Origin of the sequence: Streptomyces sp. NPDC056527 (assembly GCF_042794475.1) — a bacterium.
In the GTDB taxonomy this organism is placed as follows: Bacteria; Actinomycetota; Actinomycetes; order Streptomycetales; family Streptomycetaceae; genus Streptomyces.
Map to the genome: position 1 here is coordinate 1 of NZ_JBHTTQ010000019.1, position 89,593 is coordinate 89,593.

Consider the following 89,593-nt stretch of genomic DNA (forward strand, 5'->3'; position numbering starts at 1 on the left):
GTAACTTTGTTTCACGGGTGACAGGGGCCCGTCAAGCGGCGGTCTTAACCGTCGGCAAAACCCCGGGGGGGTAGCTAACCGCCCCCCACACCCGCCGCGGGGGGGCGGGGTCCCCCGGCCCCCGCGTCGTGAGGGGCAGTGCTGGAAGGTTCCGGTCAGAAGCCGTAACCCATGCGCCGGGACAGCTCGTCGGCCGCGACGACGGTCCGTGCGGCGAGCTCGGCGAGGCGCTCGCGCTCCAGCCGGTAGGCCGGACCGGAGACGCTGATCGCGCCGATGACCCGGCCGTCGTGCGCCCGCACCGGTGCGGCGACCGCGTGGAGCCCCAGCTCCAACTCCTCGGCCGCGATGGCGAATCCCTGCGCGTACGCCGAGTCCAGTTCGGCGCGCAGCATCCCCGCGCTGGTCACCGTGTGCTCCGTGAACCGCGGCAGCGCCCGGGCGAGGAGGCCCTCGCGCAAGGTCACGGGCAGATGGGCCAGGAGCACCTTGCCGCTGGAGGTGGCGTGCAGGGGGGTGCGCCGGCCCAGCCAGTTCTGCGCGGTGACGGAGGCGGGTCCGCGGGCCTGCATGATGTTGACGGCCGCGTCGTCGTCGAGGACGGCGATGTTGACCGTCTCGCCCAGTTCGTCGGCGAGTTCACGGCAGACGGGCGCCGCCTCCTGCGAGATGTCCAGCCGTACGGCCGCGGCCCCCGCCAGGCGCAGGATGCCGGCGCCGAGGAAGTACTTGCCCCGGTCCTGCGCCTGGGAGACCAGGCCCCGGTTCTCCAGCACCCCGAGCAGCCGGAACGCGGTGGACTTGTGCACGTCCAGCTCGTCGGCGATCTCGGTGACCCCGACCTCGCCGTGCCGGGCCAGGATCTCGAGGACGCTGACGGCGCGGTCCACCGACTGGATCGCCCCCGCCCCTCCTCTGGGTGTGCGTTCCGGGGTCTCCTCGGTCGTCGCCGGCTCCTCGGGCGGTCGGGCTGCTGCGCGGTCGCGGGTCATAGCTCAACTCTCGCCATCTTGCGGCCCCTTGGGCACGCATCTTCGGGAAGCCCTTGACGCGGCGGGCACCCCGACCGGATTCTGTTGCGCATAGCGCTCCCTCATGCGCCATACGCAACCTGATGTTACCGAAGCGTCCTGCAGATCACTCCTGGACCGAGGGGGGCCCGTGATTCCCGTCTGCCGCCTTGAAGACCTCCCCGTGGGCGAATCCGTCCGAATCGACACCACTCCGCCGATCGCGGTGTTCAACGCCGACGGCGCGTTCTACGCCATCGACGACACGTGCAGCCATCAGGACGCCTCTCTCTCCGAGGGGTGGCTCGAAGGCTGTCTGGTCGAATGCCCGCTCCACGCCGCCTCATTCGACCTTCGTACCGGGCAGCCGACCTGCCTGCCCGCGCGGCGCCCCGTCCGCACCCACGAGGTCGTCGTCGAGGGCGGCGTCATCCATGTCCGGCCCGCCGTACAGGAAGGCACCGCGGCATGAGGACCGTCACGGTCGTCGGCGCCTCGCTCGCCGGCCTCTACGCCGCCCGCGAGTTGCGGAGCCAGGGTTTCGACGGGCGGCTCGTGATCGTGGGGGAGGAGCCCCACCGGCCCTACGACCGACCGCCACTGTCCAAGGACTTCCTCTCAGGGCGGGCCGGCGAGGAGCAACTGGCCCTCACCGACCCCGAGGAGGAGGCCGGACTCGACGCCGAGTGGCTCCTCGGCACCCGCGCCCGGAGCCTCGACACACACGGCAGCGCGATCCTCCTGGAGAACGGCCGCACCCTCGTCACCGACGGACTCGTGATCGCCACCGGCGCCTCCGCGCGCAGGCTGCCGGGGACCGGCGGACTCCCCGGCGTCCACTCCCTGCGCACGCTCGACGACGCCCGCGCCCTGCGGGCCGCCCTTGTCGGCGGCGGTCTGCGGGTCGTCGTCATCGGCGGCGGGTTCATCGGCGCCGAGACCGCGTCCTCCTGCGCCGCACTCGGCCACGACGTCGCCGTGGTGGAGGCCGCGCCGCTCCCGCTGCTGCCGCAACTCGGCCCCGAGATGGCCGCCGTGTGCGCCGACCTCCATCGGCGCGGCGGCACCGAACTGATCACCGGGACGGGCGTGGCCCGGCTGCACGGCCGGAGCTCCGTCACCGCCGTGGAGCTCGCCGACGGACGTACGCTCCCCGCCGACCTGGTCGTCGTCGGGATCGGAGCCGTCCCCAACACCGGGTGGCTCGCCGGCTCGCCCCTTCCGCTGAGCGACGGCGTCCTCTGCGACGACGGCTGCGTCACCGCCCTCCCGCAGGTCGTGGCCGTGGGTGACGTCGCCCGCGTCGGCGGGGTGCGCGCCGAGCACTGGACCAGCGCGACCGAGCAACCCGCCGTCGCCGTACGCAATCTGCTGGCCGGCCGGACCGTGGAAGACGTCCGCCCGCTGCCGTACTTCTGGTCGGACCAGTACGGCGCGCGCATCCAGTTCGCGGGGCGACACCGCGAAGGCGACGTCGTGCGGGTCGTCGAAGGGTCCACGGCCGAGGGCGGCTTCCTCTGCCGCTACGAGCGCGAGGGCCGCACGACAGCCGTCCTGGCCGTCGACCGCCCCCGCCCCTTCATGCGCGCCCGCCGGGAGCTGAGCGCCGCTCAGCGGGCCGTGCGGCCCCTGCCCTTCCGCCCCGTGCGGGCGGAGTTCTCGGCCCCGGTCCCCGAGCCGGGGTAGAGGTGATCGACCTCGGGCCGGAGGTCCAGTATGTCGAGGAACTCCGCGAGCTCGGCCCCGTCCGTGGTCCGGCTCGCGACGACCCGACGGGCGGCACGGCGGCGCTCTCCGGGATCCTGCCCCGGCGAACCGTCGTTCTCCTCTGTGAGGTCCATGACGCCGATCCGACCACACCACGGCCCGCCCCGCATCACCCGCCTCCTGTCGGCCGCCCCGTTCAGTGGATGCCCAGGAACGTGCCGCCCGGCGTGTTCAGGTCGTCGTTGTTGAGGTGGAACGCACGCAGCGACCGGGCGATCTCCCGCTGGGAGACGTACGCGTCGCGGTCCAGGTCGAGCCGCTCGAAGACCGCCGGGCCCTCGTCGCTCGACACCCCCCAGACGGCGAGGTAGGCGGTGAACTCCTCCTTGCTGACCCGCTTGTCGCCCGTCGTGTCCATGATCCGGAAGATCGCCTGCGCCAGGTTCTCGAGCAGCTCGGGGCGGTCCGCGTCGTAGCCCACCGCGCGGTGCGCGGCCACGAACTCCTCCTGGTCCAGCCGGTCCTGCCCGGGCACCGCCTGGGCGAGCAGACCGAGCCACTGCGCCCAGTACGCCCGCGCCAGGGCCTGGATCTTGGGATCGTCCTGCGCCAGCCCGTACGCATCGGCGTACGCCTCCACGATCCGCCGGTGGTCGGACCAGGTGACGAACCCGTTCCCGTCGGTGTCCAGGACCGCGAAGAGTCGCAGAAGCCTACGGGTGATCGGATCGAACGTCGCCATTCTTCCGCTTCCTTCCGGTAGTGACGTGGGTTTCGCCGTCCCAGTGTCGTCGCCCGCACGCACCGGGGCATGGTGCAACACCCGTCCGCAGGGCGCGCGAGGCCGTGGCGTGCGTCACCATCGGGTCATGGAACCCGGCCACGAGGTGCGCGGCGCCGTGCTCCCAGACGTCCCGGCGCTCGTCGGGCGACTCACCCGGCGGGCCGATCCGGGACGCCTGCGGCGCGACGTGGAGTTCCTCGCCGATCGCCCGCGCGGCCGGATCCACGCGCCCGAGGCGATGCTCCGGGCCGAGACCCATGTGGCGCAGGAGCTCGTCGCGGCCGGCTGGCGGACCGAACGGCAGCCCTTCGACGTGCGGTGGCGTCCCGGCTGCACCGACCGTCCCGGCGGGCCGACGGCAGCCCTGCGGTTCCGTCTGCACCGACGGCTCAGCGGCGCGAACCTGCTGGCCACACTGCCGGGGTCGACGGCCGGGGGAGGCCGTTCCACCGTCCTCGTCGGAGCGCACCTCGACACCGTGGCGGGGAGCCCCGGCGCCGACGACAACGCCTCCGGGGTCGCCGCGCTCCTCGAGATCGCCCGGCTGCTCGGCGGGCTTCCGCGCCCGCCGGCGGTCACCCTCGCCTGCTTCGACATGGAGGAGCTGGGATTCATCGGCTCCCGGGTCACGGCCCGGGCGCTGCGCCGAGGCCGCAGCGTCGGAGGCATGATCTGCCTGGAGTCGGTCGGCTGCTTCGCGACGGGCACGGGGACGCAGACGCTGCCGCCGGGATTCGGTACGGTCTTCCCCCGCGTGACCGCCTCCGTGCGCGCGAACGGCCTGCGGGGCGACTTCACCCTCGTGGTCCATCGCCGGTCGTCGGACGGCGCCGCCGACCTCTGGCGCCGGGCGGCCGGGGCCGCCCGGCCCCCACTGCCCGTCGTCACCCTGCGCGACCCGCGTCCGGACGGCCCACTGGGGCTCCTCGCGGGCCTCGTGCTGCCCCCGGTGAACCATCTCGGCCGCAGCGACCACGCCGCGTTCTGGAACGCGCGGATTCCGGCCGTCATGATCACCGGCACGGCGAACTTCCGGAACCCCCGCTACCACCGTCCGACGGACACCCCCGACACCCTCGACTACGACCGGCTGACTGCGGTCGCCGTCGCCACCGCCGTCACCGCCGGGTGCTGGCGGCCCTAGCGGCCCGGGCCGCCGGATCCCTCTCGGAGGCGGAAACGGCATCGCCGACCTACCGTGGTGAGGAGCGCGATCAAGCCGATCCCCGTTTCCGAGGAGGCTGCGATGGAGCGGCACTTTGTCTGGGTGACCACGCGCCGCATCAAGCCGGGCACCCTGGAGGAGTTCGAGCGGGCCTGGCGCCCCGGCTTCTCCCCCGACGGACTGCGCCGAGCACTGGCCTACTGGTCCGAGGACGGGCAGGAGATCACCGGAGTCTCCTTCTGGGACTCGCAGGAGGCCTGTGACGCCTGGCGGTCCTCCGACGCCGAACGGGAACGGCGCGAGGTCATGGCGCCGTACGTCGTCGAGGAGACCGAAGGCTTCTACCGGGGCGGCGAACTCACCCTGCCCGCACGGTGACGATCCACGGGTCCGTACGGCGTGACTACGGATAGGTCCGTACGTCGTCGTTGTACTCCCGTGCCCGTTCCCGTACGAGCGCGGGCAGCGTTCCCGACGCCAGGTCCGCCAGGGTCGTGCCCTCCAGGACCTGGCGCAGACTCGTGCGTACGGCCCGCCACACGTCCGGCATGGGCGCGGCGGCGCCCTGGTACTCCAGACCGGTCAGCTTCAGGTCGCGCACGCTCACGAGGGGCCCGTCCATCGCACGGACGACGTCGGCGAGGGTGATCTCCGCGGGGGGTCTGGCGAGTGAGTACCCACCGTCCGGGCCGCGCACGCTCCGCACCAGCCTCGCCTGACGCAACTCGCTGAGGACGACGAAGAGGAAGCGGACGGGGATGTCCTGACGGCCCGCGATGTCCTCCGCCTTCAGGGGCCGGTCGGGGGAGCAGGCCAGCTCCGCCATGGCCCGGACCGCGTAGTCCGTTCTTGCTGAGATCCTCACCGCCTCAATGTCTCACGCTTGGCGCGAAAGCGATCCGGCGCGGCCCGGGGGGACGTGGCGGCCTTGTCAGTGCACATTGTTCATCGACATAGTGCACTTAACTGTGCCCACCCGCCTGGCCCGGAGGTTCCGTCGTGTCCGTGGTGTCCCTGAGGTCCGCCCGTCCGCGCTCCACCGTGGCCGTCGTCGGCGCGGGCGCGGCCGGGGCGCTCGTCGCCGTCCAGCTGTGTGAGGCGGCGGCCCGCCGACGCACGCCCCTCGACCTGGTCCTGATCGATCCGGCGGCGGAGGCTGGACGCGGAACGGCGTACGCCACCGAGGTCGCCGAACACCGGCTCAACGTCCCGGTCGGCGGGATGAGCTGTTACCCGGACGACCCCGGTCACTTCCTGCGCTGGCTCTGCCGCCACGGCGAATCCGCCGTCGCCGCCACCGACTTCGCGTCCCGCTACCGCTTCGGCTCCTACCTCGCCGACACCCTCGGCCGTGCCATCATCACCGCCCATGGCACGGTCTCCGTACGCCGTCTGCGCGCGAGGGCGACGGGCTGCGCCGACACCGCCGACGGGCGTCTGGAGCTCCGCCTCGCCGACGGCGGGACGGTGACCGCCGACACCGTCGTCCTGGCCACCGGACCCGCCGCCGGCACCTCCGGCTGGGCCACGGACGAACTGCGCGGCTCCGACCGGTTCATCGCCCGCCCCTGGGCACCCGGCGCCCTCGACACGGTCGCCGCCGACGACGACGTGCTGCTCGTCGGCACCGGGCTGACCGCCGTCGACCTCGCGCTCGTGCTCGACCGGCCCGGCCGCACGGTCCACGCCCTGTCCCGCAGCGGGCTGTTGCCCCAGCCCCACGCCGTCGCCCCGCTGCCGCCCGTACCGCCGCCGACGGGACTCGCGGCCCTGCCGCTGCACCGCCTCCGCATCGAACTGCGCCGCCATCTGGCCGCCTCGATGCGCGACCACGGCGACTGGCGGCCCGCACTCGACGGGCTGCGCCCCGGCATCGTGGCGCTCTGGAAGGGCCTCACCGACGAGGAGCGGGCCGAGTTCCTCGACCGCGACGCCACCCGGTGGAACGTCCACCGGCACCGGATGGCCCCGACCACCGCCGAGACCATCGCCCGCGCCCGCGCCGCACGCCGCCTGCGGATCCACGCCGGCCGGATCGCCTCGGCCACGCCCCGGGAGGACGGCCGGCTCTCGGTCGCGCTCGCCGACGGACGGGAGCTGACGGTGGCCTGGGTGGTCGACTGCACCGGACCGGGGCTCCGGATGGACGCCTCGGGCGACCCGCTGTGGGGCGGGCTGCTCGCCGACGGCCTCGCGGCGCCCGGACCGCTCGGCATCGGCGTCGCCACCGAGGCCGGCCGCCTGCGCGACACCGACGGACGCACGGAGCGTTCCCTGTTCACCCTCGGCAGCCCCCGACGGGGTGAGCTGTGGGAGACCACCGCGATTCCCGAGATCAGGGCCCAGGCCAGGGACATCGCCGAGGCCGTGCTCGCTCCGCTCACCCGTACCCCGCAGGCCACCCGGCGCCGGCCCACCGACCAGTTCGGCCTCCCGCTGTCGACCCATGCCGCCGCCGCGGCCTCCTTCCGCAGCGGGCTCGGCCGGGTCGTGACCGTACGGGCGAAGGCGGCCGAGGCGTTCGCCCGCGCCACCGAACTCGACCCCGGCTTCGCCCTCGGTCACGCCGCGCTCGCCCTGCTCGGCCACGAGTGCGGCGCGGACGTCGACGTGGACCGGGAACTCGCCGACGCCCAGCGCAGCGCGGCCGAACGCGGCGACGAGCGCGAACGCTCCTTCGTCGACGTCGTCACCCGTCGCGTCCGAGCCCATGACGGTGACGGCGGCGCGGACGGTGACCGCGCGCTCGTCGACCACCTCGACCGCTTCCCCGGCGACGCCTTCGCCCTCTCCATCGCCGTCCCCACCATCGCCTTCTCCGGGGTCGGCGACCTCGACGGCACGCTCGCCCAGCGGCTGGTGGAGCGCACGGCGCCCGCCTACGACGGCCACTGGTTCCACACCTCGCTCCTCGCCTTCCTCCGCCAGGAGCAGGGGCGCATCGACGAGGCGGGCGCCCTCGCCCGGGTCGCCCTGGCGGCCGAGCCGGCCTCCGGACACGCCGTACACGCCCTCGCCCACGTGCACTACGAGTCCGGCGAGCACCGGGCGGGCCGCGACTGGCTCGACGGCTGGATCGGCGGCCAGGGCCGGGGCGCGGTGCACCGGGCCCACTTCTCCTGGCACGTGGCGCTGCACGAACTCGCCCTGGACGACGCCGAGGCCGTACGCCGCCGCTGGTTCGCCCAGCTCGCCCCCCGCCAGGTGAACGGCGTACGGGCACTCGTCGACTCCGGCTCGCTGCTGTGGCGGGCCCGGATGTCGCGGAACTGGACGGGCCCCGTCCCGGTCGGCGGGGTGCTCGACGCGGTCGCCCGAGATCTGGTCGAGCGGCCCGCGACCGCCTTCACCGCCCTGCACAGCGCCGTCGCCCTGACCGCCGCGGGCGATCTGCCCGCCCTCCGACGGCTGCGCACCCACGCCACCGGCGCGGACACTGTGCAGCGGGAGGTCATCGCTCCCCTGTGCCGCGCACTCGAGGCGGTCCTGGAGGAGCAGTGGACCACCGCCGTGGAGGGGCTGCGCGACCTGTTGCCCACCCTCCGCCGGGTGGGCGGCAGCGCCGCGCAGCGCGAGGTCGTCGAGGAGACCCTGCTGTACGCGCTGATGGAGGCGGGCCACAGCGACGCGGCCCGCCACCTCCTGGAACAGCGCCTCGACCGCCGCGCCTCCCCGCTCGACCGCCGGCGCCTGGCCGACCTGCCCGGGTGAGGGGCCTCAACCCCCCTGGATCAGACGGTGCAGCAGGTCCGCGGCGGCGCGGCCGAACGACGGGTCGTTGAGGTGCGTGTCGACCTCCACCACGTCGACCGCGCTGCCGCGCAGCCCGTCCCGGACGGCGCAGAACAGCGCCTCGTCCACCGCCGGGTCGTGATACGGCCCGCCGGGCGCCCCGAGGGTGGAGAGCCCGCGCAGCGGCAGGCAGACGGCCGTGGGTCCGGTGGCGGACCGCAGCTTCGCCGCGACGCGCGCCCCCAGCTCCGCGGACTCCTCGGCGGTCGTCCGCACGACCGATATCGAGGGGTTGTGCACCCGCACGTCGCGGTCGAGGACGCGCTCGGGGACCGTGTCGAGGGGGCCGAACTTCACCATGTCCAGGGCTCCGGGGCTCACCACCTGCGGAACCCCCGCGCGTCCGGCGGCGAGCAGCCGGTGGGGCCCCGCCGTCAGGATGCCGCCGAAGAGATCGTCCGCGAGCTCGCAGAGCGTCAGATCCAGGACGCCCGCGAACAGCCGCTGCTCCGCCAGCGATTCGAGCGTCCGGCCGCCGGCCCCGCTGGCATGGAAGACCAGCACCTCGTAGCCCAGCTCGGTCAGCCGCTCGCGCGCCGCGTCGACGCCCGGGGTCGTCACCCCCGCCATGCTCGCCGCGATCAGCGGCCGGCCGTCGTCGACCGCCGGCGGCCGCACGGCCGCGAATCCCCGCGCCATCCCGGCGACGGCCTCGACGGCGTTCGCCAGTATCGGGGCCGACACCCGGTTGACCCCGGCGATGTCGACCACGCTGTACATCATCGTGATGTCCGCCGAGCCGACGTAGGGCGCGACATCGCCCGAGGCCATCGAGGAGACCATCACCTTCGGCACCCCGAGCGGCAGTTCCCGCATCGCCCGTGTCGCGATCGACGTGCCTCCGCTGCCACCCAGGGCGAGGACCGCGTGCAGCCTGCCCCGCGCGTACAGCCCCCGCACGACCTCCGCCGCCCCGCGCGCCATCGCCGTGACGGCCGCGCCTCGGTCCCCCTCGCTCCGTAACCGCTCCAGATCCGTGCCCGCGGCCCGGGCCACCTCGGCGCGCGGGACGTCCGCGGGTATCCGCGCCGCACCGATCACCCCCGTGTCGACCACGATGACCTCGACCCCGCGACTCTGCAGCCGTTCGCGCAGCCATCCGTATTCGAGACCCTTGGTGTCAAGCGTGCCCACCAGTACAACGATCGCCATCCCCGTACTGTCCGGCGAAGTCGACAAGACGACAAGAGTGTGTCCGGCCGACGCCAGACGGCATACTGACCCCCCTTGATCACCACAACGCATCCGGAGGAGCCATGACCGCAAGTTTCAAGACCGTCATCGAGGTGGGCCCGGACCATCTCGACCAGGCCCGGGCCATCGACCGGACCTTCCAGGACGCGATCGCCCCGGCCACCGTCAACTTCGACTTCGACAACATCCGCCAGGCGGCCGACGCCATACCCGACAGCGCCGTCGTCAAGATGGTCCGCGGCTGGGGGCTCCAGGAGCAGGCCCCGGTCATGGTCATGGTGATGTCCCTGAAGGAGGCCGTGCGTCAGGCGCTGCCCGGCGAGTTCGCCGACGCCGCGTTCTGGGACACGGTCGAGAAGGAGCTCGCCGACGCGTTCACCGGCCTCGCCGCGCAGGAGGGCGAGCCGGGACTCTCGTACTACGACGAGGGCCCGGACCGGACCAGTTACTACCGGGACCTGTTCTTCGCCCTCCAGGACGAGGAGACCGGCGACCACATGTACGCGATCGCCTTCTGCATCGACGTGACCGTGGGGCTGGAGAAGGAGAAGGCCGCCGCCCTGGAGATCATGGACATCGCGCCGTACACGATCCGGCTCAACGCGATCGTCCTGCGCCAGGAGCTGCGCCTGGCGGCCTGACGGTCGCCCGAACGGTCAACCGCACCGGCCCGCCGTCCCGGGCCGACCCCGCGGGGAACCTAGACTGCCCCCATGGCGAAGTACTTCGACGTGCACCCCGAGAACCCCCAGCGGCGCACCATCAGCAGTGTGGCGGACAGCATCCGCGCAGGCGCGCTCGTCGCGTACCCGACGGATTCCTGCTACGCGCTGGGATGCCGGATCGGCAGCCGCGACGGCATCGGCCGGATCCGCACGATCCGAGAGCTCGACGACCGCCACCACTTCACGCTGGTGTGCCAGAACTTCGCGCAGCTCGGCCAGTTCGTGCACGTCGACAACGACGTGTTCCGCGCCGTCAAGGCGGCGACGCCCGGCAGTTACACCTTCATCCTGCCGGCGACGAAGGAAGTCCCACGTCAGCTGCTGCACCCCAAGAAGAAGACCGTCGGCGTCCGCATCCCCGACCACGTCGTCACCCAGGCGCTCCTGGAGGAACTCGGCGAACCGCTGCTCTCCAGCACCCTGCTCCTGCCCGGCGAGGACGAACCGATGACCCAGGGCTGGGAGATCAAGGAGCGACTCGACCACGCGGTGGACGCCGTCCTGGACTCCGGCGACTGCGGTACGGAACCGACGACCGTCATCGACTTCTCGAGCGGCGAGCCCGAGATCGTGCGCCGAGGCGCGGGCGACACCACGCGGTTCGAGTAGCCACGCGGCATGTGATGATCGCGGCATGACCGTCATACCTGTCCGGTACGGGCTGATCCTGGCCGCGATGGCCGTCCTGACCACCGGGTGCGGCCTCGCGGCCGAACTCGACCGCGAGGCCGATCCCGCGCGGACCGCGACCCGGGCGGCCCCCGGGCCGGCGGAGCCCGGCGTACCCTTCGCCCCGCCGGCGGAACCGCCCCGTCCCACGTCCACGGAGGGCTGCCCGGCCACCGGCGTCAAGGTGTGGACCGGCATGGTCAACGCCGCCATGGGACTGCGCTCCATGCCGGTGACGCTCACCAACTGCGGAACGAGCGTTCAGCGGTTGAACGGCTATCCGGACGTGCGGGTACGGGACGTGAACCGTGAGCGCATGGACGTGACGGTCCTCAAGGGCTCGGAACCGATCACCACGCTCGAGGACCCGGGCGCGCACCCGGTGACGCTGAAGCCCGGCGAGTCCGCGCACAGCGTCTTCGTGTGGCGCTACTCGACCGTCGACGCGGCGACGCAGCGGGGGAGCGGCGTGTACGTGGAGATCGGACCGGCCCCCGGCACCGCCCGGCAGACGGTGGAGCCGGAAGGCGGTCTGGACATCGGCGAGACGGGCATGCTCGGCACGACGGCGTGGGAGAAGTTCGTGGACTGAGCGGCAAGCGCGCCGTCACCGGACGAGCCGCAGGCGGCCCCCCTTCGCCGCAGCCACCAGCTCGGGCACGGTGCCGAGTTTGACCCGCGGGCGGCCGGCGGCGCGGCCCCGCGCCAGCTCGGCCCGGTCGATGGCGGCGAGCCCCCGGGCGTCGACGAGCCGACCGGCGCGACGGCGCGCGAGGCGGTCGAACGCCCTGTCCGTGCCCGACGGTGCGGGCAGCGCACCCGCGACGGCGTCGGCCAGGAGCGTGCCGATCGTCTCGGCGGCGCAGGTGCGATTGGCCCCGATACCGCCCGAGGGGCCGCGCTTGATCCAGCCGACGACGTACGCGCCGGGCAGCCCGGTCACCCGGCCCCCCTCATGCGGCACGGTGCCGGTCGCCTCGTCGAAGGGCAGGCCCGGCACCGCCACTCCGCGGTAGCCGACCGCCCGCAGCATCAGCCCGGCCGGAATCTCGCGCTGCTCCGTGCCGTCCGTCACCCGGGCGCCCCGCACGGTGTCGTCGCCGAGCACCGCCACCGGCGCGGAGTGGAACCGGAGCACGATGCGTCGCTCGGGCCCCGGCGGACGCGACCAGTCCACGGCCTCCCTGGCCACGCCCCGCAGCAGCGCCGCCTTTCCGCGCGGGCCCGGCTCCGCGCCGTCGATCGCCGCGCCGGTCCGGGGGTCGTGATCGTCGACGACCAGCCGCACACCGGGCAGGTGGGTGAGCGCGAGCAGTTCGGAGGCGGTGTACGCGGCGTCCTCGGGGCCGCGCCGCCCGAGCAGGACCACCTCGCGCACCTTCGAGGCGCGCAGGGCCGCGAGCGCGTGGTCGGCGATGTCGGTGCCGGCCAGCGTCTCCGGATCCATGACGAGGATGCGGGCCACGTCGAGGGCGACGTTTCCGTTGCCGACCACGACGACCCGCTCGGCCGTCAGGTCGATCCCGTCCGGCGCGGCCTCGGGGTGGGCGTTGTACCAGGACACGAAGGCGGTCGCCGAGATGCTGCCCGCCAGGTCCTCGCCGGGGATGCCGAGACGGCGGTCGGTGGAGGCGCCCACGGCGTAGACGACCGCGTCGTGGTGGGCGGCGAGCTCCTCCACGCTGACGTCCTTGCCGATCTCGACACCCAGGCGCACCCGCACCCGGGGGTGGTGGTGGAAGCGGGCGAAGGTCTCGCCCACCTTCTTCGTCGAGGGGTGGTCCGGCGCCACGCCGTACCGGACGAGTCCACCGGCCACCGGCAGGCGGTCGACCAGGGTCACCTCGGCGTTGGTGTGCAGGAGCAGGTCCTCCGCCGCGTACATCCCGGCCGGTCCGGTGCCGACGACGGCGACCCGGATCGGCGCGAGGTCGGACGGCACGTCGCGCTCGAAGGCCGGGGCTCCCCAGGCGTGGAAGTTCGGCCCGGTGGAGGCCGGTTCGGTCTCCCGGTCGGCGAAGTACGCGGCGTTGACGGCCTCGTACGCGCGCTGTGTCGGGGAGAGACTGTCCACGGGGAAGATCGCGTCGACGGGACAGGCGTCGGCGCAGGCGCCGCAGTCGATGCACGCCTTCGGGTCGATGTGGAGCATCTCCGTGCTGCCGAACGCCCGCTCCTCGGGCGTCGGATGGATGCAGTTGACAGGGCAGACGGCGACGCACGTGGCGTCGTTGCAGCACGTCTGGGTGATGGCGTAGGTCATGTCGTCGGCTCAGCTCGGGTCGGCGGGTCGGCGGGTCGGCGGGTCGGCGGGGTCGGCGGGAGGGGCGTCAGATCAGGTGGGCGCGCTTGTAGAAGAAGAGCGCAGGCCGGGTGAGCAGACGTGCCGAGGCCAGGAACTCCATGAGGCCCGAGCAGCTGGACCGCATCAGCGACCTGTGGTGCTCGTTCGTCCGGGCCTCGGTGACGGCTCGCCGGGTGTCCAGGCCGGCGTTCGCGTAGACGCCGCGGTTCACCATGCTGGTGACGATGACGTACGAGGCGATCGCGATCACGAGCGCGTTGAGCTGCCGGCGCAGCGGGCCCGCGTGCCGCAGCCGCTTGCGGGTCTCGTCGCGGGCGAACTTCATGTGCCGCGACTCCTCGACGACATGGATGTTGTTGATGGTCCGGACGAAGGGCACGACCCGCTCGTCCCGCATCCAGTCGCGCTGCATGACGTCGAGGACCTCCTCGGCGACCAGGATCGCCGCGTAGGCCGCCTCGCCGAAGGCGACCGTCTTGAAGACCCGGCCCAGTTCGACCGCGGCCCGGCGCGGGCGGTAGGCGGGCGCGCCCAGCTTCGCGGCGCCGCGGGCGAACATGATCGAGTGCCGGCACTCGTCGGCGATCTCGGTGAGCGCCCACTGGAAGCGCGGGGAGGTCGGGTCCTTGGCGTAGATGTCCCGCAGCACCATCTGCTGGAGGATCATCTCGAACCAGATGCCCGTGCTGGCCACCGAAGCGGCCTCCTGTCGCGTCAGCTCCTTGCGCTGCGCGTCGGTCAGTTCACCCCAGTACGGCGTGCCGTAGAGCGTGCTCCACTCGGGGCTCGCGCCGTGGAAGTCCTTGTCCAGCGGGGTGTCCCAGTCCACCTCGACGAGGGGGTCGTACGACAGCTGCGCGGCCGAGTCGAGCAGCCGCGCGGTGACGTCCTGCTCCGCGCGCCGGTCCCGGCTCTCCGGCCGTACGGTGCTGCTTGCCATGGTGCGGCTCCTTGAATCGAGAGAGTTCGACCCGACGCCGGCCGGCTTCGTCCCTTCCCGTTCCCGTGTGACGAGAGCGAAGGCCACCGAGCGCCACCACGCTTGTTAGACGTGGCGTCTAGCAAGCTGTTAGACGGAACGTATAACAAGAGTCCTGTGCGGGCCTACCCTCGTGCGCCGAATTCCACGGGATCTCTCCATGCGCTCCGCCCCGGGCCGCCCCATGAGGCAACCCATGACGGTGAGTTGCCGTCCCCCGGTGAAGAGAGGGGCGCCCGGGTCTCCCCAGGCGCCCGCTTCGTTGATCATGCTGGTGCCGGAAGCCACAAGCCATCGACGCCGTACAGCGAGGACCGCCCGTGACCGACGCACCGCCTTCGTTCCAGCTCCTGCCCGGAGCGCCGGACTCTCCGGTACTCCTCCATGTGCCGCACTCCTCGCGCGAACTGCCCCCGGACGTGCGCGACGGCATCGTGCTGGACGACGAGGAACTCGCACGCGAGCTGGACCACATCACCGACTCCCACACCGAGCGGATCGCCGACCTGGCCGCCGGAGCCGCCGCCACGACCCCCTGGCGGTTCGTGAACCGGCTCTCGCGGCTGGTCGTCGACCCCGAGCGCTTCCCCGACGAGCGGGAGGAGATGATCGCCGTCGGGATGGGCGCGGTGTACACACGGACCACGCACCGCGCCGTCCTGCGGCCGGCCGACCTCGACGCCCGCCCGCTCCTGGAGCGGTACTTCGAGCCCTACGCCCGGGCCATGACCGCCGCCGTCGCCGATCGGCTGGCGACCGTCGGCCGCGCCGTGATCATCGACGTGCACTCGTACCCGACCGCACCCCTGCCGTACGAACTGCACGGTGCGGGGCCCCGCCCGCCCATCTGCCTCGGTACGGACCGCCACCACACACCGCCCGCGCTCCTCGCGGCGGCGCGGGCGGCGTTCCGGGGCTTCGGCGGGGTCGGGACGGACAGCCCCTTCGCGGGTACCTACGTGCCGCTGGAGCACTACGGCCGGGACACGCGTGTGAGCGCGCTGATGGTAGAGATCCGCCGCGACGTCTACATGAAGGAGCCGGGCGGCCCCGCCGGGCCGGGCCTCGACGCACTGGCCACGGCCCTGGCGGAGCTGGTCGACACGGCGGGGATCCCCGACTGAGACCTCAGCCCGAGGTCTGGACGGCGTTGCGCCACACGGTCAGGTCCAGGGTCATGTACTTGCTGGGGGAGTCCTCGGCCGAGAAGCCCCGGACCGTGACGAGGCCCATGTGGCCCGTACCCGTCGTGACGCAGACCTGACGACCGGGCGACAGCATCGACACGTCGACGTTCTCGGTGAAGCGGGTGTCCGCGCGGCAGGCGGCGAGCGACCCCTCCTGGCCGGCGTCGAGCAGGACGAGGCTTCCGCCCGAGCTCTCGGCGTCCAGGTAGCCCCCGGTGTCGTAGGAGAGTTCGTACCCGCCGTCCTCGCCGTCCTGCGGCCGGACGGTCTCGTCCCCGAGCGTCAGGTGGTACCCGGCGGTGAGGTTGATGCCCTTGAAGTCGGCGGGCTTCGGCTCCGGCCTGGTGCTGGGCCCGGAGCTCGGCTTGGCGCCGGCGTCGGTGGTTGCGCCGCCCTGCCCGCCCTGCGAGGAGCTGCCGCCCTGCGTCGAACCGCTGCTCTTCGACGACTGGTCCTTCTCCTTGAGCAGCATGTACGCCGTGCCGCCCGCGGCGATGCCGAAGACCAGCGCGGCGGCGAGGGCGACGATCGGACCCCGCTTGCGCGAGGCCGCCGGCGGACGCGGCCCGGGCGGCAGGGGCGCGCCGGGGAACGGCGTGGCCTGCGGGCCGGTGTGGGTCGGCGGGTAGGCGTATCCGGGAGCCGGGGTCGGTGCCGGGGTCGGTGCCGGGACCGGCCCGGGGACACCGGGGGCCGGGGTGGCATGCCCTGTCGGGGCGTAGCCCGTGGGCGGCGGGGTGGCATGCGCGGTGGGGGTGTAGCCGGGGGCCGGAGCGGCGTGCGCCGTGGGGGTGTAGCCCGTGGGCGGCGGCGTGGCCGGTGCCGTGGGGGTGTAGCCCGGAGGCGGCGGAGTCCGGTCGGCGGCGGGGGCAGGAGCAGCCGTACGTACGGTGATGTCGGCGGCCACCGTGCTCGGCAGCCAGTCCTCGGGGCGGCGCAGCACCGTCTCGGCGTTCGCGGCCTGGCACAGGCTGATGATCTCGGCGATCGACGGCCTCGCGGCGGGGTCCTTGGCGAGCGAGCGGCCGACCAGCTCCCTCAACCGCTCGGGCACCGCGCTGAGATCGGGCTCCTGGTGGACGATCCGGTACAGGACGCCGTGCGAGGTGCCCTCGCCGAACGCCGGTACCCCCGTCGCCGCGTACGCCGCGACCTGACCGAGCGCGAAGATGTCGGTGGCCGGGGTGATCCGGCCGCCCTCCGCCTGTTCGGGAGCCATGAACGTCGGCGTGCCGATGGTGACGCCGCTGCCGGTGAGCGAGGTCGCGTCGGCGGCGTAGGCGATGCCGAAGTCGATGACGCGGGGGCCGTCGGCGGCGAGCAGGACGTTCGACGGCTTGAGGTCCCGGTGCACGATGCCCGCGCCATGGATGACGTGCAGGGCCTCGGCCATGCCGGCGACGAGCAGCAGGACAGTCTCGACGGGCAGCGCCCCGTGGGCGAGGACGGCGTCGGCGAGCGAGGGCCCGGGCACGTAGGCGGTCGCGAGCCAGGGCCGCCGGCCGTCGGTGTCGGCGTCGATGACGGGCGCGGTGAACAGCCCCTGCACCCGCTGCGCCGACTTCACCTCCTGCGCGAACCGGCGCCGGAACTCGGGATCGTCACCGAACTCCGACCGGATCACCTTGATGGCGACCGCCCGCCCGCCGGGTGTGTACGACAGGTACACCTTGCCCATCCCGCCGGCGCCGAGTCTGGCGGCCAGGCGATAGCCGGCGACGGTGGTCGGGTCGTCCCCGGCCAGCGGCTGGAAAATCCGTGACGCGTCGCCATGGCCGGGCTGCTGACCGCTCATCAACTCATGTCTCCCACACAGAACCCCGTTGTCGTCGGGCACCCTATCCAAACCGGCGCCGTCCATGCCCCCTCCGGAGCGTATGAGGCCGGGGCCCGTGACCCGCCGTCCGGGGGCTCAGTCGCTCTCCGGTTCGTGCGCCTCACGGAGCGCCGTGCGGACCGACCAGATCACCGACACGAGCGGCACGGCCACCACCGCACCCACGATGCCCGCCGCGATCGTCCCCGCGATCACCGAGATCGCGACCACCAGGGGATGCAGCCGCACCGCCCAGCTCATGACGAGCGGGTGCAGCAGATGTCCCTCGATCTGGCCGATGACCACGATCAGTCCGACCACGATCGCCGCCACCACCGGCCCTTGCGAGGCGAGCGCGACGATCGCGGCGACCGCGAGCGCGACCGGCGAGCCGATCAGCGGGATGAAGGCGGCCATGAACTCCAACAGGGCGAGCGGTACCGCCAGAGGGACCCCGAGGAGCCAGAGCGCGAGACCGACGAGGATCGCGTTGACCGCCGCCACCAGCACGATCCCGTGGGTGTAGCCGGTGAAGGTGCGCCAGGCCGCGCTGCCGCCGATCGCGACGCGGCCCCGCACCGACCGCGGCAACTGCTTCTGGAGCCAGGTCCACTGACGGTCCCCCGAGTGGATGAAGAACACCGAGCAGAACAGTGCCAGAGCGAGAGTGGTGAGCACGGCCACCAGATGATGCGCTCCGCTCAGCGCCCTGCTGATCAGAGTCGAACGGTGGCTCGACAGATACTGCTCGATCTTGGTCTGCACGTTCGAGAGGGAATCCGGGTTCAGCCGGAACGGCGGCTGCTCCAGCCAGGACTCGATCCGTTCGACGCCGTCCCGGAACTCGCGCACCAGCGTCGTCCGCTCGCCCTCCACCGCCTCGCCGACCAGCGCGAGCACGCCGAGCACGAGCGCGATGCTGCCGAGGAGGGTCAGGGTGACCGCCAGCGGGCGGGGCAGCCCCCGGGCGACCAGATCGGCGACCGGACGCAGCAGAGCGGTGATCACCAGACCGAGGAACACCGCCACCCCGATCTCGTGGAAGCGTCCGAGCAGCGCGAACAGGCTGTACACCGCGGCTCCGACGACGAGCAGACGCCATGCGTAGGCGGCGGCGGTGCGGAGGAACGGGACCACCGTCGGTGGTGTGCCTTGCTGCATGGCCAACGACGTACCACCGGGAACGCGGCGGACCACGCCCGAGCCCCGACATTCGCCCGAGTTCGGGGCCCGAGGGGGTCCGGACGGGCGAATACCGGCAGAACGCCGGGGTCCGGCCGGTGTCGTCGCGGCGGCCGTCGGCACGTGCCGGTGAGTATCGGGGGATGGGCATCGTCCTGCCGGTCGTGTTCGCGGCGTTCGCCGCGTTCAGCAATGCGCTCGCCACGGTGCTCCAACGCCGTGCCGCGCTCACCGTCCCCCAGTCCGATTCGTTCCGGCCCGGGCTGATCCTCGATCTGCTGCGGCGGCCGATGTGGCTGGCCGGCATCATCGCGGTGATCGCGGCCGGGGTCGGGCAGGCGGCGGCGCTGGCGACCGGCCCGCTGTCGCTCGTCCAGCCGCTGTTCGTGCTCGAACTGCCGCTCGCGCTGCTGATCGCCACGCTGATGACGCGGGAGCGGCTGCCCAAGGCGCTCTGGCCGGCCGTGGCAGGGGTGGTGGTCGGGCTCGGCGTCGCGCTCGTGGCGGCGTCCCCCAGCGGAAACCGTACGCACGTGGAGCTGGAGCGCTGGATTCCGGCGCTCGCGGTGAGCTGCGCCGCGGTCCTGGTGCTCGCGGCGGTCGGCCTGCGCAAGCCCCCCGGCCGCGCCCGCGCCGGATGTCTGGGCGCCGCCACGGCGATCTGTTACGCGCTCACCGCGGCCCTGATGAAGGCGGCCATGCACATCCTCGACGACGGCGGCCTGGGCGCGTTCCTGACGACCTGGCAGACGTACGCCTTCTGCCTGACCGGGATCGCCGCCCTTCTGCTGCTCGAACACGCCATGCAGGGCGGGCCGCTCGTCGCCTCGCAACCGGCGCTGACCCTGGGGGACGCCACGGTGAGTCTCATGCTGGGAGTCCTGCTGTACGAGGAGCACGTGCGGGGCGGGTGGTGGCTCGTGCCGCAGCTTGTCGGAGTCGGCCTGATCGTCTTCGGTGTGTTCGCCCTGGCGCGGGGCGGGGTGAGCACCTCATGACCACGACCATCTCGCGCCGGCGGAGCCGCCCGGGCTACAAGTCGGCGGCGGCGGTCTTCGCCATCGGCATGGCCGGTACGACGCTGCCCACACCGCTGTACGGGCTGTACCGCGAGGAGATCGGCTTCTCCGAGCTGATGGTGACGGTCATCTTCGCCAGTTACGCGGTGGGTGTGATCGCCACCTTGCTGCTGGTCGGCAACTACTCGGACGAGGCGGGGCGCCGCCCCGTCCTGTTCTGCGCGCTGGGCCTGGCGGCGGCGAGCGCGGGGTGCTTCCTCCTGGAGGGCGGTCTGCCGTTCCTCTTCGCCGGCCGGCTGCTGTCGGGCTTCTCCGCGGGGCTGCTGAGCGGGGCGGGCACGGTCACCGTGCTGGAGCTGGCGAGACCGGAGCGGAAGTCACGCGCCGGCTTCGCCGCGACCGCCGCGAACATGGGCGGCCTCGGCTGCGGCCCCCTGCTGTCGGGACTGCTGGCCGAGTACGCGCCGATGCCGCTGACGCTGCCGTTCCTGGTCCACCTCGGGCTGGTCTGCGTGGCCTGCGTCATCGTCCTGCTCCTGCCGGAGACGGTCGCCCACGCCCGTCTGCGGACCCGGCCCCGGCCGCCGGGCCTGTACGTTCCGCCCCAGGTACGCGGCGTCTTCACCCCCTCGGCGCTCGCCGCCTTCGCCGGGTTCGCGCTCCTCGGACTTTTCACCGCCGTGGCGCCGAGCTTCGTCGCCCAGACCCTCGACATCACCAACCTGGCGGTCTCCGGCGTCGTGGTCTTCTCGGTGTTCCTCGCCTCGACGGTGGGTCAGTCGCTGACCGGGAAGCTGCCGGTGAGCGCCGCGCTGCCGCTGGGCTGCCTGGTCCTGGTGCTCGGCCTCCTGCTCGTCGGAGCCTCCCTCCGGGCGGAGGCGCTGCCCCTCCTGGTGGCCGGCGCGGCCTGCGGCGGGCTCGGCCAGGGCCTCTCCTTCCGCGCCGCCCTCACCGCCGTCGGCGACGCGGCCCCGCCCGCGCACCGGGCGGCGACGATCTCCTCGTTCTTCGTCGTCGCCTACACGGGCATCTCCCTGCCGGTGGTGGGCGTGGGGGCGTTGACGATGTGGGTGGGCCTGGACGCCGCCGGGCTGATCTTCACCGCGTGCGTCACGGTGCTCGCCGCGACGACCGGCGTCTACCTCGCGCGGCGGAAGGTGTGAGGTCGCGGTCAGCGCAGGTCGACGTGGACGTTCGTCGACTTCACCCGTGCGGTGACGGTGACCCCGACGTCGAGATCGAGCTCCTCGACGGACTCCCGCGTCACGAGCGACACCAGCCGATGCGGACCGGACTGGACCTCCACGAGCGCGGCCACGTCGTCGACCCGGACCGACGTCACGATCCCCACGAACGAGTTGCGCACGGACGTGGAGACCTCCTCGTCCGCCACCGCGTACACCCCGGAGCCCCGCTCCTTGGCGAAGGCGGCCAGACTCACCCCGTCGATCACCCGGTTGCCCGCACCGTCCCGGTCCACGCGCAGCCGCCCACCGTCGGCCCACCGGCGAACGGTCTCCGAACTGACTCCGAGCAGCTGCGCTGCCTGCCCAATGCTGTACGACGGCACAGGGGAACTCTAGGCCACCGTGCGGCTTCGGGACGGAGCGGGAGCCCGTGAGCCGTCGTCCCTCGATCGCACCAACCGGGCGCCGCCCGGAGTGCTCGGACCACCCCGTTCATGAAGGATGTGGGCAATGACGAACGCGGACACGACCACGGATCCTGCCGCCGACGGATCCCCGCCCGTCGCCAAGCTGACCCTCCTCACGCTGACCGCGATGGTCGTCGGGTCCATGGTCGGTGCCGGGGTGTTCTCGCTGCCGAGTCGGTTCGCGCAGGAGACCGGGGTCGCGGGGGCGCTCATCGCCTGGGCGGTCGCGGGTGTGGGCATGTTGATGCTCGCGTTCGTCTTCCAGACGCTCGCGGTGCGCCGACCGGACCTGGACGCGGGTGTGTACGCGTACGCGAAGGCGGGCTTCGGCGAGTACCTGGGCTTCTTCTCGGCCTTCGGCTACTGGGCGAGCGCGTGCGTCGGGAACGTGACGTACTGGGTGCTCATCATGTCGACGATCGGCGCGATCGCCCCCGCACTGGGCGACGGTGACACCGCCCTCGCGATCATCCTCTCCTCCGTCGGCCTCTGGTCCTTCTTTCTCCTCATCCGGCGAGGAGTGAAGGAGGCGACGGCGATCAACAGGATCGTGACCGTCGCCAAGCTCGTGCCCATCATCGTCTTCATCATCCTGGCGCTCGTCTATCTCGAACCGTCCGTGTTCGCGGACAACTTCGGCGGCGCCGATTACGCCGGCTCCCTGTTCAGCCAGGTCCGCGGGACGATGCTCGCCACCGTCTTCGTCTTCCTCGGGGTGGAGGGCGCCAGCGTCTACTCCCGGCACGCCAAGCGCAGGGAGGATGTCGGGCGGGCCACCGTCCTCGGCTTCCTCAGCGTCTTCGCGATCTTCGCCTCGGTCACCATCGTGTCGTACGGAATCCTTCCGATGAGCGAGATCGCCGAACTGCGCCAGCCCTCGATGGCCGGCGTCCTGGAGGCCGCCGTCGGCACCTGGGGCAAGGTCTTCGTCAGCGTCGGCCTCATCATCTCCGTGCTCGGCGCCTATCTCGCCTGGACCCTGATGGCCGCCGAGGTGCTCTTCGTCGCCGCCAAGGACAAGGACATGCCGCGCTTCCTGGGGCGCTCCATCGGCGACGACGTACCCGCGCCCGCGCTGCTGATGACCACGTCCCTCAGCCAGATCGTGCTTGTCGTCACCGCCTTCTCCGACGACGCCTTCAACTTCGCCCTCGACCTGACCAGCGCGCTCAGCCTCATCCCGTTCCTGCTGGCCGCCGCGTTCGCCGTGAAGATCGCGCTGCTGCCGCAGCGGGAGAAGGTCACGGGGCGGAGCACGCGGTGGGAACTCGTCGTGGCCGTCCTGGCCACGGTCTACACGGCCTTCCTCCTCTTCGCGGCCGGGCTCAAGTTCGTCCTCGTCTCCTTCATCATCTACGCGCCGTCCACCTTCCTGTTCGTCAAGGCCCGGCGCGAACAGAACCGGCGCCTGTTCTCTCCGGCCGAGGCCGTTCTCTGTGCCGTCTCCGTCGTCGGTGCCGGCATCGGCATCGCCGCGCTCGCCGTTGGCTGGATCGAGCTCTGACCGGTCGACCCACCCACGTACCCGCACCCGCAGCTTCCTCCGGAAAGGCGCACGCACCATGACGGGCAACGACACCACCCCCTCCCCGCGCAGCCTCGGAGTCCACTCCGAGGTGGGAAGGCTCCGCAAGGTCCTGGTCTGTTCGCCCGGCCTCGCCCACCGCCGGCTGACTCCGACCAACGCCGACGATCTGCTCTTCGACGACGTGATGTGGGTGGAGAACGCCCAGCGCGACCACGCCGACTTCGTCAACAAGCTGACCCAGCGCGGCGTCGAGGTCGTCGAACTGCACGATCTGCTCACCGAGACCATGGCGATCCCCGAGGCGAAGGCATGGCTGCTCGACCGGAAGATCATCGCGAACGAGGTCGGCCTCGGCCTCCTCGAAGACACCCGCGCCTTCCTCGACTCCGTCGCCCCGCGCCGGCTGGCCGAGTACCTCGTCGGGGGCCTGTCGACCACCGATCTGCCCGACGAGTTCCGGTCCGGGTACGTCGCCCTCGCCCGCGAGGCGACCGGGGTACGCGAGTACCTGATGCCGCCGCTGCCCAACACCCTCTACACCCGCGACACCACCTGCTGGCTGTACGGAGGGGTCACCCTGAACCCGCTGTACTGGCCCGCGCGCCACGGCGAGACCCTTCTGATGAAGGCCGTCTACACCTTCCACCCCGACTTCAAAGACGCCACCGTCTGGTGGGGCGATCCGGAACAGGACTGGGGCCAGGCCACCTTCGAGGGCGGCGACATCATGCCCGTCGGCAACGGCGTCGTCCTCATGGGCATGAGCGAACGCACCTCACGCCAGGCCATCACCCAGGTAGCCGCCTCCCTCTTCGCCAACGGCGCCGCCGCACACGTCGTCGTCGCCGGGATGCCGAAGCTGCGCTCGGCGATGCACCTCGACACCGTCTTCACCTTCGCCGACCGCGACATCGTCACGCTCCACCCGAAGATCATGGACGCGGTCCACACCTTCTCCCTGCGGCCCGGCGACACGGCCCCCGGCGTCGAGGTCACCGACGAGGGCACCACGCCGTTCGTCGAGGTCGTCGCCAAGGCGCTCGGTCTGCCCGGGCTCCGGGTGATCGAGACGGGCGGCGACGTGTACGCCTCCGAGCGTCAGCAGTGGGACAGCGGCAACAACGCCGTCGCCCTCGAACCCGGCGTCGTGTTCACGTACGACCGCAACACCCAGACCAACACGCTGCTGCGCAAGGCGGGCGTCGAGGTCATCACGATCGTCGGCGCGGAACTCGGCCGGGGGAGAGGCGGCGGGCACTGCATGACCTGCCCTCTGATCCGCGACGCCGTCGACTTCTGACACGCCGGGGGCCCGCCTCGATGCCGGGGCGGGCCCGAAGGCGCTCAGTAACGCTGAGCCTTGACCAGCTTCGGGGTCAGCACCGGCTCGGGCGGCTGACGGCTGATCACCAGCGGCTGGACGCGTTGGCCCGGTGCGAGGTCCTCCGCGCCGACGAACTGGGTCTCGACGGTCTTGCCCGAAGCGTCGAGGAAGTCGACCTGCACGGCGTAGGACGCGGTGGCGTCCGTCCTGTTGGTGATGGTGACGACGACGGTCAGCAGGCCGCCGGAATCGGCGCGGGGCTTGCCGGTCATGGAGACCTCGCTGAGGGCGTTCCCGCTGCCCTGCACGTTCTTCAGGGCGTCCTCGGCCGCCTTGCGGGAGCGCTCGACCTCCGCGCCGATCGACGCCTTGCGCGACGCCTCGCGGGCCGATGCCGACGCGGCCGCCGAGGAGGCGGAGGCCCGCGCGGACTCGACGGCCTCCTCGCCGGCGGAGGCGACGTTCGACGGCAGGGAGCCGCTGAACGACGCGGTGTCGGGCGCCGTGGGCCGATCGCTGAAGGTCGGGTTGCCGCTCCCGCTGTCGCTGTCCGTGTCGCACGACATGAGGGTCGCAGCGCCGACCGCCGCGACGACGACCGCCATGGCGGCACTCGCCGCGCGACGGCGGACCGGGCGGTTGTGGTGGGGTGACGAAGTGTTCACGAAGGACGTCCTCTTCCGGAGGCGGGGGCCGCTACTGGGGGCCGGCGAGCTGCTCGGCCAGTTCCTTCTCGTCCGCGTCGCTCAGCGAGGTCTTCAGGACCGTGCCACCGTGCGGCTGCATGGCCACCGTGAACTTGTCGTCCGTGAGCTTCGACGCCATGATCACCACGGCCGCCGAACCTGGCTCCAGCAGGTGCTGCACCCGCTGCCGGAACTGGTCGTCGAGACCGGACTTGCTCAGCTTGCCGATCAGCCCGCCGACCGCCGCGCCGGTCAGCAGTCCGACCCCGGGCAGCAGGAACAGCAGACCGAAGATCGCGCCCCACACCGCCCCGGACGTGGCGGACGCGCCCACGATGCGGCTCGTCGTGTCGACATGCGTATCGCCGTCCGCGTCCACGGAGACCACCGCGAGGCCGTTCAGATGGACCACGTAATCGCGCTGGAGGTCCTGGACCGTGGCGAACGCGTTCTGTGCGACCTCAGGGTCGTCGTATCCGATGACGATGAGCTCATACACGCGTACCTCCACGGGAACAGGCCAACGGAACGAACGATATGTCCGAATTGGGGGAGTGGCACGTCGTGTGCCCCCGGTCACCGGCCGAGTGGGGGGCAGACCGCCGTACCGGCCCTCGTCGCGGTGGATCCTCGATAGGCTCGACGACCGCGAATTCGTCGAAGGAGACCACGGCACGATGACGGCGCCCGACCCGATTGCGTCCGCGTCCTGAGCGGCCACGACGGACCGGTGGCGGCCGTGTGCCTGAGCGCGGACGGCACCCGGATCCTGTCCGGCGGCTCGCACGGCGACCGCGCCGTCCGGCTGTGGGACGCGGCCACCGGCGACTGTCTGCTCGTCCTCGACGAGCAACCGGCCCGGGCGACGGTGGTCAGGCTCACCCCCGACGGACGTCACGCGGTGTCCGGTGGACGGGACGGCGCCGTACGGGTCTGGGACACCGGCACCGGTCGCTGCCTGTCCGTCCTCACCGGACACTCGGGGCGGATCAACGACGTGGCACTGACCCCCGACGGGCGGTTCGCGCTGTCCGGCGGCTCGGAGGGGACCGTGCGACTCTGGGAGCTCGACTGGGAACTCGCGGTCGGCTCCTAGGGACGGGTCCGGTCAGCGCAGTTGGCGGCGGACCAGTTCGTGGAACAGGCCGCCCGTGTCGGCGAGCAGTTCGGCGGGCGTGCCCTGCTGGACGATCCGGCCGTCCGCCATGGCGATCACGCGGTCGGCGTCCATGATCGTGGACAGCCGGTGGGCGATCACGACACGGGTCGCGTTCAGGGCGCGGGTGGACTCGATCACCACCCGCTGGGCCTCGTTGTCCAGCGCGCTGGTGGCCTCGTCGAAGAAGAGGACACGGGGCCTGCGGATGAGGGCCTGGGCGATCATCAGCCGCTGACGCTGACCGCCCGAGATGGTGCCCCCGCCGTCGGACAGCATGGTGTGCATCCCCATCGGCATGGCCTTGATGTCCTCGGCCAGACCCGCCATCGCGGCCGCCGCCCACGCGTCCTCCAGCGGGAACGGCTCCGTGCCGCAGATGCAGTCGAGGATCGACCCCGAGAAGGGCTGGGCGTTCTGCAGGACGACACCGCACTGGCGGCGCACGGCCGCCTGGTCGAGCGCCGCCAGATCCTGACCGTCGTAGCGCACACTGCCCGACATCGGCCTGTCGAAGCCGATGAGCAGTCGCAGGAGGGTCGACTTGCCGCAGCCGCTGGCCCCGACGATGGCGACGAACTCGCCCGGCCGGACCCGGAAACTGACGTCGTCGAGGACGAGGGGGCCGTCGTCGGAGTACCGGTAGGAGAGGTTCTGGGCCTCCATGGCGCCGCTCAGCTCGCCCGGCGGGGTACTGGAGCCGCGTACCTCCGGGGTCTCCCGGAAGACCGGCTTGACCTGCTCGAACATCGGCTGCACGGCGGCGGCCGACAGGAGCGCGCCCGTCAGCTGCGTCACCGAGGAGAGCATCATCGTCACGGCGGTGCTGAAGGTGAGGAACTCGCTCGCGGACATGGAGCCCCGGGCCGGTCCGGCCAGCAGCATGAACATCACGAGGGTGCACAGCGGCAGACAGACCGCGTTGAGGACGGCGACCACGTTCTTGAGGCGGCCGACCCTCTGCTGCAGCTCTCGCGTGCGGGCGAACTCGTCGGCCCACGCGGCGTAGGCGAAGCTCTCGGCCGCGGCGACGCGCAGTTTGGGCAGACCGCGCAGGGTCTGGAACGCCTGGTTGTTGAGCTTGTTGCCGATCTTGATCAGCTGCCGCTGGTACCGCAGCTGCCACAGTCCCAGGCCCAGGAACACGGCCGCGATGACGAGCAGCATGGCGAGCGCGGCGAGCGCGAGCGGCACGCTGTAGACGAGCAGCAAGACCAGGTTCATCGTGCCGACGGTGCCCGCCTGGACGACGACGGGGCCGATGCCGGACAACACCCGGCGGATGGCGCTGATGCCCATGGCCGCACTGGCCAGTTCGCCGGTGGAACGGCCCGCGAAGAACCTCGTCGGCAGCCGCAGCAGCCGGTCCCACACCGCGGGCTGCAGGGTGGCCTCGATCCGGCCCTCCATCCGCAGGATGGAGACGTTCTGCATCAGCATGAACGCGGCGGACACGATGCTCGTCGCGAGGATCGCCAGCGCGGTCTGCACGATGAGGCCGTTCTCGGCGTTCGGCACGTACTCGCCCAGCACCTTGCCGGTGGCGATGGGGATCAGCGCCCCCAGGCCGACCGCGACCAGCCCGCCCAGCAGGAGACTCCGCAGCTCCGTGCGGGTGCCCCGCACACTGAAGCGCAGGAGCGACGGCAGGCCCAGCGGCCGGTCGGGCAAGGGACGGTAGAGCATGACGGCGCGCGGTTCGAAGAACTCCTCGTTGTCCTTGCCGATCCGCTCCCGCTCGCCCGTGGCGGGGTCGACCGCCTCGTACCGGCCGCGCCGCCAGAGCAGGGCGACCGGGGTTGCGTCCTCCTCGCGGTAGCCGACCAGGGGCCCGCCGTACTCCTGCCACCACTTGCCGCCGAGCTTGATGGCGCGGGTGCGGATGCGCGAGGCGAGCGCGATGCGCTCGACCGGGTCGAGACGGGCGGAGGCGGCGCCCGCGTCGGTCGGTTCGGACAGGGTGATCCGCGCCTCGTCGGCGACCAGCCGGCACACGGCGTAGGTCGCGTCGTCGCCGGCGCGACCGCGCGCCCCCTTGCCTGAACCGCCGCGGGAGCGGCCGATGGAGTCGACGAGCGCCTGGTCCGCCTGCGTACGGGCGGCCTCGCCGGCCTCGATCCCGGCCGCCGTCCGGTCCTCGTGAGCGCGTTCGAGCTGCTCGATCCAGGTGTCCAGGGCGTAGAGCAGCCGGTACTGCTGGTCGACCATCCCGTGCCACATCGCCTGGTCGACCAGCAGGGTGCCGGCGGTGTCCTCTCCGTACCCTCCGTCCCCGCCGTACCCCTCGTACGCGGCGCCGTACTGCACGCTGCCGGGGACGATCTGCATCCAGAGGATGTCGTCGTCCGCTCCGCCCTGTCCGGTCGGGGCGGCGGGGCCGCCCAGCGGTGCCTGGTACAGGACGCGCAGACCGCGGCCGACGCCGAGCGCGAAGGCGTACTCCAGGGGGCTCAACTGCGGTTCGACCGCGCCGTACTGGGTCTGCTCGCCGGACCACTGACTCGCCGCCCACTGGCCGGCGGAGAACGACAGCTCCCGCAGTTCGACGCGGCGCAGGACGCAGCCCTGCAGGGGGCGGCCGATCAGCGTGTGCTCGGGACCCTCCACCGGACCGAGCAGCAGGGTGCCCGCCTCCAGCCGGCCCAGGAAGTGCCAGGGGCCGAGCTGGGCGCTGTCGACGGCGAACAGGTCCATGGCGCCGTCGACGACGAGCCACAGCACGTGCGGGCCTTCGAGGGGGACGCTGCGCACCCCGGCGCAGTCGACGGCGGAACCCAGTCCGCCGAGCGCCGCGACGACGGGGTCGTGGACACCCCCGGCGTGCTGCCCGCCGACGACCGCCGGGCCGTGGCCCGCGAGCGCGGGGTCATGGCCCGCGACCGTCACGTCATGGCCGTGGACCGCGGGCTGGCCGCCCGGGACCGCATGGGGGTCGTGGACCGTGTGCTGGTGAGGGAACGTCACCTCAGTGCTCCTTGACCAGTTCGGCGTACGGGCCCTGCGCCGCGACCAGATACTCGTGCCGTCCGCGCTCCACGACGGTGCCCCGGTCGAGCACGACGATCTCGTCGCTGTCGCGCACCGTGCTCAGCCGGTGCGCGATGACCACGCAGGCGCAGCCGCGGCGCCGCAGATTGTCGATGATGAGCTGCTCGGTCGCCGCGTCGAGGGCGCTGGTCACCTCGTCCAGGACCATGATGCTGGGCCGGCGTACCAGCGCCCTGGCGATCTCCAGACGCTGGCGCTGTCCGCCGGAGAAGTTTCGGCCGTCCTGCTCCACGCGGCTGTTGATGCCACCGGGACGCCGCGCGACGACGTCGTACACGGCCGCGTCCTCCAGTGCGGCGACCACGGCCTCGTCCGGGACGGAGGGGTCCCAGAGCGCGATGTTGTCGCGGACGGTGCCCTCGAAGAGGAAGACGTCCTGGTCGACGAAGGAGACCGAGGCGGCCAGCGCGCTGCGCGGGATGTCCTCCAGCCGCATCCCGTCGATGCGGATGGTGCCCTCCCACGGGGCGTAGAGGCCGGAGATCAGCCGGGAGACGGTGGACTTGCCGCTGCCGGAGCCGCCGACCAGGGCCACCTGCTGACCGGGACCGACCGAGAGCGAGAAGCCCTGCAACAGCGGGGCGTCCAGCGGGCTGTAGCCGAAGGTGATGTCGTCCAGCTCCACATGGCCCTTGAGCCGGCGGGTACGGGCGGCCGGCTCGCGCCGTGTGTAGAGCGGATCGACGGGGAAGTTCTCCACGTCCTTGAGGCGGGCGACGTCGGCGGCGAAGTCCTGGATGCGCCCGGCCACGCCGTTGAGACGGGTGATCGGCGCGGTGAAGCTGGTCACCAGGGCCTGGAAGGCGACGAGCAGACCCACGGAGAGATGCCCCTCCACCGCCCGCAGACCACCGATCATCAGGATCAGCGCGCTGTTGAGCGCGGCCAGGGTGGGGGCGACGACCGCCAGCCACGCGCTGGGCATCCCGAGCCGCTGCTGGACGTCGAGCGTGATCGCGTGCTGCCCGGCCCATCGGCGGAAGAAGCCGTTCTCGCCGCCGGTGGCCTTCATCGTCTCGATGAGCTGAAGACCGCTGTACGAGGTGTTGGTCAGCCGGGCGCTCTCGGCGCGCAGCTTCTGGGTGTTGGTGGCCCGCAGGTGGATCACGACCCGCATGGCCACCACGTTGAGCAGGGCGATCAGCACGCCGACGACCGTGAGCTGCGGGTCGTACGTCCACAGCAGCACGGCGTAGAGCAGCACGACGACGGCGTCCACGCCCGCCGCGGCCAGGTCGCGGGCGAGGGTCTCGGCCACCGCGTCGTTGGACTGCAGGCGCTGCACCAGGTCGGCCGGGTTGCGCTGGGAGTAGAAGCTGATGGGCAGTCTGAGCAGGTGCCGCAGGAAGCGGGCGCTGCCCAGGGTCGAGGAGATGATCCTGCCGCGCAGCAGATTGGCCTGCTGCACCGCGGTGAGCGTCGCGGTGAGCACGAGGGTGGTCGCCATCGCCACGAAGAGGACGCCCAGCAGGGAGGTCTGGCTCCCGATGAGGAACATGTCGATGTACGTACGGCTCAGCGCGGGCACCCACGCGCCGACGGCCACCAGCAGCAGGCTGGAGATCACGGCGGCGGCCATCGTGCCCGCCGTGCCGCGCAGGCGGGCGGGCATGGCGCTCATGACGCCCGGCTTGCGCCCGCCCCGGCGGAAGCCGGCGCCGGGCTCGAAGGTGAGCACGATGCCGGTGAAACTGGTGTCGAACTCGTCCATGGGGACGAACCGGCGGCCCTTGCCGGGGTCGTTGACGTACACGCCCCTGCGGCCGAAGCGCCGGCCCATGCCGTCGTAGACGACGTAGTGGTTGAACTCCCAGAACAGGATGGCCGGAGCGCTGACCTCGGCCAGCGCGGCCAGGTCCATCTGCATCCCCTTGGCCTGGAGCCCGTAACCGCGCGCCGCCTTCAGGAGGTTGCTCGCACGGGAGCCGTCACGGGAGACGCCGCAGGCGATGCGCAGCTCCTCCAGCGGCACGAAGCGGGCGAAGTGACCGAGCACCATGGCGAGGGCGGCGGCGCCGCACTCCACGGCCTCCATCTGAAGCACGGTGGGGGTACGGACGGTCCGGGGCTTCCTGCCCTTGGGAGCGGGGCGGCGCCGACGCTCGGCGGGCGGAAGCCGACGGGCCGAGGAGCGTGAACGCGAGCGTGCCCGGGTCCCCTCGGACTCCTGGGCCGCCTCCCCGCGGGCGCTCACGGCAGCAGCCAGTCGACGGGGCGCTGCGCGGAGAGGTGGACGGCGCCGGTGACCGGCGTACCGGAGTCGATGGTCGTCGGGGGGCCGTCCGTGGAGGACCAGGCGTAGCCGGACCTGGTGGCGGAGGAACGCTCCAGTGTCACGAGCACCGCGATCGGATTGCCCTGCCGGGAGAACTGTGCGGCGAGCCCGCTGTCGCCGAGGAAGCTGCCGATCTGCGCCTGCGTCTGGGGCGCGCGGCCCACCGCCTTCACACGCCCGCGCAGCACTCCGAACCGGCTCCGGGGCACGGACTGGACGTTCAGGTCGACCGCGGCGCCCACCTGGATCGTCGACGCGCTGTCGCCGGGTACGTAGACCATCGCCACCAGCGGATCGTCGGGACGCGTCACCCGCTCCACCGTCGCCACGTCGGCGCCGGTCGTGACGACCGAACCCATCCTGGCGAAGAGCGTGGTCACCCGACCGTCGGCGACCGCGCGCACGGGTCGGTCGCCCTGTTCCGTACGGACGGTGAGGAGCGCCGTCCCTGCGGACACGGACGTGCCCTCCTCGACGAGGACGTCGGTCACCTGTCCGGCGACCGGGCTCTGCAGCAGGTAACTGCCCTCGGCGCGGGTGAGGATGCCGGGCGCGCTCAGCTTGGACGACACCGTGCCGGTGAGAGCCCAGAACCCCGCGATCGCCATGACGACGACCGTGACGACCAGCACCAGGCGGCCCTGCGGGCGCGCGAAGCGTACGGGGACGTCGAGCTCTTCGGGCGATTGCAGCTTGGAAAGTGCCTTCTGGCGGAACTGCACGGACTATTCCTTCAACTGCATTTGTTTCGGTTCGGCACGGGGGAGGCCATGAACCCCGGAACCGGGAAGGTTCCGGGGTTCATGGGCAATATTCCGCTCAGAGACCGGCGAGACCGGTGACGGCGGAGGTGTTCACCGAAAGGCCGGTGACGTTGGAGGCCAGGCCGGGGACGCCGGCGACGAGGCCCTCGACACCCTGAACGGTCTGGAGGGAGGTGACGGCGCCAAGGACGTTGGTGACGTCGCTGGTCGCAGCGCCGGCGACGCCGCCGGAGATGCTGACGAGGCCGCCGGAAACGGCGTCCAGCTCGGTGTCGGCGATCTCGCGGGTCTCAAGGTCGTTACGCATGTTGCGCACCCTTCATTGGTTGGGGGGATTCCATTCCTGCGGTCATTCAGCAGACCGAAACTCGGCCGTACTTCACGACTGCCGCAGCGCGGTGATCCAAGCACGCGAACGGGCTACCCGGCCAATTCCGTTGACGTCCTCACACGCGTGGTTGTGTACCTCGGACAGCAGCCGTGCAGCTAATTTCACCGAACGGTGACACCTTCTCCGCAGGAACGAGTAACAGATCCGGGCGACCCGTCGCGTGCGGGGTATCAATGGGGCAGAGCCGCACCACACGGACGGGATCGGCCGACCGGATCGAGGAGCAATGAAGGGGGCGCATCCAGGTCACGCGCACGATGTGCAGGTTTTCGACAGGTGCGATGACTTGGTGGAGAGGGTGCGGTCCGCGAGGTACCCGATCGGCGCTCCTCACGCGCAGGGGCTACCCGATGTCGACCACACGTGCCCAGTCGGGCGGCGAGTCGGGGACGTAGTCGGGATCGTCCTCGTCCCACGAACGGTTCGAGTACGGCCTCGGGAACAGCCCCACCACCGTGCGGCACGGAGGCCGGGTCTCCGGCCACGGTGTCTGACCGTCGGTCAGGACCACGACCACATCGGGCGCCGGCCGTGACGCGAGCGCCTTGGCGAAGCCCGTCCTCAGATCCGTACCCCCACCGCCCATCAGCGGGATCCCCTCGGAACGGCACAGCTGGTGCACGAACCGGGCCGCCGCGTCACACGGCAGCACGGTGACGAGGTCCCGACGGCCGCCCACGGCACGGGAGATCGCGGCCACCTCGAGGAGGGCGCTGCCCAGCTCGGCGTCGCTGACCGAGGCGGACGTGTCGATGACCACGGACACCCGGGGCGGCATCCGCCGCAGACTCGGCAGCACCACGCCCGGCAGTCCGGCCGACCGCCGGGCCGGCCGGCCGTACGTGTAGTCCTCGCCCGCTCCCGAGCGGGCCGCCGCCGAGCGGATGGCCGCGCCCAGCAGATCCCGCCAGGGCTGCGGAGGATGGAAAGCCTCCTCCGCCCACCGCTGCCATGCCTTCGAGACGGTTCCGGGACGGCCGGTGATCCCTTGCGCCACCCGGAACCGCACCGCGTCCCGCTCCTGAGCACTGAGCCCCTGCGCTCCGTCCGGCCCGAGGTCCCACTCCCTTTCGAGCCCGTCGGCGCCGCTTCCACAGTCCAGCCAGGCGATGTCCCGTGTCCGGGCCCCGAGGGAGAACCGGCGCAGGTACTCCTCCATGAGCTGCCCCGGGTCGAGCCCCAACGTCTCGGGCAGGACGGCGCCTTCGGGCCGGACCAGGCCGTCGCCGAACACGTCGTCGTTGATCTCGCAGTCCGCGGCGATGTTCATCCGCAGCCGCTCCCCGGGGCCCGTCAGTCCGTGCGCCCGCGCCAGCCGGTCACCGCGTCCGTGATGGTCGCGCAGCAGATGCGAGACCTCGTGCACCCATACCCCGGCCAGTTCCTCCACCGGGGTCCGGTCGACGAACGCCGGTGAGACATAGCAGCGCCAGTACCGGTCGACGGCCATCGTCGGCACCCTCGTCGACTCCACGGTGTGCAGGGCGAACAGAGCCGTCGCCAGATACGGCCGCACCCGCGCGGCCTGGAGCCGGGCGGCGAAGAGCTTGTCGCGGTCCAGGGCCTTCGGTGCTCCCGGTGCGTCCGCGCTCATCGGCCGGCCTGTGTGGCGAGCGCGGCCCGGGCGCATGCCCGGTCGGCGCGCCGGGACACGGACACCACTCCGGCGAGCCGTTCGATCGACTCCGGCACGTCCCACTCCTCCCGGCGCAGCGAGGCGAGGGTGGTGGCGGGGACGACCACCAGGTCAGGGGCTCCGGTCTCCATCGCCCGCACCAGCAGCGCCCACGCCGAGTCCCAGCGGGACTTCTCCGGGCGGGCGCGGACCGCCGCCACCACACCGTCGAGCACGGCCTGGCGGAGATCTCCGCGCTCGGGCAGGACGGCGCTCGCGGGGTCGGCGAGCAGCGTCTCGGGGTCCGGGAGGTCCAGCCGGTCCAGACTCGCGAGCAGCTCAAGACCGGGACCGTCGCCGACGGTTCCCCTGACCAGCATGGACAGCACGTCCCGGGAGGAGCCGGCCGCGGTCGCGAAGGCGATCAGATGCAGGGTCATCTCCCAGCTGCGGGGTGACGGCCACGGGCCGCCCCTGCGGCTCTCGTTGCCGGGGATCTGGTGGACGAGCTTGGGCCGGGCGCCGAGCAGCCCGCACACCGCACGGCGGGCGAAGGCCACGGCCTCCGGGATCCTCGCCGCGTCGAGCCGGGGCAGCGTCGCCCGGGGCCAGGTCCCTCCGAGGCCGCGGACGACGACCTCGTGGTCGTGGACCCACTGGAGATGGACGAACCGGTTGGCCAGGGGCGGGCTCAGTTCCCAGCCGTCGGCCGCCGAGGACCGCGGATTGGCGGCGGCCACGATGCGTACGCCGGGCGGCAGTTGCAGGGCCCCGATCCGGCGTTCGAGGACGAGGCGGAGCAGGGCGGCCTGCACGGCCGGCGGGGCGGTGGACAGCTCGTCGAGGAACAGCAGCCCTCGGCCGGCCCGTACGAGTCGTACGGCCCAGTCCGGCGGGGCCATCGGGACACCCTGCTCCGCGGGATCGTCCCCGATGATCGGCAGGCCGGCGAAGTCCGACGGCTCGTGCACGCTGGCGATGACGGTGGTGAGCGGCAGGTCCAGGGTGTCGGCGAGCTGGGTGAGGGCCGCGGTCTTGCCGATCCCCGGCTCACCCCACAGGAGCACGGGCAGGTCGGCGGCGACGGCCAGGGTCAGCGCCTCCAGCTGGGGGTCGGGGCGCGGTTCCGTGGTGGTGTCGCGCAGGAGGGCCAGCAGGTCGCCGGCGACAACGAGTTGGGACGGGGCGTACGAAGGCATGGGTGATCACCTGAGGACTCGTCGTGAAGAAGATGAAGGGGGTGCGGGGACGAAGCCCCGGGTCAGTGGGTGGTGGCGTGCCGCGGGCGCGTGCGGTGGCCGGGGCGCCTGGTGGGCCCGGGCCGCATACGGCCGGGGCCGGGGCCGATCAGCCCGGCCCTGAACAGGCCGTAGGTCAGGCGCCGTTGGGCGGCCGCCTCCAGCTCGTCCCGCAGCGCGCCGTCGCGCAGAGTCGCGTCACGGCCGAGCAGGCCCTCGACGACGGCCAGCGCGCCGGCGATGTCGCCGTGGTGCAGGCGGTCGCGGACCCCCTCGAGGCAGTCCGGACGACGGTGCGCCCGGTCGATGGCCTGGAGACAGGGGAGCGGGGTGCCGGACAGCGCGGCCAGCAACTCCTCCCGGCGGATCTCGACCGGGTCGTGGTCCAGCGGGGACAGCACCCCGTCGACCAGACCGATCCGGTGACGGGCTCCCCGGCACTCCACGATGTGAGGCTGCCCCGTCCGGTCCGACGGCCGTGACCCGGGCCGAGGCAGACCGGGTACGAGTGCGGAGGCGACCAGTGGGTGCAGCCGGTCGGCCTCGATCAGTCCGCCATGGAGCAGTTCGAGGTCGGGCAGCACCCAGGTCGCCGCGTCGGGCAGTACCGGCAGCGCGGAGACGCCGCCGTCCGCGGGCGCCTCGGCGATCCGCATCGAGGGTGGTCCGAGGCCGTCCCGGTCCGCGACCAGGTCCAGGAGCAGCCGTTGCCGGGACCCGACGCGCACCGTGACGGTGCCGGCGGCCCGTCCCTCGGCCCGGAGCAGCAGGCCAGCCTCGTCGGCCCACCGGTCGACGGCGCAGCGGAGGTCCCGCGGCACCGTCCCCCGTACATCCGGGATCGTCGGGGGACGGCCGTCGTCCGGCGGCGGCGCGGATCCGGACCGGGTCCGCAGTTCGTCCGTCCTGCGCGCGTCCCACAGATGGCGATGCAGGTCGAGACGGAACCGCCGGCTCGGATGGGGGTGCGGATGGCGGCGGGCGCTCGGCTCGGAGTGCGATCCGTCCCACAGCGCGAGGCTGATGCGCTGACCGCCGTCCGCCCACGCGGGCGGGGTACGGACCACGAGGTGGACCGGGCCCGCGCCGTCCGGCCCGACGGTTTCGTAGCGGGCCAGGGCGATGGTCAGACCAGGGCGCAGCAGTCCGTCGGGAGCGACCCTCGGGAGATGCCAGCGCAACAGGTCGGGTGCCAGATGGCGGAGGTCGGATCGCACCCGGGTCGCGAGTTCCCGGCCGTGGGTGCGCGAGACGGATCTCAGGTCGAGATCGACGTCCACGCCGGCGGCGGCGCAGGCTCCTGCCCAGTCACCGGCGGAGCGGCGGGCGGTCGCGGTCTCGATCATGGAGGGCGGCACGGCGAACTCTCGCACGCGCAGCCAGAAGGAAAGCGGGGAATTCCCGTACGCGGTGTCGGTGAGCATCAGCACTCACCTTGCGTGGACGGGTCCCCCAATCTGTGGAGAGAGTGAGTAGTCATCGCGGTGATCATAGAGCCCCATCGCCTCGATCTGCCAGGTGTTCCGCCCGCCGGATCGCGGGGCCGTAGGGTGGGGCCATGGGAGACACACCGCACCAGTCCGGCGCATGGGGCCAGGGTCGCGATCCTGAGCGGCGGCGGATCGGTGTCCTCGGCCGGTCGTCGACGATCCTGGTGATGGTCGCGCCGTTCACGCTCCGGCCCTGGTGATCGGCCCTCCATGACGACGCCGCGCGAGGACGACGACCCGTACCTGTGGCTGGAGGACGTGGAGGGCGAGGCCGCCCTGGAATGGGTGGCCGAGCGGAACGCCGAGACGGCGGCCGCACTGGCCGCCGACGCGGACTTCACCGCCCTGAAGGAGAGCCTGCGCGAGGCGCTGGACGCCTCTGACCGCATCCCCTACACCGCTCGTCGCGGAGCGTTCCTCTACAACTTCTGGCGGGACGCGGCGCACGTACGCGGCGTGTGGCGGCGTACGACGCTCGAGCAGTACCGCAAGGACGCCCCCGAGTGGGAGGACGTCCTCGACCTCGACGCGCTCGCCGCGGCGGAGGACGAGAAGTGGCTGTGGGCGGGGGCGCGGGTCCGCCACCCCGCGTACGACCGGGCCCTGGTGTGTCTCTCGCGCGACGGTGGGGACGCCGTGGTGGTCCGTGAGTTCGACCTCGCCACGCGGGTCTTCGTCGACGACGGGTTCCAGGTCGGGGAGGCGAAGACGCGCATCGGCTGGATCGACGCCGACACCGTCTTCATCGGCACGGACCTCGGGCCGGGCTCGCTGACGGACGCCGGCTATCCGCGCACCGTGCGCCGATGGCGGCGCGGTACGCCGCTGGAGGAGGCCGAGCAGGTCTTCTCGGCGGACACAGTCGATGTGGCGGCGTCGGGGTGGCGCGACACCACGCCCGGTTTCGAGCGGGACTTCGTCGCCCGTTCCCTGGACTTCTTCCGCAGCGAGACGTACGTCCTCGCCGCCGGCGACACGCTCGTGAAGATCGACGTTCCCGACGACGCGGACTCCTACGTCCACCGCCGGCATCTGATCGTCACCCTCAAGTCCGACTGGCTCGGGCAACGGGCGGGCTCCCTGCTGGCGTTCGAATTCGACGCGTTCCTGGCGGGCGACCGGACGGCGGCGGTGCTGTTCACGCCGGACGAGAGGACCGCGCTGGCCGGGCACTCGTGGACCCGCCGGCATCTGATCCTGGAGACGATGAGGGACGTGAGCACCCGCATCGAGGTCCTCACCCCTGACTCCGAAGGCGCCTGGGCACGTACACCGCTCACGGACGTTCCGGAGCTGTCGGCCGTCACCGTCGTGGACACGGATCCCGACCTCTCCGACGAGTACTTCCTGGATGTGTCGGGGTTCCTGCAACCCTCCACCCTCTACCGGGGAGAGATCGGCGCCGACACCGAGATCCTCAAGCAGGCTCCGGCGCGGTTCGACACGGCCGGCCTGACGGTCGAGCAGTTCTTCGCGACCTCCCCGGACGGGACGCGGGTGCCGTACTTCGTCATCGGCCCCGACCGCACCACCACCGGCCCCGGACCGACCCTGCTCTACGGCTACGGAGGCTTCGAGGTCTCCCTCACCCCCTACTACGGCGCCGTGAAGGGCCGTGCGTGGCTGGAGCGCGGGGGCACGTACGTGATCGCGAACATCCGGGGCGGCGGCGAGTACGGACCGGACTGGCACCAGGCAGCGCTCGGAGCCCACCGGCCGCGAGCCTTCGAGGACTTCGCGGCCGTCGCCGCGGACCTCGTGGCACGGGGCATCACCACTCCCGCCATGCTCGGCGCGGCCGGGGGCAGCAACGGCGGGCTGCTCATGGGCGCGATGCTCACCCGCCACCCGGAGCTGTTCGGCGCGATCGTCGCCCAGGTGCCGCTGCTCGACATGCTCCGGTTCCACAAGCTCCTCGCCGGGGCTTCCTGGATCGCCGAGTACGGCAATCCGGACGACGAAGCCGATCGGCCCCACCTCCGCGCGATCTCGCCCTACCACCGGCTCGCCGAGGACCGTGTCTACCCGCCGGTCCTGCTGATGACCTCCACCCGTGACGACCGTGTCCACCCGGGTCATGCCCGCAAGACGGCCGCGCGACTGCGCGAATTCGGCCACGAGGTCCTGCTCCACGAGAACACCGGCGGCGGCCACGCGGGCGCCGGCGACAACGAACAGGCAGCCCACAACGACGCCCTGCTCCACACCTTCCTGTGGCAGCGGCTCATGCGCGGGAAACGTGAAGAGCCCGCGCCCACGGTGTGAGGGCTTGTAGTCGCCTCGTACCTTTTCCGTCAGCGAATTCCTACGAGTCGCGTGATGAACGGCTTGTCGCATCGCTCGAACTCGTCGGTAACTCGTGAAAACGTTCGAGTTCCTGGGCCTCTCGCGACGCTGACCAGCCTGAACTCGACGCCGCCGTGATGGCCGAAGTTCCCGTTCATGGATTCACGCGAGCGGGGTATGGTCGAGCCCGTTCGAACGCCTGGGCGCCCCTCGTAAATCAAGTGCGGTGCATAGCACCAGATTTGAAGGGATGGGGCGAACGCCGGGAATTCCGATAGGGAGAGGGAAATCGGGGCACACTCGGACCCCACGTACGAAGACCGACCGAAAGAAGTTCGAGGCGAGGCAAACCGATGGATGCTCCGACCCCCACGTCGGCCGACGGCGACAGGTCCGGCGTCAGCCCCGGAGCCGGCTCCGGTGGCGGCAGTCGGGAAGCGGGCTGGTTCGGTCGAAGCCCGCAGCCTCACCAGGACGGGCCGGGACCCCGGGGCGCGGAGGACCGCATACCCAGTCGCCCCGTCACCCCGATACGCCCGGTGGGCAACGGTGCCGACCGAGGCCGTGCGGCACCCGAGCGCCCGGCTCCGGCCGCGAACCCGGCCCAGGCCCCGGCCTCCGTCCCCGCGCAGGCGCCGAGACCGGCCGCGGACGCCGCTCCGAGCCGGCAGCCCGCCGCCACCCCGAGTCCGGCCCCGGCGCCGAGACCCGCTCCGGCGCCCGAGCCGACGGCCCCCGCCCCGCCGCCCGAGGACACCTCCGACGCCGGTCTCCTGCGCCGCACCATGGCCGAGATCGAGCCGATCGCCGACAAGGTCACCTCACACTTCTACGCCCTGCTCTTCCTCCGCCACCCCGACCTGCGGGACCTCTTCCCCGCGGCGATGGACACCCAGCGCGACCGCCTCTTCAAGGCGCTGCTCACCGCGGCGACCCATGCGGACGACGCCGCCACGCTGACCACGTACCTGTCCCACCTCGGCCGCGGGCACCGGAAGTACGGCACGCTTCCCGAGCACTACCCGGCCGTCGGCGAGTGCCTGATCGGCGCCCTCTCCCGCTACGCCCCGGAGAGCTGGGGGCCGAGGACCGAGGCCGCCTGGGTGAGCGCCTACACCGCCATCTCCCAGATCATGATCGACGCGGCTGCCGAGGACGAGCTGCGCGCCCCCGCCTGGTGGCAGGCGGAGGTGGTCGCCCATGACATGCGGACGCCGGACATCGCGGTCGTGACGGTCCGGCCGGACCAGCCCTATCCCTTCCTCGCCGGGCAGTACGCCTCCCTGGAGACCCCCTGGTGGCCGCGTGTCTGGCGGCACTACTCCTTCGCCTCCGCGCCCCGCTCCGACGGGCTGCTCTCCTTCCATGTGAAGGCCGTGCCGGCGGGCTGGGTCTCCAACTCGCTCGTGCACCGCGCCCGTCCCGGCCATGTGATCAGGATCGGTCCCCCCTCCGGATCCATGACCGTGGACCACAACACCGACAACGGGCTGCTCTGCCTCGGCGGCGGCACCGGCATCGCGCCCATCAAGGCCCTGGTCGAGGACGTGGCCCAGCACGGCCGCCGCCGCACCGTCGACGTGTTCTACGGCGCCCGCCGGAACAACGACCTCTACGACATCGACACCATGCTGCGGCTCCAGCAGTCGCACCCGTGGCTCTCGGTCCGCCCGGTCGTGGACGACGGTCCGGTGGGCCTGCTGTCCGGCGGCATCCCGGAGGCCGTGCGCGAGTTCGGCCCGTGGCACACGTACGACGCGTACCTGTCCGGACCGCCCGGCATGATCCGGCGCAGCGTCGACACCCTGGTGGGCATCGGCATCCCCACCCATCGCATACGGCACGACTCCATCGAGGAACTGGTCGGGGCAACGACTTGAGCACTTTCGAACAGTCCGGGCAGCGGCAGGCGACGCCCCTGCGCACCACCCGCCCGGGCAGTGACGGCGAACATCACGTCCAGCAGCGCATGGGCACCGCGGAGCGCGCCGACAAGTTCTACGCCGAGCAGGTCCTGGACCGACTCAACACCCGGATGCGGGAGTTCGCGGCGCGCCAGGAGATGTTCTTCCTGGCGACCGCCGACCGGCACGGCGAGTGCGACAACACCTTCCGGGCCGGGCCGCCCGGCTTCCTCCACGTCCTGGACGACCGGACCCTCGCCTACCCGGAGTACCGGGGCAACGGCGTCCAGGCCAGCCTCGGCAACATCGAGGAGAACCCGCACGTCGGCATCCTGATGATGGACTTCCTCCAGGACCGCATCGGCCTCCATGTCAACGGCACGGCACGGGTCGTGGCCGACGACGAGATGCGCCGCGCCCACGCCGGGCTCGCCTCCGACCCCGTGCCCGGCCGCCGCGCCCAGGTGTGGGTGGAGGTCGCCGTGGAGGAGGCGTACATCCACTGCGCCAAGCACATCCCGCATCTGCAGAAGGTGCCGCTGCACGGCGCCGGCCGCGCATGGGGGACGGACGACTTCAGGCGCAAGGGCGGCGACTTCTTCGGCGCGGCCGCCGAAGCGCCGGGGCGGGGCCCCTTCGTGCCCCCGCCCCGCGCGGACGCGGCGACCTGGCGGGCGGAGGCCGAGAGGGTCCTGGAGCGGGCCGAGCAGCGTGCGGCCGACGCCGACGCGGTGTTCAGCGGCTGGTTCAGCAGGAACGTGTCCGTCTGATCGACAGCCCGCCCCCCGAATCGCCTTGTCCGCCCGATGATCACGGGTTAAGGTCCCCGGGCGCATATCGGGGGATCGGGGCAGGCGGGGGACATGGCGGACGACACGACGGAGCTCTCCAGGCGTGCGGTGGTACGGCAGGCCGTCGCGGGCCTGGTCCTGGTACCGGCCCTGTGCGTCGGCCTCTGGGTGGCGGGCTGGGCGATGGACACGAGCATCGTCACCAGCGGCTCGGGGCCCGCGTCGTGCTCCGACGGGGAGCCCGAGAAGACGCCGGCGGAGCCCGGGCGCGTCACCGGGACGCAACTGTGCGAGGTGCTGAACCGTTCCGACCTCGCGCGACTGCTGGGTACGCCGACGGAGCCCGTGAAGTCCGCCCATGGCAGCGACGGTTCCTCCGGGCTCGGCGACGGCGAACGGATCGCCACTCCGTCGGCCGAGGTCGAGATCGGGACGTACACCGTGACGTTGTCCGCCACCTACGACGGCCGTCCGGTGGGCGGGGAGCCCTCGATCCTGTGGAACGACGCGAAGCGACGGACGGTCCTGGGCCGCCCGGCGGTCCTCCACTCGGACCAGACCATCAGCATCAGGTTCCGCCTCGACGGGAGCGACGCCGAGGCCGGTCCGGGCGTCCCGGCCCGCACCGTCGTCGTGGCCCGGAACGCCAAGGACACCGGCGGCTCCTTCGAAGTGACCCTGTGGCGCGAGGACGGTCAGGTGCCGGACGACACGGTGCTGCTCCGCATCGCCGAGAAGGTCCTGCCGTCGGTTCCGGGATGGTCCGCGGCCATGTGACGCCGTCCGGCACGGCGCGTCGTCGGGCTCTGCCGACCGCCGCCCTGGAGGGAACGGCTCCGAGTTTCCCGCGTGGCGTGGGAATCCCGGCTTCCAGGGGGTAGAAATCGCTTTCTGCACCGGGCATTCTGACGCCCGGTGCCGACTGCCGGGCGCCCTTCCCCTGGAGGTCCGCTCCGCCATGCACTCCTCCGTCCCCGCCTCCCTGCCCTCCCGCCGCGGCCTGCTGCGGGCGGCTCTGGGCGCTGCCGCCGTCGCACCGCTCGCCGCGACACCCGCGCACGCCGCCGACGCGTACGACACGCTGCGCCCGAAGTGGCGGGACCTGCTCCTCGGCGTGAACGTCGTCCCGACCGCCGAACCCTTCGCCTCGAAGCTCGCCGCGCTCGGCGCCACCGCCCGTGACCTGCGCGCCGCCATGGCCCCGGCGAGCGGCTCGCTCTGGCCGGACCTGCCGTACGCGGACCCCGAGCCGGACACGGACGCGGAGTCGTACACGTACTCCGGAAACCTCAACACCAGCTACAACCGGCTCCGCACCCTCACCGAGGCGTACGCCCAGCCCGGCACGGGCCTCACCGGCGACACGGCCCTGCGGACCGAGATCCTCGCCGGGCTCGACCACCTCCACGACCAGGCCTACAACGCGAGCCAGGCCCGCTACGGCAACTGGTACAGCTGGCAGATCGGCGTCCCGCAGGCGCTCCTCGACATCGACGTCCTCCTGTACGAGCACCTCGGCACCGCCCGCATCGCCGAACACTGCGCAGCCGTCGACCACTTCGTCCCCGACAGCGCCGTCGCGAACTACACCGGCACCTCCACCGGCGCCAACCGGGTCGACCTGTGCCGGGTCCTCGCCCTGCGCGGGGTCGTCGGCAAGTCCCCCGCGAAGCTCGCCCTCGCCCGCGACGCGCTCTCGCCGGTCTTCCCGTACGTCACGAGCGGCGACGGGCTCTACGCCGACGGAAGCTTCGTCCAGCACACCTACGTTCCCTACGCCGGCTCGTACGGCGCCGTCATGCTCGGCGGTCTCTCGATGCTGTTCGCCCTGCTCAAGGGCTCGACCTGGGAGGTCACCGACAGCGGACGGCAGGTCGTGCTCGACTCCGTGGAGAAGGCGTACGCGCCGTTCCTCTTCAACGGCCTGGCCATGGACGCCGTCTCGGGGCGGGCGATCAGCCGCGGCGTACAGAAGTCGGACACCCGGGGCGTCCGGCAGGACGACCATCTGCGCGGCCACTCGATCATCGCCTGCGTCGCGCTGCTCGCGCAGAGCGCCTCGGCCGCGGAGAAGGCCCGTTGGGAGGGCATGGTCAAGGGCTGGATCGCCCGCGACTACTACAGCCCGCTGCTGGCGAGCCCCGCTCTCGGTGTCTCCGCCCTCGCCCGCCTCAAGGCCGTCGACGGCGGTACGGCCGCGGCGAGTCCCGAGGCGAACGGGCACCGTCTCTTCCCGGGCATGGACCGGTCCGTGCACCGGCGCGCGGGCTGGGCGGCCGCGCTGTCGATGGCGTCGAACCGGATCACGTACTACGAGAACGGCAACGGCGAGAACCTGCGTGCCTGGCACAGCGGCTCCGGAATGCTCTACTGGTGGGGCGACGACTTCGCCAACGGCCAGTACAGCGACCACTTCTGGCCGACGGTCGACCCGTACCGGCTGCCGGGCACCACCGCGTCCCGCAAGCCGCTCGCCGACGGCGAAGGCGGCGTGTGGGGCGCGGCCAGGCCCGATGTGCGCTGGGTCGGTGGAACCACCGACGGAACGTACGCGGCCGTGGGCCAGTACCTCAAGGGGCTGTCCTCGACGCTCCTGGCGAAGAAGTCCTGGTTCTTCCTGGACGACGCGGTCGTCTGTCTGGGTTCCGGGATCCACGGACGGGACGGCACGGGCGTCGAATCGGTGGTGGAGAACCGCAACCTCGGGGAGACCGGCGTCCACGCCTTCACCGTCGACGGAGCGGCCCAGTCCGCGGCCCTCGGCTGGAGCGCCACCCTCACCGGTGCCCGTTGGGCGCATCTCGCCGGGCACGCGGGGTACGTCTTCCCCGGCGGTGCCACCTCGCTGAAGGCCACGCGCGTCGCCCGCACGGGTGCCTGGTCGGACGTCAACAAGGGCGCCGTGACCGATCCGTTCACGCGCCGGTATCTGACGCTCTGGTTCGACCACGGCACCGATCCCACCTGGGCCACGTACGCCTACGTCCTGATGCCCGGCGCGACCCAGGCGGAGACGTCGGCGCGCGCGGCCGACACGAACTGGCTCGGCGTTCTGGCCAACACCAACGAGCACCAGGGCGTCCGGGTCCCCGCGCTGGGCCTCACCGGGATCAACTTCTGGCTCCCGGGCACGGTAGGCGATGTCACGGCCGGCGCACCCGCGTCCGTCCTCATCCGCGAGTCCGGCGCCACCGCCACGATCTGTGTCTCCGGCCCCCTGCGCGACGGGGCGACGATCGACCTCACGTGGAGCCGCCCCGTCCCGGCCGTACGGTCGAAGGACGCGACGGTCCAGGTGGTGTCCACGGGAGCCGAGCTGCGACTGCGGATCACCCCGGGAACCCTCGCCGCGACGCACAAGGCGGTGGTCGATCTCGCCTGATCCCGCGCGAGGCGACCGCCGCCCGTCAGCTCGTCACTGGCCCACCCTGCCGTCGACGCACTCGCGCAGCAGGTCGGCGTGCCCGCAGTGACGGGCGTACTCCTCGATCCGGTGCACCATCAGCTCCCGTACCGCGATCCCGTCCTTCGGCAGGCGCTCGCCCAGATCCACGTGCTCGGCGAGCGCGGCGTCGGTCGCGGCCTGCTCACGCTCCAGATCGGCGAAGGCGGCGTCGACCACGGCCTGTTCGGCGACGGCACCGTGGAAGTCGGCGTCCTTGACGCCGTACAGCTTCGGTACCGGATCGCCGCTGATCCAGCTGAGCCAGTCCCGTTCCACCTCGACGAGGTGGCGGACGAGACCGAGCAGCGACATCGTCGACGGGGGAACCGACCGACGGGCCAGCTGCTCCGCGTCCAGGCCCTCGCACTTCATCCGCAGGGTCATGCGATACCCCGCCAGGAAGTCCAGCAGCGTGGCGAGCTCGCCCTCCGGGCCTTCTCCGTCGCCGTCACGGGGGTCGTTGTCCGGGTCGGTCCACATGTCGGGGTAGACGGTGGCCTGGGTCCATCGCGCGGGTTGATCGCTCATGCGGGCCATGATCGTCCAAGGGGACCTCGCCGGCCAGCACTTTCCTCGCTCACCCGGCCGGACGTCCGCACGGAGGAGGTGCGCGGGCAACGGATGACGGCCGAGGTCGAGCACTCCCGGGTGCGGGCGGCCCAGCTGAGATCGCGGGGCGTGCGGGGCGCGCCTAGGCTGAGGAAAACGGCCACCTCCCGGGCCCCACGCCCGCACGGCGGAAGGTGAGGACCTTGAGCGCCTCTCCCGAAGAGCAGGAACGACCGGAACCGCGGGTGGGCCCCGAGCCCGACGCCGAGCCGGAGTTCCAGCCCTATCACCATCCGGCCGCCGGGTGGGGCGCGGCCAAGAGCGTGACGCGGTTCATGGCGCGCGAGGGCGCGCTGGTGGACGGGCCGCGGGCCATCATGAAGATGAACCACGAGAACACCGGCTTCGACTGTCCCGGGTGCGCCTGGCCGGACGACACCAAGGGCCTGCACCTGGACATCTGCGAGAACGGGATCAAGCACGTCACCTGGGAGATGACCCGCAAGCGGGTCGACCGGGAGTTCTTCGCCACCCATTCGGTCACCGAACTGTCCGGGTGGAGCGACTACGACCTGGAGAACCAGGGCCGGCTGACCGAGCCGATGGTCTACGACCCCGACACGGACCACTACACCCCCGTGAGCTGGAAGGACGCCTTCGAACTCGTCGGGCGCACGCTGCGCGAGCTCGACTCCCCGCACCAGGCGTCGTTCTACACCTCCGGCCGGCTCGGCAACGAGGCCACCTTCCTGTACCAGCTCATGGCCAGGGAGCTCGGCACGAACAACCTGCCCGACTGCTCCAACATGTGCCATGAGGCCAGCGGCCGCGCCCTCCAGGCGGCGCTCGGCACCGGAAAGGGCACCGTCGACCTCAAGGACTGGGAGACCACCGACGCCCTGTTCATCATGGGCGTCAACGTCGCGTCCAACGCGCCCCGGATGCTCACCGCCCTCTCCGAGGCGCACCACCGCGGCGCCAAGATCGTGCACATCAACCCCCTGGTCGAGGCGGGCGCCACCCGGGCGATCATCCCGCACGACTTCAAGGACATGGCCACCTTCCACTCGACCCGGACGAGCACCCTCAACCTCCAGCCGCGCATCGGCGGCGACATGGCGCTCGTACGGGGCATGGCCAAGGCGATCCTGGAACAGTCCGACTCCGATCCCAAGGCGCTGGACCGGGAGTTCATCGAACGCCACACCGCCGGCTTCGAGGAGTACCGTGCCCGCTGCGAGGCCACGCCCTGGGACGAGATCGAGCTCCAGTCCGGGATCAGCCGCGCCGGCATCCTCGAGGCCGCCCGCGTCTACCGCGAGGCCGACCGCAGCATCATCAGCTGGTGCCTGGGCCTCACCCAGCACGAACACGGCGTCGACACCGTACGGGAGATCGTCAACCTCCTTCTGCTGCGCGGCAATCTGGGCCGGGAGGGCGCCGGGCCCTCGCCCGTGCGCGGCCACAGCAACGTCCAGGGCAACCGCACCTGCGGCATCGACCACCGCCCCACCGAGGAGTTCCTGGACCGCCTCGCCAAGACCTGCGAGATCGAGCCGCCGCGCGAGCACGGCCTGGACACCATCGGCACCATCCAGGCGATGCACCGCGGCGATGTGAAGGTGTTCGTCGGCATGGGCGGCAACTTCGCCCTCGCCGCGCCCGACACCCCGTACACGTACGAGGCGCTCAGCCGCTGCGAGCTCACCGTCCAGGTGAGCACCAAGCTGAACCGCAGCCACGTCGTCCACGGTCGCCGGGCGCTCATCCTGCCCTGCCTCGGCCGGACCGAGAAGGACGACCAGCGCAACGGCGTTCAGAGCACCTCCGTCGAGGACTCCATGAGCATGGTGCACCTGTCCGTCGGCATGAAGCGCCCGGCCTCCTCGCACCTGCTCTCCGAGCCCGCGATCGTCGCCGGCATGGCCCGCGCCGCCCTGCCCGGGAGCGAGACGCCGTGGGAGTGGTACATCGAGGACTACGACCGCATCCGCGACACCATGGCCCAAGCCCTCGACGGATTCGAGGACTTCAACCGCCGCGTGCGGCTGCCGCTCGGCTTCCGCATCAAGCAGCCCGCGCGTGAACTCGTCTTCCTCACCCCGTCCGGGCGCGCCGAGTTCTCCACCGCCGAACTCCCCGACGTCCTCCCGGAACCCGGGATGCTGGCGCTCGGCACCATGCGCTCCCACGACCAGTGGAACACCACCATCTACTCCGACAACGACCGCTACCGCGGCGTCAAGAACCTGCGCACCCTCGTCTTCATGAACCAGGACGACATGCGCGAACGCGGGATCTCGAAGTTCGACCCAGTCGACATCACCAGCACCGCCAAGGACGGCAGCCGGCGTCATCTCGACGGCTATCTGGCGATTCCGTACGACATTCCGCGCGGCTGCGCGGCCGGCTACATGCCCGAGATGAACGTCCTGTGCGCGCTAGGCGACTACAGCACCCAGAGCGACCAGCCGATCATGAAGCATGTGAAGGTCACCATCACGCCCGCCGGAGGATGAGCCGTACCGACGGAAAAGGAACGGCGGGGGGCGGGATTGCGATAGGCGGTATTTATCAAGCGATCTGAAATGCCTTTTTGACACGCTTCGCGAGAATTGCCGAAGATGGCTCGTGAATGGAATGCGTGCCGACGAAAAGGCGAGCCAGTGTCACCACACTCCGCGCGGCCCCGTCCGCTCCTGGACCGATTCGGCAGGGTCCACACGGACCTGCGGCTCTCGCTCACCGACCGCTGCAATCTGCGCTGCACCTACTGCATGCCGGCGGAGGGCCTGAACTGGCTGCCCCGGACCGAAGTGCTCACCGACGACGAGGTCGTACGCCTGGTCCGCATCGCCACCCGGCACCTGGGCATCCGCGAAGTCAGGCTCACCGGCGGCGAACCGCTCCTCCGCCGCGGCCTGCCCGCCCTCGTCGCCCGGCTGTCCGCCCTGGACCCGGCCCCCGAACTGTCGCTCACCACGAACGGCATCGGCCTCGCCCGCTGCGCCACCGCGCTGCGCGAGGCCGGGCTGGACCGGCTCAACGTCAGCCTCGACACGCTCCGTCCCGAACGCTTCGCCGAGATCACCCGGCGCGACCGGCTCGCGGACGTCCTGGAGGGCCTGCGCGCCGCGCGGGACGCCGGCCTCGCGCCCGTCAAGGTCAACGCGGTGCCGGTGCGCGGGGTCAACGACGACGAGATCCCCGACCTCGTGGCCTTCGCCGTCGAGCACGGGTACCGGATGCGTTTCATCGAGTCGATGCCGCTGGACGCGCAGGGCGCCTGGGACCGTGACCGGATGGTCACCGCCACGGAGATCCTGGACCGCATCGGGGAGCGCTTCGACCTCACCCCGATCGGCCGGGAGGGCAACGCCCCCGCCGAGGAGTGGTGGATCGCCGGCACCGAATCCGTCGTGGGTGTCATCGCCAGCGTCACGCGCCCGTTCTGCGGGACCTGCGACCGGGTCCGGATCACGGCGGACGGCCAGCTGCGCAACTGCCTCTTCGCCACCGAGGAGTCCGATCTGCGGACCCTGCTGCGCGGCGACGCCGACGACGCCGCGATCGAGGCCGCGTGGCGCGCCTCGGTGGCCGGCAAAGGCCCCGGCCACGCCATCGACAGCGCCGACTTCCGTCGGCCCGAGCGCCCGATGTCCGCCATCGGCGGATGACCGGCAGACACCCCGAACACCCCCACGCAGCCGAGAGGTGCACGCAGTGAAGGCTTGGATCGACGAAGTCAAGGCCGAACTCGGCATCGACCTGGACGTCGATGTCGCCGGACTGCTCGACACGACCAAGGTGGTCGCGCACGAAGTCGCCCGCCCCGCGGCGCCGTTGACCTCCTTCTTGGTCGGCTACGCCGCCGCCCGGGCCGGCGGGGGACCGGAAGCGGTCACCCGGGCCTGTGGCCGGGTGGCGGCCCTGGCCGAGCGGTGGGCGACCGAGCGGGCGCAGAGGCCGGGGTCGGCGTGAGCGGCATACGCGTGGCTCCTCTCGACCGCCTCGGCGGGGTCGCCCGGACTGCCGCGCCGGTACCGGCGATGCCGTGGGAGCAGGCGCGGGCGGCCGCCCGCGCGGCAGCCGGACAGCCGCTCCCGGTCGTCTCCCGGGGACTGTCCGAGGCTCTCGGCCACGCCCTCGCCGAACCGCTGCCCGCCCTCACCGACCTGCCGTCGTTCGACACGGCCGCGATGGACGGCTGGGCAGTGGCAGGACCCGGGCCCTGGCGGCCGTACGACGGAGAGGTGCTGGCCGGTGTCCGGCCCCGACCGCTCGACCACGGCACTGCCGTACCCATCGCCACCGGCGCCGCGCTGCCGTCCGGCGCGACCGCGGTCCTGCGCCGCGAGCACGGTGAGCGAACGGCACCGGATGGCCTTCTGCGCCACCGCTCGCCGGACCCGGTGGCTCCGGGCCGCGACATCAGGCCGCGCGGTCAGGAATGCCGGGCCGGTGAATCGCTCCTCCCGGCCGGCACGACCGTCACGCCGGCCGTGCTGGGCCTGGCGGCTGCGGCCGGGTACGACAGGCTGGCCGTCCACCGCCGTCCCACGGTCGAACTCCTGCTCCTCGGCGACGAGTTGCTCGACTCCGGCCCACCGGGGGACGGACGGGTGCGCGACGCGCTCGGCCCGCTGCTGCCGCCCTGGCTGCACCGCCTCGGCGCCGAGGTGACCGGTGTACGACGACTGGCCGACGCCCTCGATCCGCTGAGCGAGGCCGTACGGCGTTCGCCCGCCGATGTCCTGGTCACCACGGGCAGCACGGCCGCCGGGCCCGTGGACTTCCTGCACCTCGCGATCGACCGGGCGGAAGGCCGGCTGATCGTCGACTCCGTCGCCGTCCGGCCGGGCCATCCCATGCTGCTCGCGGAGCTCCCGTCCGTGGCAGGTGGCCGGCCCCGGCTCCTCGTGGGGCTGCCCGGCAACCCCCTGGCCGCCGTGGCCGGCACCGTCACCCTGGCGGCGCCGCTGTTGCGCCGGCTGGGCGGACACTCCGACGGGGCTCCACGCGCAGCCGTGGCCGCCGCGCCGCTGCCGGGGCACGCACGGGACACCCGGGTGCTGCCGGTGCGGCTCTCCGCGGGTTCGGCGACGCCCCTGGCCTTCGACGGCCCGGCGATGCTGCGCGGACTCGCGCTCGCCGACGCCCTGGCGGTGGTCCCACCGGGCGGACTCGGCGAAGGCGCCGTCACGGAGGTTCTGGACGTCCCCGTCCGATGACCGCCCGCCTCCACGTGATTGCAGGAAGAGCCGGGGAAGCGGTCACCACACCGTTCGGTACCCCAGCCCGCCCCCCGTTCCCCACCGCCCAGCCCACCGACAGGACGTGAACCATGCCGCACGCGCCGGACATCGCCGACGACCCCGTACGCCTGCTCGCCGTACGCGACACCCCGCTCTCCCTCGACGAGGTGTACGCGGCGGTGGGCGACCCCGCCGCCGGTGGCACCGCCGTCTTCGTCGGCACGGTGCGTGACCACGACGGCGGCAAGGCCGTCACCTCCCTGGAGTACAGCGCCCATCCGGGAGCCCTGGGCGAGCTGCGCCGGGTGGCCGAGAAGGTCCTCGCCGACTTCCCCGTCCTCGCCCTGGCCGCCGTGCACCGGACCGGCTCTCTCGCGATCGGCGACGTCGCGGTGATCGCGGCCGTCTCCAGCCCGCACCGCGCCGAGGCGTTCGCGGCATGCGAGCGCCTGGTCGAGGACCTCAAGCACCAGGTGCCGATCTGGAAGCACCAGACCTTCGCCGGCGGCGCGCGGGAGTGGGTCGGCGCCTGCTGACGGCGGCGCCCGGACTGCGTCGCGCCCTCGCGCCGGATACGCTGGCGCCGCATCCTTTGCCACTGTTCATGCCCGAATGTCTGCCGGGAGTCACGTGGTCACCACGCAGCCCGTCGTCGTACCGCCGCCGAGAGCCGCCGTGTTCCTCGTGGCCACACTGAACCCCGGCGGTGAGGCAGCCGCACGGGACGCGCTGGCCGATCTCGCCGGGCTGACGCGCTCCGTGGCCTTCCGTTCGCCGGACTCCGCCCTCACCTGCGTCGCGGGCATCGGCTCGACGGCGTGGGACCGCCTCGTCGGCGGTCCGCGCCCGCGCGAACTCCGCCCCTTCACCCCGCTGACGGGCCCCCGGCACCGAGCGCCCTCGACCCCGGGCGATCTGCTCTTCCACGTACGCGGCCGCCGTATGGACCTCTGCTTCGAACTGGCCAGGCTCATCGTCGACGCGCTGGGCGCCGCCGTGACCGTCGTCGACGAGGTGCACGGCTTCAAGTACTTCGACGAGCGCGACCTCCTCGGCTTCGTCGACGGCAGCGAGAACCCGGAGGGCGGGCAGGCGGACGACGCCGTGTTCGTCACCGACGACGAGCCGCCCTTCCTCGGCGGCAGCTACGTCGTCGTGCAGAAGTACGTCCACGACATGGCGGCGTGGCAGTCGCTCAGCGTCGAGGAGCAGGAACACGTCATCGGCCGCACGAAGTCGTCCAACGTCGAACTCCCCGACGACGTCAAACCGGACGACTCGCACGTCGCGCTCAACACCGTCGTCGACGACGACGGCACCGAACAGAAGATCGTGCGCGAGAACATGGCGTTCGGCGAGGTCGGCCGCGGCGAGTTCGGCACGTACTTCATCGGCTACGCGCGGACTCCCGCCGTGACCGAACAGATGCTGCGCAACATGTTCCTCGGTGACCCGCCGGGCCTCACCGACCGCATCCTCGACTTCTCCACGGCCGTCACCGGCGGCCTCTTCTTCGTACCCAGCGCCGACCTCCTCGGCGACCTCCCCGCCCCGGCTCCCGGAACCGCCCACCGCGGCGAATCCCTGCGCATCGGCAGCCTCAAAGGAGCCTGAGCGTCATGACGAACCCCGCCGTCCCCGACAACCTGCACCGCGAACTCGCCCCCATCACCCCCGCCGCCTGGGCCGAGATCGAGGAGGAGGCGCGCCGCACCTTCCGCCGCCATGTCGCCGGTCGCCGCGTCGTCGACGTCCCCGACCCGGCGGGCCCGGGTCTCGCCGCCGCCGGCACCGGACACCTCGACGAGATCGACCCGCCCGCCCCCGGCGTCACCGCGCGGCTGCGCGAAGCACGCCGACTGGTCGAACTGCGCGTTCCGTTCACCGTGAGCCGGGCCGCCGTGGACGATGTCGAGCGCGGCTCGCACGACTCCGACTGGCAGCCCGTGAAGGACGCGGCACGAGCCATGGCCTTCGCGGAGGACCGCGCGGTCTTCGACGGATACGCGGCGGCGGGCATCGAGGGGCTGCGGTCGCGGACGTCCAACCCGGAGCTGGCCCTGCCCGCCGAGCCGCGCGACTACCCCGACACGATCAGCAGGGCCCTGACTTCGCTGCGCCTGGCCGGCGTCGACGGGCCGTACGCGCTGCTGCTCGGCGCCGACGCGTACACGGCGGTCAGCGAGACCTCCGACCACGGCTACCCCATCGCGGCGCACCTGGGCCGGATCCTGGGCGGCGACCCGATCTGGGCGCCGGCACTGCGCGGCGCGTTCGTCCTGTCCACCCGGGGCGGCGACTTCGAGCTGCTCCTCGGCCAGGACCTGGCGATCGGCTACACCGCGCACGACGCGAAGGGCATCGAGCTGTACTTCCAGGAGACGCTGACCTTCCTGACGTACACGGACGAGGCGGTCGTCGTCCTCACGTCCTGAAGCGGTCGCGAGCGCGCTACGACGAGCCGTGGATGTCGCCGAGGGAGAGGACGACCGCCGTCGTGCGGCCATCGGGCGCCTGGTAGGTCACCGTGTCCCCGGCGCGGTGCCCGAGCAGCGCATGCCCGAGCGGGCTGTCCGCGGTCACCAGGGTCAGGTCCAGCTCCTCCGCCACCTCGCCGACCTGCAGGGTCGACTCCGTCCCGTCCGCGAACCGTACGGTGACGCTGCTGCCCACCCCGATCACATCCGTCGGCGGTGCGCCCGCGACGGACGCCTCCCGGATCCGGCCCTCGATCTCGGCGATATGTCTGTCCAGACGTGCGACCTCCGAGGCGCGCTGCAGTTCGTCCGCCTCGTCCGCCCGGTCGCCCACAGGATCCTCGCCCCGCAGGGTCGCGGCCGCCGAATCCCGTTCGGCGCGCAAGTCGGCGAGTTCCTGCTGGAGCGCCCGCAGAGCGACGGCGTTGATGGGCTCGGGTCCACCGGTCATTCCTGCTCCCGTGATACGCGGGGAATCGGTCGTCCAGCCAATTTCAATTACCGCACTCCGTGGGGAGTCCGGCAAATCGCGGCCCGGCGGTCCGGCGGGTCACAGGGGCGCCGCTAATGTGACGGCCCATGAGACGTTGGCTGCCGCGGTCCGCGGTTTCCCGGCTTGTCTGTTCGGTGGCCGTCGGAGTGGTGATGGGCGGGGTCATCGGCGTCCTGGCCGACGCACCGCTGGGCGTTCTCGCCGGCATCGCCGTGACGGAGACGGGATTCGTCGTCGCGGGCTGGATCCAGATGTGGCCGCTGGACGCGGCCACCACCCGGCGCGAGGCCCGACGCGAGGACTTCCGGCCCGTGACGGACGAGGTCGTCATCGTCGCGGTCGCCCTGTGCGGACTGGGCAGCATCGTCGTCCTGCTCCTGCGCGGCGGAACCGACACCGGTCACGCCGCAGCAGCGACCGCGCTCAGCGGCGTGTTCATGGCCTGGGCGGCGCTTCACCTCATGTACGCCACCCGCTACGCGTTCCTCTACTACGGGAATTCAGGGGGAGGGATCGACTTCAATTCCGATCAGCCGCCCGCGTACCGGGACTTCTTCTACTTCAGTTACAACCTCGGAATGACCTATCAGGTATCCGACACCGATGTGTCGAGCGCGACGATCCGCGCGGTGGTGCTACGGCATTCGCTCCTGTCCTATCTCTTCGGCACCAGCATCCTCGCCACCGCCATCAACCTCGTCGTCGGACTCGTCACCGGCTGACATCGGCCGGTACGGGCTCGCCGAGGTCTGTTTGGAGGGCCGGCCCCTCCGGCGGCAGACTCGGACCCATGAGACCCACGACGCCGCCCTCGTCCCTCCCGCCCCTGGGCTTCGCCTCATGACGTCCGCGGTCGTCGTCGGAGCCGGTCCCAACGGGCTCGCCGCCGCGGCCCTGCTCGCGAAGGCGGGTCTGGAGGTCACCGTCCTCGAAGCCGCCGACGAGGCCGGCGGCGGAACCCGCACTCACGAGGCGATCCTGCCGGGACTGCTGCACGACCACTGCTCGGCCGTCCACCCCATGGCCGTCACCTCGCCGGCGCTCCGATCGCTCGACCTGGAACGCCACGGGCTGCGCTGGCTGCTACCGGACATCGACTGCGTGCATCCGCTGGACGACGGCACGGCCGGGGTGCTGTTGCGCTCCGTCGAGGACACCGCCGCGGGGCTCGGCGCCGACGGCGGCCGCTACCGGGCCCTGATGGAGCCTTCGGTGCGGCAGTGGGAGGCACTCGCCGACGACGTCATGGGCCCTCTGCTGCGGATCCCGTCGCACCCCCTGCTGCTGGCCCGGTTCGGACTGCCCACCGTCCTGCCCGCCGCGGTGCTCGCACGCCTCTTCCGTACCCCCCGGGCACGGGCCCTGTGGGCCGGCGTCGCGGCCCACGCCTTCCGCCCGCTCTCCCACCCGCTCAGCTCGGCGATCGGACTCGGCATCCTCACCGCCGGGCATGCCGCCGGATGGGCCGTGGCCGAGGGCGGCTCACAGTCCATCACCCGGGCCATGGCGGCCGTGTTCCTGGAGCACGGCGGCACCCTCCACACCGGCGTGCGCATCACGGACGCCGCACAGATCCCGCCCGCCGACGTCACCCTCCTCGACCTCGACCCCGGCCAGATCGCGTCGGTGTACGGCGACCGCCTGCCATCCCGCGTACGGACCGCGTACCGCCGCTTCCGTCGCGGGCCCGGAGCCTTCAAGGTCGACCTGGCCGTCGAGGGCGGCGTGCCCTGGACGAACGAACACGCCCGTCGCGCGGGAACCGTGCACCTCGGCGGGCCGCTCGCCGAGGTGGCGCGGGGGGAGCGGGACGTGACGGCCGGCCGGATGCCGGAGCGCCCCTTCGTCCTGGTCGGCCAGCAGTATCTGGCGGACCCCTCGCGGTCGGTGGGGAACATCCACCCCGTCTGGACGTACGCCCACGTTCCGTACGGCTACGAAGGCGACGCCACCGAGGCGATCCTGCGCCAGCTGGAGCGCTTCGCCCCCGGCGTACGCGAACGCGTCGTGGGCCTGCGGGCCACCCGGCCCGCGGACTTCGCCACCGCCAACGCCAACTTCGCGGGCGGAGACATCCTCACGGGCGCCAAGACGATGCCCCGACTCCTCCTCGGGGCCCGCCCGGCACTCGACCCGTACACCACCGGCCTGCCCGGGGTGTTCCTGTGCTCGGCCGCCGCGCCGCCCGGCCCCGGAGCCCATGGCATGTGCGGCGCCGGGGCGGCGCGGTCCGCGCTGCGGTACCTCGGCGGCCGGTCCGGCTGACGCGACGGCGCGCGGGCGGGCCGGCGCCTACGAGGGCGCGGGATCTCCCGGAAGGTGGTCCAGGGCGGCGGCCACATCCGTCTCCCGCGCGACGGCCGTCAGGGCCCTGGCCATGACCGAACCCGGCTGCCGGGCGGTGACCACGAGACCGACCGGCACCGTGCGCGCCGGCTCGACCAGCGGCACCGCCCTCATGCCGTGCGGGACACCGAAGACGTGCAGCCAGGTGTGCGGCACGACGCTGGCCCACCGGCCCGTCCTGACATGGGCGAACAGCGCGGCCACCGAATCGGTCTCGACCCGGGGCGACGGCTCCACCCCGGCCTCCGCGAACACCTCGTCCAGCACCTGGCGGCCCTGCATGGCACCCGTCAGCAGACACAGGGACAGCCGGGACGCCTCCGCCCAGGTCGCCGTGGCCCGGTGCGCGGGCATGTCGGCGGCACTGGTCAGCAGCACGTACCGCTCCTCGTACAGCGGGACCGACCGGAAGTCCTCCGAGAAACCCTTGTGCAGATACGTGATCCCGGCGTCGATCTCGAAGTTCCGCAGCTGCCGGAGGACGTCCTGCGACCGAAGGTCCGCTATCACCTCCACCGTCACCAGCGGATGGGCGACGCAGAACGGGGCGGTCAGCAGGGAGACGGCGCCGACGGCGGTCGGGACCGAGCCGATCCGTATCGTGCCGCTCAACCCGGTGCGCAGGGCGCCGACCTCGTCCTTGAGGGCGTCGCGGTCGGCCAGGATCCGCTGGGCCCACACCACGATGCGCTCGCCCTCGGGCGTGAGGCCCTCGTACTTGCGGCCGCGCCGGACCAGTGGGACGTCCAGCTCCTCCTCCAGCTTCCGGATCGCCTCGGAGAGCGCGGGCTGGGAGACGTAGCAGGCCTGGGCGGCCCGGGCGAAGTGACGCTCCCGGGAGAGGGCGACCAGGTACTCGAGTTGACGGAACAGCACGCTACGGGTCTACCTGACCACTCGTCCGAAAGCCAGCCCGGGCCGCACGTCGCGGGGCGCGGCGGGACCAGGGTGCTGTCATGCCACGGGCAGCGGTTGCAGGCGTTCGGCTCCGGTGTAGACGTTCATCGAGGCGCCGCGCAGGAACCCGACCAGGGTCAGCCCGCTCTCCTCGGCCAGGTCCACGGCGAGCGAGGACGGGGCGGAGACGGCCGCCAGCATCGGGATGCCGGCCATCACCGCCTTCTGCACCAGCTCGAACGAGGCCCGGCCGCTCACCATCAGCACCGAATCGCGCAGCGGCAGCAGACCCGACCGCAGGGCGTGGCCCACGACCTTGTCGACGGCGTTGTGCCGCCCGACGTCCTCCCGCAGACACAGCAGCTCGCCGTCGGCGGAGAAGAGTCCGGCCGCATGCAGGCCACCGGTGGTGTCGAACACCCGCTGCGCCGCCCGCAGCCGGTTCGGCAGGGCCGTCACCACGTCCGGTGCGACGCGCAGCGGGTCCTCGGCGACGGACCACGCCGCCGTGGTGCGCACCGCGTCCAGACTGGCCTTGCCACACAGACCGCACGAGGAGGTGGTGTAGAAGTTCCGCTCCAGCGACGCGTCGGGGGCGGCGATGCCCGGGGCCAGGACGACGTCCACCACGTTGTACGTGTTGCCGCCGTCGGCCGTGGCGCCCGCGCAGTAGCGGATCCCCGCCACGTCGGCGGCGGCATGCACCACGCCCTCGCTCACGAGGAACCCGGCCGCCAGGTCGAAGTCGTCGCCGGGGGTGCGCATCGTGACGGTGAGAGGGCGCCCGCCGACCCGGATCTCCATCGGCTCCTCGGCGGCCAGGGTGTCCGGTCGGTGCGAGGACACCCCCTCCCGAACGCGCAGCACCCGCCGCCGTACGGTCACTCGTCCCATGGTCTGCTCCTCTCGCCGAAGCCTGCTCCGACGCTGTCGTGCGGTTGAGTTCGTGCGACGGTCCGGCCGGCGGGAACCGGACAGGAGGCCGGACCGTGCCGTCGGGTCGCGGCCGGTCCCGGTCCGAGGGCCGACGATATGACCCGCGGCGCGTCCCGCCGCGTTCCCACGCCATCAGGGAAGACTCCGGCGGCTGTGCCGCGCGGTGATCACCAGGCACACCAGTCCCACGGCCGCCAGAGCCGCCAGCAGGGCGGGGTACGGAGCGGCCCCCGCGGTCACCGCGAGCAGCAGCGGCGTCAGGAAGCCGCTGTAGGTGGCGCCTTGGTGGAGGAACGCCGTCGAGGACACGGCCCTCGGTGGCGCCAGGCGTTCGATCTCCATGAGCCCCGAGGCGAGGGTGAGGCCGTATCCGGCGCCCAGGAGGACCGCGGCCGCCAGCACCAGGCCCGCGGAATCCCCGGACACGGCGCAGGCGCCCACCAGCAGACCGCCGATCACGGTGACCATCGAGACAAGGGTCGCCCGCGCGCTGTGCGCGTGGTCCAGCCGGCCCGCGAGCGGCTGGACGGCCATGCCCACGCCGAGCGTCAGCGCCGTCACCAGCCCGCTGAACACCGGTGCGTACCCCGGAACGCGGTCGGCGACCAACGAGGGCAGCACGACGTAGGCGACCGTGGCGGCGCAGAAGACCGCCGGGCTCGCCGGCAGCACCACCCGCACGAAGCGGGGGTGCGTGACGGCCGCCCGGCTCAGCCGGCCGAGCCGCGGCACCCAGGGGGCGACCGAGGAAGGCCGTGCGGTCTCCGGCACGGCGGCGGTCGCGCCGAGCACCAGCAGCACCAGCAGGGAGTGGACGAGGCAGGGCAGCACCGTCGGCCGCGGGAGCCATTCGGCGAGCACGCCCGCCGTCAGCGCCCCGGCGGCGAAGCCGCCACCCGTGGCGTACGTCGCACGGCGGGCACCGGCGCCGGGGCGCTTCGCGCCGGAGGACAGCTCTGCCAGCCATGCGGTGCCGGCGGTCAGGATCACGCCTGCCGCGAGGCCGGTGGCCAGACGGCTGACGTACACGGCGCTCTGAGACATGCCCGCCGCCGCCAGGAGAGCGCTGGCGGCGGCGGACAGAACCAGCGCGTACCGCACCACGCGCCGCCTGCCGAGCCGGTCCGCGAACGGGCCGCCGAACAGCAGACCGGGCAGGAGCCCCAGCAGGTAGACGGTGAACATGGCGGCGACCGGGACGGAGGGCCAGTGCTCCCGGGTCCGGTACACCACCGCGAGCGGTGTGAACTGGTTCGCGCCCCACCCGGCGGCGAACACGGTGGCCGCCGCCGGGAGCCAACCGCGCACGGCGCGATCTGCGGGCATGGGACAGGTCCTTTCGGCGCTCGTGCGGGCTCAGTCGGATTCGCGCGCCGGCTCCAGCCGGACCACCACACCCTTGGACGTGGGGCAGTTGCTGATGTCGGCGACGCTGTCGAGGGGGACGAGGACGTTGGTCTCGGGGTAGTACGAGGCGGCCGAGCCCGGGCTGGTCGGATAGGCCACGACCCGGAATCCGGGGGCTCGGCGCTCGACGCCGTCGTCCCAGACGCCGACCAGGTCGACCAGGTCGCGGTCGGCGAGGCCGAGCTCGGCCAGATCGTCGGGGTTCACCAGGACGACGCGGCGGGCGTTGTGGATGCCCCGGTAGCGGTCGTTCATCGCGTACGGGACGGTGTTCCACTGGTCGTGGGAGCGCAGCGTCTGCAGGATCAGGTGCCCCTTGGGCGCGCGCAGCATCGTGAACTCGTTGCGGGTGAAGACGGCCTTCCCGCCGGGGGTCGGGTAGACGCCCCGGTTGACGGGGTTGGACAGGGTGAAGCCGCCGGGCCTGTCGACGCGGGCGTTGAAGTCCTCGAAGCCGGGGACCACCCGCGCGATGCGGTCCCGGATGGTGCCGTAGTCCCGCTCGAACAGCTCCCAGGAGATGTCCACCGCGTCGCCGAGGGTGCGCCGGGCCAGCCGGGAGATGATCGCGACCTCGCTGAGCAGGTGCGGGGAGGCGGGGGCGAGGCGTCCGCGGGAGGCGTGGACCTCGCTCATGGAGTCCTCGACGGTGTGGAACTGCTCGCCGCTCTCCTGGATGTCGCGGTCGCTGCGGCCCAGGGTCGGCAGGATCAGCGCCGTGTCTCCGCACACGGTGTGCGAGCGGTTGAGCTTGGTCGAGATCTGCACGGTCAGCCGGCAGTTGCGCAGGGCCTGTTCGGTGACGGCGCTGTCGGGGGTGGCGCGCACGAAGTTCCCGGCGACGCCGACGAAGACATGGGCCTTACCGTCGCGCATGGCCCGGATCGAGTTCACCGCGTCCAGGCCGTGGTGGGAGGGCGGCGTGAAGTCGAACTCGCGGCCGAGCGCGTCGAGGAACGCCTGCGGCATCTGCTCCCAGACGCCCATGGTGCGGTCGCCCTGGACGTTGGAGTGGCCCCGCACGGGGCAGACACCGGCGCCGGACCTGCCGATGTTGCCGCGCAGCAGCAGGAAGTTGACGATCTCGCGGATGCTGGGGACGCCGTGCTTCTGCTGGGTCAGTCCCATCGCCCAGCACACGATGACGCTCCTGGCGCCGAGTACGCGCCGGTGGACCTCCTCGATCTCCGCACGGGTCAGACCGGTCGCGGAGATGACGTCGTCCCAGCGGGTCTTGCGGGCGTGCTCCGCGAACTCCTCGAAGCCGGTGGTGTCGGATTCGATGAAGGACCGGTCGAGGACCGTGCCCGGAGCGGCGTCCTCCGCCTCCAGGAGCAGCAGGTTCAGCGCCTGGAAGAGGGCGAGGTCGCCACCGGCGCGGATATGGAGGAACTGGTCGGCGATCGCGGTGCCCTTGCCGATCACGCCCCGCGCCCGCTGCGGGTGCTTGAACCGCATCAGCCCGGCTTCGGGCAGTGTGTTGACGGCCACGACCTGGCCGCCGTTGCGCTTGGTCTCCTCGAGGGCGGACAGCATCCGCGGGTGATTGGTCCCCGGGTTCTGCCCCACGACGAAGATCAGGTCGGAGTCGTGGATGTCGTCCAGCGACACGCTGCCCTTGCCGATGCCCAGGGTCTCGCCGAGCCCGAAGCCGCTGGACTCGTGGCACATGTTGGAGCAGTCGGGCAGGTTGTTGGTGCCGTACGCGCGGGCGAACAGCTGGAGCAGGAAAGCGGCTTCGTTGTTGAGGCGGCCGGAGACGTAGAAAAGGGCCTCGTCGGGGGATTCGAGGCGGCGCAGTTCCTCGGCGAGGAGGCCGAGTGCCTCGTCCCAGCCGATCGGCTCGTAGTGCGAGGCGCCGGGCCGCTTGACCATGGGCTCCGTGAGCCGGCCCTGCTGGTTGAGCCAGTAGTCGGACCCGCGGCCGAGTTCGGCGATCGAGTGGTCGCGGAAGAAGTCGGCGGTGACGCGACGCGAGGTGGCCTCGTCGGCGATGTGCTTCGCGCCGTTCTCGCAGTACTCGTTCATGTGCCGCTTACCGGGCGCGGGCTCCGGCCAGGCGCATCCCGGGCAGTCGAATCCCTTGGCCTGATTGATGTTGAGCAGAGTCAGAGCGGTGCGCCGCACGGACGTCTGCCCCAGCGCGTACTCCAGTGCGTGCGTCACGGCGGGAACACCGGTCGCCCAGGTCTTGGGCGGGGTGACCGAGAGGTCGTCGCTGGGGTCCTCGATGCTGCTCATGATGGGGGGTTCGCCTCTCTCTGCCGCGGCTCCGACGGACGCCACCGCTCTCCGGCCGAAATGGCGGCGGCCTTTTCCTTTTCGAGTCGGAATTGTCCGCGAGAATTGGAATCCGGCTGCGAGGGAAAGCTTCCGCCGTTTCCCCGTCGGGTGTCAAAGAGGGCTTTTCGATGAGTCGATAGGTGGTGCTTATCGCGCGAGAATTCTGCTTCGAATTCCCGGGAAACGGGCGATCGTTACGGTCCCCGACGCCCCGGAGAGCGTCGATACCGGAAGGCAAGGGGTCCACGGCTTACCGTGGCCCGATGCGATCCGTTCCCAGGTGGGCCCTGATCTCGTCGGGGTGTGCCCCTGTCCTGCTGGCCGGAGGATGGATGATCGCGGCGGGCATGGAAGGGGCCGCGTACGATCCCGCCACCCAGACGATCAGCGTCCTGGCCGCCTACGGGGCCGAGGGGTTCTGGGTGATGACCGGTGCGCTGCTCGCGCTGGGCGCCTGTCACCTGTTGACCGCCTGGGGACTGCGGCCGGCCGCGCTCGCCGGACGGGTGGCGCTGGCCGCCGGTGGTGCGACGGCGTTCGTGGTGGCCTTGTTCCCGGCGCCGAGCAGCGGGGGTTCCCTGCACCACGGTTCGGTCGCCGCGGTCGGCTTCGTCCTGCTGGCCGCGTGGCCGGTTCTGGCCGCCGTCCGCGGCGGAGTCGCGCCGTGGGGACTGCGCCCCGCGCCCGCTCTCGCGGCGACCGCGCTGATGGGTCTCGGTGCCGCGTGGTTCCTGGTCGAGATCAACCGTCACGGCCCCGCCGGTGTCGCCGAACGTCTCGTGACCTGCATGCAGTCCGTGTGGCCGTTCGTGGTGGTCACGTCCTGCCTGGTCCATCGCGAGAACGACGCTCCCGCGAAGTGAAGGAGCGGCCTCACCCTCGATTCGCTCATACGTTCGGTTCTTCGTCTACGCTGGAACCATGACCGCACCGCGACCGCACATGCCCGGCCTGCAGGGCTCGCTCTTCGACCAGGGCGCCGACATCGGGCCCGGGCCGCTGGGCGGAATCCGGCGGGTCGCGCTCGACGGCGGGGCCTGGGTCGACCACCTCCCCGGGTGGTTCCACGGCGCCGACGCGCTGTTCGAAGAGCTCGCCTCGGGCGTTCCGTGGCAGGCCGAGGAGCGCAAGATGTACGACAACGTGGTCGCCGTACCCCGCCTCCTCGCGTACTACCGCGAGGGCGCTCCGCTCCCGCACCCCGCTCTCGTCGAAGCCCGCGAGGCCCTGAGCGACCACTACGCGCCCGAACTCGGCGAACCCTTCGTCACTGCAGGCCTCTGCCTCTACCGCGACGGCCGCGACAGCGTCGCCTGGCACGGCGACCGCATGGGGCGCTCCGCCACACACGACACCATGATCGCCATCCTCTCCCTCGGAGACCCCCGCGACCTCGCCCTCCGCCCACGCGGCGGCGGGCCCGTCGCCCTTCGGCTCCCCCTGGGCCACGGCGACCTCGTGGTGATGGGCGGTTCCTGTCAACGCACCTGGGAACACGCGGTCCCGAAGACGACCCGCGCGGTCGGGCCCCGTATCAGCGTCCAGTTCCGCCCCCGTGGCGTGGGCTGACACACACGGCGGCCACCGCGGACGTCCGCCCGTGGGGGAGGGCGCCCGGGGGCGCCGGCCGGTCTGAACGGCCCTCGGGGGGACGTGTCACCGCCACCGAATACCATGACCGCTCATGAGCGTGAGCGAGGACCGAAGACCCCTGGTCGACGGGCGTTTCCAACTGATCTCCCGGCTGGGCAGCGGCGGCATGGGCACCGTCTGGAGGGCACGCGACGTCGCCCTGCAGCGCGATGTCGCCCTCAAGGAAGTCCGCCCGCCCGACCCCGCCATCGAGGAAGCGAACCCCGGGCTCGCCGCGCAACTGCGCGAACGGGCCGTCCGCGAGGCGCGGGCCCTGGCGCGGCTCTCGAATCCGCACGTCGTGACGATCCACCACATCGTCGAACCCCAGGACGGGTCCCACCCCTGGATCGTCATGGAACTCGTCGAGGGCCGCTCGGTCTACGAGCGTCTCGCCGAGGGCCCGATGTCCGTCCCCGAGGTCCTCACCCTCGGGCGGGAGGTTCTGTCGGCCCTGCGCGCCGCGCACTCCGCCGGCATCCACCACCGTGACGTGAAGCCCGCCAACGTGCTGCTCCGCCCCGACGGCAGCGCCGTCCTCACGGACTTCGGCATCGCCGTGCTCAGCGAGGCGACCTCGCGACTCACCGCCACGGGCGACCTGATCGGCTCGCCCGAGTTCATCGCCCCCGAGCGGGTACGGGGCGAGGAGGGCAACCCGGCCTCCGACCTGTGGTCGCTCGGAATGCTCCTGTACGTGGCGGCCGAGGGCCACCATCCGCTGCGCCGGTCCACCAGCCTGGCGACCGTGGTCGCCGTGCTCGACGACCCCATCCCCGCACCGGTGAGGTCCGGCACGCTGGCCCCCGTACTCACCCAACTCCTCGTCCGCGACCCGGCGTCGCGGCCCGACGGGGCACGGCTGGAGCAGCTGCTCGCCGACGCCGCGTCCCGGCAATCCGGCACCTGGGCCCCGGCCGAGGCGACCCCCGGCCCGTTCGGCCCGCCGCACCCCCACCCCGCGTACGCTCCCCGGCCCGCGGCGCAGGCGTGGCCCGCACCGACCGTCCCGTCCCACGCCTCCCCGGCCGTCGGCGGCGGGTTCGGCCCGCCCGCACAACCCGTACCGCCCCTCGGTCCTCCCCGCTCGCGCCGCCGGCCCGCGCTGCTCGCCGCCTCCCTCGCGCTGGCGGCCACCGTGGCCGTCGTGGGAGTCGTCAACCTGCTCCCCGACGGCGGCTCGGCCTCCGACGCCAAGGGCGGTGCGACCCCGACGAACACGGGCAGCGGCCCGAGCCGGGGGACCGGTACGTCACCCGGCACCACCGCGACGCAGCCCGGCACCGCCGCCACGCCCCGCGGCACCCTCCTCACGACGGCCGACGCCCGTACCGTCATCGAGTCGTTCCGCAAGGTCAGCGGCTCGACGACGATGAAGGAACTGACGATCTACGAGGACTACGCCCTGGCCGAGATCCCGACCCGGCCCGGGGCGAAGACCTACGACGAGTACGAGTACCGCAACGGGGTCGCCCGGAGGATCGGCCCCGGAGGAACCATCGACGGGGCCGACGAGCAGCCGTTCGATGTCGCCACCATGCCCTGGGACGGGCTTCCCGCGCTGATGAAGCGCGGCGACGGCGAACTGAAGGTCGAGCGCCCGACCATGCGCTACGTCATCGTCAAGGGCTGGACCTTCAACGACGACCGCCCGACGCTGTTCTTCTATCTCATCAACGAGTACAGCGCCGTCGGCTACCTCGCCGCCGACAGCAAGGGAAAGGTCGTGTCGAGCCACCCCGCGTCCTGACGCCCCCGCACGGACGCCGAGGAGAGGCGACGAATTCCGCACCTGAGTAGCTCACGGCCATCGTCGCCCGCAACGACAACGCCCGCCTGCGGGAGATCGCCACGGAACGCGCCGCTTGGCTGCTCGCCCTGAAGGACCGCTTCCTCCACCTCGCCGGCGACGACGTGGGGGCCCGGCGGCCCGATAAGTCAGTCGACCCGTCGCGATGCCTGGTGCTAGAGACTGTCGCCATGGAGTTCTTCTGTTACCACCGAGACCGGCCCGCCTCCGAGGTGCTGCGGCATGCACTGCTGGAAGACCACTGGTCCTACATGGACCGGTACGCGAAGGAGATGATCGCCCGCGGTCCGACCCTCACCGGCGATCGCGAACTGCCCACCGGCAGCGTGCACATCGTCGACCTGCCGGACCCCGCCGCCGCTCGGGCGTTCGCCTTCGACGAGCCGGGCTACCAAGCGGGGATGTACCGGGACGTGATGCTGCGCCGGTGGCGCAATCTGCTCGGACGGACCATGTGGGACTTCCACGGCGGCCGGGAGGGCGACGACCGGTACCTGGTGCTCGGCCTGGGCTCGGGGCAGCCCGCCGACCTCGTACCGCCGCCCGAGCGGGACGAACTGATCGCGTACGGGCCGCTGCTGTCCGACGACGGCGACACCTGGCTGGGCACGGCGGCGCTGGTCCGCGCCCCGGACGCCGACACGGCCCGCTCAGTCCTCACCCCGGACCGGTACGCCGACATCGAGGTGCACAACTGGCAGTTCGGCGGGCGTCCGTCGTGAGCCATGAGGAGGGCGCCGTCTCGACACTCGTCGCGGCCGACGGGACGGAACTCGCCTACCACGTCATCGGTGAGGGCGAGCCGCTGCTCTGCCTGCCCGGCGGGCCCATGCGGGCGTCCGCGTACCTGGGGGATCTCGGCGGGCTGTCGAAGCGGCGGCAGCTGGTCATGCTCGACGCACGCGGAACCGGCGACTCCGGCTTCCCCGCCGATCCCGCCACCTACCGCTGTGACCGGCAGGTCGACGACGTCGAGGCGCTGCGAGAGCACTTCGGGTGGGACAGCGTCGACGTCCTCGCGCACTCGGCGGGCGGGGATCTGGCGATCCTGTACGCGGCCCGGTACCCGCGGCGCGTCCGTACCCTGAGCCTGATCGCGGCCCGTGCCCGCGCCCTCGGTGTCGACTTCACCGTCGAGCACCGGCGCGAGGTCCTCGCCCTGCGCGCGGCCGAGCCGTGGTTCGAGACGGCCCGGGATGCCTACGAAGCGCTGTGGTCCGGATCCGCGACCGACGCCGACTTCGACGCCGCCGTCCCGTTCTTCTACGGCCGTTGGGACGCCGCCGCCCGGGCCCATGCCGCGGCCGATGTGGAGCAGAGCAACGAGTCGGCGGCGGACCTCTTCGCCTCGTCCGGCGCGTTCGACCCTGCCGCCGCCCGCGCGGCCATCGCCGGGTGGGACGCGCCGGTGCTGGTACTCGCAGGTGAACTGGACGGTGGCCCGCGCCCGCATGTCGCCGCGGACATCGTAAAGCTGTTCCCCCGTGCCGAACTCGCCGTCCAGCCGGACGCCGGCCACTTCCCCTGGCTCGACGACCCGGTCTCCTTCACCCGGACCGTCACGGCCTTCCTCGCCAAGGGCGAGTGAATCGATCCGGGGGGGGTACCGCGAGCACCACGCCGCCGTGTGGCCCGAGACGCTCCGCGCGCTCTCGGCCACCGGCCGGCGGAACTCGACCCACCTCCTCCGCGACGGCCCCGCCTCGTCGGCTGTCCGGTGACCCCGACATGACCTGTCGCCCGGCTCCGCGGTCGGGTCGGGGCCGGGGTGATCGGCCCGGCCGTGACGCGTGTCCCGCGTGATCGGTTCCGTGATCACCATCACTCTGCTGATGCGTGGCCCGTGTCAACCGGACGCCTGGTGCCAGGCGTATGCGTGGTGAAGCGAAGATCCGGGAGTGAGTGTTGACCGTTGAGGAGTTCGAGGCGTTCTACGAGCAGGCGGTCGCGCGACTCACAGGGCAGCTGTACGTGATGCTGGGCGATCTGCACGAGGCTCAGGACGTCGTACAGGAAGCGTTCGTCAAGGGGTGGAGCCGGCGGCGGCAGCTCGATCGCGACGGTCAGCCGGAGGCATGGATCCGTACGGTCGCCTGGCGCCTCGCGGTGAGCCGTTGGCGTTTCCGCAGGCGCGCGTCGGACGCGTGGGACCGTGCGGGCGCCCCGCCGCCGGTCGAGGGCCCCGGTCCCGAGCACGTGGTGCTCATCGACGCGCTGCGTGACCTGCCCGCCCAGCAGCGACGCACGGTGACGCTGCACTACCTGTGCGACCTGAGCGTCGAACAGATCGCGGGCGAGACGGGACAGTCCGCCAGCACCGTCAAGACGCACCTCGTCCGCGGCCGGGTCGCCCTCGCCGATCGTCTGCAGCCCCGGAACGTTGAGGAGGACCCCGGTGCTTGAACCCCAGGAACCTCAGGACCCCCTGCGCGAGATGTTCCGTCAGGCGGCCGCCTCCGGACAGTCCCGCACCCGCGCCGTACCGGTCGCGCGCATCGCCGAACGTGCCAGGCGCGCGCACCGGCGCCGTGTCACCGTCGTCGCGGGGGCCGCGTGCCTGCTCTTCGCGGGTGGTGGAGTGACGGTGGCCGCTCTCCTGCCGGACGCGCCGACGCCCGTCGTCCCGGCCACCAGCCCCTCGCCCGATGCGCCGTCTCCCTCGGAGACCACCCGGCCGCCCCTGAGCAGTACGACATCACCGCCCCCCACCGGCGAGGGCACCTCCGACTATCCGTCGGCCACCGCGACACACCCGCCAGGGCGGGTGACCACCACAGCCCCCTGACCTCCGTCGCCCTTCACCGCGACGCGCCGTCGTCGCGCGATCCGCCCTGCCCTCCCACACTCACGAGAGTCCCTTATGTCCGTGATATCCCCCCGGTTCCCCCGGTCGCGGGAGGAGGCGACGGTCCCCTCCCCGCCCTCCTCCAGCCCGGCCCCGGTCGTCCGCCGATGGGTCCGTCCGCGGCTGAGCGCCGAGGACCGGGACGTGCTGTGGCTCTATCTGCTCACCCGCGCCGCCCTCTGGACCACCGCCTATTGTGCGCGCTGGCTCTTCCCTTCCGATGCCGACAGCCATGACCCGGGCTCGGTCCTCGCCCCCTTCGAACGATGGGACTGGGGGCACTTCCTGAACGTGGCGCGCGACGGGTACTTCCCCGCCGGACACGGCCCGTGGGACGCCGACTGGGACAACCGCGAGGCGTTCTTCCCCGGCTTCCCCCTCGCCCTGCGGGCCGTGCACACCGTCGTCCCGAGCTGGACCGCGGCCGGGCTGCTGATCTCCTTCGTCGCCGGCGCCGTCGCCGTTCTGGCGCTCGCGCGGGTCGCGCGCCTCCACCTGCGCGACGTGGACGCCGGCCGGCGGACCGTCCAGCTCCTGCTGCTCTCGCCGTGCGCGATCTTCCTCGCCACCGGCTACAGCGAGTCGCTCTTCCTCGCGCTCGCCCTGCCGGCCTGGCTCGCCGCCCACCGCCGCGACTGGCCCCTCGCCGCCACGCTCGCCGCCCTGGCGACGACCGTACGCATCAGCGGTCTCTTCCTCGCCGCCGCCCTCGCCCTGCACTTCGTCCTGACCGCCCGCACCCGCGCCGCATGGCGACCGCTTCCCTGGCTCGCCCTGCCGGCCCTGCCCGCCTTCCTCTACGCCTGGTACCTGCACTCCCGCACCGGCGACTGGATGGCGTGGAAACACGCCCAGGAACGCGGGTGGTACCGCCGGTTCCACGCACCCTGGGAAGCCTGGAGCAACACCTGGGAGTCCGCCTTCGGGCACGTCCAGACCACCGGCTACGCCTTCATGTTCCAGGCCGAACTCCTCGTCATGCTCGTCGGACTCGCCCTGGCGGCCCTCCTCGTCCGACGGCGCCGCTGGCCCGAAGCCGCCTACATCTGCCTCAGCCTGTGGGCGCTCGGTACCTCGTACTGGTACACCTCCATCCCCCGGTCCACCCTCCTGTGGTGGCCGCTCTGGATCGCCCTCGCCGCCTGGAGCCTGCGCTCACCACGCTTCAGGACCGCGTACTTCTGCCTCGCGGCGCCCCTGTCGACGCTCTTCGCCCTCACCTACATGACAGGGCGGTGGGCCGGATGAAGCGCCGACGATCTTGATCGGTGTCGCAGGCAACCTCCGTCCACGGGGCCACGTCCTAGGGGGCGTGATCGAGCTCCACGACTCCGACTCTCCCGGCCCCGACAGCGACGAAGGGACCGTGCGACCCGGCCCGTTCTGGCGCCACGCCCTCTGGGTGCTCGGCATCACCGCCGTCGCGCTGGCGGCGGGTTGGGCCTCCGCCCTGTTCCGGATCGGGCCCGCGCGGTACGGCCTTCCGCCCGCGGCTCCCGGCGCGCTGTGGCCGTACCTGGCCGCCTGGGCCGCGATCGGCCTCACCGTCGCGGCCGTCCTGCGGACCGCCGCCGCCAAGGTTCCCGTCTACGCACCGGGGCGGATCGCGGCGGTGCTCGTCTTCGGGGGCACCCGGCTCTCCCTGGGCTGGCGCCCGGAGGCACCCCTCCTCTGCGCGATGGCCGCGATCGCGCTGATCGCGGCGGCCGTCTGGTGCGCGATCGCGTTCCGCCCGCTTCGGCAGGCGCCCGAGGAGCGCACCGCCGCCGAGCGGTAGATTCGCCCCGGGCGGAGGAGAGGGTAGCCTCCTCCCGGCCACCCGAGCGGGCCCGGCCGCACCGTGTTCGCGCCCCCGTTGAGGAAAACCCGCAGAACTCTTCGTACTTTCCGTTATCGAGCGCACGCCTTGCGGTCTCCCAGCTGTTGGGCATCGACGACAGGCAGGACGGACAGGGTGGATCAGGGCATGGGCGCGCAGCACGGTACGGAGCTGGTCAGGGCGGCGCAGAGCGGTGACCTGGGGGCACAGGACCGGCTCATCGCCGCCTACCTGCCCCTGGTCTACAACATCGTGGGGCGGGCGATGAACGGCCACCACGATGTCGACGACGTCGTGCAGGACACCATGCTGCGCGCGCTCGACGGACTGGGCGGCCTGCGCTCGCCGGACAGCTTCCGGTCCTGGCTCGTGGCCATCGCCATGAACGGCATACGCGACCACTGGCGCGCGCAGCAGTCAGGCATCCGTCCCGACGTCCTCGACGACGTCCGCGACCTCGCCCACCCCGGCGCCGACTTCGTGGACCTGACCGTGGTCCGGCTGAACCTGTCCGGCCAGCGGCGCGAGACCGCCGAGGCGACCCGCTGGATGGAGCCCGACGACAGCGCCCTGCTGTCCCTGTGGTGGCTGGAGTGCGCGGGCGAGCTGACCCGGCACGAGGTGGCGTCGGCCCTCGAACTGAGCACGGAGCACACCGCGGTCCGGGTGCAGCGGATGAAGGCCCAGCTGGAGGCCGCCCGCGTCGTCGTACGGGCTCTGTCGGCGCAGCCGCTCTGCCCCACCCTGCGGTCCGAGCTCGGTGGGTGGGACGGCCGTCCCTCCGCGCTCTGGCGCAAGCGGATAGCCCGGCACGCCCGCGCCTGCGCGCACTGCGCGGGCCTGTGGACGGGCCTCGTGCCGGCCGAGGGCCTGCTCGCCGGACTGCTGCTGGTGCCGCCGACCGGGATGCTGCTCGCGAGCGTCCGCGACAGCGCCGGCTTCGGACTCGCCGCCGCGACCACGCCGTACGGGGGCGAGGGCCCGTACACGCCCGCCGTGGCGGAGACGGCACACATGCCCGCCGTGTCCGAGGGAGCGCACCGGCCCGCCGGGACGGGTGGACGGCACAAGGCCAACGGGTCGCGTGCGGCGCAGGGCACCCGCGGCGACCGCCGCAGGCAGGAGCAGCTGAGGAAGCGCGGCCGCCGCCGTGCCGTCGTCGCCGCGGGCATCGCCGTGGTCGCCGTCACCGGTGGGGCCTTCTCCCTGATCACCGGCCCCCAGGACGACGTCGAGGCCCTGGACGCCGTGGACGCGACGCAGGCGGGGGCTCCGGACGCCCTGTCCGCCTCGCCGTCGACGACCACCGCCTCCGCCTCGGCCACCGCGTCGAAGTCCACCTCGCCGAGCCCGAGCAAGAGCGCCTCGCCGTCCGCGAGCCGGACCGCCACGCCCCGTCCCACGAAGCCGGCCCCCACGCGTACCTCCACACCCGCACCCAAGCCGAAGTCGACCCGGACGACGGGTGGTTCGGGCTCGGACTCCACCGCCGGCGAAGTCGTCGGTCTCGTCAACTCGGAGCGCGCCAAGGCCGGTTGCGGTCCGCTGACCGAGAACTCCCTGCTGAACGAGGCCGCGCAGGGGCACTCCGTCGACATGGCCGCGCGGAACTTCTTCGACCACACCAACCCGGACGGCGACGGACCTGGCGAGCGCGTCACGGCCACCGGATACCGCTGGTCGACGTACGGCGAGAACATCGCGATGGGCCAGAGCACCCCGGCCCAGGTGATGGAGTCCTGGATGAACAGCCCCGGCCACCGGGCGAACATCCTGAACTGCTCCTTCAAGGAGATCGGCATCGGCATCCACTCCGACGGCGGCCCCTACTGGACGCAGGTGTTCGGAGCGCGCTGAGTGCCGGGGCGACAGCCCCCTCGTCCTCGACCCCAACTGGTGAACCCCGCCGGGGCGTCTTCGGTCACAGCCAGCCGTGGCGCTGCGCCTGCAAGGCCATCTGGAATCGGTTCGCGGCGCCCAGGCGGGCCATCAGGATCTGCAGGCGGCGGAAGAGCGTGCGACGGCTGATGCCCAGCTCGCGTGCGATGGCCTCGTCGCTCGCGCCGCCCGCGAGGAGCCACAGCAGGCGGCGGTCGGCCGGGGGCAGCCCGCCCGGGCGGCTCGTGCCGCCGTGGAACGGCAGGGCGTCCCGCCAGGACTGTTCGAAGAGCGCGATGAGGGCGGAAAGCAGCCCGCACGGCTGCACGACCAGCATGGTGTTGTGGACGTCGGCCTCCTTGATCGACAGCGACACGAGCGCGTACGCCTCGTCGATGATCACGAGCTTGACCGGCAGCGAGGGCAGCACCCTGGCCTGCTCGCCGGCCTCGATGCACGGTTCGATGGCCTCCTTGAGATGACCCGGGTGCTCCAGCGACTCCCGCGCGTACACGACGCGCTGCCGCACGCCTCGGGCGAGCGTGGCCAGCGCGTCGTCCGTGGCGCCGGGCAGGGGGAAGTACGGCGGTGACTCGAACTGGCGGATCTCCTCGCGGGCGCTGGCCCACGCCTGGCGCATCCTCGGGCCGACGGCGTCCCCGGTGACGACCTCGACGAGGTGGTCGTTGTACGCGGCGAGCCGCTGGCGCCTGAAGGACTCGAACGCGCCCCCGACGGCGATCCGCGACTCCTCCAGCTCGGCCGCCCGGTGCCGGGCGAGGATCTCCAGGCCCGCGGCGGGCGGAACCGGCGCCACCACGTCCCCGCCCTCCGCCGCCGCACTGGCCAGACCTGCCTCGACCAGCACGCCGTAGGCCGCGGCGAGCTCCGCGTCGCCCAGGCGCGTGGCGGTCCCGATCGCGCTCAGCGGGGCGGGCGCTCGTTCGAGCAAGGCCAGATAGACCCGGCCCGCGGCCTCGTCGATGCCCAGAAGCCGCAGCGCCTCGCCGAGTTTCGCGTTCGTCATGCGTCGCATTATCGACGGACCCCGGGCCCGCGTGTGGCCGATCAGTGCCAGTGGCACTCCTCGGCCCCCGGCGGGCTCCGTGCGGGCTACTGTCCAGGCGCCGCCGAGGATCGGCGGCCCGCGAGGAACCCACCGGGAAGAAGGGGCACGCCGTGGCCAAGGGCCGAAAGAACGGTCTGTACGCAGGGATCTCCGATGAACTCTCCGCGCTGATGCGAACGGGCTGGGCGGACACCGAGCGGCACGATCTGCAGCTCGACGAGCAGGCTCCGTACGCGGCTCGCCGCCGGGCCGCGCTCTCCGCGCGCTTCCCGGGCGAGCGCCTCGTGATCCCCTCGGGGAATCTCAAGGTCCGCTCGAACGACGACACCTACCCCTTCCGCCCGTACTCCGGCTATGTGCACATGACCGGCGACCAGGCCCGGGACGGCGCGCTCGTCCTCGAACCCCGCGCGGACGGCGGCCACGACGCCTACTGCTACCAGCTGCCGCGGGACAGCAGGAACGACGACGAGTTCTGGACCGGCCCTACGGCGGAGCTGTGGATGGGCCGCCGCCGGTCCCTGGCCGAGGCCGAGCGCGTGCTCGGCCTGTCCTGCCGCGACGTCCGCACCGCGGCCGTCGACCTGGCCGCCACCACGGGCGTGCCCACCCGCATCGTCCGCGGCGTCGATCCCTCCCTGGAGGCCGCCGTCACCACCGACGCGGAGCGCGACGAGGAGCTGGCGGAGGCGCTCGGCGATCTCCGGCTGGTCAAGGACGCGTGGGAGCTGGCCGAGATGCGCAAGGCCGTGGACTCCACCGTGCGCGGATTCACCGACGCGATCGGGGAGCTCTCCCGGGCGGTCGCGTCGTCCGAGCGCTGGATCGAGGGCACCTTCTTCCGCCGGGCGCGCCTCGAAGGCAACTCCGTCGGCTACGGCTCGATCTGTGCCGCCGGCGAGCACGCCACGATCATGCACTGGACGGACAACGACGGTCCGGTGCGCCCGGGGGAGCTGCTCCTGTTCGACGCCGGGGTGGAGACGCGCACCCTCTACACCGCCGACGTCACGCGCACCCTCCCGATCAGCGGCACCTTCACTCCCGTGCAGCGCAAGGTCTACGACGCGGTGTACGAGGCTCAGGAGGCGGGCATGGCCGCGGTGAAGCCGGGCGCCCGGTACCGGGACTTCCACGAGGAGGCCCAGCGTCATCTGGCGGCGCGGCTGGTCGACTGGGGGTTCATCGAGGGCCCCGCCGACCGCGCGTACGAACTCGGCCTCCAGCGCCGTTTCACGATGGCCGGCACCGGTCACATGCTCGGCCTGGACGTCCACGACTGCGCGCAGGCCCGGAACGACGACTATGTCGACGGGGTCCTCGAGCCGGGCATGGTGCTGACCGTCGAGCCCGGGCTGTACTTCCAGCCGGACGATCTCACCGTGCCCGAGGAATGGCGCGGGATCGGCGTCAGGATCGAGGACGACCTGGTCGTCACCGACGGGGGCCACGAGAACCTGTCGGCGGACCTGCCGCGGTCCGCGGACGAGGTGGAGGCCTGGATGGCCCGCTTCGCGGGCTGATCAGGACGTGAGAAGGCCCGGTGCCGGGCACGGGGGAGTCCCGGCACCGGGCCACAGTTGAACATTCTACAAGCTCTCCCGGGGGTCCGGGCGCCAGGGCCTCTCGTCCCCAGGTTCGCCCGGTGGGGCCGGGGGTGTCGGTGGACGCGGCTAGGCTTCAGGAATGGCCCTCTCTGATGCTTCCCCCGAGACCTCCGACGCGACTCAGGTGCTCCACCGCGTGTTCGGATACAGCTCCTTCCGGGGCGAACAGCAGGAGATCGTCGAGCAGGTCGTCGGTGGCGGCGACGCCCTCGTCCTGATGCCGACCGGCGGCGGCAAGTCGCTCTGCTATCAGATCCCGGCGCTCGTCAGAGCCGGCACGGGCGTCGTGATCTCGCCCCTGATCGCGCTGATGCAGGACCAGGTGGACGCGCTGAAAGCCCTCGGGGTGCGGGCCGGATTCCTGAACTCGACGCAGGACCCGTACGAGCGGCAGGCCGTCGAGCAGGCATTCCTCGCCGACGAGCTGGACCTGCTCTACCTGGCACCCGAGCGACTGCGTACCGAGGGCACCCAGAGGCTCCTCGACCGCGGCACGGTCTCGCTCTTCGCGATCGACGAGGCGCACTGCGTCGCCCAGTGGGGTCACGACTTCCGGCCCGACTACCTCGCGCTGTCCATGCTGCACGAGCGCTGGCCGAAGGTGCCCCGGATCGCACTGACTGCGACCGCCACCGAGGCCACCCACACCGAGATCGCGACGCGGCTGGGGCTGGAGGACGCCCGGCACTTCGTCGCCAGCTTCGACCGCCCGAACATCCAGTACCGCATCGTTCCGAAGAACAACCCGACCAAGCAGCTGCTCGAACTGATCCGTACCGAGCATGCGGGGGACGCCGGAGTCGTCTACTGCCTCTCCCGGGCCTCGGTGGAGAAGACCGCCGCGTTCCTGGTCGAGCACGGCGTCGACGCCGTGCCGTACCACGCGGGCATGGACGCCCGTGCGCGTGCGGCGAACCAGTCCCGCTTCCTGCGCGAGGACGGGGTCGTGGTGGTGGCCACGATCGCCTTCGGCATGGGCATCGACAAGCCGGACGTCCGCTTCGTGGCCCACGTCGACCTGCCGAAGTCGGTCGAGGGCTACTACCAGGAGACCGGCCGCGCCGGCCGTGACGGAGAGCCGGCCACGGCGTGGCTGGCGTACGGCCTGCAGGACGTCGTCCAGCAGCGCAAGCTCATCGACGGCTCCGAGGGCGACGAGGCGCACCGCCGCGGGCTGGCCATGCACCTGGACGCCATGCTCGCGCTGTGCGAGACGGTCGAGTGCCGTCGTGTGCGGCTGCTGGCCTACTTCGGCCAGCGGGGCGAACCGTGCGGCAACTGCGACACCTGTCTGACCCCGGGCGAGTCCTGGGACGGGACGGTCGCGGCGCAGAAGCTGCTGTCCACGGTGTGGCGGCTGGCGAAGGAACGACGCCAGAAGTTCGGCGCCGGCCAGATCATCGACATCCTGCAGGGCAAGAAGACGGCCAAGGTCATCCAGTTCGACCACGACGCCCTCTCGGTCTTCGGCGTCGGAGCCGAACTGGGCACCGCGGAGTGGCGCGGGGTCGTGCGCCAGCTGCTCGCGCTGCGGCTGCTGGCGGTGGAGGGCGAGTACGGAACGCTGGTGCTGACGGAGGAGAGCGGCGAGGTGCTGGGAGGCCGCCGCACCGTCCAGATGCGCAAGGAGAAGGCGGTCCCCGCCCAGGCCCGCAAGGAAGCGCGATCGGGCAAGGGCGCGCGCGTGCCGGTCGACCTGCCGGCCGCGGCCGTGCCGGTCTTCGAGGCCCTCCGCGCCTGGCGGGCCGCGACGGCGAAGGAACAGGGCGTACCCGCGTACGTCGTCTTCCACGACGCGACGCTGCGGGAGATCGCGACCCGCCTCCCCGCCACCATCGCCGAGCTGGGCACGATCGGCGGCGTCGGCGAGGCCAAGCTCACCAAGTACGGCGAAGGCGTGCTCGACGCCCTGGGCGGGAACGGCGCTCCCGAACCGGCACCCGACGCCCCGGCGCCGACGGCGCCCGCGTCGAAGTCCTCGGGACCCTTGTTCGACGACGAGCTGCCTCCTGACCCGGACGAGGAGACGGAGGAGCCGCCCTGGGACGACTGGCAGTAGCTGGGCCCGTCCTCAGGGCCGCGTCAGGGCGCGGCGCAGGCCGACCCGGGCCAGCTCGGCCAAGGCCTCGGCGCGGTCGCGGAAGCCGTGCGCGCCGTACGGCTCCACCGACGCCAGCGCCCGGGCCGCGTCGCGCAGGCCCAGTTCGAGCTCCGTCGCGTACCCGTCGCCGGCCCGGAAGGCCACGCGGCGGGCGTCGGACCACAGGTCCAGGCCCGCGTCGTCCGCCAGGTCGCGCCGGGCGCGGACCTCCTGCCAGGCGCCGTCCAGCCGCGCCCGTGCCACGTACTCGACCCCGGCGCCGTCGGCCTCGACCCTGCCGTCGGCCAGCAGCACCCGACCGCCCCACGGCTCGTGGTCGACATGTCCCACCAGGCGCGCACCGGGCGAGGGCGATCCGTCGGCGGGCAGCGGCAGCTCGACGGTGACGTCGAGGACGAGTTCGGCGCCGCCCGCCTCACCGCGCATCCGCTCCCGGAAGCGCACCCCACGGGGCGGGTCCCGCATCACCGTGCACGTGGAGTCCTTCCGTACCCCCGACGGTTCGGCGGAAGCGAGGTACTCCCAGGCGTCCCGGTAGCCCATCGCCACCAGGGTGTCGGCGGAGATCCGGCCGGCCAGGAACTCCGAGTCGAGCGGCAGCGGATGTCCCGGCTTGATCACATGCAGGGCGAACGGCCGGCCCGTCCCCGCGGCGGCCTCCAGTTCGGCGAACAGCGCCCCGTTGGCGCTCAGCTCGATCATGTGCACGTACTGCTCCAGGGGACCGTCGCCCCAGTACGAGGAATTCCCGATGCACCACACCAGCCACACCTCGTCGGCGCCGCGGCGGAGTGCCTCGGCCACGTTGGCGTCCTTGATCCACACCGCGTCGGTCCAGACGCGCGCTCCCCGGCGCAGCGGCGGGATGAACAGCGGCAGCGACATGCCCGCCGCCATCAACTCCAGGTCGATGTCCGTGTGCGGCACCGCCACGCACGTCTTCGTGGCGAAGTCGGCCACGTTGAAGGTCCCCGCCACCGCCGACGACCGGACCGCGTCGACATCGACGCCGAGCGCGGGCAGGACCTTGCGGACCACCCCGTCGGCGTCGCCGAGTGCGCGCAGCGCCCAGGGCCCCTTGAGATAGTCGCTGAGCGGCAGGAGCGAGCTGAAGTCCCTTACGCGGAGGGCGGACCAACGGCGGCCCATCTCGGCCGGATCCTGTCCCGACAGCAGCATCCCGGCGGTCATGATGCCGCCCGAGGTCCCGTCGACATGGTCGAAGGTGACGCCGTGCTCCCGCAGCGCCCGCACCACGCCGGTCTGCCATGCCACACGCATCCCACCGCCCGCGAGCACCAGGGACCGCCTCATCTCGCGGCCCCCGCGGTGTGCAGGTCCCCGGCCCGGGACGCCAGTCGGCGTGCCATCAGCCAGCAGAGCAGGGCGGTCGCCAGGTCGAAGAAGGCGACGAGCAGGGCGAGCGCCGCGAACAGGTCCCGAAGGACACCGATGCCCACCAGCACGAACGCGCCGAACTTCTGCAGCCCCGCCCAGAACAGCAGGTACGGAGGCGGGGCCGGGGTCAACAGCCCCTGGACCAAGAGCCCGCCCACGACGACCATGAACATGCCGACGGTCGCGAACAGATGCCTGCTGATCCCCGTCGAGTCCGCCGACAACTGGTTCAGCACGAACCCCGGGGCGAACAGCTGGCATGCGCCGGTCAGGACCGTCACCGCGCCGATGAGCACGAGCACGAGGCGCAGCGGGTCGCGCGTGACACGGTCCGGCAGCACACTCACTCGAGCGCTCCCAGCAGATCGCCCTTGGCGACGATGTACCAGACGATCGCCGCCCAGGTGATCGTCGCGCCGACGAAGCGGATGTCGTTGAGCTTCATCCAGCGCACCAGCAGCGGCGTCAGCCCGGCCGGGCCGTCGAAGTCCCCGGCCCGGATCTTCTTGTTGACCGGGATGATCAGCCGCTGGCCCACCCAGGTGAGCAGGAGGATGCCGGCCAGGCAGACCGCCGACAGGGCGACGTACCACTCGCCCCACTCGCTCCACACCAGCACGATCCCGGAGACGAACATCAGGGGAACGACGACGGTGAAGAACTTGGTCGCCTCCGTCGTCGGCACACCGAAGTGGTCGTCGACGTTCTCCGGGGTCAGGGTGCGCCACGTCGGATAGAGGAAGAACCGGAGCACCCACATGGTGCCCATGTACATCGTCGCGCCGAACAGGAAGTACACCGCGTTGATCAGCAGCAGGATCTCCTTCACGAGTCCGCTCCCACGTCGATACGCGGAGGAGCGGGCCACTCCTCCGACAGGCCGAGCCCCACGACGCTCTCCAGCGGCTCCCCGTACGTCCGCCCCGGGTCCTCGCTCGTGAGGAACCAGCACTCGAAGTGGTCGTCGAGCACGCCCTGGGCCGACGTCAGATAGACGGTGAACAGCGGATTCTCGGCGATCCCGAGCCCGTGCAACCCCGCGACCTGCGGCGCGTCGCCCACGACGAGACGTGCGCGGGCCCGCCTGCCGAACGCGATGTCGGCCTTGCCGTCGAGGTAGACGAACGACTTCATCAGCATCCCGCGGAACGCGCAGTAGTTCACCGCCCCCACCTTCAGCGGCAGCGCGGTCGCGGGCGGGCGTTCGATCTCGATGTACATCCCGAGCCGTCCGTCGACCTCGTACTGGCTCGACACCGCCGAGTCGCCGACCTTGAAGTCCAGATGGGCCTGGTGCTTCGGCATCCCCCAGATCCCCTTGCCGCCCTTGACCGAGATCTCGCTGCTCACCGGCAGGTCCACGACGTACTGCCCGGTGCCGAACGTGCCGCGCAACAGCCCCGGCAGCAGCGGCGGAGCCGGCCGCGCCCCGTGCGTGCAGGCGATCGCGATCGAGTACTCGATGTACCGGCCGATGTCCGTACGCAGATAGTTGACGACCGTGATGAGGAGCAGGCCCCTGCCGCCGGGCAGCGCCACGGGGTGCAGCTCGTCGCCCGGCAGCATCCGGGCGGCCGCCGCGCGGTCGATGGTGAACCCGGCCATCAGGGCGGGTGTGTCGATCGAGTCGACGGGCAGTTCGAAGGGGATGCCGTCGACCAGGGCATGGCGTCCGGCGAGCCGGCGCTGCCGGCGCGGCACCGGTGTCGGCACCGCCGACAACCCCAGCCGGGCAAGGTGCAGGATCCGATTCATCGGGCGAGCTCCTCAAGGATCAGAGGGAAGGTGTCGGCCGCGGCACGGCGGCCCAGGAACACGTCGAGGTGGCCGTAGCCGGGAAGCATGTGCAGGCTGTCGCGGCCGGGCCGGTGCCTGTTCAGGAAGTCGTAGGTGCGCTGCTGGCTCTCGGCCAGGAAGCACCGGTTGTCCTCGCCCGCGAGGAGCACGATCCGGGCGTCGGTCCGCGGCGCCCGGTCGGCGAAGGACCGGGGGAGTCCCTCGATGCCCTCCGTCGACACCAGCTGCCCGGCGCGGATGCACCGGTTCATCTGGGCGAAGAACGTCATCGGGACGTCGGCGAACTCGCCGCGGATCCAGTCGTGCGTCGTCTCGTCGAGGTTCGCGTGGGACCAGAGGGCCGGCCACCCGCTGCCGTACGTGAAGCTGACCATGCGGCAGACCGAGTTCCGGCACTCGGGGTGCGTCGCGCGCACGAACCACACCATCAGCCGTGACAGCGGGCCCGCCGGACGGTCCCCCCAGGCCGGTGAGATGGAGGGCATCACACGGCCGATGAGCGGCGCGAGCCGGGCGATCTTGAACGTCGAGAAGCCGGGGACGACCGGATGCAGTGACACCGCGTTGCTGACCACCGTCTCCACCTCGGGGAGCAGCCCGGCCGACAGGGCCATCATGAACGACGTCGACCCCTGGCAGTGCACGACGGCCTTGAGCCGGTCCCTGCCCGTCGCCTTCAGCACGTGCGCCACCGCCGCGGGATGGTCGTACGCCGCCGCCTGGTCCAGCGTCCAGGGCACCGGATCGAGGTCGATCGACGCGCGCCAGTTCAGCAGCCAGACGTCCCAGCCGTCGTCGAGCAGGGCGTCGACGAAGGTGCGCCGCAAGGGCGGCCGGAACAACTCGGCCCGCACTCCGGCCCCGTGTACGACGAGGACCGGACCGCGGGTGGGCGGGCGGCCGCCCCGCACGTGCACCAGCGTCAGGGGACGCCCGTCGAGCGCGGTCAGCGGCCGCACCTCGGTGACGTGGTCACGGCGGGTCGTCGGCCGGAACGGCGCCTCGGGTGTGCCGGTCATGGCGTTCACACTCCCCGGGAGATCACGACGGGATCCTCGATCAGCCGCACCGCCGGCTTCCCGGTGGGCACGGGCCGCTTCCCGCCCGACGGCTCGTCGCGAAGCTCCCAGTCGCGGCAGATCGTCTCCAGCACCAGCGGATAGAGGGTGAGGTCGCCGCCCGGCGCGATGCGCAGGCGGAGGAAGCCCTTGTGGTCCTCGATGGACTGGCCGGACATCTGCCACTCCGCGACCTGGCCGCCCTTCGCGGACAGCACCCACAGGGCGAAGACGCCCGAGCCGACGACCGCGCCCAGGACGGCCGCGACGGCCAGGCACAGGAAGAGCACCAGCCATCCGTCCCAGGAGGCCGGGAACGGAATCGCCACGGTGACGGCCAGCGCGGCGAGCGCGACCAGAGCCTGGGACAGCGACGCGACCGCCGGGCCGGACGGCGGGGCCGGCCTCCGTCGGCGGAGAAGCCGGCCGAGGAACCCGAGCACGAGCAGCGCCGCGGCCACGCCCAGACACACCGCGCCGAAGCCCCGGAAGTCGTCGAAACCGGCCCGGCGCACCGCGTCGACGGGTCGCAGTACGCCCTCCGCGAGGGCGAACAGGAAGCAGAGCAGAAGAAAGAGACCGGCGTGCAGGCCTGCGGCCAGCTTGGCGAAGCCGAGGTTGCGCCACGGCAGCCAGCGCCCCGACCACGGCACGGCGATGCCACGGGCGAGCCGACGGGACTCCTCGGCGTCCGGGTACGTCTTCCCCATCCGCGCGAACTCCACCGGCGGGTCGTCCTTGTCGCGCAGCCGCGCGCCGCGGGGCGGCAACGGCAGCACCGGGGGCAGCCGGTGGGTCGCCGCCAGATACGCGCCGCCCATCCCGCAGGTCACCATCTGGCGCCGCCGCGGGTCCGGTGCCGGGACTCCGGCGCCGGGCGGGTCACCGGGGAGGCGTTCGGCGTACCGGGCGTAGTGGTGGTGGTCGCCGGTCAGCCACAGCCGTACCGACGCGTGCGTCGGTACGCGCCTCTTGGAGCCGGGCACGCTCCGGGTGCGGATGACGTTGCGGTCGAACCAGTGCAGCGCGTTGAAGGCGTCGGCGTTCGTCTCCACGCTCTCCAGCCAGGTCGGTTCGGCGGAGCAGACGATCACACCGTCGCCGGGTTCCAGGTTCGCCGACAGGTTCTTCTCGAAGTAGCGCAGCTGGGGGTCGTCGAAGTACGAACCCAGCTGGCTGTCCAGGCCCACGAGCCACCAGCGTTCGGGCAGGCGGACGCAGAAGTAGCTGCGGGTCTGCCGGGTCCGCCAGCCGCCGATCGACCTCTGCTGCGTGAACATGCGCAGGAAGGCGGTGAGACCGTCGTACCAGTCGTGGTTCCCCGGCAGCGCGACCATCAGGGGCCGGTCGGCCGCCTGGGGCAGGGCGGCGCGGTACGGACCCTTCATACGGTCCTCGTACGCCGTCGCCGAGGCCGCCGGATACACCTCGTCGCCGCCGAGGACGAGCAGGGAGCCACGGCTCAGCCGCAGGTCGTCCTCGGCCTGGGGGGCGCCCGACTCCTCGGTGGCCCGCGGGACGAGGAGTTCCTTCTCGGCGAGCGTCCACGCCACCGAGCTCGTCGCGTCGAAGCCGTCGCCGATGTCGGCCACGTAGTCGATCCAGATCTCCCGCGCGTCGGGCTTCCCGAGCGGGGCCTCCAGGAGGTCCGCGTCGAGTACCTCCTGGACCTCCCGCTTGTCCGAGTAGCCGGCGAACACGGCCGCCAGCACGGCCTTGACCGCCGTGCGGGCCAGTTGCCTGGGCGCCAGCCACCGCACCTGTTCCTGGGGCGTGAAGTCGAGTTCCTTCGCGTGTTCCCGCAGTTCGCGTACCTTCACGCGCGCTCCCCGGCCGGCGTGAAATGGGAGCCGTAGACATCCCACAGCTCGCCCAGGAAGAGGCGGCCGAAGCTCTGCAGCGCCCGCGCGGGATGCGGTCCCGAGGCGCGGAACGTCGTCAGCTGCTGGGCGAAGTCCCCGGCGAGGATGACGATGATGCCCGCGCCGAGCAGGGGGGCTTCGTCGTCACCGTCGGGCGGCACGTGTCCGGCGAGCATACGGACGTACAGCGTCGAGGTGTCGCTCCAGATGTCGAATCCGGGGTCGTCGTGCACCTCCTTGTGCCCGACGAGCGTGAGCGGGTTCCCGCCCGGGTCGCGCAGGTGCAGGCGGTACAGCATCCTGCGCCGGCTCGGGTCGTCGTCGCGGGTGAACAGGTTGAACCAGCCGGCCTCGACGGGCAGTCGGCCGCCGAGCACGTCGCACTCGACGTGCCCGGTCGCTCCGGCCTGGTGCAGGGGGTCCGAGACGAACCGGTCGACGTCGTCGGCGGTGATCGTGAGACGGAACATCAGCCGCTGGTTCCGCGCGCGGCCGAGCGCCTGACCCTCGTGCGGGTCGGCGACGTCGAGCGCGATGTGCCCCTTCATCTCCTCGGTGAAGGACAGGCTGGTGGGCCGTTCGCCGTCCGTCGTCGCGGCTCCCGGCGCGGCCGCCGCCGCGGCCCGCGGTGCGAGGCGCTGTTCGAGGATGCGGTGGCAGGCGCGGTCGGCGAAGGCGGCGATGGTGAGCGACGGGTTCGCCCCGACGGGTCCGGGCAGCGCGGCGCCGTCGAGCACGTAGAGACCCGGATGGCCGAAGATCTCGCCGTACGAGTCGCAGACGCCTTCCGCCGGGTGACGGCCCATCGGCGCGCCGCCGAGCGGGTGCACGGTGATCACCCGCCGGGTCCACCACAGCGGGTTGTCGAGGAACTCGCCGCCGAGCGCCCCGGCGACATCGGCCATGGTCCGCCGCACGCGTTCGAAGTAGCGGCGCGAGGTGAGCGTGGTCCAGTCGATGTCGAGGTAGCCCCGACGCAGGCTCATGCGGCCGTCCGGGAGGTCCCGTCCCATGCCGAGGAGCGGCAGCGCCGAGTCGGAGAAGACTCCCGGTCCGAGGAGGCCGGCGAGCCGGCTGCTGATGTTGCTCTGCGGGGTGAGACCGAGCCGGGACCGCAGCCGGTGGAGGCCGAACCCCGCCGTACGGCGGAGGCTGCCGGGCACCTGCGACACTTCGGCGAGCCAGTCCACGAAGGCCGGGTAGCCGGCGTCCTCGACGTAGAAGCCGCGTCCTGTGGAGCCGTCCTCGTCGAGTTCGTCGCCGACGCGGATGGCGCTGGTGATCACAGGTCCCGTGCTGCTCGCCAGCTTCCGCGGCCCGCTTCCCGCGGAGCCGCGGGTCGCCTTGAGGACGAGACCGAGCAGGTCGCCGTTGCCGCTGAACCGGTTGCCGAGGGCCGGGCTGATGCCCCGCAGCGCGGAGCGGTTGCGCAGGAGCAGGAACGTCGATCCGAACGCGCCTGCGGCCAGGACCAGCCGCTTGCAGTGGATCCGGTGCAGCGGCAGCCGGCCGGTGGGGGTGCGATGGCCCTCGCGGGCCGGATCGTGGACGACGTAGCCGACTTCGTAGCCGCCACCGGGCCGGGGCGTGAGACCGCGTACCTCGCAGCGGGTACGGATGTCCGCGCCGCGGTGGCGCGCGGCCGACAGATAGGTGTGGTCGAGGGTGTTCTTGGCCCCCAGGTTGCAGCCGACGTCGCATTCACCGGTCAGCCGGCAGGTCTCCCGCGGCAGGCCGTGGATGTTGCCGTACTCCGGCTCGGGGAGCGGAGCGCCCGGGACGGGCGGCTCGTCGGGCCCGGAGGCGAACGAGACGGCCAGCGGCGGCCGGGACACCCGAAGGTCCAGCAGCTCCGCCGCCTCCCGCATCGCGACGGTCTTCGGGGTGTCCTGGTAGGGGTACGGAGTGGCGCCGAGCATCTTCTCGACGTCGGCGTAGTGCGGATCGAGGTCGCGGCGGCTGATCGGCCAGTTCTCGTACCCTCCGCCGGGCAGCGGCGACTCATGGACGAACCACTTCTCGTCCTTGCGCAGCAGGACGTTGGCGTAGATCAGCGATCCGCCGCCGAGGCCGCTGGAGACGACCCCCTCCAGTCCGCGGAACGACCAGATGTCGAACAGCCCGTGCAGGCCCTCGCTGGGATCCCAGAAGTTGCGGGCCATGCCGGCGGGCGTACGGGGAAAGCTGCCGGGCGGGTACGGTTTGCCGCGTTCCAGGACGACGACGGACAGACCGGCGTCGGCGAGCCGGTACGCGGCGACGGAGCCGCCGAAGCCCGAGCCGACCACGACGACGTCGACTTCGCCTTCGACTCCGGCGTCGTCCCCTGGCCCGGCCGGGGATGGGGCTTCGTTCGTCATCGGCGATCCCCTTACGGGTGACGGTGATCATCCCGCCCCGTAAGGAGACGCTAACCCCCATCGCGCCGACGCACGAGGCGGGCGGTGCGTCCGGGGGAAGCGGCGCCGGCGAGGAACGCTCCCGGCCCCTGCCGCCCTCGGCTCCCGCCCGGACCCCGTCGCGTCCTACAGCCGCTCGGTGCGTCCGGGGGAAGCGGCGCCGACGAGGAACGCTCCCGGCCCCTGCCGCCCTCGGCTCCCGCCCGGACCCCGTCGCGTCCTACAGCCGCTCGGTGCGGCTGGCCACGAGCTCGCCGTCGGCGAAGCCGTCCACGCGTACCGTCCGCGCCGCCGTGGCTCCCGGTACGTTCACCTCGGCCTGGCCGTCGGGGATGTCCACGGAGGTGCGGGGACGCTGGTCGAGGAAGACGTCCACCCGGTCGACGTTGGCCGTCCTGAGCAGCAGACGCAGCGAGCCGTCGGCACGGGTGGCGTCGGTGATGGTCAACTCCCGTACGGGCTGTGCCCTGAGGAGTTCCCCGGCGCGCGCCATGAGGTCGGCGTTGCCCTCCAGGAGGTCTCGGCGGGTCATCCGGTGGCGGACGTCCGGTACGACGCCCAGGTCCTCCAGGGGCGTGCCGGCCCGGTCGCCGACCCGCAGGGACCGACGGATCGCCACGCGCATCCCCGCTCCCTCGGGCAGGGGCCGGTACGGCGACGAGGTGATCGGGAAGAACGTGATGATGTCGCCCTGCGCCCAGACGTTCGCGCCGCCCGCCCCGGTGTTGTCGTCGGTGCCGAGCACGGTGCCGATCCGGTGGTCCTGGAAGCCGGCGGCGAACATGTCGGTGGCGGAGTAGCAGCGGGCGTTGGTGATGAGGACGACCGGCCCGAAGTACTGCTGCCCGATGTCGTTGGCGAGGGACTCCGGCGTGAGGGGCAGGGCCGCGGAGAAGGCGGCCCCGATCTCGATCGCCTGCTCCATCGACTTCACCCAGGGGCTGAGGCTCGGGCTGCTGCGGCACATGCGCAGATTGAGAGGCGTGTTGATGAACTGGAACGGCTCCGGCGTGATCCGCCGAGGTGCCAGCGTCTGCAGGGTGAGCTCCGACGCCCAGATCAGGCCGCCGCCGTTGTCGCGTACGTCGACGATCAGACCGTTCTGGGGCAGCAGACCGAGGAGCCTGACGAACTCCCCGACGAAGGTGCCGGCATTGTCGACGCTGAAGGTGTGGATGCGGATGTGACCGAAGGTGCCCGACGGCGTCTCGACGGTACGGGCCGTGAAGACCTTCGGCATCATGCTCACGATCTCGCCCGCCGCGGCGGCGGGGGACTCGCCGGAGTCCACGGCCCGCTGCTGCTCGATGACGTGCGGGGCGAAGAGCATGAGGTTGGCCCGGTTGATCTCGTCGGCCTCGTGGTCCACGCCCATGACCAGCGCGGCCTCACCGGTCGGACCGGCCATCGGCGGGAGGTTCTCCACGATCTGCCAGTTCTCGCGCAGTTCGCGCGCCGTACCGTCGGAGCCCTTGTAGCTGACGGTCACCCACTCCTCGAACGGAGGCAGATGCGCCGAGAGCGAGCGGACCGTCAGCGACTGCACCCCTCGGCTGCGCCGCGCCGCCGCGTTGCTCCCGGCGAACCGGGCGGCGTTGAGCTCGACGGCCTGCTCGATGGGGATCCCGCTCCAGTGGGTGATCTCGACGCCCGGTGCGAAGCCCGGGGCGGAGAAGCCCTGGGTGATGCGGGTGACCAGGAAGCGCGGCTTCGAACCCTCGGCGCACTCCTCGACCCGGAAGGGGAGGAAGGCGATCCTGTTGGCGAACGGCGCGGGCAGCTGGTAGTTGGTGTGCAGGTCACGGACCGAGTGGAAGACCGTGGCCATCTCCGCGTGGAAGACCCACTCCGGCGGCATCGTGTCGGCCGTCTGCTGCTCCAGCTGCCGACGGATGAGACGCAGCCGCTGTACGGGGTTGACCGCGTGCATCGCCATCTTCAGCGGCAGATGTACGTAGTTCTGCTCGATCAGCACCAGGGCCTGGTCGACGAGGAGCATCCGCTGCTCCAGGGTGAGCACGCCTGCACCGGCCAGGAAGTCCTCCAGCTGCGTGGCGGCGGCCAGGCGCTCACGGACCGGAGGTGCCGTTCGCTTGAGGTACTCGGGAGTGGTGTCGGCGGTGACGTGGCCCATGATGCCTCCGTGGTCGGTGTACGGCTCCCTCCCTGTCTTCGGCCGACCGTGCTCCGGTCGACAGAGCTCGCGAATCAGTTCACCCGTACAGGCCCGTGCGGCGCAGCTGTCGCTCGCCCACCGATAAATCCGCGTGCGCGACAGCGCGCCCCGTTATGATCGATCGCATGAACGTCATCGGCCGAAGCACCACCGCGACCGCGCGAGCGACCAGCTCGCCGGTTGCCGCCGCCTGACCTTCTCCACTTCCCACCGGCGACCGGAAACGGCCCGCCGGTGTTCTCCTGTGGCGTCCCAGCCCCGGTCCGACGACCGAACCGGTCCCGTTCTCCGGTGCCTCCCTTGCAGTCACGCGAAGGAGTCATCCCATGAAGACCGAACACATCGTCCGTACCTTCGTCGAGTACTTCGAGGAGCGCGGCCATCGTCGCGTCGACGGCTCGACGCTCCTGCCACCACCCGGTGACCCCGTGCTGTTCACCACCTCGGGTATGCATCCGCTCACCCCGTACCTGGAAGGGCGTCCCCATCCGCTGGGCGGGCGGCTGGTCAACGTACAGCGCTGTCTGCGCACGACGGATCTGGAGGAGGTCGGCGACGACACCCATCTGACCGTCTTCGAGATGCTCGGCACGTGGTCGCTCGGCGACTACGAGGGCCCGGAGAGTCTCGATTGGGGATACGGGCTGCTCACCGAGGGGCTCGGCGTCGACCCGGGTCTCCTGCATGCCACGGTCCACGGCGGAGACGACCGGAGCGGCCCCGACACCGCCTCCCTGGAGTTCTGGCAGAGCCGAGGCGTCCCCGTGGAGCTCACCGTGGAGGACAACTGGTGGTCCAACGGGCCGACCGGCCCCTGCGGCCCCGACTCGGAGATCTTCCTGTGGAGCGGCGACACCCCACCCCGGTCGACGCCCACCCAGGACGACCGCTGGGTCGAGGTGTGGAACCACGTGATGATGCGTCACCGGCGCCTCGACGACGGCTCCCTCGTGCCGTTGCCGCAGCGCAACATCGACACGGGGCTCGGCCTGGAGCGGCTGGCCTCGCTGCTGCAGGGCAGATCGTCCGTGTACGACGGCGACGTCTTCGACCCCTGGCGCCGCCTCGTGCCCCCGACGTGGCCACGGGAGGAGTCCTCGCTGCGCCTGGTGTACGACCACCTGCGCTCCGCCGTGGTGATCCTCGGCGACGGTGTGCGCCCGAGCAACACCGGACGGGGCTACGTGCTGCGCCGCCTGGTGCGCAGGGTGCTCACCGTGCTGTGGCGGGACGATCCGTCACGAAGCCTCGAAGAGCTGCCGGTCGAGCTGATCGAGCACACCCTCGACCACTTCCGGCAGCGGATGGACCCCTGCGACGTCCGTCGCGTACTGCTCGACGAGCAACGGCGGTTCGGGCGGCTCCTCGATCGCGGCCGGCAGGTGCTGACCCGTCCCCGCTTCCAAGGCTCGCTCGGAGAGGAGGACTTCCACTACCTGCACGACACCCACGGTCTGCCGCGGGACCTGGTCATGAGCCTGCGCCAGGGGTAGGAGCGGGCTCCGGCGGGCCACCTCCTCCAGATTGCCCGCCGGAGCGACGGCGGGCAATCTGGAGAGGTGAAGACCGACGCACCGGCCACGGTCGGCCGCGGTGCGATTGCCGGACTCCTCGAGAACCCGGTCGTCGGCATGGCGCCGTGGATCATCTTCTCCCTGCTGGTCGGACCCGGCAGGTTCGAGATCGCGGTCGCCCTCGCCCTCGCGGCGACGATCGTGCTGGTCGCGGCCGGGCGGATGATCAACCGGGGCAGCTCCTGGAAGCTCCTGGAGCTCGCCGACATGGTCTTCTTCGCCGCGCTCGCGGTCGTCGGAGCGTTCGCGAGCGAAGGCACCCTCCGCTGGCTGGAGACCTACGCCGGGGAGGTCTCCAACATCGCCCTCGTCGTGATCGCCTTCGGATCCATGGCGTTCCGTGTGCCGTTCACGCTCCAGTACGCACGGGAACAGGTCGATCCCGCGTACTGGCACACGCCCGCCTTCCTGCGGACCAACTACCTCATCACCGGTGTGTGGGGCCTGGCGTTCCTCGTCGCCGCCCTCGCGGGCGGGTACGGCGACCTGGTGCTGCACAATCCGGACAACATCTGGACGGGGTGGATCATCCAGATCCTCGCGATCATCGTGGCCCTGCGCTTCACCGCCTGGTACCCGGACGTCGCCCGGGCCCGCGCCCGGCGCGAGGCGGGCCTGCCGGGGCCGGACCCGCCGAGCCTGTCCGGGATGTTCGTCCCGCTCGCCGGGCTGCTCGTCCCCATCGGGATCGCCGTCCTGATCTTCGACGACGTGTGGTGGCCGGGCGTGGCCCTGATCGTGGGCGGCATCCTGCTCACCAAGGCACTGCGGCAGTCCGAGTGAGCGCCGGCCGCCC

Annotated in this window: 76 protein-coding genes; 43 read left to right on the forward strand and 33 right to left on the reverse strand. The window is 72.0% G+C overall.

Translation table 11 applies throughout. The features are described from left to right. Positions 1 to 155 precede the first annotated feature (155 nt). Positions 156 to 899, reverse strand: a complete 744-nt coding sequence (locus ACFQ7Q_RS12980; protein ID WP_383553543.1) for an IclR family transcriptional regulator — start codon at positions 897 to 899, stop codon at positions 156 to 158. Positions 900 to 1,161: 262 nt separating this feature from the next. Between ACFQ7Q_RS12980 and ACFQ7Q_RS12985 the strand changes: the two genes are divergently transcribed. Together ACFQ7Q_RS12985 and ACFQ7Q_RS12990 are read left to right on the forward strand one after the other, a co-directional pair. Further along, positions 1,162 to 1,482 (forward strand): bifunctional 3-phenylpropionate/cinnamic acid dioxygenase ferredoxin subunit, encoded by a 321-nt coding sequence (locus ACFQ7Q_RS12985; protein ID WP_383553366.1) that lies wholly within the window; start codon positions 1,162 to 1,164, stop codon positions 1,480 to 1,482. Next, the gene (locus ACFQ7Q_RS12990) at positions 1,479 to 2,696 is read left to right on the forward strand and encodes an NAD(P)/FAD-dependent oxidoreductase (protein ID WP_383553369.1); all 1,218 of its coding nucleotides are present in this window, start codon (positions 1,479 to 1,481) and stop codon (positions 2,694 to 2,696) included. The genes ACFQ7Q_RS12985 and ACFQ7Q_RS12990 overlap by 4 nt, the downstream gene beginning before the upstream one ends. A gap of 217 nt (positions 2,697 to 2,913) precedes the next feature. On the opposite strand, the gene ACFQ7Q_RS12995 is transcribed toward ACFQ7Q_RS12990, so the two are convergent. Then, positions 2,914 to 3,459 carry an EF-hand domain-containing protein gene (locus ACFQ7Q_RS12995; protein ID WP_383553371.1) on the reverse strand — a complete coding sequence of 182 codons (546 nt, stop codon included), beginning with the start codon at positions 3,457 to 3,459 and terminating at the stop codon, positions 2,914 to 2,916. 127 nt (positions 3,460 to 3,586) lie between these two features. On the opposite strand from ACFQ7Q_RS12995, the gene ACFQ7Q_RS13000 reads away from it, so the two are divergent. Together ACFQ7Q_RS13000 and ACFQ7Q_RS13005 are read left to right on the forward strand one after the other, a co-directional pair. Then, on the forward strand, positions 3,587 to 4,645 hold the full coding sequence (locus tag ACFQ7Q_RS13000) for a M28 family peptidase (protein WP_383553372.1): 1,059 nt from the start codon (positions 3,587 to 3,589) through the stop codon (positions 4,643 to 4,645). Between the two features lie 102 nt (positions 4,646 to 4,747). Next, the gene (locus ACFQ7Q_RS13005) at positions 4,748 to 5,044 is read left to right on the forward strand and encodes an antibiotic biosynthesis monooxygenase family protein (RefSeq protein ID WP_383553374.1); all 297 of its coding nucleotides are present in this window, start codon (positions 4,748 to 4,750) and stop codon (positions 5,042 to 5,044) included. Positions 5,045 to 5,069: 25 nt separating this feature from the next. Here the strand turns inward: ACFQ7Q_RS13005 and ACFQ7Q_RS13010 are convergent, their stop codons facing one another. Continuing rightward, positions 5,070 to 5,531, reverse strand: coding sequence for an RrF2 family transcriptional regulator (locus tag ACFQ7Q_RS13010; RefSeq protein ID WP_383553376.1), 462 nt, complete (start codon positions 5,529 to 5,531; stop codon positions 5,070 to 5,072). A 134-nt stretch (positions 5,532 to 5,665) separates the two neighbouring features. Here ACFQ7Q_RS13010 and ACFQ7Q_RS13015 point away from each other — a divergent pair, with 134 nt between their 5' ends. Continuing rightward, on the forward strand, positions 5,666 to 8,377 hold the full coding sequence (locus ACFQ7Q_RS13015; RefSeq protein WP_383553378.1) for an FAD/NAD(P)-binding protein: 2,712 nt from the start codon (positions 5,666 to 5,668) through the stop codon (positions 8,375 to 8,377). A gap of 6 nt (positions 8,378 to 8,383) precedes the next feature. Here the strand turns inward: ACFQ7Q_RS13015 and ACFQ7Q_RS13020 are convergent, their stop codons facing one another. Next, positions 8,384 to 9,610 (reverse strand): Tm-1-like ATP-binding domain-containing protein, encoded by a 1,227-nt coding sequence (locus ACFQ7Q_RS13020; RefSeq protein ID WP_383553380.1) that lies wholly within the window; start codon positions 9,608 to 9,610, stop codon positions 8,384 to 8,386. Between the two features lie 104 nt (positions 9,611 to 9,714). Here ACFQ7Q_RS13020 and ACFQ7Q_RS13025 point away from each other — a divergent pair, with 104 nt between their 5' ends. The 3 genes from ACFQ7Q_RS13025 (at position 9,715) to ACFQ7Q_RS13035 (ending at position 11,638) form a co-directional block, all read left to right on the forward strand. Then, positions 9,715 to 10,293 carry a Type-2Aa cytolytic delta-endotoxin gene (locus ACFQ7Q_RS13025; protein WP_383553382.1) on the forward strand — a complete coding sequence of 193 codons (579 nt, stop codon included), beginning with the start codon at positions 9,715 to 9,717 and terminating at the stop codon, positions 10,291 to 10,293. 72 nt (positions 10,294 to 10,365) lie between these two features. Continuing rightward, positions 10,366 to 10,986: an L-threonylcarbamoyladenylate synthase gene (locus ACFQ7Q_RS13030; RefSeq protein WP_383553384.1), complete on the forward strand. Its 621-nt coding sequence runs from the start codon at positions 10,366 to 10,368 to the stop codon at positions 10,984 to 10,986. Between the two features lie 25 nt (positions 10,987 to 11,011). After that, the gene (locus tag ACFQ7Q_RS13035) at positions 11,012 to 11,638 is read left to right on the forward strand and encodes a DUF4232 domain-containing protein (protein WP_383553386.1); all 627 of its coding nucleotides are present in this window, start codon (positions 11,012 to 11,014) and stop codon (positions 11,636 to 11,638) included. A 15-nt stretch (positions 11,639 to 11,653) separates the two neighbouring features. Here ACFQ7Q_RS13035 and ACFQ7Q_RS13040 read toward each other — a convergent pair whose 3' ends face one another. Both ACFQ7Q_RS13040 and ACFQ7Q_RS13045 read right to left on the reverse strand, forming a co-directional pair. Next, positions 11,654 to 13,309 (reverse strand): FAD-dependent oxidoreductase, encoded by a 1,656-nt coding sequence (locus tag ACFQ7Q_RS13040; protein ID WP_383553389.1) that lies wholly within the window; start codon positions 13,307 to 13,309, stop codon positions 11,654 to 11,656. A gap of 67 nt (positions 13,310 to 13,376) precedes the next feature. Next, the gene (locus ACFQ7Q_RS13045; protein ID WP_383553391.1) at positions 13,377 to 14,291 is read right to left on the reverse strand and encodes a diiron oxygenase; all 915 of its coding nucleotides are present in this window, start codon (positions 14,289 to 14,291) and stop codon (positions 13,377 to 13,379) included. A 359-nt stretch (positions 14,292 to 14,650) separates the two neighbouring features. Here ACFQ7Q_RS13045 and ACFQ7Q_RS13050 point away from each other — a divergent pair, with 359 nt between their 5' ends. Then, complete coding sequence (locus ACFQ7Q_RS13050; protein ID WP_383553394.1) at positions 14,651 to 15,454, forward strand: N-formylglutamate amidohydrolase; 804 nt, start codon at positions 14,651 to 14,653, stop codon at positions 15,452 to 15,454. Between the two features lie 4 nt (positions 15,455 to 15,458). On the opposite strand, the gene ACFQ7Q_RS13055 is transcribed toward ACFQ7Q_RS13050, so the two are convergent. Together ACFQ7Q_RS13055 and ACFQ7Q_RS13060 are read right to left on the reverse strand one after the other, a co-directional pair. Beyond that, the gene (locus ACFQ7Q_RS13055; RefSeq protein WP_383553396.1) at positions 15,459 to 17,312 is read right to left on the reverse strand and encodes a serine/threonine-protein kinase; all 1,854 of its coding nucleotides are present in this window, start codon (positions 17,310 to 17,312) and stop codon (positions 15,459 to 15,461) included. Positions 17,313 to 17,429: 117 nt separating this feature from the next. After that, positions 17,430 to 18,494, reverse strand: a complete 1,065-nt coding sequence (locus ACFQ7Q_RS13060; RefSeq protein WP_383553399.1) for an AI-2E family transporter — start codon at positions 18,492 to 18,494, stop codon at positions 17,430 to 17,432. Positions 18,495 to 18,658: 164 nt separating this feature from the next. On the opposite strand from ACFQ7Q_RS13060, the gene ACFQ7Q_RS13065 reads away from it, so the two are divergent. Continuing rightward, positions 18,659 to 19,513 (forward strand): DMT family transporter, encoded by an 855-nt coding sequence (locus ACFQ7Q_RS13065; protein ID WP_383553401.1) that lies wholly within the window; start codon positions 18,659 to 18,661, stop codon positions 19,511 to 19,513. After that, a complete protein-coding gene (locus ACFQ7Q_RS13070; RefSeq protein WP_383553403.1) occupies positions 19,510 to 20,697 on the forward strand; it encodes an MFS transporter in 1,188 nt (395 codons plus the stop codon). Before ACFQ7Q_RS13065 ends, ACFQ7Q_RS13070 begins: the two co-directional genes overlap by 4 nt. A gap of 8 nt (positions 20,698 to 20,705) precedes the next feature. On the opposite strand, the gene ACFQ7Q_RS13075 is transcribed toward ACFQ7Q_RS13070, so the two are convergent. Next, positions 20,706 to 21,104: a molybdopterin-binding protein gene (locus ACFQ7Q_RS13075; RefSeq protein ID WP_383553406.1), complete on the reverse strand. Its 399-nt coding sequence runs from the start codon at positions 21,102 to 21,104 to the stop codon at positions 20,706 to 20,708. Positions 21,105 to 21,231: 127 nt separating this feature from the next. On the opposite strand from ACFQ7Q_RS13075, the gene ACFQ7Q_RS13080 reads away from it, so the two are divergent. Both ACFQ7Q_RS13080 and ACFQ7Q_RS13085 read left to right on the forward strand, forming a co-directional pair. Beyond that, complete coding sequence (locus ACFQ7Q_RS13080) at positions 21,232 to 22,692, forward strand: basic amino acid/polyamine antiporter (protein ID WP_383553409.1); 1,461 nt, start codon at positions 21,232 to 21,234, stop codon at positions 22,690 to 22,692. Between the two features lie 58 nt (positions 22,693 to 22,750). After that, positions 22,751 to 24,016, forward strand: a complete 1,266-nt coding sequence (locus tag ACFQ7Q_RS13085) for an arginine deiminase (RefSeq protein ID WP_383553412.1) — start codon at positions 22,751 to 22,753, stop codon at positions 24,014 to 24,016. 44 nt (positions 24,017 to 24,060) lie between these two features. Here ACFQ7Q_RS13085 and ACFQ7Q_RS13090 read toward each other — a convergent pair whose 3' ends face one another. Together ACFQ7Q_RS13090 and ACFQ7Q_RS13095 are read right to left on the reverse strand one after the other, a co-directional pair. Beyond that, a complete protein-coding gene (locus tag ACFQ7Q_RS13090; protein WP_383553414.1) occupies positions 24,061 to 24,705 on the reverse strand; it encodes an FxLYD domain-containing protein in 645 nt (214 codons plus the stop codon). Between the two features lie 31 nt (positions 24,706 to 24,736). Further along, positions 24,737 to 25,225 carry a DUF1269 domain-containing protein gene (locus tag ACFQ7Q_RS13095; protein ID WP_383553417.1) on the reverse strand — a complete coding sequence of 163 codons (489 nt, stop codon included), beginning with the start codon at positions 25,223 to 25,225 and terminating at the stop codon, positions 24,737 to 24,739. 153 nt (positions 25,226 to 25,378) lie between these two features. Between ACFQ7Q_RS13095 and ACFQ7Q_RS13100 the strand changes: the two genes are divergently transcribed. Beyond that, positions 25,379 to 25,822: a WD40 repeat domain-containing protein gene (locus ACFQ7Q_RS13100; RefSeq protein WP_383553546.1), complete on the forward strand. Its 444-nt coding sequence runs from the start codon at positions 25,379 to 25,381 to the stop codon at positions 25,820 to 25,822. Positions 25,823 to 25,834: 12 nt separating this feature from the next. On the opposite strand, the gene ACFQ7Q_RS13105 is transcribed toward ACFQ7Q_RS13100, so the two are convergent. The 7 genes from ACFQ7Q_RS13105 to ACFQ7Q_RS13135 form a co-directional block, all read right to left on the reverse strand. Continuing rightward, on the reverse strand, positions 25,835 to 28,768 hold the full coding sequence (locus tag ACFQ7Q_RS13105) for an NHLP bacteriocin export ABC transporter permease/ATPase subunit (protein ID WP_383553549.1): 2,934 nt from the start codon (positions 28,766 to 28,768) through the stop codon (positions 25,835 to 25,837). A gap of 79 nt (positions 28,769 to 28,847) precedes the next feature. Then, on the reverse strand, positions 28,848 to 30,974 hold the full coding sequence (locus tag ACFQ7Q_RS13110) for an NHLP family bacteriocin export ABC transporter peptidase/permease/ATPase subunit (protein ID WP_383553553.1): 2,127 nt from the start codon (positions 30,972 to 30,974) through the stop codon (positions 28,848 to 28,850). 146 nt (positions 30,975 to 31,120) lie between these two features. Then, complete coding sequence (locus ACFQ7Q_RS13115) at positions 31,121 to 31,927, reverse strand: HlyD family efflux transporter periplasmic adaptor subunit (protein ID WP_383553420.1); 807 nt, start codon at positions 31,925 to 31,927, stop codon at positions 31,121 to 31,123. 97 nt (positions 31,928 to 32,024) lie between these two features. After that, complete coding sequence (locus ACFQ7Q_RS13120; RefSeq protein ID WP_329112854.1) at positions 32,025 to 32,276, reverse strand: hypothetical protein; 252 nt, start codon at positions 32,274 to 32,276, stop codon at positions 32,025 to 32,027. Between the two features lie 427 nt (positions 32,277 to 32,703). Next, positions 32,704 to 33,954 (reverse strand): VWA-like domain-containing protein, encoded by a 1,251-nt coding sequence (locus ACFQ7Q_RS13125; RefSeq protein ID WP_383553424.1) that lies wholly within the window; start codon positions 33,952 to 33,954, stop codon positions 32,704 to 32,706. Further along, complete coding sequence (locus ACFQ7Q_RS13130) at positions 33,951 to 35,174, reverse strand: AAA family ATPase (protein WP_383553427.1); 1,224 nt, start codon at positions 35,172 to 35,174, stop codon at positions 33,951 to 33,953. Before ACFQ7Q_RS13130 ends, ACFQ7Q_RS13125 begins: the two co-directional genes overlap by 4 nt. 62 nt (positions 35,175 to 35,236) lie before the next feature. Continuing rightward, positions 35,237 to 36,637, reverse strand: coding sequence for a hypothetical protein (locus ACFQ7Q_RS13135; protein ID WP_383553429.1), 1,401 nt, complete (start codon positions 36,635 to 36,637; stop codon positions 35,237 to 35,239). Between the two features lie 134 nt (positions 36,638 to 36,771). On the opposite strand from ACFQ7Q_RS13135, the gene ACFQ7Q_RS13140 reads away from it, so the two are divergent. The 6 genes from ACFQ7Q_RS13140 to ACFQ7Q_RS13165 all read left to right on the forward strand — a co-directional run bounded on the left by ACFQ7Q_RS13140 (position 36,772) and on the right by ACFQ7Q_RS13165 (position 45,066). Beyond that, positions 36,772 to 36,903, forward strand: a complete 132-nt coding sequence (locus tag ACFQ7Q_RS13140; RefSeq protein WP_383553431.1) for a hypothetical protein — start codon at positions 36,772 to 36,774, stop codon at positions 36,901 to 36,903. A gap of 10 nt (positions 36,904 to 36,913) precedes the next feature. Further along, complete coding sequence (locus ACFQ7Q_RS13145) at positions 36,914 to 38,968, forward strand: prolyl oligopeptidase family protein (RefSeq protein WP_383553433.1); 2,055 nt, start codon at positions 36,914 to 36,916, stop codon at positions 38,966 to 38,968. Between the two features lie 374 nt (positions 38,969 to 39,342). Next, positions 39,343 to 40,869: a globin domain-containing protein gene (locus ACFQ7Q_RS13150; RefSeq protein WP_383553436.1), complete on the forward strand. Its 1,527-nt coding sequence runs from the start codon at positions 39,343 to 39,345 to the stop codon at positions 40,867 to 40,869. A gap of 89 nt (positions 40,870 to 40,958) precedes the next feature. Further along, on the forward strand, positions 40,959 to 41,663 hold the full coding sequence (locus ACFQ7Q_RS13155; protein WP_383553556.1) for a pyridoxamine 5'-phosphate oxidase family protein: 705 nt from the start codon (positions 40,959 to 40,961) through the stop codon (positions 41,661 to 41,663). A gap of 93 nt (positions 41,664 to 41,756) precedes the next feature. Further along, the gene (locus ACFQ7Q_RS13160) at positions 41,757 to 42,461 is read left to right on the forward strand and encodes a DUF6215 domain-containing protein (RefSeq protein ID WP_383553439.1); all 705 of its coding nucleotides are present in this window, start codon (positions 41,757 to 41,759) and stop codon (positions 42,459 to 42,461) included. 181 nt (positions 42,462 to 42,642) lie between these two features. After that, positions 42,643 to 45,066 carry a polysaccharide lyase 8 family protein gene (locus ACFQ7Q_RS13165; RefSeq protein WP_383553442.1) on the forward strand — a complete coding sequence of 808 codons (2,424 nt, stop codon included), beginning with the start codon at positions 42,643 to 42,645 and terminating at the stop codon, positions 45,064 to 45,066. A 33-nt stretch (positions 45,067 to 45,099) separates the two neighbouring features. Here the strand turns inward: ACFQ7Q_RS13165 and ACFQ7Q_RS13170 are convergent, their stop codons facing one another. Further along, positions 45,100 to 45,666 (reverse strand): DinB family protein, encoded by a 567-nt coding sequence (locus ACFQ7Q_RS13170; RefSeq protein WP_383553444.1) that lies wholly within the window; start codon positions 45,664 to 45,666, stop codon positions 45,100 to 45,102. Between the two features lie 215 nt (positions 45,667 to 45,881). On the opposite strand from ACFQ7Q_RS13170, the gene ACFQ7Q_RS13175 reads away from it, so the two are divergent. The 7 genes from ACFQ7Q_RS13175 (at position 45,882) to ACFQ7Q_RS13205 (ending at position 53,368) form a co-directional block, all read left to right on the forward strand. After that, entirely contained in the window at positions 45,882 to 48,197 is a 2,316-nt protein-coding gene (locus ACFQ7Q_RS13175; RefSeq protein ID WP_383553446.1) for an FdhF/YdeP family oxidoreductase, read from the forward strand. 147 nt (positions 48,198 to 48,344) lie between these two features. Next, the gene (gene moaA, locus ACFQ7Q_RS13180; RefSeq protein WP_383553448.1) at positions 48,345 to 49,355 is read left to right on the forward strand and encodes a GTP 3',8-cyclase MoaA; all 1,011 of its coding nucleotides are present in this window, start codon (positions 48,345 to 48,347) and stop codon (positions 49,353 to 49,355) included. A gap of 46 nt (positions 49,356 to 49,401) precedes the next feature. Continuing rightward, positions 49,402 to 49,659 carry a DUF6457 domain-containing protein gene (locus tag ACFQ7Q_RS13185; RefSeq protein WP_383553450.1) on the forward strand — a complete coding sequence of 86 codons (258 nt, stop codon included), beginning with the start codon at positions 49,402 to 49,404 and terminating at the stop codon, positions 49,657 to 49,659. A gap of 68 nt (positions 49,660 to 49,727) precedes the next feature. Further along, entirely contained in the window at positions 49,728 to 50,909 is a 1,182-nt protein-coding gene (locus ACFQ7Q_RS13190; protein ID WP_383553558.1) for a molybdopterin molybdotransferase MoeA, read from the forward strand. A gap of 113 nt (positions 50,910 to 51,022) precedes the next feature. After that, positions 51,023 to 51,469 carry a molybdenum cofactor biosynthesis protein MoaE gene (locus ACFQ7Q_RS13195; protein ID WP_383553453.1) on the forward strand — a complete coding sequence of 149 codons (447 nt, stop codon included), beginning with the start codon at positions 51,023 to 51,025 and terminating at the stop codon, positions 51,467 to 51,469. A gap of 94 nt (positions 51,470 to 51,563) precedes the next feature. Further along, the gene (locus ACFQ7Q_RS13200; RefSeq protein WP_383553455.1) at positions 51,564 to 52,547 is read left to right on the forward strand and encodes a Dyp-type peroxidase; all 984 of its coding nucleotides are present in this window, start codon (positions 51,564 to 51,566) and stop codon (positions 52,545 to 52,547) included. 5 nt (positions 52,548 to 52,552) lie between these two features. Then, a complete protein-coding gene (locus tag ACFQ7Q_RS13205) occupies positions 52,553 to 53,368 on the forward strand; it encodes a family 1 encapsulin nanocompartment shell protein (protein ID WP_383553459.1) in 816 nt (271 codons plus the stop codon). Between the two features lie 16 nt (positions 53,369 to 53,384). Here ACFQ7Q_RS13205 and ACFQ7Q_RS13210 read toward each other — a convergent pair whose 3' ends face one another. Further along, positions 53,385 to 53,861, reverse strand: coding sequence for a GreA/GreB family elongation factor (locus ACFQ7Q_RS13210; RefSeq protein ID WP_383553461.1), 477 nt, complete (start codon positions 53,859 to 53,861; stop codon positions 53,385 to 53,387). A gap of 128 nt (positions 53,862 to 53,989) precedes the next feature. Between ACFQ7Q_RS13210 and ACFQ7Q_RS13215 the strand changes: the two genes are divergently transcribed. Together ACFQ7Q_RS13215 and ACFQ7Q_RS13220 are read left to right on the forward strand one after the other, a co-directional pair. Then, positions 53,990 to 54,625 (forward strand): DUF1345 domain-containing protein, encoded by a 636-nt coding sequence (locus ACFQ7Q_RS13215; RefSeq protein WP_383553464.1) that lies wholly within the window; start codon positions 53,990 to 53,992, stop codon positions 54,623 to 54,625. A 118-nt stretch (positions 54,626 to 54,743) separates the two neighbouring features. Then, complete coding sequence (locus ACFQ7Q_RS13220) at positions 54,744 to 56,168, forward strand: phytoene desaturase family protein (protein ID WP_383553467.1); 1,425 nt, start codon at positions 54,744 to 54,746, stop codon at positions 56,166 to 56,168. Positions 56,169 to 56,195: 27 nt separating this feature from the next. On the opposite strand, the gene ACFQ7Q_RS13225 is transcribed toward ACFQ7Q_RS13220, so the two are convergent. The 4 genes from ACFQ7Q_RS13225 to ACFQ7Q_RS13240 all read right to left on the reverse strand — a co-directional run bounded on the left by ACFQ7Q_RS13225 (position 56,196) and on the right by ACFQ7Q_RS13240 (position 61,730). After that, the gene (locus tag ACFQ7Q_RS13225; RefSeq protein WP_383553470.1) at positions 56,196 to 57,125 is read right to left on the reverse strand and encodes a LysR family transcriptional regulator; all 930 of its coding nucleotides are present in this window, start codon (positions 57,123 to 57,125) and stop codon (positions 56,196 to 56,198) included. A 78-nt stretch (positions 57,126 to 57,203) separates the two neighbouring features. After that, positions 57,204 to 58,040 (reverse strand): formate dehydrogenase accessory sulfurtransferase FdhD, encoded by an 837-nt coding sequence (gene fdhD, locus ACFQ7Q_RS13230; RefSeq protein WP_383553472.1) that lies wholly within the window; start codon positions 58,038 to 58,040, stop codon positions 57,204 to 57,206. Positions 58,041 to 58,214: 174 nt separating this feature from the next. Beyond that, positions 58,215 to 59,408, reverse strand: a complete 1,194-nt coding sequence (locus ACFQ7Q_RS13235) for an MFS transporter (RefSeq protein ID WP_383553476.1) — start codon at positions 59,406 to 59,408, stop codon at positions 58,215 to 58,217. Positions 59,409 to 59,438: 30 nt separating this feature from the next. Continuing rightward, entirely contained in the window at positions 59,439 to 61,730 is a 2,292-nt protein-coding gene (locus tag ACFQ7Q_RS13240; protein WP_383553479.1) for an FdhF/YdeP family oxidoreductase, read from the reverse strand. A gap of 305 nt (positions 61,731 to 62,035) precedes the next feature. Between ACFQ7Q_RS13240 and ACFQ7Q_RS13245 the strand changes: the two genes are divergently transcribed. The 10 genes from ACFQ7Q_RS13245 (at position 62,036) to ACFQ7Q_RS13290 (ending at position 71,735) form a co-directional block, all read left to right on the forward strand. Next, a complete protein-coding gene (locus tag ACFQ7Q_RS13245; protein ID WP_383553481.1) occupies positions 62,036 to 62,635 on the forward strand; it encodes a DUF998 domain-containing protein in 600 nt (199 codons plus the stop codon). Positions 62,636 to 62,693: 58 nt separating this feature from the next. Continuing rightward, positions 62,694 to 63,341, forward strand: a complete 648-nt coding sequence (locus ACFQ7Q_RS13250; RefSeq protein ID WP_383553483.1) for an alpha-ketoglutarate-dependent dioxygenase AlkB — start codon at positions 62,694 to 62,696, stop codon at positions 63,339 to 63,341. Positions 63,342 to 63,456: 115 nt separating this feature from the next. Continuing rightward, positions 63,457 to 65,154: a protein kinase gene (locus ACFQ7Q_RS13255; RefSeq protein WP_383553486.1), complete on the forward strand. Its 1,698-nt coding sequence runs from the start codon at positions 63,457 to 63,459 to the stop codon at positions 65,152 to 65,154. Positions 65,155 to 65,384: 230 nt separating this feature from the next. Further along, positions 65,385 to 65,936, forward strand: coding sequence for a YciI family protein (locus ACFQ7Q_RS13260; protein WP_383553489.1), 552 nt, complete (start codon positions 65,385 to 65,387; stop codon positions 65,934 to 65,936). Next, positions 65,933 to 66,802: an alpha/beta fold hydrolase gene (locus tag ACFQ7Q_RS13265; protein WP_383553491.1), complete on the forward strand. Its 870-nt coding sequence runs from the start codon at positions 65,933 to 65,935 to the stop codon at positions 66,800 to 66,802. The genes ACFQ7Q_RS13260 and ACFQ7Q_RS13265 overlap by 4 nt, the downstream gene beginning before the upstream one ends. Before the next feature lie 317 nt (positions 66,803 to 67,119). After that, positions 67,120 to 67,617 carry a SigE family RNA polymerase sigma factor gene (locus ACFQ7Q_RS13270; protein WP_383553494.1) on the forward strand — a complete coding sequence of 166 codons (498 nt, stop codon included), beginning with the start codon at positions 67,120 to 67,122 and terminating at the stop codon, positions 67,615 to 67,617. After that, positions 67,610 to 67,999, forward strand: a complete 390-nt coding sequence (locus ACFQ7Q_RS13275; RefSeq protein WP_383553497.1) for a hypothetical protein — start codon at positions 67,610 to 67,612, stop codon at positions 67,997 to 67,999. Before ACFQ7Q_RS13270 ends, ACFQ7Q_RS13275 begins: the two co-directional genes overlap by 8 nt. Before the next feature lie 75 nt (positions 68,000 to 68,074). Beyond that, entirely contained in the window at positions 68,075 to 69,307 is a 1,233-nt protein-coding gene (locus tag ACFQ7Q_RS13280; protein ID WP_383553500.1) for a mannosyltransferase family protein, read from the forward strand. Between the two features lie 64 nt (positions 69,308 to 69,371). Further along, positions 69,372 to 69,836 (forward strand): hypothetical protein, encoded by a 465-nt coding sequence (locus tag ACFQ7Q_RS13285; protein ID WP_383553503.1) that lies wholly within the window; start codon positions 69,372 to 69,374, stop codon positions 69,834 to 69,836. 189 nt (positions 69,837 to 70,025) lie between these two features. After that, positions 70,026 to 71,735, forward strand: coding sequence for a sigma-70 family RNA polymerase sigma factor (locus ACFQ7Q_RS13290; protein ID WP_383553506.1), 1,710 nt, complete (start codon positions 70,026 to 70,028; stop codon positions 71,733 to 71,735). Between the two features lie 64 nt (positions 71,736 to 71,799). Here ACFQ7Q_RS13290 and ACFQ7Q_RS13295 read toward each other — a convergent pair whose 3' ends face one another. After that, positions 71,800 to 72,783, reverse strand: a complete 984-nt coding sequence (locus ACFQ7Q_RS13295) for a LuxR family transcriptional regulator (protein WP_383553509.1) — start codon at positions 72,781 to 72,783, stop codon at positions 71,800 to 71,802. A 152-nt stretch (positions 72,784 to 72,935) separates the two neighbouring features. Here ACFQ7Q_RS13295 and ACFQ7Q_RS13300 point away from each other — a divergent pair, with 152 nt between their 5' ends. Further along, positions 72,936 to 74,348, forward strand: coding sequence for an aminopeptidase P family protein (locus ACFQ7Q_RS13300; protein ID WP_383553511.1), 1,413 nt, complete (start codon positions 72,936 to 72,938; stop codon positions 74,346 to 74,348). Positions 74,349 to 74,511: 163 nt separating this feature from the next. Beyond that, positions 74,512 to 76,491 (forward strand): DNA helicase RecQ, encoded by a 1,980-nt coding sequence (recQ, locus tag ACFQ7Q_RS13305; protein ID WP_383553514.1) that lies wholly within the window; start codon positions 74,512 to 74,514, stop codon positions 76,489 to 76,491. A gap of 12 nt (positions 76,492 to 76,503) precedes the next feature. Here the strand turns inward: recQ and ACFQ7Q_RS13310 are convergent, their stop codons facing one another. The 8 genes from ACFQ7Q_RS13310 to ACFQ7Q_RS13345 form a co-directional block, all read right to left on the reverse strand. Next, on the reverse strand, positions 76,504 to 77,847 hold the full coding sequence (locus ACFQ7Q_RS13310; protein WP_383553516.1) for a patatin-like phospholipase family protein: 1,344 nt from the start codon (positions 77,845 to 77,847) through the stop codon (positions 76,504 to 76,506). Continuing rightward, entirely contained in the window at positions 77,844 to 78,278 is a 435-nt protein-coding gene (locus tag ACFQ7Q_RS13315) for a hypothetical protein (RefSeq protein WP_383553518.1), read from the reverse strand. The genes ACFQ7Q_RS13310 and ACFQ7Q_RS13315 overlap by 4 nt, the downstream gene beginning before the upstream one ends. Then, positions 78,275 to 78,760, reverse strand: coding sequence for a hypothetical protein (locus ACFQ7Q_RS13320; RefSeq protein WP_383553521.1), 486 nt, complete (start codon positions 78,758 to 78,760; stop codon positions 78,275 to 78,277). Before ACFQ7Q_RS13320 ends, ACFQ7Q_RS13315 begins: the two co-directional genes overlap by 4 nt. Continuing rightward, positions 78,757 to 79,686, reverse strand: coding sequence for an acetoacetate decarboxylase family protein (locus ACFQ7Q_RS13325; RefSeq protein ID WP_383553523.1), 930 nt, complete (start codon positions 79,684 to 79,686; stop codon positions 78,757 to 78,759). The genes ACFQ7Q_RS13320 and ACFQ7Q_RS13325 overlap by 4 nt, the downstream gene beginning before the upstream one ends. Beyond that, the gene (locus ACFQ7Q_RS13330) at positions 79,683 to 80,747 is read right to left on the reverse strand and encodes an alpha/beta fold hydrolase (RefSeq protein ID WP_383553526.1); all 1,065 of its coding nucleotides are present in this window, start codon (positions 80,745 to 80,747) and stop codon (positions 79,683 to 79,685) included. Before ACFQ7Q_RS13330 ends, ACFQ7Q_RS13325 begins: the two co-directional genes overlap by 4 nt. A gap of 5 nt (positions 80,748 to 80,752) precedes the next feature. Beyond that, positions 80,753 to 82,606 (reverse strand): metallophosphoesterase family protein, encoded by a 1,854-nt coding sequence (locus ACFQ7Q_RS13335; protein ID WP_383553529.1) that lies wholly within the window; start codon positions 82,604 to 82,606, stop codon positions 80,753 to 80,755. Beyond that, positions 82,603 to 85,008 (reverse strand): GMC oxidoreductase, encoded by a 2,406-nt coding sequence (locus ACFQ7Q_RS13340; protein WP_383553531.1) that lies wholly within the window; start codon positions 85,006 to 85,008, stop codon positions 82,603 to 82,605. Before ACFQ7Q_RS13340 ends, ACFQ7Q_RS13335 begins: the two co-directional genes overlap by 4 nt. A 259-nt stretch (positions 85,009 to 85,267) precedes the next feature. Next, entirely contained in the window at positions 85,268 to 87,181 is a 1,914-nt protein-coding gene (locus ACFQ7Q_RS13345) for a S41 family peptidase (protein ID WP_383553534.1), read from the reverse strand. Between the two features lie 368 nt (positions 87,182 to 87,549). Here ACFQ7Q_RS13345 and ACFQ7Q_RS13350 point away from each other — a divergent pair, with 368 nt between their 5' ends. Both ACFQ7Q_RS13350 and ACFQ7Q_RS13355 read left to right on the forward strand, forming a co-directional pair. Then, entirely contained in the window at positions 87,550 to 88,716 is a 1,167-nt protein-coding gene (locus ACFQ7Q_RS13350; RefSeq protein ID WP_383553537.1) for an alanine--tRNA ligase-related protein, read from the forward strand. 66 nt (positions 88,717 to 88,782) lie between these two features. Then, positions 88,783 to 89,580, forward strand: a complete 798-nt coding sequence (locus ACFQ7Q_RS13355; RefSeq protein WP_383553540.1) for a hypothetical protein — start codon at positions 88,783 to 88,785, stop codon at positions 89,578 to 89,580. Positions 89,581 to 89,593: the final 13 nt, after the last annotated feature.

Excerpts from the sequence above, each read along its gene's own strand:
- ACFQ7Q_RS12990 (WP_383553369.1), top strand. The coding sequence starts at position 1,479 with ATGAGGACCGTCACGGTCGTCGGCGCCTCGCTCGCCGGCCTCTACGCC.
- ACFQ7Q_RS12995 (WP_383553371.1), bottom strand. The coding sequence starts at position 3,459 with ATGGCGACGTTCGATCCGATCACCCGTAGGCTTCTGCGACTCTTCGCG.
- ACFQ7Q_RS13000 (WP_383553372.1), top strand. The coding sequence starts at position 3,587 with ATGGAACCCGGCCACGAGGTGCGCGGCGCCGTGCTCCCAGACGTCCCG.
- ACFQ7Q_RS13005 (WP_383553374.1), top strand. The coding sequence starts at position 4,748 with ATGGAGCGGCACTTTGTCTGGGTGACCACGCGCCGCATCAAGCCGGGC.
- ACFQ7Q_RS13020 (WP_383553380.1), bottom strand. The coding sequence starts at position 9,610 with ATGGCGATCGTTGTACTGGTGGGCACGCTTGACACCAAGGGTCTCGAA.
- ACFQ7Q_RS13025 (WP_383553382.1), top strand. The coding sequence starts at position 9,715 with ATGACCGCAAGTTTCAAGACCGTCATCGAGGTGGGCCCGGACCATCTC.
- ACFQ7Q_RS13030 (WP_383553384.1), top strand. The coding sequence starts at position 10,366 with ATGGCGAAGTACTTCGACGTGCACCCCGAGAACCCCCAGCGGCGCACC.
- ACFQ7Q_RS13035 (WP_383553386.1), top strand. The coding sequence starts at position 11,012 with ATGACCGTCATACCTGTCCGGTACGGGCTGATCCTGGCCGCGATGGCC.
- ACFQ7Q_RS13040 (WP_383553389.1), bottom strand. The coding sequence starts at position 13,309 with ATGACCTACGCCATCACCCAGACGTGCTGCAACGACGCCACGTGCGTC.
- ACFQ7Q_RS13045 (WP_383553391.1), bottom strand. The coding sequence starts at position 14,291 with ATGGCAAGCAGCACCGTACGGCCGGAGAGCCGGGACCGGCGCGCGGAG.
- ACFQ7Q_RS13055 (WP_383553396.1), bottom strand. The coding sequence starts at position 17,312 with ATGAGCGGTCAGCAGCCCGGCCATGGCGACGCGTCACGGATTTTCCAG.
- ACFQ7Q_RS13060 (WP_383553399.1), bottom strand. The coding sequence starts at position 18,494 with ATGCAGCAAGGCACACCACCGACGGTGGTCCCGTTCCTCCGCACCGCC.
- ACFQ7Q_RS13065 (WP_383553401.1), top strand. The coding sequence starts at position 18,659 with ATGGGCATCGTCCTGCCGGTCGTGTTCGCGGCGTTCGCCGCGTTCAGC.
- ACFQ7Q_RS13070 (WP_383553403.1), top strand. The coding sequence starts at position 19,510 with ATGACCACGACCATCTCGCGCCGGCGGAGCCGCCCGGGCTACAAGTCG.
- ACFQ7Q_RS13080 (WP_383553409.1), top strand. The coding sequence starts at position 21,232 with ATGACGAACGCGGACACGACCACGGATCCTGCCGCCGACGGATCCCCG.
- ACFQ7Q_RS13085 (WP_383553412.1), top strand. The coding sequence starts at position 22,751 with ATGACGGGCAACGACACCACCCCCTCCCCGCGCAGCCTCGGAGTCCAC.
- ACFQ7Q_RS13120 (WP_329112854.1), bottom strand. The coding sequence starts at position 32,276 with ATGCGTAACGACCTTGAGACCCGCGAGATCGCCGACACCGAGCTGGAC.
- ACFQ7Q_RS13125 (WP_383553424.1), bottom strand. The coding sequence starts at position 33,954 with ATGAGCGCGGACGCACCGGGAGCACCGAAGGCCCTGGACCGCGACAAG.
- ACFQ7Q_RS13130 (WP_383553427.1), bottom strand. The coding sequence starts at position 35,174 with ATGCCTTCGTACGCCCCGTCCCAACTCGTTGTCGCCGGCGACCTGCTG.
- ACFQ7Q_RS13135 (WP_383553429.1), bottom strand. The coding sequence starts at position 36,637 with ATGCTCACCGACACCGCGTACGGGAATTCCCCGCTTTCCTTCTGGCTG.
- ACFQ7Q_RS13140 (WP_383553431.1), top strand. The coding sequence starts at position 36,772 with ATGGGAGACACACCGCACCAGTCCGGCGCATGGGGCCAGGGTCGCGAT.
- ACFQ7Q_RS13145 (WP_383553433.1), top strand. The coding sequence starts at position 36,914 with ATGACGACGCCGCGCGAGGACGACGACCCGTACCTGTGGCTGGAGGAC.
- ACFQ7Q_RS13150 (WP_383553436.1), top strand. The coding sequence starts at position 39,343 with ATGGATGCTCCGACCCCCACGTCGGCCGACGGCGACAGGTCCGGCGTC.
- ACFQ7Q_RS13155 (WP_383553556.1), top strand. The coding sequence starts at position 40,959 with ATGGGCACCGCGGAGCGCGCCGACAAGTTCTACGCCGAGCAGGTCCTG.
- ACFQ7Q_RS13160 (WP_383553439.1), top strand. The coding sequence starts at position 41,757 with ATGGCGGACGACACGACGGAGCTCTCCAGGCGTGCGGTGGTACGGCAG.
- ACFQ7Q_RS13165 (WP_383553442.1), top strand. The coding sequence starts at position 42,643 with ATGCACTCCTCCGTCCCCGCCTCCCTGCCCTCCCGCCGCGGCCTGCTG.
- ACFQ7Q_RS13170 (WP_383553444.1), bottom strand. The coding sequence starts at position 45,666 with ATGGCCCGCATGAGCGATCAACCCGCGCGATGGACCCAGGCCACCGTC.
- ACFQ7Q_RS13190 (WP_383553558.1), top strand. The coding sequence starts at position 49,728 with ATGCCGTGGGAGCAGGCGCGGGCGGCCGCCCGCGCGGCAGCCGGACAG.
- ACFQ7Q_RS13195 (WP_383553453.1), top strand. The coding sequence starts at position 51,023 with ATGCCGCACGCGCCGGACATCGCCGACGACCCCGTACGCCTGCTCGCC.
- ACFQ7Q_RS13205 (WP_383553459.1), top strand. The coding sequence starts at position 52,553 with ATGACGAACCCCGCCGTCCCCGACAACCTGCACCGCGAACTCGCCCCC.
- ACFQ7Q_RS13210 (WP_383553461.1), bottom strand. The coding sequence starts at position 53,861 with ATGACCGGTGGACCCGAGCCCATCAACGCCGTCGCTCTGCGGGCGCTC.
- ACFQ7Q_RS13215 (WP_383553464.1), top strand. The coding sequence starts at position 53,990 with ATGAGACGTTGGCTGCCGCGGTCCGCGGTTTCCCGGCTTGTCTGTTCG.
- ACFQ7Q_RS13220 (WP_383553467.1), top strand. The coding sequence starts at position 54,744 with ATGACGTCCGCGGTCGTCGTCGGAGCCGGTCCCAACGGGCTCGCCGCC.
- fdhD (WP_383553472.1), bottom strand. The coding sequence starts at position 58,040 with ATGGGACGAGTGACCGTACGGCGGCGGGTGCTGCGCGTTCGGGAGGGG.
- ACFQ7Q_RS13235 (WP_383553476.1), bottom strand. The coding sequence starts at position 59,408 with ATGCCCGCAGATCGCGCCGTGCGCGGTTGGCTCCCGGCGGCGGCCACC.
- ACFQ7Q_RS13240 (WP_383553479.1), bottom strand. The coding sequence starts at position 61,730 with ATGAGCAGCATCGAGGACCCCAGCGACGACCTCTCGGTCACCCCGCCC.
- ACFQ7Q_RS13245 (WP_383553481.1), top strand. The coding sequence starts at position 62,036 with ATGCGATCCGTTCCCAGGTGGGCCCTGATCTCGTCGGGGTGTGCCCCT.
- ACFQ7Q_RS13250 (WP_383553483.1), top strand. The coding sequence starts at position 62,694 with ATGACCGCACCGCGACCGCACATGCCCGGCCTGCAGGGCTCGCTCTTC.
- ACFQ7Q_RS13255 (WP_383553486.1), top strand. The coding sequence starts at position 63,457 with ATGAGCGTGAGCGAGGACCGAAGACCCCTGGTCGACGGGCGTTTCCAA.
- ACFQ7Q_RS13260 (WP_383553489.1), top strand. The coding sequence starts at position 65,385 with ATGGAGTTCTTCTGTTACCACCGAGACCGGCCCGCCTCCGAGGTGCTG.
- ACFQ7Q_RS13280 (WP_383553500.1), top strand. The coding sequence starts at position 68,075 with ATGTCCGTGATATCCCCCCGGTTCCCCCGGTCGCGGGAGGAGGCGACG.
- ACFQ7Q_RS13290 (WP_383553506.1), top strand. The coding sequence starts at position 70,026 with ATGGGCGCGCAGCACGGTACGGAGCTGGTCAGGGCGGCGCAGAGCGGT.
- ACFQ7Q_RS13295 (WP_383553509.1), bottom strand. The coding sequence starts at position 72,783 with ATGACGAACGCGAAACTCGGCGAGGCGCTGCGGCTTCTGGGCATCGAC.
- recQ (WP_383553514.1), top strand. The coding sequence starts at position 74,512 with ATGGCCCTCTCTGATGCTTCCCCCGAGACCTCCGACGCGACTCAGGTG.
- ACFQ7Q_RS13310 (WP_383553516.1), bottom strand. The coding sequence starts at position 77,847 with ATGAGGCGGTCCCTGGTGCTCGCGGGCGGTGGGATGCGTGTGGCATGG.
- ACFQ7Q_RS13325 (WP_383553523.1), bottom strand. The coding sequence starts at position 79,686 with ATGAATCGGATCCTGCACCTTGCCCGGCTGGGGTTGTCGGCGGTGCCG.
- ACFQ7Q_RS13330 (WP_383553526.1), bottom strand. The coding sequence starts at position 80,747 with ATGACCGGCACACCCGAGGCGCCGTTCCGGCCGACGACCCGCCGTGAC.
- ACFQ7Q_RS13340 (WP_383553531.1), bottom strand. The coding sequence starts at position 85,008 with ATGACGAACGAAGCCCCATCCCCGGCCGGGCCAGGGGACGACGCCGGA.
- ACFQ7Q_RS13345 (WP_383553534.1), bottom strand. The coding sequence starts at position 87,181 with ATGGGCCACGTCACCGCCGACACCACTCCCGAGTACCTCAAGCGAACG.
- ACFQ7Q_RS13350 (WP_383553537.1), top strand. The coding sequence starts at position 87,550 with ATGAAGACCGAACACATCGTCCGTACCTTCGTCGAGTACTTCGAGGAG.